Consider the following 115,343-nt stretch of genomic DNA (forward strand, 5'->3'; position numbering starts at 1 on the left):
GCTACTACAGCACGGCGACCGGGTCGATCGGCTGGCAGATCGGCGCGCAATCGCGCGCAATCGTATTCCTGTTCATGACCGAGGAGTCGCTCAACCGCTTCCGTAGCAGGGACGGATGGTCGGCTGGCGGCGATGCCTCCGTGGCCGTGCTGAAGGTTGGCGCGAACGGCAATCTCGACACCAGCACTGCGACCGGACAGGTCGACGCTTTCGTGCTGACCAACACTGGCCTGATGGCGGGCGCATCGCTGGAGGGCACCAAAGTCACGCGGCTCACGTCGCTTTGAAATTAGGGCCGAGGGACGCGCGTGATGCGCGCCCTGGTAGAAACACAGGGTGGAAAAACCATGTTACGAAGCATACGAGACTTGCACGGAAGCACCGTTAGCGCAGTGGACGGCGACATCGGCTCAGTTAGCCAGGCCTATTTCGACGACGAGTCATGGGGTGTGCGTTATCTGGTGGTCGAAACAGGCAATTGGCTCAACGACCGGCAAGTGCTGGTTTCGCCGTATTCGGTGAAACACACCGACCCCGGATCCAGCGTCGTGCATGTCGGCCTCTCCCGGCAGCAAGTGAGAGACAGCCCGATGCTGGACGCCCACAAGCCGGTATCGCGGCAGCACGAGATCGAGTATCTGCGCTACTACAGCTATCCGACCTATTGGGGCGGTCCAAACCTGTGGGGGATGGGCGCCTACCCGGCCTACGACCCGACAGGTGTGTCGCCAGACGCCCTGCTCGATGAGCCACCAGGGCCAACCCTGGATGCGGTCAAACCGCAACCCGACGTCCATCTGCGTAGCACCGACGAGGTCAAGGGCTACCACCTCAAAACAGCGGATGGCAGTATTGGTCACGTATCGGATTTCATTTACGACGACACCGACTGGGCGATTCGCTACCTGGTCGTGGAAACTCACAACTGGTGGCCCGGCGGCAAAGCCGTGCTGATCGCGATTCACTGGATAGACGGAGTCGACTGGTTCGATTCGACCGTATCGACGGCATTGACGCGCGACGTCATCAAGAATAGCCCCGCTTACGACGACTCGATGCCGATCGACCGGCCTTACGAAGTCGTGCTGCATCAGTTTTACGACAAGCATGGATATTGGTCGGATCCGGGTGCCGACGAGCGGGTGGCATCGGATTGAGCCGCTACACAGACTACCGTTCTCGCCTGGTCCGGGCGGTCCTGGACCGATCGAAAACGCAAGTCTTCAAAGGCGTTAAAGGCGGGAGCAGATCATGAGACAGAACATTCAGAAGTTGTATCAAGCCCGTATCCATACATTCACCCCCGAATGTCTGGAACTGCAGGACGGAACATTCGATTTTCATCTTCGGCATGCCGTGGAAGGCTCCCTTCCTTCGGCTGACAAGCACTATGACGTCGGCGTTTTTGCGACGAGCAAGGAAGGCTATGCGGCTGCACTTGCGTACGGCGACAAATACATCGCCGAACATAAGTTTGGGATATAGCAGCGCTGCCGGTTATCGACGAACCGCGAGCTTTACCCAGCAGCGACGACGACCAGTGTGGCTGTCGTTCAATCAGACAGGCGGCACCATGGCAGACAGAATCATCTCAAGCAGGACACACGACGCTCACATGACCGTCAGGGATCATATTGCCGATGGTTGGGTAGCAAGCGTCTGTATCGTTCCGAAAGACGCGCCCAAGAGCAAGGAACTCATCAAACTGGACACTTTCTTCGAATCTGAAGATGTCGCATGGAAATCGGCTGAGACGCTTGCACGTGCCGAGCTCAACAATCTGAAATAGCGCAGGGCCGCACTTCCAAACTTCACTGTGAACAGCGCAATAGTCTGCACCGCCTCTTATCTTTTCCAGGATCAACCGCATGACTCCCTATGACGTCGTAATCGCGGTCTTCGATGACCACCATAAAGCCGATGCCGCCGTGCGCAAGCAAATAGACGGCGGCTTCGACCGTCGTTGTCGGCCCCCTCAGCGCTTTGGGCGCAACGCTCGTCAATGCGGGGTTGCCGAAGGAAAGCGTGATCCACTACCAGGCCGCCATCAAAGCAGATGCAACTGGTTGCGGGTTCCGATCGGAGTCAGGGCGGCGCTCCTTAAGGATAACGAAGGATTGCAGGAATGGAGTGCCGCAATGCGGGCGATGAGATGATTGGCGCCGTCACGAGCGGGTTTTCGCCAAGCAACAGGCGAGCAGAATCATGGCGCGGTGCACCGGAAAGGAAACGCAGGCATCGGCTGTGAGATCAGCCCCGGCAGTAGTGCCGCAGATTGATCATCGTATAGGCAAGGGTCTTGAATGCGTAGTGCAACTGACTGAGACGGTCAAAGCGCAGCAGCAGGCGCCGGAACTTATCTTCCCAGGCGAACAGCCGCTCGATGGTACGGAACCGCTCTTCGAAGATGGCCGGATCGAACCGGGACTTGCGTCCTCGCTTAGGTCGCTTTCTACCGCGTGAATTCGGGTTGAGGTTGGGAACCATGCCGCGGTTAAAAATGGCTTTGCGGTTCTGCCGGCAATCGTACACGCCATCCAGACGGTTCTGTCGCAATAAGACGGTGCGGTATGATTCGAGCGAACGAGACGAATGACATGACTGCTGAAGCAGACCTTGACTCCGGCCTTGGCCCGCATATTTAAGCGCCTGCACTACCCGCTTGATGTAATGCTGATGTGCGTGAGGTGGTACGTAGCCTACGGGCTGAGTGTACGAAATCTGGAAGAGATGATGGCTGAGCGCGGCATCCAGCTCGATCATTCAACCGTGCATCGTTGGGCCATCAAACTGCTTCCGGTGCTGGAGAAGGCGTTCCGGCGTCACAAGCGCCCTGTTGGCAGGAACTGGCGCGTTGATGAGACCTACATCAAGATCAAGGGCCACTGGAAGTATTTATATCGCGCCGTTGACAAGGCCGGCCAGACGGTCGATTTCCTGCTGCGTGCCCACCGTGACAAGCCTGCAGCCCAGCGCTACTTCGAGAAGTCGATCGATCAGAACGGCGAGCCGAGACGGTCACGATCGATAAAAGTGGTGCGAATCTCGCAGCGCTCGAGGCGCTCAACGCGGAGCGCGACACGCCGATCGAGATCCGCCAGAACAAGTATCTGAACAACATCATCAAACAGGACCACCGGGCTATCAAGCGCCGTACCCGACCGCTGCTCGGGTTCAAGACCTTTCGTTGCGCCCGCATTTTGCTGGGCGGTATCGAGCTCATACACATGATTGCGAAGGGGCAGATGAAAGACAGTGGTAGAGGCCAAACTCCCGCCGAGCAGTTCTATTCTCTGGCGATCTAAGCATTCCTCATCATGCCGGCCCCGTTCGCTCTGTCATCCTTATCGCGACAAAACCAATCATACCGCACCGTCTTATTGCGACAGAACCCTTTATCGAGGGCCTCAGGCGCAAACCACAAGCCTTCAAGGGACTGGCGTTTCGTGACGAGCTGTTCCCGCTAGAGGCCTCCCGTCGCGCGACAGTTGCGATGGTTTGCCTTCCGCCGGAGCCAATAGCTATATCTGACGTGCCCCTTTCAACAGGAGGGCACGTCAGTAAACAAGTGGGGGAGGCTACGCGCGGATGAAAGCCAGCAGATCGGGATTGATCACGTCCGCATTGACGGTGAGCATGCCGTGGGAATAGCCTGGATAGACCTTCAGCGTCGCGTTCTTGATGAGCTTCGCCTGGAGAAGGGCGGCATCCTGGTAGGGTACAACTTGATCGTCATCTCCTTGAATCACCAAAGTCGGCACGTCGATTGCCTTCAAGTCTTCCGTTTGGTCGGTCTCCGAAAACGCTTTGATGCCGAGATAGTGAGCGTTGGCGGCACCCATCATGCCTTGGCGCCACCAATTCTGGATGATTCCCTGCGACACCTTCGCGCCCGGCCGATTGAAGCCATAGAACGGTCCCGACGCCACATCGAGAAAGAACTGTGTCCGGTTCGCGGCGAGCTGTTCACGGAACCCGTCGAACACCGAGAGTGGCGTACCTCCAGGATTCTTATCGGTCTTCAGCATGAGCGGTGGTACGGAGCTAACCAGGATCGCCTTCGCTATTCGTCCTTTGCCGTAACGAGCCACGTAACGGGCCACCTCACCGCCGCCGGTGGAGTGACCGATATGGACGGCGTTCCTGAGGTCCAGGGCTTCGACGACCGCGGCAGCGTCCGCCGCATAGGTGTCCATGTCATGGCCACTGGAGGTCTGAGTGGAGCGGCCGTGGCCTCGGCGGTCGTGGGCAATGACCCGGTAACCGTGTTGCAGGAAAAACAGCATCTGGGCGTCCCAGTCGTCTGAACTGAGCGGCCAACCATGGTGAAATACAATTGGCTGGCCTTGGCCCCAGTCCTTGTAATAAATCTCCGTGCCGTCTTTGGTCTTTACGTAGCCGCTCATTTTTTCGGTTCCCGAAATGTGATTTTGGGTGTCGTGCCCTGCCGATACAGGAGCCGCAAGTAAGGAAGGCGCGAATGGAAACACAATTCCCGCCACGATGGCGGCTGCGCCGGTCTGGATGACCCGGCGACGCTTGGGGTCGAATTCCTCGCTGACATCATTTCCCTCAGTCTTCGTAGGGGCGCCCATGCTTTCTTCTCCTGTTTTTAGATGTCTCGCCAAGCCCGAGGTCCCACCAAGCCGTAGAGTCGGAATTGACCGGTTCATAGCTCCAAGCGATGTTAGTTGGCGGGGCGAAGGAAGGCTATTACATGAATCTGTAGTCAGCCCAGATGAACCGCCCCGGTAACTTTTCGCTACGCGACGATCGCCGGCTCGTGAGCGACGCGGTGCCACCCGGAGCGCCGGGAACACCCGAAAGACTCCGGCCTTGGCCCGCATATTTAAACGCCTGCACTAGCCGTTTGATGTAATGCTGATGTGCGTGCGATGGTACGTAGCCTACGGGCTGAGTGTACGAAATCTGGAAGAGATGATGGCTGAGCGCGGCATCCAGCTCGATCATTCAACCGTGCATCGTTGGGCCATCAAACTGCTTCCGGTGCTGGAGAAGGCGTTCCGGCGTCACAAGCGCCCTGTTGGCAGGAACTGGCGCGTTGATGAGACCTACATCAAGGTCAAGGGCCACTGGAAGTATTTATATCGCGCCGTTGACAAGGCCGGCCAGACGGTCGATTTCCTGCTGCGTGCCCACCGTGACAAGCCTGCAGCCCAGCGCTACTTCGAGAAGTCGATCGATCAGAACGGCGAGCCGAGACGGTCACGATCGATAAAAGTGGTGCGAATCTCGCAGCGCTCGAGGCGCTCAACGCGGAGCGCGACACGCCGATCGAGATCCGCCAGAACAAGTATCTGAACAACATCATCAAACAGGACCACCGGGCTATCAAGCGCCGTACCCGACCGCTGCTCGGGTTCAAGACCTTTCGTTGCGCCCGCATTTTGCTGGGCGGTATCGAGCTCATACACATGATTGCGAAGGGGCAGATGAAAGACAGTGGTAGAGGCCAAACTCCCGCCGAGCAGTTCTATTCTCTGGCGATCTAAGCATTCCTCATCATGCCAGTCCCGTTCGCTCTGTCATTCTTATCGCGACAAAACCTTCTTTATCGATATTGCCAATGCCATCGTCATCAAGGGTTATCTCGCGTTACCGATTTTTCATTGACGGGAGGTCTGCGTGATCTTCGGTCGCGTAGACTTTGCCTGGACCGGTGACGGGATCCGTTACGTTTGCTCAGCGGCCGGGTAGACTTGGGAGATCACTCTCCCAGGTCTACCCGGCTGGCCGAACACAAAGCCACAGCGAGGCGGCCCACGCGTCACGTGAGCCCGCCAGGCGCACGCTCCTGCCTTAGAAGCGGTGTCGCAACCCCGCCGTTACTTCGACCTGGTTACTGGTGGATGACGGCGCGCTAAGTCCGTTAATGAAAGCCACCCCGAGAACGGAGTTCTGGCTCGTACTGACACTCTGATAAACACCTTGCAGATAGACGTCAGTGCGTTTGGACAGGTTGTAATCGGCTCCCAGGTTAACTTGGTTCCAGTGTGGACTGCCACTGCCGGTATTAGCACCCCCGCGCGAGTACGTGTATGCGCCAGCCAAAGTGAGGGCCGGGGTCAATGCATAACGTGCGTTGCCTTCAAAATTCTGGAAATGAGTGCCGACCCCAGTCTGGAACACCTGCGTGAGGTTGGTCTGCGTGTACACGAACCCGACGACTGCCGGGCCGAACGCATAGTTCACACCGCCTCCCCACGTTTGCTGCCGGGCGGCGACCAGCGCCTGGCCATCGGTCACGGCTCCATTGGTATTGAAGCTGGGCGACAACGGCGAAACCGCGTTGTTATTCAGATGCAGGTACCCGGCAGCGAATTTCAGGGGGCCCCAGTTGTAGGACGCGCCCACGCTGTACGCGCGGTTATTCGCGAATGCGCCTGCGTCATTGGAGAAACCGTACAGGCCTCCGAATTGGAACCCGGCGTAGTTCACGCTTTGATACTTGATCGAGTTGTTGATCGAGTAAGAGTTGTTGTTCAGATTGTCGTTGTTGAACGGGTGCGCGAAGTGCGTCCCGCCATATTGCGTGCCAGTCAGCGCGAGCGGCCCTACATAATCCACCATGCTGTCGTACTGCCGGCCTAGTGTGACAGTACCAAAGTCGACGCTCGACAGGCCGACGAAGGCCTGACGGCCAAACTCACGACCACCCTGCCCCAGCGTTCCATTGTTCACGTTAAAGCCGTTTTCCAACGTGAAGATTGCCTTGATGCCGCCCCCGAGGTCTTCTGCTCCGCGCAAGCCCCAGCGGCTGCCATCCACCGAGCCGCTCGTTTGCTGCACGTTGCTGTGACCGCCGCTGCTTGTGAGCTGGCTGTTCGTGTAGGTAATGCCGACATCGATCAGGCCGTATAACGTGACGCTGCTTTGCGCGTGTGCGGTGCTTGCAACCACGCCCGACAATGCAACTGCGATAAGGGATTTTTTCATGACATAGCTCCAGTAAATAGCCGTGCAATTCATTCCCCGAAAGTCGTTCGTATATGGATTCGCACCCCAAATAATTTATGAAATTCGTCTGCCCGCCTGCTCATCGCTCAGTCATTCCAACATGAAGTCGATTATTGCCGCTTTGCAAATCCAATGAACAACTCAATGGGCAGCGTGTTGCCGACGGCCAACATGCCGTGCGATAAAAAAACAGCTCGATGGTCAGCTTCGCTAGCTCAGGTGATTTCAAAAACGTGTCGACCATAGCTGAAGCCGAACCAAACCTACGCCGCAGGCTGGTCGAGGCCAACCTGTGAGCATTAGCACACGGGTAACGGTCAACGCATGATCCCGCTGCCTGGTGCAGCATATGAGACCAAAGTCCAATGGCGGACGTCTAACGCGAGGTCTACGCTGCGTGCGAGGACGCAGAACCCGCTCAAAACGATCCGTGCAGCTAGTTGGGACGCTCGCAGCTTCACGTTAAATACCGCGCTGCACATCGGACGTCGAGCCAATAGGTATGCGGATGCCCCATCGCCGACATCTTCAACCGCAAACACCGGAGCTGGCTGCAACCAGCTCGACGCGCGGCGTCCGCCGTCACGCACGAATACGCAATCGAATGGATATCGCCACCATTACTGCGGACAGCACGGAGGTCATGACACATGAAAACTCACCGCAATGCAGAAGTAGTGATCCGCTATCTCGGGAATCAGCCGGAACCCGTGACTGCTGCGAAAGTGGTTCTCGCCGGCTTGATGAATCTGCGCGACACCGCCGCCGCGATCAGATATGGCGTGCTGTACGGCGCGATTGAGCGTGTCAGGGTTCGAGGTGTGAGTGCGGCCGAACGGACCCGATACCGGCTGACGGACTTGCCGCTGCCATCGCCCAAAGGCAGCATGATCGCCCCGTCATTTGATGGGCTTCTTGAAGCATGGGGCATTGCGCGTGTCCCGCCGCAACAGCCGGGATGGGCATCGGCGCGCGTCGTGTTGATTGATTAGACTGCGCAGCAACCGGAGCGGTCGTACATGGTGAAACGGACACGCTGAGCTATCTACGCAACAGGACCGCTCGTATTCGAGTCGTCGTGAGTGTGGAGTGGTTGGCGCTTACATTTTTGGTTCACATCCGCTGTCCGCCCGCATCCGTGCTCTTCTGCTGGCAACCTCTGCAGGCCAGCGGGCGCGATTAATGCTCCCAAGGGGCATACTGTCAGGCGTTGAATTCCCTGTAACATCAAAATATGTCGCTTCGCCGGCATCCAGCGGAAGCTGCGACTTCGACCGGAGGGTAAGCCGTGCGACCGTGTGAAAAGGTGCTTCCGCTTCGTTCAACTTGACACTCGCGTTTTCGATCCAGAATTGGGCGTCCTGACGCTTGCCCCAATAGGTCATCTTGCCGGCGTCGAGGAACTGGAGTCCAAAGTCGAAGACGAAGCCGTTAAAAAGGCTTCGCGACATTGCCGGCGTTCATCGGCGGCTCGTCTCCGGAAGGCCCGCGGCGATGTCGATCTTCACCGAGAGCGCGTCGTTCTGCGTCCAGTATTCGAAGATTTCATCGGAAATCTTGTTCGACGCGCCCTCGCACTTGGCTTTCAGTTCTTCAAGTTTTGTCGATGCCAGCAGCTCCTCAACTGACGTGCCCGCATACGCCAGAAAATCGAGGAAAATCCCGTCGGACGCGTCGAGTGTGTTCGCGGCCTTGGCGGGGGCAAGGGCGTTGATTGACACCTCGCCGGACATGCGCTCAAAGTGTGAGGTCAGAAAAAACTTGGGAAGCCGTGGGGCCAACACGTCGATGACCGCGAGGGAAAAACGTTGGTCACGGAACGCCGTGAGGACGGCCAGCAACGCTTGCAGACGCGGCGATTGTTGGGGTTGTGCGGCGATCGCTGCAGCGGCGGCCTTCGCGTCGTCCACGCCTTTCAGCACCTCTCGCTCCACCGCGTCGAGCTCGTGCTTGTTCATCAAGAACGCTAGCGCCGCTAGCGTCATCTACGGGCACGTCCCATTCCTTTTTTTCGTAACCAATGCCGCGGGTCAGCCCGATCTCAGGCTTGATCAGCGCCTTGTCGCCTAGTACCGCGGCGACGGCAGCAACATCGATGTGATCTAAAACCCATGAGGTGTTAACGACGATGGATCGTCCTTCAGGATGCCGCTCGTCGAAGTCGCTCACGAAACGACGCGGGTAGTCCCTGGTCTTGTCGTATATGAGCGTGCCATAGGCGTTCAGGCCGTAAAGCGCGGACAGTAGCGCTGTTTTGCCTGCCTCGTTTTTCCCAACGAGGCACGTCATGTTGCCCACGTTGAACTTGCCGCTGTCCTCGACGGATCGGAAGTTCGTCACATGCACCGCGTTTAGTCTCATCGCCGGCCCCTGCTTTTGTTGAATTATGTGGATACGGGCCTCGGCGCCCGACGCGAAAACACAGCACAAGACCGGTACGGATTTCGATTCGTCGATTGCACTTGCCTTGGTACGGGAATCGACACAGCAAGGAAGGGCATTCATCAATGATTAGGGAGCGACGACGTAAATAGAGCGGGGAAAAGTGACACCGCGTGAGTTCGCTGACTCAGTCTGATTTAACGGCTGCGAACTCAGTCAACCCCAATTCACCCTAGTTTGCAGGCCGAATCCAGCCTCGATTCGGTGCAACACCGCATAGGCACCGAGGGCTGCCGTTTTCGGATCGAGCCCCTTGAACTGGAAAGAAAGGTACCCACCTCACCATCCAGCGCCAATGAGAGCGCAACGCCGAACACTGCCTTTGGTGGCAGTCGAACGTCGTCCTCGGCAATCAAGTCAAATTCGCGTGGGCGCACCTGCATATTTTGGGTGTCCGATCACCTTAACGTTCAAGCCAACTGACAAACACACCTTAGCCATGGGATCATCTTGCCGGATCTAAAATAAATGGACGTTACTTGGCATGCCTCCCTTCGCCGTCGATCCTGCTGTTACCGCCTTTCGCCGTGTGACCTCTAAACAATGGCACGCGCTTTCAGGTAAGGCCGCGATTAACACCGCACTCGCAATCTTTAAGGAAAATCACCCACCCCAAGCTGACCTTATCGGCGTGGAAGCGGCTGAATACCTGGAGCAATTCATAGCAGCCACGCAAGAGCATATTCAGCGTGCACATTCAGGGTATGGGGGCGTACGCTGGCTATGGTATTTGCGGAGAGCGCCGGATGCCTTCTTTTCCGGAAGTTATGGCACGACCATCTGATACGATAGATTCCTTGCGGAGATCATGTCGTCAGCCTTCGCTAGGGTCTGTTAACAATCAATGAATTGTGTTTACATCCTGATTTTTATGGGAGATCAGGATGGTTCGCTGGCTGATGAGTGACGCGCAATGGACGAAGATCGAGCATCTGTTATCAGGCAAGGCAAGCGATCCGGGACGCACAGCGGCAGACAATCGGCTGTTTGTCGAAGCGGTGCTATGGATCGCTCGTACTGGCGCACCGTGGCGCGACCTGCCCAGCGAATTTGGTCGGTGGGAGCGCACGTACATGCGCTTTTCCCGATGGAGCAGAAAGGGCGTATGGGAACGTGTGGCCCATGCCTTGGCAGGCGAAGCGGACTTGCAGCAATTGCTCATCGATTCGACCATCGTGCGGGCGCACCAGCATTCAGCCGGCGCCCAAAAAAAGCGGGGCCGCAGGCACTTGGGCGGTCGCGGGGAGGATTGAGCACGAAACTGCATGTCGCGGTCGACGCGCGGGGCAATCCGCTGCGGATCATATTGAGCGCCGGCCAAGTCGCCGACATCGACCGCGCCCCGGAACTGATTGCCGATCTCGCGTCTCAAGCCGTCATCGCTGACAAGGGCTACGACAGCAACGCGTTCGTCCAGCAGATCGAAGCTTCTGGTGCCCAGGCCGTGATCCCGCCGCGCGCCAATCGACGCGATCCGCGCGCTTTCGAGCCCGAGCCGTATCGTTGTCGCAACCTTATCGAACGCTTCTTCAGTCGCATCAAACATTTTCGACGCCTCGCTACTCGCTATGACAAACTCGCCCGTAACTTCATGGCCTTTGCGCAACTCGCGTGCGCATTTGCACCAAAGCTTTGATTGTTAACACGACCTAGGGAGGACCGGAGCGAGTTAGCCACCCGAATCAGGTTCAAGGTTGACGCCGCTGCTAACCGTCATGTCGCCTCGTTCGTCGGTCGGGTAAAACTGCTTTCGCAGCTACATATTCTCTATCGACGCGTAGCAGACCGATCAGCGCACGGCCGAACACGCATGCAAACACTACAACGTTTTTTGCAAAGTGACACACGCTTTGCTTCAATGGCCGGGCGATGGTCGTGAAGCCGATGCCTTGCAGGGTAATATTCGAGTCCAACCCGCGGTCTAAGTGTTATGGCGCGAGACGGTGTCCACATCACCATCGACGCGTTGCCGCCAGAACCGCCGGTGTGCGAGCAGCAGGAGCGGCGTTGTAACCATCGACAGCGCAACCACCAGCGTCACGATCGACGACAGGCGCTGGTCGATGACGCGCGCGGCAAGTGAAGCCGCCAGCACCACGAACGCGAACTCGCCACCCTGCGACAGCAGAATCGCAAAGTACGCGCGTTGCGTGCCGGATACTTCAAACCGGTTGGCGAGAAACCACATTGCCGCCGTCTTGATGGCGACCAGCGCTATTACCAGCACCGCGATTCGCAGCGGTTCGCGCATCAGCACGCCGAAATCGATCGACATGCCGACTGCGATGAAGAACAGTCCAAGCAGCAGTCCCTTGAAAGGTGCCATGTCGGTCTCGACCTCGTGACGGTATTCAGAGTCGGCAAGCAGGACGCCCGCGAGAAACGCGCCCAGGGACATCGACAGATGGACACTCTGCATGAGCAGCGCAATGCCGATCACCCAGAGCAGCGCAAACGCAGTGAAGATCTCAGGCACGCCGGCGCGCACAACCCGGCGAAGCCCAAAACGCAGCAGAAAGCGGCCGCCGAGCGCCACTCCGGCAAGCATGGCCAGTGCTTTCATAGTGACGAGCCACCCCGGTTCCGCGGCGGGATCGGTTGTAGCTGGTCCAAGCAAAGGCAACAGCGCAATCAATGGGATCGCTGCCATATCCTGGAACAGTAGAATGCCAAAGCCGGCACGCCCCGCCGGTGTATCCATCAACTTGTGTTGCTGGAGCTCGGCAATTACCATGGCGGTCGACGATAGCGCGAGCGCGAGTCCGCCCGTCAATCCGATCCGCCATGGCAAGCCGAACGCAACAAAGATCGCCATCAGGAGTGCTGCGCACAGCGCCATCTGGATTCCGCCATAGCCGAAGATCGTGCGGCGCATCGCCCACAGCTTGGCGACATGCATTTCAAGCCCGATGACGAACATCATCAGCACGATGCCAAGCTCCGAAAAATGAAGGATCGCGTCAACATCGGTGACAAACCTTAGGACCCATGGACCGATCATGACGCCGGCCAACAGATAGCCTAGTACGGAGCCAAAACCAAGCCGAACTGACAGCGGCACCACGACAATCGCGGCGACGAGGAAGACGACTACGTCCATCAGCAGCGCTTGCATACAGTTTTTCCATAGAACACTTCGCGTCTGCGCTCCTCGAATCGGCATTGGTCACTGCCGCAGAGGTACATCATTGCGCACAGGCTTGGCGGATCGCCGCCGCGATAGTATTCGCGGCGATCCCGATAGAGCGCAGCAATCGCTTGATCGCCCGGCTCACCGATTCATCGTCATCGACAACGACCACGAATGGTTTGAGTTTTCCCATTGAGAGTAGTCCGGTGTCCGGGAACGTGCGAATAAGCGCACTCCCCCACACGACAGCCTACGAGACTGCAAGGTTTGCGGGTATTGGACCTTGGTCCCGTTTGGAAAGCCGGAGCGTCAGAGGGGCATAGCAGGAGCGCCGCGGGCGGATCTAACGCGCTTCTTACACGCCTTCACGCAGCTCGCGCGGCAACTCTGAGCGTCCGGACACTCCCGGACGGCAGTACCGCCGGCAGGCCGCGCCTGTCTCAGCCTTACGCGCGGTTTTCGCCCGCGCCGCCGAGACCGACTATGTCCGCGACGCGAACGAGCTGGGCCAGCGAAGTGACTTCCATCTTCGCTATCACGCGCACGCGATGCGCCTTAATTGTCTTCTCGACCGTGCCGAGTTCGCCGGCCACCTGTTTGTTCAGGCGGCCCGTCACGACGGGCGCCATCACGTCCCGCTCGCGCGGCGTAAGCCCGTCCAGGCGGACGCGGATCCAGGCCGATCCCGTACGGGATCGGTTTTTTTCCCGCCGCTCAACTCCGGCGCGAAGCTGCGTACAGCCAGTGCAGCATCCTGATTGCCGCGTTGCTCGACATCCAGCGCGAGAAGCTCACGGAAGACGCCCGATGCCTGCAGGCCGTGCACCTGACAAAACCCGTTCAGGACTTCTGCGATGGCACGGCTCAACGTCTCCGGTGTCCGCGTGCTGACGATATGCGAACTGCCCCTTGCCAGTTCCAGCATGTAACTCACCCGGCCCTGCGCCATCGCGGCGCCGGCAATATTTTTCTTCGGCATTCCGGTCCTCTCTTTTCTGTTTTTTATAAATCGCTTTCGCCGGCACAAAGTGCCGTCTGCAGTCTCAATTTACCTCACGATCGCGCCCGAAATCACCACAGCTAAAGTTTTTCGCAAAGCGGACGTTATACAGATATGCAGGACCAGCTTATGATTCCCGCTTTTCCTCCTTGCCTCCTCTCCCAGGAACGCGGGAATGAGCGCTAATGGATTGAGCATCATCGAGACAGGCGGCCGGAAGCAGCACGGCATGCCCTATTCATGGAGAGGTGTTAGTGAAAGGCATCGTATTCAATCTGCTCGAGGACGTCGTCACCCGTACGCATGGCGAGCATGTCTGGGACGCGTTGCTGGACGCGGCAGAACTGAGCGGTTCGTATACCTCGTTGGGCAGCTATCCCGACGAGCAGATGGGCAAGCTCGTACAGGCAGCGTCCAATGCGTTGAACGTCACTCCCGGGGAGGTATTGCGCTGGTTCGGCCAGGAGGCGATGCCGCTGCTCGCACAACGCTATCCGACTTTCTTTCGTGGCCATCAGTCGAGCCGACCGTTCATCGTAAGCGTGAACCAGATCATTCACCCTGAGGTTCGCAAGCTCTACGTTGGAGCGGACGTCCCGGTGTTCGATTTCAGCGACGCACCGGACGGTGCGTTGACGCTCGGGTACCGGTCACCGCGTAAATTGTGTGCCCTGGCGCAGGGATTTATCGAAGGTGCCGCAGCGCACTTTCACGAGTCCGTGGCAGTGGAACATCAGACTTGCATGCACCACGGAGACGCGGAGTGCCGGATGCGCCTGTCGTTCTCCACCAACGGGGCCGGATAAATGGTTGGGGCCGCTGTAGAAGATGTCGCTAAACAGCTAGCGCGGGTGCAGCGGCGGCTGGATCGGGAGCGCCAGGCACGCTTTGAGGCTGAAGCTATTGCAGAGCGCGGCCTGAGGGAGCTTTATGAGCGGCAACAGGAACTCCAGTTACTGGAAGCAATCGCTGGTGCCGCCAACCAGATGAACTCAGTGCAGGAGGCCCTGCAGTTCGCGGTCACGCACATCTGCCAGTTTACCGGCTGGCCGTTGGGTCATGCCTACGTCACCGAGACTGGCGGAGACTCCTGCCGTTTACGTCCCATTGCTGTCTGGCATGGCGCCCAACATGCGCGAATACATGATTTCCTGCGGACCACCGAGCAGATGATCTTTGCTTCGGGTGTCGGACTGCCCGGGCGAGTGCTGGCCACCGGCGCGCCGGTATGGATCACGGATGTCACCGAAGACGGCAATTTTCCTCGGTCACCATCGGCCCGCTACGCGGGTCTGAAGGCTGCATTTGCGTTTCCCGTATTGGTGGGAAACGAGGTGATGGCGGTCCTCGAGTTCTTCACTGATCGAATCTCGCCACCTGACGAGCCGCTCCAGCGCTTGATGTCGCAAGTGGGAACCCAACTCGGTCGCGTCATCGAGCGCCAGCGTGCCGAGGATCGGCTCGTGCATCGCGCATTCCATGACTACCTGACGGAGTTGCCCAACCGGGCAATGTTTCTTGACCGTCTTGGGCGCGCCGTCGCGCGTCAGCAGGACGACCCCGACTATCAGTTCGCGGTTCTGTTTATCGACCTCGACCGCTTCAAGGTCATCAACGACAGCCTGGGACATCTGGCCGGAGACCAGCTCATTGCCCAGGTCGCCGGACGCTTTCTGACTTCGCTGCGTCATGGGGACACGGTGTCCCGCTCCGGTGCAGGGGCTGGCGATTACGCTGACTCCTTCGCTGCAACGCTAGCACGCCTGGGCGGCGATGAATTCACGATCCTGCTCGACGATATGTCTTCGCCGCGCGATGCCGAGCAGGTGGCGCAGCGCATTCAGGATGCGCTCAAACGACCGTTCGGGCTGGAAGGGCAGGAGGTGTACACGTCCGCGAGCATCGGGATCGCCACGAGCGCTGTTCGCTACGCCTCGGCAACCGACGTGCTGCGTGACGCCGACCTTGCCATGTATCGGGCCAAAACGCAGGGCAAAGCCCGCCATGAGGTGTACAACGAGGCCATGCATGAAAGCGCCATGGTGCGCCTGAAACTCGAAACGGATCTGCGTCGTGCGCTGCTCAACCAGGAGTTTGTAGTTCATTACCAACCTATCGTCTCGCTCAAGACCCGTGAAGTGGCGGGCTTTGAAGCTCTGGTCCGCTGGCAGAAGTCCCCTTCGGAGCTGGTCTATCCGGGGGAATTCATCGCAGTAACAGAAGACACTGGACTGATTCTGTTCCTCGGGATGTGGGTGCTAAGGGAGGCTTGCCGAACGCTGTGCGACTGGCAGAAGGAGTTTCCGCGCGACCCGCCGCTGACCGTGAGCGTGAACGTGTCGGCCCGTCAGTTCAACCAGCCCGATCTGGTGAAGCACGTTCGCCAGATCATCGATGAAACCGGCGTGGATCCGGCAACCGTTACATTGGAAATTACCGAAAGTGTGACGATGAACGATGCCGAACACGCAATCCGCATACTGTCGCAACTGCGTGAGATCGGGGTCCGCTTCAGCATCGATGATTTCGGCACAGGCTACTCGTCGTTGAGCTATCTGCATCGCCTGCCGCTGGACATTCTCAAGATCGACCGATCGTTTATCTCAGCGATGAGCGAGGGCGGCGAGAGCCTGAGTATCGTGCGCACGATCATGCGGCTGGCGAAGGACCTGGGTATTGACGTGGTCGCCGAAGGCACGGAGACGATCGCCCAACTCGACCATTTGAACGCTTTGGACTGCGAGTTCGGGCAAGGTTATTATTTTTCTCGTCCGCTCGATGCCTCCAATATACGTGAGATGCTCGAGGTGCCAAGGGCGGTTTTCTGAGTGATGCGGCACGCCGGCCTTCTATGTCGACGCCCTTGCCAAGCTGATTCCCGAACTGGCACAGCGTTTCGGTCTACTGCTTACGGCCGACTGGTGTACCTTCGAAAGCAGCCGTTGTAGGCGTCATGGGCAGCGTGGCCGAGATTGGGTCGACCAGAGTCATTCGCTCAGCCCGAATCGGCTCGATTGACATGACCCCGGCCCGCACGGCCGACAACACGAACCTGTCTGTTCGGATAGTTGCCGAGTTGATTCCTGCTGGAACTCGGTCCGCTAATCGACGCCAATGCGGGCCGCTTCGCGCCACCTTCACCATGTGCGCTAGGCCGCACTGGGAACAGGAATCACCTTGCCGCGAAGTAAAACAACCATCATCGTTCTACCCGGGCAGGCTGTTGAATTTTGGTCCCGTGTAGTCTGCTTCTGTCAGTCTTTACGTAAGCACCTCAACCGGCCATAGCGGAAGGCTTCACCGCTATCTCTGGAGGCACGCCGGCTTGGGGTACGCGGCGCGGCGTGCGGACGCGCTGCACGACGTGCAGTCGGATTCAGCCGGCCACTTTCTTTATCACAAAACGAGCGACCTCCTGTTTGCAAACGTGGAGTTTGGCCATCACCAGTTGCTCCTTGCACATCTGTGCGCCCTACACAAAACAGATTTTTCCCGCGAGCAGGTGAAATGGAACGTGCATCAGTTTCATCAGTACTCGGACGCAATCAGAAAGCTTGCTGATGACTGCGTGCGCGAGGGGTATGGATTGTTTCTATCGTCCTTCTCGAACGGAAAGTGCGTCACGGTCGGTCACGACTTTACATGGGTATCGCTCGAGTCTGCAGTCTTTGGCAACTTCGAACGAGATGTCATTTGATTTTTGCCACCTTCATGTCAGAAGCGGAAATTGCCGAATGTCCTTCTCGAAGCGAGTTTCCTGCATTAACTGGGCTCTCGCCGTTGCCGCCGCAGCGTTGTGCACGGCGACCAGCCGCGCGTCTGCCCAGGAATTCTCGCTCTACACCGGTCCGTTGACGGACGAGCATAGTCATTCCTACGCGTGGTCGATAGACTACACCGAGGGATTCGGCCAGTACCTTGCCGGCAGTGTCACCTGGCTTAACGAAGGACATATTCCCGATCATCACCGTGATGGTCAGCTCGTGCAGGTGTGGGGCCGGTTTCCTGTTGCGCAGCGGCGCTTCGTCGTCGCACTCGGCGTGGGGCCGTACCGTTACTTCGACACCGAAGCAGCCGAACAGGGACTGGGCTATTCGAATACGCATGGCTGGGGCGTCGTCTACAGTGCGCGCGCAACCGTTGTCTACCGACAGGTTGCGCTCGATGGAGTGTATCGATGCTGCCGACCGAGACGCCACTCACCGAACCTCCGGACCAGCAGCACGGCGTCTACAGTTTCACTTCGACCGAATAGGGGTGCCGTCAGGATTCGGAGATTCGCGGGTAGAAGGACCATGAATTTCGTACGTTAAGCGAGCTGGAAAGGTGATCCGCCGCACAGGCCAGACACTCTTCCTGCCGCTATCCAGGAGACCGTCATGAACATCGAAAACTTCAAATCGCATCTGTCAATGCTGCTGCGGGACCAGCCGATAGGCACGACAGCGGATCTGTCGGATTTCGCAATAGCCTGGTGGAACGGCCATAGCGTGACGTATGCGTTTCTGCTGGATGCCGAAAGCGGACGGATCGAAGAGGAGTTCGACCTGGACGACTATGGGTGGAAGCATTGGGAGCCAGACTTCGCTGCGTGGGTGGAAGCACCGAAGTTCAGCGCACGGGACGAAGTGCTGAGATGGCGTAAAGATGCGCCGCCGAACAGGACGGCCTGATTGATTCGTCGCTATAGGCGAGCGGGAGAGTACATGGCGAAGCGCGCAATAAAGATGCTCTACGCAGGCATCGGCCTTTCGGCTCTCTGGCTCCTGGGCGTAAAGCAGCCGGTCGTTCTCGGTGCGCTGGTTTTGGGAGTCAGCCTGTTTGTCGGGGCAATTATATTTGTAGTTTGGATGGTTGCGGATTAATCGTCGCCAATGGCGAGAGGGAGATCGGTGTGACGTTAAAAACAACGATGAATGGTCCCAATTTGTCCGGACCGCTAGCAACGGCTCCGACTACGGTCGAGACCCTGCGGCACATGGCCGAATGCTTACCTCCGCTCGACGGCGATGCGGTGATGTGGAGACATGCGCTTCTGAGGGCGGCGGCCGAGCTCGAGGCCGAAACCGCACGGCTCGACTTCCTGATCGAAAACGAAGCGCGCGTTGGCGAGGGCGTTGGTGGCTTCTATCACGTCTGGGGAGGTCCATTGGGCGACCCCGAGAGGCTGGAGCCGTACAACGCGAAGTGCGAGACGGCCCGGAATGCTATTGACGCTGCGCGACTGGCCGCGGGAGATGGCGATACAACCCGCCGGCTGTAAATGGGGTTTGCGGCGCAGTGGAACGGAAAGCCGGATTAAGCGTGAGCGCTCGCCGCGTGAGGCGGGAATTCGGGTAGCTCGGACAAGGTTCGCTCGGCTGACTTGGTCCGGCTTCAGAATTGGACAATAAAAGCATGGACGTAGCCGCGCGGCGGTCGAGGAGATAGCGACCTACCGATTCGAATGACGCTGATCGACCCGCCCCCGCCGTTGGAGCCTCCACCACATCAATGGCCGTTCACGAGAAGATGCTGTTGAAAAAGTCGCTGGCGGCCTCTCTCCCAAGGTTTTCAGGGGTCGTCATACCCCTAACCGGTGGTCCCGAACGGCTTGTAGGTCGATCTGAGAGGTCGTTTTTTGTACCGGTGGATTGCCTGGTTATTCCATGAACCATCCATGGCTCACAATGAGCGACTGGCCCGTGGGCGCGTTGGATGGAAACGACGCGAAGAAGAGCGCGGTTTCCGCTACATCCTGTACCGTGGTGAACTCACCGTCGACGGTCTCCTTGAGCATCACGTTCTTGATGACATCCGACTCCGAAATGCCCAGCGCGGTCGCCTGCTCCGGTATCTGCCTGTCGACCAGTGGGGTGCGCACGAAGCCAGGACAGATCACGTTGGCGCGCACGCCGTGCTTCGCTCCCTCCTTGGCGACCACCTTCGACAGGCCGATCAGGCCGTGCTTGGCGGTCACGTACGGCGCCTTGAGCAGCGAAGCCTCCTTCGAGTGCACCGACCCAATGTAGATGATGCTGCCGCCGCGGCCGCTCTGGTACATGTGTCGCAAACAGGCACGCGTCCTCAGGAAGGCACCGTCGAGATGGATCGCGAGCATCTTCTGCCAGTCGGCGTGGGTGAATTCCTCGACTGGATGCACGATCTGGATACCGGCGTTGCTCACCAGAATATCGACGCCGCCGAACGCCGCAACCACAGGCGCCACGCCAGCATTAATAACGATAGGGGCCTACACCGAGTGCGACGACGAAGCGCCGTTGCGCAAGTGGCAACCGGCCCCACACCTTCACGAGCGGTCCATCGCGGTGATGACTGGGAATGTGCTCCTCGTTGAGCCAGGTGACGCTGCCGGCGAGGTACTGGCCAAACCCCTCCGTATAATCCATCGACCACGCATAGGAATGGGCATGCTCTCCGGTCAACGGTCCGGTGTACAGCGCGAATTCCTGGGCCGACGCGCAGCTGGTCCCCGTGCATAACGCTGCGACAGCAACGGCGAGAGTCCCGCGGCGCAATCGGTTGGAGAGCGTGCCGCCGTGTCGGCACTCCACATGGCGGCTAAAGCGCTCAATGAGGTCAACCAGCAGATTTTGAGGAATGGTGACATCTGATCTCCTTCCTCTACCAACCCCTACCGTGCGTCTTGCGCTGAATGGTGCAGCGCCGCCTATCTCCGCAAAACGGGGCAACCTGGACTTTCTTCAAAATGGGCAAATGGTCCCGAGGATCACGCCACAACCATAGCCTAATCGAACGGCCATAGGAGCGGTATAGGACCGAAGGTCAATTGATTCTGCCCCTCCCGATACCACTTCCATTTCATTGCGCGAGCACCCTGGGCGCCCCGCACGATTCGTTCACGTGCGGGATTGCTCTCAAAGGGAATACACGATCTACGTGCCTGCGGCCTACCTGCTATTGTTAATTAGGTGCATTCCGGCTGGTTATTTTCGTGGTTGAGTCCCTGCACGCGTGGATGCGTCGACGTGACATACCGGATCCGCACGATAGCTGACAATACGAACACCAGCGGCAAGGACGGCGCGAAGGCCGTTCGGGCTATGCGTGCTCGCAATCGCGCCTACCGTGACGATTCGTCATGCCAAAGTGGAATCCGCGGCGCGAGCCGGCCAGGAGGAGGCGAGCATGGAAACCGTGATGAAAGCGCCTGGGAAGGCTAAAACCGAAGTCAATAACGTCGCGGAGGATGTCCCTGCTCTTCGCACCCGCGCCGAGCGTCTCATCGCCGGTCAGGCGTTGCGCGATAGCGTGCCACGCAGCAGCCACGCCGACTGGACACCATCGGCCCAGCGACGGGATCCCATAGAGATTCTCGAAGAATCGAATCAGGATCGCTTGCCGGAACTCGTTCCGATCCGCTATGGCCGCATGCTCCGCAGTCCCTTCACGTTCCTGCGTGGCTCAGCGGCGCTCATGGCCCACGATCTCGCCACTACGCCGAGCACAGGCCTTCGGGTGCAAGCCTGTGGAGACTGCCACCTGTTGAATTTTGGCCTGTTTGCCACGCCGGAGCGCAATCTGGTCTTCGATCTGAACGACTTTGACGAAACGCTGCCTGCACCCTGGGAATGGGATCTGAAACGGCTGGCCGTCAGTTTTGCGATCGCTGGGCGTGACAACCAGTTGTCGGATGCAGATTCCCGGAATGCCGTCCTGGAGTGCGTGCGCGCATATCGGGAGCACCTGCGGGAGTATTCCCGGATGAATCCTCTGGAAGTCTGGTACACCCACCTGGACATCGAAACCCTCATCGCGATGGCACCCGATGAAAAGGTCAGAAAGTCCCGCGCGCAACTGGCAGAAAAAGCCCGCCAGCGTGTTGTCGAAAACCTCTTTCCCAAGATTACCGGCGAAGTGGCTGGGCGACGCCGCCTGGTCGATCAACCGCCGCTGCTCTACCACGTCCCTGAAGCGGGCTTCGAGGAACGGGTTCGTGAGGCACTCGTCGACTATCGCCAGTCGCTGTCCGACGAGCGCCGTGTCCTCATGGATCGCTACCACCTGGAGGACTTCGCCCTGAAGGTCGTGGGTATTGGCAGCGTCGGCACACGGTGCTTCATCGGGCTGTTTTTCGATGAGGAAGACCATCCCCTGATCCTCCAGTTCAAGGAAGAACGCAGGTCGGTCCTCGAACCCTATGCGGGAAAGAGCCACTATGACAATCAGGGGCAGCGTGTCGTCATGGGACAACGGTTGATGCAGTCTTCCAGCGACATTTTTTTGGGATGGTTGCGGGGGCGGCAAGACCATGACTTTTTTGTGCGCCAGTTGCGGGACATGAAGATGTCGGTTCCTGTCGAGGAAGTCACCACCGCGCAGCTGAAACGCTATGCCGGTGTCTGCGGGTGGACCCTGGCCCGCGCCCACGCGAAGTCGGGGGATGCCACGACCATCAGTGGCTATCTGGGCAAGGGCAACACCTTTGACGAGGCCATCGGCGCGTTTTCCCTCGCCTATGCAGATCAGACGGAAAGGGACCACGCGGCGCTGGTGAAGGCAGTACGTGCCGGCCGGCTGGAGGCTCTCGTTGAGGAGTAGCGTCCTGCACCACTCATACGCGACAGACCCTTGCGCACGACCTGTCGCGGTAACTCGACCAGTTCGACGTGCAACTGGCTCACTGCCTGTTCGTAGTCCTTCGCTGGCAGCGTGGTGGTGCTTCCTGCACACCAGTCCTTTGGACCAAGGTCCAATGGCGGCGGTTTTTCGCCGGTGCTACGGTGAGGAGGTGAGACATCGGGTCTGTGCCCGGTGCACAAGTCCTCCACCAGCGTCGCCGCAGTCCGTCGCTCAGCCTGTCGGCGGGATGCGCGACCGGACCGCACGCCCCCGTGCGGCTGTGGCCTGATCGCGTGCCAGGAGAATCACGTGAATTCACGACCGCAAGCGGATATTGCCCGCATCCTGCTGATCATCGTGATCCTGTCGCTACTGATCTTCGGCAGTCTTTATATCGTCCGTCCGTTTCTGCCGGCGCTGATCTGGGCGGCGATGATCGTCGTCGCGACGTGGCCCGTGATGCTCGGCATCCAGAAGCGCGTCGGTGGCCGCCGCTGGATCGCCGTCACTGCGATGCTGGTCGGATTGCTGGTCGTGATCGTGCTGCCGCTGTACGCGGCGGTGTCGACAATCGCCGAGCACAGCGGCGACATTATCGACCAGACCAGGGCGCTGCCGAACTACACGCTGCCTCCCCCTCCCCGCTGGCTGCATCAGGTGCCGTTGGCCGGCGAACGATTCGCAGGCGAGTGGCAGCGCCTGTCCGACGCGGGTCCCGGCGGCATCCTTGCGCAAGTGCAACCTTATGCGATGATCGCCGCGAAATGGCTGCTCTCGCAGGCGGGCACGGTCGGTGTGCTGGTGATCCATCTGGTGCTGACCGTGATCATTGCCGGGATTCTCTATTCGCGGGGCGAGGCCGCGTCCGCCAGCGTGGTGCGTTTCGCGGCGCGCGTCGCCGCCGAACGCGGTGCGGCGGCAGTGCGGCTCGCCGGATTGTCGATCCGCGCGGTCGCGCTCGGGATCGTCGTAACGGCGGCCGCGCAGGCGGCGCTCGCCGGGTTGGGCCTGTACGTCGCCGGAATCCCCGGCGCGGGTATCCTGACAGCGCTGATCCTGATTCTCTGTCTCGCGCAGATCGGTCCGGGCCTTCCGCTGATCGGTGCCGTGGTCTGGCTGATCTATCACGACCATCTCGTCGCGGGAATCGTGCTGGGGGTCTGGTCGGTGTTCGTCGGACTGCTCGACAATGTGTTGCGGCCGCTGCTGATCAAGCGAGGCGTGGACCTGTCGATGCTGCTGATCCTGACCGGCGTGCTCGGCGGGGTGATCGCGTTCGGGATCGTCGGCTTGTTCATCGGCCCGGTGATACTCGCGGTGACCTTCACGCTGCTGCAGGCGTGGATCGACGAGGAGGCGCCGTCGGCGCCCATCAAGCCGACCTTCACGAGCACCGGGAACCGGCTGGATGGCGAGCCGCAGTAGCACCACCGACGCGACGCGGGCGGCCGGGTTCCCGCGCGTGACGCGGCCGCCTGCGTTGCGTCGTGCTGAGTTCATTCACCCGCAACGGAGGAAAAGCATGGGCCCCGTAATCGTCGACGTAGCGGAACAAAAGCGCTTGAACGACGCGCGTGAGGCGCAAATCCCGTGGAAGAAGTGGGGACCTTATCTCAGCGAGCGGCAGTGGGGGACGGTGCGAGAGGACTACAGCGAAAACGGCGATGCCTGGAACTACTTCACCCATGACCACGCACGCTCACGCGCCTACAGGTGGGGCGAGGACGGGCTCGGTGGACTGTGCGACGACAAGCAGCGGCTGTGCTTCGCACTGGCGTTGTGGAACGGGCGCGACCCGATCTTGAAGGAACGCCTCTTCGGCCTCACCAACAACGAGGGTAACCATGGCGAGGATGTCAAAGAATATTACTTCTACCTCGACAGCACGCCCACGCACTCCTACATGAAGTACCTCTACAAGTACCCGCAGCGGGAATATCCCTACCGCGACCTTGTCGAGACCAACGGAAGGCGATCACGGGAGGAGCTCGAGTACGAACTCCTCGACACCGGCATCTTCGATGAGGACCGGTATTTCGATGTGTTCGTGGAATACGCCAAGGCGGATCCGGAAGACATTCTCGTGCGCATTTCCGTACACAACCGCGGACCGGAAGCAGCCCGGTTGCGGGTCTTGCCCACACTCTGGTTCCGCGACACATGGTCATGGGGTGAGGACGATCGCAAGCCCTCGCTGCGCGATGCGGGCCCTGGCGTCATTCAGGCCACGCACCATGAACTGGGCGAGTACCGGCTCCATTGCGATGGCGCCCCGGAGACGCTCTTCACCGAAAATGAGAGTAATGGGCAGCGTCTGTGGGGCCAACCTAACGCGTCTCCCTATGTCAAGGATGCGTTCCACGCCTACATCATCTCGGGACAGGGCGACGCGGTGAATCCCGCCAGAACGGGAACCAAGGCCGCGGCCCATTATGTCTGCGACGTGCCCGGCGGCGGCAGCAAGACAATCCGGCTGCGCCTGAGCGCAACCAGCGCGGACAATGTGTTCGGCGACTTCGAGAACATATTCAATAAGCGCATCGCCGATGCTGACGAGTTCTACGATCGGATTGTGCCCAGATCGTTGACCGAAGATCAGCGCCGGGTGCACCGTCAGGCGTTGGCGGGAATGCTGTGGAGCAAGCAGTACTACTACTTTGATCTGCAGTACTGGCTGCGAGAGCACCGGAGTCATCCATTGCTCGAGTCCGCCCGCCGCGACGTACGCAACACCGAGTGGTTTCATATGTTGAATGCCGACGTGATCTCGATGCCGGACAAATGGGAGTACCCGTGGTACGCCGCCTGGGACCTGGCCTTCCACACGGTCTCGCTGGCGCTGGTTGATTTCGATTTCGCCAAGGAGCAGTTGCTGCTGATGCTGCGCAGCCTGTACTTTCACCCAAGCGGGCAGATTCCAGCCTACGAATGGAACTTCAGCGACGTCAATCCGCCGGTGCATGCCGCTGCCACGCTCTGGCTGTACAAATACGAGAGACAGCTGGGCCGGGCCGACCTGCGATTTCTGGAGCGATCGTTTCAGGGGTTGATGCTCAATTTCAACTGGTGGATCAATCGCAAGGACCCTGCGGGGCGCAATGTCTTCGCTGGCGGTTTTCTGGGCCTCGACAACATCGGTGTATTCGACCGCAGCGCGCAGCTGCCGACTGGCGGATCGCTGGAGCAGGCGGACGGGACAGCGTGGATGGCGTTCTATTGCCAGAGCATGCTGGAGATGGCCATGATTCTGACCGAGTACGACCCGATCTACGAGGAGGTCGCCTTCAAGTTCGTCCAGCATTTCATGTGGATCGCCTATGCGATGGACCGTCGTGGCGAACATCAGGACGAGATGTGGGACGAGCAGGACGGCTTTTTCTATGATCTGCTGCGGCTCCCCGACGGCCAGACGATGCGCCTGAAGGTAAGGTCGCTGGTGGGATTGTTGCCGCTATGCGCGTCGACGGTGTTCGAGGCGGATTCTGTCACCCGCTATCCGAAGCTGATGGAGCTGATCACGCAGTTTCGAAAACGCTACCCCGAGCTGGTGGCCCATGTGGCGCCGACCGATGCGGGTTTCATCGGCCATAGGGAACGGAGGCTTCTGTCGATCCTCAACAAGCGCAAACTCGAGCGCGTGCTCGGTTACCTGCTCGACGAGAACGAGTTCCTTGGGCCGCACGGCATTCGTTCGCTCTCCCGCTATCACCTGGACCACCCATTTGTGATGAATGTCGATGGACAGGAATACAAGGTGCAGTACCTGCCGGCCGAATCGAATACCGGTATGTTCGGCGGCAACTCCAACTGGCGCGGTCCAGTGTGGATGCCGGTCAATCTGCTGATCGTCCGGGCGCTCGTGAATTTCTACACTTTCTTCGGCGATGAGTTCAAGGTTCAATGTCCGACCGGTTCCGGGCCTCACATGACGCTGTTCGAGGTGGCACAGGAGCTTGTCCGCCGGCTGACGGGTACGTTCCTGCGCGATGCCGATGGGCAGCGACCGGTTTACGGCGGGACGGCCAGGTTCCAGGACGATCCGCACTGGCGCGACCTGATCCTCTTTTACGAATACTTCCATGGCGACAATGGCGCGGGCCTTGGGGCCAGCCACCAGACGGGCTGGACGGGTCTCGTCGCCCCTCTCCTCGACCTGTTTGGGCGTGTCGACGCTCAAACCATGCTGGAAACCGAACGCGGGCGCGTGATGGCCAGGATCGTTAGGGAACAGGTCGGCGGAGAAGAGATCGGCGAGAAGTAAAGGAGGGAATATGTCCAACCCATGCTACCCGGCGCTGTACCAGATCAACACCCGCGTCTGGTTGACCAAGCTGTCGCGCGTGCTGGGGAGGAGCGCGACGCTGGACGATGTTCCGGATGCCGAGCTGGATCGCCTTGCCGGGCTGGGTTTTGACTGGGTCTGGTTGCTGAGCGTCTGGCAGACTGGCCCCGCAGCGCAGGCGATCTCGCGTGCGAATCCCGAATGGCGTCGCGAATTCGCCGAAACGCTGTCGGACCTCAAGGACGAAGACATCGCCGGCTCCGGGTTCGCCATCCAGAGCTACACCGTCCATCGCGATCTGGGCGGCGCTGCGGCGCTCGCCCGATTGCGACAGCGCCTGCAGCAACGCGGACTGAAGCTGATGCTCGACTTCGTGCCGAATCACATGGCGCCGGATCACCCGTGGGTCGACGCGCATCCGGACTACTTTGTCCATGGCAACGAGACCGACCTGGCTCGCTCACCGCACAACTACTGCCGGGTGCAAACAAAAACCGGACCGCTGCTGCTCGCCTACGGCCGGGATCCGTACTTCGACGGCTGGCCCGACACGCTGCAGCTCAACTACGGCAACCTGGAGTTGCAGCAGGCGATGATCGGCGAGCTGGAGAGAATCGCCGGGCAATGCGACGGGGTGCGCTGTGATATGGCCATGCTGGTCTTGCCCGACGTGTTCGAACGGACCTGGGGCATCCGGGCCGATCTCTTCTGGCCGAAGGCGACCGAGACCGTTCGGCGCGAGCATCCGCACTTCAAGTTCATGGCGGAGGTGTATTGGGATCTGGAATGGACGATGCAGCAGCAGGGCTTCGATTACGCCTACGACAAGCAGATGTACGACCGCCTGCGCGATGCGCACGCCCGGCCGGTGCGCGAGCATCTGCACGCCGGGCTCGATTATCAGGACAAACTGGCCCGCTTCCTGGAAAACCACGACGAATCCCGGACCGCGGCGACCTTTACACCCGGCATGCATGAGGCCGCGGCCATCATCACGTTTCTGTCACCGGGCCTGCGCTTCTTTCACGAGGGTCAGTTCGAAGGCCGCAGGAAGAGGATTTCGCCGCACCTGGTCCGCGCGCCAGAAGAGCCTGTCGACGCACCGTCGCAAGGTTTCTACGAAAAGCTGTTGGCGGTGCTGCGTCAGCCGGTCTTCCGAGACGGCACGTGGAACCTGCTCAGATGCCTGCCGGCGTGGGAGGGCAACTGGACGTCGGATTGTGTCATCGCGTGGTCCTGGCAGCGGGACGACGGCGAGCGGCGACTCATTGCTGTCAACTACGCTGGCAACCAGAGCCAGTGTTACGTCCCAATCCCGTTTCCCGACCTCAGCGGCCGGACGGTGCGGCTGAAGGACATCATGGCATCGGCCAGTTTTGATCGCGACGGTGAAGACCTCATTTCGCGAGGTCTTTACCTGGATCTGCCGCCATGGAGCTACCACGTCTTTGAAATGACCGCTTCCTAAACTACGCTCGGCGCCAGGCATGCGCGCTGCCGTGGGACAGGTCATCATCGCGTCGCCTGATTTCCAGTGCCTGATCGAGGACATCTGAGGCCAGGCTCGAGGTGAATCTGCCGCCGGCAAGCCGGCAGCCGTGGCGCGAAATAGCGGCGAGCACAGGTGTCTCCACATTCAGTCAGCGATTGAACCAGCGGTATTGGAGCGAGACCGAGACGGTCTGGAAATTTCCGCCGATGCGTGTCGTTAACCCGCGCGACCATGCGAGTTTGGCTGACCATTGAGCAGCAAGAGGAACCGACAAGGTTACCCCGTAGCGAGTACTGCTTTGCAGATCCTGGTTCTGGATGCCATTGACGCTTGTCCGGCCGCCCGTGAGATACGCAACGTCTGCGGCGATCCACAGTCCGGGCCGCCACGTGTAGCCTCCGTGCCCTTGGAACACGGCCAGCGGAGCCTGACTTCGTTGCTTGCCACCAAAAAAGTCTGTATTGTCGGTGAACACCCACACCCCAGCGGCGCCGTCTATAAACCAGTTGCCCACTGGCTGGGACAATCCGAGTTCAGGTTTGAACGCCCACCGGTTCGAACCCACATTGATGATACGGGCGGGCTGATATTGGCCGGTCGGCGCGACCACGCTCAGGCTGGCACCCAGTATGGTGCTCGGGCTACGCTGGGCAAATTCCTCTGGCGTGAGCGCGGGACCACCCAGCAGATTCGCGGCAATCCGGAACCGTACATCGCCTAGCCCCGAACGCCAGGCCTGACCAGGCACGCCTGCTACATTGCCCGTCAGGTTCGCATTGGCATAAGGCAGCAACACAGCTACGCTGGCGACATGTCCCGCGACGCCAAAGCTATGAGAATAGCCCAGTGAATATGTATTGATTCGGGCTTGAAGATCGGTGATGGGCACTGAAGGGTCCAGCGAAACGTCGCCGGTCGATCGAGCATAGCCCGCCACCACGAAGTTCGTTCCAACCGGGACGGCCGAATAGCTGCGCGGCTCCATTTCCTGCGCGGACGCCAGTACGGACCAGAGAAGCGTTATTCCCGCCCACCGAGACTGAAAGCGCCAAATATTTCCTGTTGTCGAACCGGAATCTGCGGAGCGTCCGGCACGGACTGCGCAATGCGAGTCGGTCGACGCTCCCGGCATTCTCATAAGTTCCCCGCGCCCGCCAGTTGCAAACTGAGCGACGTACGGAGCATCCATTTTGACGATGTGCGAGCCGGATGCGCGCGTTTGACGTCCAGGAAGATTTCGAGCCTGCGGACCGGTGGAAATTCGCCAGTTCGAGCAACAAGTCAAGGTCCGGTACACGCGTGGACAAGTATGCCTTATCAGCAATGTGTGCTGGCCGGAGAAGTTGCATGTGGCAGAAAGCGATGAGCCGGCAAGCGCTGTTTTTGCCAGCAGGCCGGTCCCGCTAACGGGAGGCAGCAATCGATTGCGGTAATGCAACCGACTTGCTGCGCCGCGACCGTATTCTCCGATGTGCGACCGTGCACTCTGTCGAAACGCGATCGGTCAAAATGCTTTGCAGGTGTCGTTCGATCGTGTGAGTTCTCCGGAGAGAGACTGCCACGACAGGACTCCAGACAACCGTCGCGTGGCATACTAGATCGGAGATAGGTCTGCATGGAGCGCTCACTGGCGCGACATTGGACCAAAGCCCAATTGCCCTTGAGCAGCGCCACTACCAATATTCCTTTCATCGGAATCCGCACGTGGCAACGGACCACGAAATGGATGCGGAACTACAGCGTGGGCGCGTCAACACGCTGAAGGCTAACGAGCTTATCCAGGTTAGATTGCTCCATGCGCAGTGTGGATGGACATCGTTCCAGTCCAGGCGTCACGCCCGAATGCGTGCATCCTCGATGGACACAAATTCGGACGTATCGTGTTGCCTGGAAACGGCTGACTGGCAAGCAATGACGTGTCATGGTTTGGCACGGCGCTGCGGACTTTTTCGGCCGCCCGTTGAGCCAGTAGCCTGGCTTACCGATGTGAACCTTTGCGGCGCCCTGCAGGGAGACAACGGATGTTGCCCACGCCCGCTTCCGAGAAGGCGCTGTCCCGTGGACTGATCGAGGTACTGATCCGTGCCGGGCTGATCGCCGTCCTGGCGATTTTCTGCTTCGAGATAGTCCTCCCGTTCCTCAACCTGATCGTCTGGTCCCTGATCCTGGCGATCACCCTTTACCCCCTGCAAGTGAGGCTAAGGCGCAGATTGGGCGACAAAGACGGCCGCACCGCCACGCTGATTGTCCTGATCACGATCGGCATCATCATCGTGCCGACCTACCTGTTGGGCGTCGCCATGGTCGACTCCGTGGGGAATGCCATGGCCATCGTCAAGAACGAGGGTTTCCACATTCCGCCGCCGGCCGAGTCGGTAGCCAATTGGCCGTTAGTGGGTCAGCGTCTGCATGACTTCTGGCTGCAAGCCGCGACCGACATGACTGGCCTGTTGCAGAAACTCGCACCGCAGCTCAAGGACGTCAGCCGTGCGCTGCTGGGCGCGGTCGCGGGCCTGGGCATGGGCCTGCTGATATTTGTCTTCGCCCTGATCATCGCGGGCATCTTCATGGCTTATGGCGAGCAGGGCAGCCGCAGCGCCGTACAGATTGCCTCGCGCATCTTCAACCCGGAGAAAGGTCCGCGCATCGCCGTGCTGTGCACCGCCACCATTCGCGCGGTGGCCCAGGGGGTGGTCGGCATCGCTTTTATCCAGATGCTGTTGATTGGCGTCGCCTTCGTGGTCAAGGGCATTCCGGCCGCCGGCCTGCTAGCTTTGGCGGTGCTGCTGCTCGGGATCATGCAGCTGCCGGCCACGCTGATCACCATCCCGGTGATTATTTTCGTCTTTGCCACGGAGGGCGCTAGCGTGGCGACCATTGTCTTCTCCATCTATGTCTTCATCGCGGGGCTTGCCGATAACGTGCTCAAGCCCCTGCTGCTGGGCCGTGGCGTCGACGTGCCGATGCCGGTGGTGCTCATCGGCGCGCTGGGCGGCATGGTCACCGGCGGCATCATTGGTCTGTTTATTGGCCCGGTGGTGCTCGCGGTGGGCTACCAGCTGTTCTGGCAATGGGTTGAGGACCAGCCGCAGAGCGGTGAACCAGGCGACCAGACGCAGATTTGATGCGGCCAGGCACGCGCCAGGTCGCCCTTGATTCGTCCGCACCGCTTCCTGCTGGCGCGTGCGTTGATACGTCCGCTGAATAGGCCAATTGTGCTGCTCAATCTGCTAACCGGCCTTTCCGTGATGTTCCTCTGAGAGGGAGCACTCGAACACGACGATAGCGGCACGACGCGCGGTTTTGGCCGGGAGACCTGCGACCAACTCGAAGGAATGACCGTTGTACCGGTTGAAGCCGCCGCAATAGCGCACTAGTATTGATTTGCGAGACCGTCGTAAATACTGGAGGTCCGGATGAAGAAGTCGGAAAGGCGGGTTGCGATTGCATTGCTGGGTGTCGCTATCTGGCTCGGTGGTTTCTATTTCGCCATTACCGGACTGATCTATGACCGCAGCATGGAATTCCGCTACGGCGCGCTCGCCATTTTTGTCGGCGTCTCGATCGCGGTCATTGCATTGAACCTGATTTCGATTCCAGGCTTGCCGAACAAGAAGAAGCAGGTTTCTCGATAGTAACGTGCTCAGTGCTCACCAGACGCCGACGCAGGCGGCGCTTCGTTTTCCTTTTTCATCTGATCACGCGTATCGCTTTTCGCTTCACGCATTTTTTTCTGCGCTGCCCGCTGCGTGTCCTGCATCTGCTTCGTCGCCGCGGCGACACTTTGGGCTCGTACGCTAGCGGGTAAAATAGAATGGCGTTGTCAGGTTGTTGGGCCGGTGACGTAAGATGGCGTGATGAAAAAATCGAATTCGCACTATCACGGTCATCGTTTCGCAGCCGAGGTCATCAGTTGTGCTGTGCGCTGGTATTTCCTCTTTCAGTTGAGTTTGCGCGACATCGAGGAGCTGCTCTTCGAGCAGCGGTGTGACCGTGACATACGAGACCATCCGATGCTGGTGCGACAAATTTGGCAAGGACTTTGCTCACCGCGTAAATGCCGCGCAACGCAAGCCGGGTAGCACGTGGCACCTTGACGGGATGTTCGTCGCGCTGCGCGGTGAACCGTATCTGCTGTGGCGTGCGGTCGACAAGCATGGCGCCGAATTCGACATCCTGGTGCAAAAGCGGCGCAATAAGGCCGCGGCCAGGCGTTTCTTCAAGTGGGTGCTGCGCTCGGACGCCGTGCCGCGCAAGATCGTCACCGATCAGTTGCGCAGCTATCCGGCGGCAAAAGCCGAGATCCCGGAGCTTGCGAACGTGAAGCACGTGTTCGTCAAAGCGGCTGCCCGGCTGAACAACCGCGCAGAGAACAGCCACCAACCGACACGCGAACGCGAGCGGCGCATGCGTGACTTCGCGACCCGAAACGCACACAGAAATTTCTCTCGTGCTTCGGGCCGATTTAGATAGTCCATCCCACTTTCCGTGATACTGGTCACAGCTGACAGGTAGCTGCCAGCGAAGGCGGGGCATGCACCCGTGGGCTACGAATACTTCGGACAAACGCTTGACGATTACCGGATTAGCTTCGAGTCCGCGGGTGCGCAGCCAGCAACAAACGCCGAAGCCGTTAACTTAGCTGATCTCCCCGTCTCATCATCGAGATTCGCACTCCGGGCACCCAGCGGAGAAGCTCAAATGAACCGCATTCTGTCCTCGCTCCTGGTCGCGCTTGCTCTGTTTGTTTCGGGCTGCGCCACGCTGCCTCCTCCCAAGGATCGCGTCGAGACCACCGCGCTCACCGACACGGCGGAAACGCAGCTCGGCCGTGCGGTCGCGCCCTTCGCCGCGGAGCATCCGGACAAGACGGTGATCCATCCGATGCCCAACCCCCGCGATGCCTTCGCCACGAGGATCCTGCTCGCCGGCGCCGCGGAAAAGTCGATCGACACGCAGTACTTCATCTGGAATGGCGACCACGTCGGCAACGCGCTCTTCCAGGCGCTTTGGCAGGCGGCCGAGCGGGGGGTGCGCGTGCGCCTGCTGCTCGACGACATGAACACGGGCGGCCTCGACCCCACCATCTCGGCGCTCGCCGCGCATCCGAACGCGGAGGTGCGCCTCTACAACCCGCTCGCCGTGCGCGACCCCCGCGGGCTCAATTTTTCCTGACCGATTTCACCCGCGTGAACCGGCGCATGCACAACAAGTCCTTCACCGCCGACAATGAGGCCACCGTCGTGGGCGGACGCAACATCGCCGACGAGTACTTCGGCGCCGGCGGCGGGCTCGCGTTCGCCGACCTGGACGTGCTCGCCGTAGCGCCGGCGGTGCACGAGGTGTCGAAGGAGTTCGACGTCTACTGGAACAGCGCGTCCGCCTACCCGGCGTCGGGCTTCGTCGGCCCACCCGCGCCGGACGGCGCCGCCAATCTCGAGGCGCGGTTCGCGGCCTTCCGGCGAGAAGCTCTACGACACCGAGCCGGAGACGAACTGGTCCACGCGCATGGGAGTCGAGATGCTGTCGAATCTTCCAATCGAATGGCTGCTGTAGGCGACATCGCATTTAGGGCGTCGGAATCGGTGAAGCCGGTGAGGCGATTGCTGATCTCGCTGCTGACTTGTTTCGTCGCGATGGCGGTGAACGCGGCGCCGGTGTCTCCGGCGGCCAAGGCGGAGATCGATGGATTGCTGGTGCGGCTCGAAGCCTTGGTGTGCGAATTCAACCGCAACGGCAGCTGGTATACAGCGGCAGAGGCTGTGAAGCGTCTGCTCCCTCGATTCGAATGTCGGCTTCACTCACTCAAATATCCGACTTTCCCCGACGATCATGTTCTTCGCGTCATCGGCGATTCCGGGCCGGCGCGACCCGATCGAGAGCGATTACTGACCCACTTCTTTCAGTGTCAGAGAATTCTTCACGGACGTAACGCCGGGTACACCCTTCGCTATTTCGCCCGCCTTGCCGATCTGGGTCGAGTCAGTGACAGCTCCAGCAAGCGTCACTGCACTACCTTTTGCGATGACGTTGATCCGGGAAGTGGTGACCCCGCCCTTCGAGAGTGCGTGAAGCACTTTCTTGCTGAGTGCGCGATTCGCCTGTCTGGTGGCTTTCGCGCTTCCCCCGCTTTCTGGCGCCATACTGGATTGAGTCGACGGCGCAGCGGATTCGCTAGTCTGCGACCACGCATTGATGGATACCACAACGATCAATGCGCCACCCATCAGCCTGAATATCCTGATTGCTTTCATTGCACGCTCCAGTTGAGCTACGGTAAATCCCACAGAGATCGCTGGTCTGCACCTGACAAAACCTCAAACGGACGGTCATGCTAGTCGGGTCGTCGACCATTGCGGACGGTCACACACGGGTCCGACTCACGTAAAGTGGTCCCTCAGGACCACCGCACTGACTCTCCGGTTCTTCCAGAAGAGGTTATGGACGCGGGACTGCAATTTGCCCAGAGTCTCTGGATTGAGCGAATGGAAAGTCAGCGCTGCCGCGGGCCGCGATCCATCTCCGGGGACGTGCTCGATCTCATCGTACGGAGGGAATCCGTACTTCACCAAAAATTCCTGGATCTCGTCGTCGGAGGTACCAGGTTCAATGTTTCCCAACATCAAACGCACCATTTTGCGCTCCTGTCATTTACGAATGCGCGCCGTATCTCGACGTTCAGGTCTGCCTCCTTACCTCGCTCCGTTGAATATGCATTTGTAGCGTCAGCCACCCGCCTCACTGGCGTGATATCTGGCAACCGCATGGTCCATGTTGAAGAACATCCTGTCCTCCCCGAGCATCTCTCCCAAAGGAGAGCGCCGGACCATCGCCAGTACGCCGGGATTCAAGCCGACGAGCCAGACCGTGATCCCCTCTTCCTCGCGCAACTTCTTCTCCGCTTCTGTCAGCATCTTCAATGCGGTGAACTCGAAATCGAATACTCCCGCGAGATCGAGTGCCACCACCTTCGGCTTCGCCGCGGTAACCGGCAGTCTCATCTTCTGGCCGATGCGCTGCGCATTGGCAAAGAAGATCCGCCCCTCCGGCCTCAGCATCAGCATGCCGGGGAAGGTTTCATCCTCGGGGTGCTCGCTCGACTGCGGGCGGAACACATTCGTGCCGGGCTTCCTGCCAAGGACATAAACCGGCGGATCTGACACCTGGTAAGCGAGCGCCACCATCGACACAATGATGGCGACGACAATCCCCTCAAGGGTACCGACCAGCACCACGCCGACCAGCGCGACCAGCGCCCAGATGAACTCCGTGCGCCGCACCTTGAGGATTTCCCGGAACTCCGCCGGCTGGATCAACCCGACCGAGTACACGATGACCACTGCGGCCAGCGTTGCTTCCGGCATCAAGCCGATGAGAGGCGCCAGCAACAACATCGTGCCGAGCGCGGCTAACGCGGTGACCAGTCCGGACAGTTGGGACCGTGCGCCCGACAGGCGGTTCACGGCGGTCTGCGTAGTCCCTCCGCCAGCGGCCATGGCGCCGAAGAACGCACCACCAAGGTTCGCCAGTCCTGTCGCCAGCAACTCCTTGTTTGGCTGTGGCGTCGGCTCGCCACTTTTCGCGAACGCCCGTCCGGCCGCGATGGTTTCGGTAAAGCTCATCAATGCGATGCCGAGGGCTGGAGGCCAGAGCGCCATCATCATCTGCGGATCCGGCAGCGTGAGGGCAGGCAGTCCCGTTGGGACATGGCCCACCGTTGCCACCCCGTACGCCGACAGGCCGAACAGGCTCACCCCGGCAATCCCCGCCGCCACCGCGATCAAGGGCGCGGGCGCACGCGGGACGAAACGTTCCATGGCGATCAGAAGGCCGATCATGGCCACGCCGACAGCCACAGTGACCAATGACGCTTGCGGAATCCCCTGCACGGTAGCGAGCAGGTTGTGGAAAAACGAGCCTTTGTGAAAATGGATGCCGAGCAGTTTCGGCACCTGATCCACGACAATGACAATCCCAACGCCTGCCTTGAAGCCGATCAGCACCGGTTCGGAGATGAAATTCGCGACAAAGCCCAGCCGCAGCAGTCGCGCCACGATCAGGATCGCGCCCACCAGGCATGTCAGCGTCGCCGAAGCCGTCAGCAGACTGGCCGGATCCACGCTGTCGAGTGCAGTCGCGACCAGGATTGCGATCGTTGTCGTCGTACTCACGCTGAGGACGCGCGAAGTTCCCAGCAAAGCGTAGATCAGCATGGGCGTGAGAGCCGTGTAAAGTCCGACCTGAACCGGCAGTCCGGCGATGGTCGCATATGCAAGCGCCTTCGGGATAACGACTGCGGCCACGGTCAGCCCGGCGATGATGTCGGGCCGGGCCCATTCCTTCCTGTAATCGCCAAGCCATTCCGGAAAAGGCATGCGCACGCCGCCGGCTGAATGCCGTAATGTCTGGTGACCAGGCCGGCTACGGAGTTTTCGTTGGCGTGAAGAACGTTCTGGCTTCATGGATCAATGGCCGAGAGTGAAGGCACTTGATTTCGCGAGGGTTGCCGGATGAAGATTCGCGCGACCTGGCTACGGAGCGTGAGCGGAACATGAGCGATGACCACAGCAGTTGTGAATCGCGCCGTCTGCGGGTGACGTCATGAAGGACCGTTGGCGATCGTTAGTCAAAGCACATCGGAATGCCTCCCGCGGGGCGGCGCTGTCGTGCGAGCGAATCTGGCCCAGCATTTCCGGCACTTATGAAGATTGCGATGCCTGGCAGAATCGTCTGCCCTGGCGGGTCGCGTTACATGGCTGCCATCCCTCGGCGGACGGCGTGCCGCGATATCGCCGCTGATGACCCTGGTCCGCAGTGATCCGCCAGAGTCAGAATTTCTCCGCAATGTACTTAAACGGATAGTCAGGATCTTCGTAGCCTTCCGGCTTTTGCCGCTTGGGCAAAGTCACTTTCTTGCGCGGCATGGCTTCATAGGGAATCTTGTGGAGTAGATCACTGATGATATTGAGCCGCGCACGCCTTTTGTCATTCGAATTAGCAACAAACCACGGAGCAATCGCGGTATCGGACGCTCTGAACATTGCGTCGCGCGCACGCGAATAGTCATACCATCGGCCATAGGACTTCAGATCCATGTCCGACAGTTTCCACACCTTGCGCCCGTCGTGAATGCGCGCCTCGAGGCGGCGAGTCTGTTCCTCCTCACTGACCTCCAGCCAGTATTTGAGCAGGATGACTCCGGATCCGACGATTGCATGCTCGACCAGCGGCACCGCTTCCAAGAACTTCACCACGTCCTCGACAGAGCAGAAACCCATCACCCGCTCGACTCCCGCGCGGTTGTACCAGCTGCGGTCGAAGATCACCACTTCTCCTGCAGCCGGCAAATACGGCAGATAGCGCTGCACGTACATCTGGCTTTTTTCGCGCTCGGTCGGCGCAGGCAGCGCAATCACGCGGAATACACGCGGGCTCACGCGCTCGGTAATCGCCTTGATGGTGCCGCCCTTGCCTGCGCCATCGCGTCCTTCAAAGACAATGCAGACCTTGCTGCCCGTTTGCACCACCCACTCCTGCAGCTTCACCAGTTCAACGTGCAGCTGACACAACTCTTTCCTGTACTCCTTGTACGACAAGGACTTGTCTTCAAGTGACCGGTCTTTCTTTGCCTCTGCCTTCGCCATTCCTCGTCTCCATGCGCACGCTGACCTCCGGTATTCTGGAAATCCTTTCAAAATGTAGGGTAGGTGCCAGTACGAAAGGCTGCAATGCGACTTTAGTCCAATAGCGTTTCCGCTAAGTCCGCCGTAGGCTGGGTGCATCCGCTCTCTTGCCGGCCGATCAGATGAGTGTCGCAACCACCTCCGGGAACCTTTGTCCCGTCGCTAACCGTCGCTCCGGGTCCTCTGATGCACGTCACCCGTCGAGGCACCTCCCGGGTGCGGTTCCGCTCCTGATTGACACACGGGGGCCACCTGATTCCGCGCATGGACCCCAAACCAGGTCTTACTTGCCGTGCCTGCCCGGTCGGTCAGCAATGAACGTGACCATCCGCTATCTGCAAGGGGGAGTTCATGCGCGCTACCGGTCTGACGGATCAGGAAGACACCGAAACGCGTGAACCGATCCTCGATACCGAGGATCGGGTTTCGGAACTGTGCTTTGGCTTGTTCATGGCGCTTACCTTCGTCGGCGCCGTGTCGGCTGCCACGGCAGGAGAAGATGCCGGCCGGAAAATGGTGTACACGGCGCTTGGCTGCAACCTCGCCTGGGGGCTGGCCGATGCTGTGATGTTTCTGGTACGCACCCTGACGAATCGCGGCAAGCGGCTCACGCTTGCTCTTACTGTGAAAAACGAACCGGACGCTGCGACCGGGGTGCGTGCGCTCCGCAATGCATTGTCAAAGACGATGAAGACTCTGGTTGCCGATACCGAGCTAGAGCTTATCCGGGCACGTATTGTCGCGACGACGACTCTGCCTAACCGACCGCGGCTGTTGCTCGAAGACTATATCGGTGCGGCAGGGGTTTTCGTCATCGTCGTCCTGTCCACCTTCCCGGTTGCCTTGCCGTTCGTCCTGTTCAAGGACACCTCAACTGCCTTGATTGTTTCTCGTGTGCTTACGCTGGCAATGTTGTTCTGTTCAGGCATCGCGCTGGGCCACCATGCCGGATTCGGCGGATGGATAGCAGGATTCGCGATGATGGCCCTCGGCGTCGCGCTAACCATGGCGATCATTGCCCTGGGCGGATGAACGTGGTGGCTCCTGGCTCAGTGCGAAGGGGAGCGCCCAGGTTCGCTTCCAGCACACAAGTGCCAAAAGCACTGTGACCGCAATCCGCAACCGAGAGCATCCATAACGGGCGCTTCTCTGCCCTGGTCTTCCCATCCCAACCGCATCCGCCATGCCCGCGATGGCCATTTGGCGAAAGCGGAGCCGTTCCGCGTCGCCGGCTGCTAAGCTTGTGTAAGGTACGTAATATCGCCTTCGCGCAGCCACGCCTTTCCGCGCCGGGACAGACTTTTGTAACTACTTTCCGATTAAAAGTTTGTGTGATCTCTTCAAGCCTGTTTGATTCGAGCGGGCGAAGCCGGGAGAACTCTGATGAGCAAGAAATCCCTGTCCGACGATATCGGCGACTCAAATGAAACGACCGAAGCGACGCTGGTGGCACTGACAATGCAAATCAACTCGTTCGTCCGTGAAGGCACGCTCGATAGCCGGTGCGCGGCGAAGCTGGTCAAGCGTCTGAAAAGGGAGGCTGAATTCATTTCTGAAAGCGGCAGCGCAACGAAGCCGGGGCGCAAGGAATTGAAGACCGCTTTCGACACAATCGATTCGGTACTGCGCGATCACGATGCTGGGCTGCTGGTCATGGCCAACGCTGCGTTGCGCGCGACGGATGATGCGGCCAGTGCCGGATAGTCGCAGCAGAGGACGAAAATCTCCGAATGACGGAAGTTGCAGGGGTTCGAACATGGGTATTTTCAGATGGCTGCGCCGCAACGACAATTCGATTATGGAGCGTCGAGACATGGAGCAGGTCAGCGAAGCTGTCGAGCGCGTCATGACGTTGAATCCGCGGCTGCGAATGGCGCAGCATTGCGCTGAGCGTCTCGCGCCGGCGGTCAAAGTATCGCTCCGGTATGCGAACGACCTCGTCGCGTCGTTACCGCTGCCCCATGAAGCCAGCGCACGCACGTGGTATTCGGATCTCTACATCCGCGCTTACTTCGCCAGGCCCGACGAACTGGCGATGAGAGTTAGCCAATCAGAAGAACTCCGTGTGTACTTCGACCAGAATCCTGAGGCAAAGCATGTCTATGCGGTACTCGGAATGGCAATGATCGAACGTCATGTACTAGGCGTGGCACTCGCGGGTGACGCGGTACGTCGGGACGTTGCGCAAACCACGGTCTGCTTTGACGACCATCGCATAAGGATCTGCGGCCGAACTGAATCGGACCTGCGGCGGGAAATCATGCAACGCGTGATCGACCAACTGTCACTCGCAGGACTGGCCAAACTCGCGAAAGATCGTCGCGATGTACTTGAACATGGCCGCGCGTTACTCAAAATGCGCCTGGCGTTACTACAGCGTCAAGGCACAGGAATGCGTTCGGTGTGCGGAGACGCTGTTCCTGCCGCGTGCGAAGAACTTGCCCGCCTGCAGGCGCAGATTGAAGATAACTCGCGACGCCTTGGTGAGCTGAGCGCTCCAATGGACGCCCTTGAGCGCCAACTCGACGGAGTATGCCAGGTTCTGACCGAACCGGAAAAGCACATCTACCTTACCAGGAAGCGTACTCGCCTGGATCGGATGAACGTGGTGCAGACCAAGGACAGTTCGCAAGCTGCGGATGAGCTCGAGTTTCACATCGCCCACATCCCGGCCAGTCCGCCCCAAGTACGCGCAATAGCGCTTATCCGGTTTGCGCGCGCCGAACTCCTGCCAGGCAGATTGCTACTCGACGAGGCAATACGGGAGCTATAACGGATGAATTCTCCGCGAGGGTCACACATGCCCACGAGAAACGGGTCGGTCGGTGCTGCCTACCTGGTGGCAACGGGCCGGACGCGGGCAGCATGAACGGGAGCGGCAGGTAGTGCGCGATAGCGGCGAGGCTTACGGTGGTCCGGCGCGCAGACCGCAGACCCGAAGTTTCGCCTTCTCAGGCTATAACCTTCGAAGAACTGCCGCCATTGAACCTTGGTTAAATGGACTGGTCCGCGGGAATCAACGGCAAGCGGGCCAGAACCCAAAAAGGCATGAAACCGGCTGCACGTGGGCTTTGTTCGGAAGGGTATGAGTTCCCGTGCTACGGACGCGACTATGCATTTTTAACGCAAACCGGCTTGCCGAAGGCGTTCCACAGGTTAATAAGGTTAGCGATGATGACGCCCTCACTCTCTTGCGAGGCGAACTTCTGCGTCAGCAGGGTCGCGCCAATGCATCGCTTGATGCGTGAAATTTGCGCCTCGACTTGCGACCGCAGACCATAGCCGTATTTCTTGTGGAATGCATAAATGCCATTGTTCTGAATGTATTTGACGATCTGATCATGCCAGCGCGTATCCTCGTCGCCGTGCACAACTGCGTGGGTCGGCGGTGGGATGACGGGCCTCACGCCTGCGCGTGAGAATGTCTCGGTGCGCTCGATGCTGTAGTACGCGCCATCGGCGATTACCTGACCCACCGGCAGATTCGCAGGCAGCACGGCGCCATGCCTTCACTGTCGGAAACTTCCGTGGTCGTGATACGGATCGCATGAACGTTCATGTCCGCGTCGATTCCCAGGTGCATCTTGCGCCATGGTGTACGCGTGGCCTGGTGGCCATACTTCTGTTCGTACCACTGACTGGCCCGTCCGAAGCTTAGTCCCGTGGTGTCGACAATCATGCTCACCGCCTCGCCACGCGCGAGCCGTTTGGCCAGCACGACGCAGCGCTGCGTGACGCTGACCTCGAGCGCGGCGAACCGCTCGCATAGCTGGCCGCAGCTGGGCACCGGGATGTCCAGTCCCCGGGTAGCCCAATAGTCTTCCATGTAGCCGGCGATCTGGCGCATCCCCCGCCCGAACAGCCGATAGAAGGTGTATATCAACGAAATAACCGGCCGTGTAAGTCCGCTCGCGTCCCGAGACCCCACGTGTATAGAGTCGCGCATTGATGAACTGCGCCTGCAGGTCGCCGCCTGGAAAATACAGGCTGATCATGCCGCGATTCTTCAGACTCAGGTTATACGCACGGGCATTGGCCACCCGATATTCAGCCTTCTTGCGTTTGCGCGCCTCGCCCTGTTTCAAATTGGTCAGAACGGTTCACCCGAGACGGTGACCATCGACAAAAGCGGTTCCAATCTGGCGGCGCTTCATGCGGTGAACGCCGAGCGCGAGACGCCCATCAAGGTTCGGCAGGTCAAGTATTTGAACAACGTGGTGGAGCAGGACCATCGGGCCATCAAACGTCGCACTAGACCGATTCTCGGGTTCAAGGACCTTGACTGCGCGCGTGTCATTCTGAGCGGCATCGAAGTCATGCACATGATCAAGAAAGGGAAGATGAAGGACTTTGGCAAAGTCCCACTGTCCGCCGCGCAGCAATTCTACTCGCTCGTATCATAGCAATAGATAGCAATCGAGTTTGCTTGTCCATCCCGCCTTACTGCGACAAAACCGCGGCGTTTGCAAGCTGCAGCCGTGGGTTTACACGTAGAACTTTGGGCCAATAACGCGTGACTATCGATTTGTTTAAACTACCACCGGTAGCCATATCCCCTCCCTTGTGTGTTTGAGGATTACCCACATCTCGAGCGCGGATGGCAATTTTATTCAGGAAGCCAATATCGCTTCTGCACAACTTCTCGGCGAGAGGGGAACCCCAAATGACGAAATTTCCGACACTGTGCGCATTAGGTGCAGCGCTGCTGATGGTGGGTTGCGTGCCGCAGCAGAAATATGAAGCGTCACAACAAAGGAATGCTGAACTCGAGGCGCAGTACAAGCAACTCAACGAGACCATGGGATCCGAGATCGCGGCCAACGAGTTGCATATCTCGCGGATGCAAGACGCGATCAAGGTTTCGCTCAACAACGAGTTGCTGTTCCCCTCAGGCGGTTGGGAAATGTCGGCTGGCGCCAAGACGAGCATTGCCAAGGTAGCCGCGATCTTGGCGCCTCATCAGAAAAACAAGATCAACGTGAACGGCTACACGGATAGCACGCCGATAGGTCCGGAACTGATGAAACAAGGCATCACGACCAATCTCATCCTGTCTCAAAAACGGGCTGACAACGTGATGCAGTTTATGATCTCGCAGGGCGTCAAGCCGAATCTAGTCTCGGCTCAAGGCTTCGGCGAGGCCAATTCGGTAGCTTCCAACGATACGTCGGAGGGCCGGGCGCAGAATCGCCGCGTGGAACTCACCATAGCGAGCCCCGGCAATTAGGGGCGTTGGAGAGCGCGCCATTCCGGGGCTGGCGCCACCGACCGACTTTTTCGACTGTCGGGCGGCGTTGCCTTTCCTGCGAGCGCGCAGTAGCGTGGAAACGCTCACCCCCGATTGCTCGGCTGCGTGCTCGTAGGTCATTCCCTGCCTAATCAGAGACAAGCCCTTGTTCACCAGACGCGGTGTCGCGGTGGGCCCGCCGAGGCGCTTGGATCTGGCGCGCGCATCGGCCAGGCCCGAGCAAAGTCCTTGATAAGCCGCTGCCTGGGAGCATAGAAGCCGGGACGCCTGCAACGAAATAGCACACGATGGAAACCAGTGTGTCTTCCGGTATCGCAGCATCATTATTGAGAGTTGCGTAAATCGTGACACCACCAAGGCTCGGCTTGCTTCCAGCAGGCGGCGATGATCGATTTGCGCTTCGTCTGGTCGAAGGGCAGATATGGGTCGAGCGTACGAATTCGGCTTGCGTCAGACCGGTCATTTGCGACCGCCAACCCGCGAATTTCAGGAAAGCGACCCGTAGCCGCCTGACCAACGCCGATACTCGAATGACGGTAATGGATGAAGCAACGTTCATCCTCGCGGATTGAATGGCCGCTTGTGGGGCGGATTCGACATCTGAACGTCCGAGCAACAGTGCGGGCGAATGACGCTTCATGGCCGCACCCTGTCCGATGATGCAGACTGCGCCGCTCGAGTGGGCCGCCGACCCGCGGATGATAAGCACCGACGCTTCCAGGGCGTTGGTCGCTTGGCCAGACCAACTGCACCTCAGAACTGTCCTGATCGCAATGGGGCTACACTGAAAGTGCGATGGAAACAGGAGACGGCCGTGACGAAATCTGACCCCCAAAGTACGTTCCGAGGGCTACCGCTTACGGCGGAGCAGGACGCGGAAGTACGGCACTATATCAAGGTCCGTACGCAGCACGGTCTACCGTGGGACACGCCGGAACTGAGCGCGATGCTCAGGGATATGCTGCAGCCCCCAAGTTACGACAACGGCGATTTCGGCGCGGCGGCAGACGAAATGAAAGCAGCCGACGAACGTGCAACGGCGTCGGTCGACGAAGCGATGGACCCCATCGAGGCGGACGAGGAGCGGAATGCGGCGATGGAATCGGAATGGATGAAAGGGCCCAAGCGATAGAGCCGCGAGCACCGGGGCTTGCTTCCTGGTAACGCCGCATGCGGGAGATTACGATGAGTTCCTCGCGGGTGCGGGGAGTATGGTCTCCAATCCGATTCCCTTCGCCAGGTGTTGTTGTCGTCAATCCCAAAGGCCGCGTTGCGGCCCAAGCAATCGGAGGTTCACATGAGCAGCGCTGCAGTCGAGACCCCGGACGTGCGGGGCGTGGACATGAAGCTCGAGGTCGTCGTCATCCCTGTTTCGGACGTCGATCGCGCCAAGCGCTTTTACGGCGGCCTGGGGTGGAGACTTGACGCCGACTACGCCTCCGATGATGGCCACTTCCGCGTAATCCAGTTCACGCCGCCCGGTTCCGGGTGCTCGGTAATCTTCGGCAAGAACGTCACCGCGGCCACACCCGGCTCCGCCCAGGGACTGTACCTGATCGTCTCCGACGTCGAGGCGGCTCGCAAGGAACTGCTGGGACGTGGGGTGGAGATCAGCGGAGTGTTCCACGACGCCGCTGACGCGTACACCGGCTCGGATGAGCCATATCTGTTCGGGCGGATCCGGGTTAGCGGTCCGGACCCCGAGCATCGCAGCTACCGCTCGTTCGCCTCTTTCAGCGATCCGGACGGCAATGGCTGGCTGTTCCAGGAACTCACCCACCGAGCGCCCGGTCGCGTGGACACAGACGCCACGACCTTCACCTCGTCAGCGGATCTCGCGGCGGCGCTCCGGCGGGCGGAGGCCGCGCACGGCGAGCACGAGAAGCGGACCGGCGGCCAACGCGATGAGAATTGGCCGGACTGGTATGCGGAGTACATGGTTCGTGAGCAGGGAGGCAAGGACCTGCCCTTGTGAGCTGGCGGTTCTGACGATCGCTGTCGCTATCGCGGTGGTCGAAGCCTCGCCGCGATTGCGAGAAAAGGTCTTGGACCGGCCAATACTACGCAGACCCCTTCTATGGGGCATTGAAAGTCAAGCCCTGTCCGAGATACCAATTCTGGTATGTGAAGTAAATTTCCTTTCGCGTTGTCTACGCCCAGTTTGCGCGGTCGCCTGCTACGACCAGACGCAGACTGGCCGTAGACAACCTGTGAAACACAGGTGGCGAGGTATCGTCACGTTGTATCCGAACAGCCAGCTTCTTGCGCTCACTCTCAGGCAGCTTCGCTGCCACGCCAGCGGATCGATTCATGCACGCACCAGACTGAAAAATGGGCTGCCATTATCGACCATGACGCTCTCATCAGGCGTCTCGCGTGTTACCCCGGTTTGAACCTCCCCGTTGCAACTGATGGCGGCACCAACGGGAGGTTGCCATCATGAGCGTCTGGCAGGGTTTTGCTAATTTCAGTCCAACGCATGCGTCTTCACTTGTCGCCGTCGCTGCTATCGTTGTTGCGGTGGTCTGCGGGACCCGCATCGCAGCATTTGCTGGCTTACTGCCCGCGTCGGGTAACGTAGCCGTCGCAGTGACTGTGACATCGTTAATTGACGTGCAATTTGACGCTTATGTGAAGCGTGTCGCAACCATGCAATGAACTCCAGTCATAACGCATTGTGCCGCCAGGCGCCTTGACGTTTTCGTGCCGAGAGCGTCGAGGAAAACGGGGCGAGAGGGTACAGGAGTGAGTCGACACGACTGCCGTGACTTTGCTCGTCTGTGTCGCGGGATGTGTTGTTCTCCCGACCACGCTACGTCCACTAACGGCTAGCCACGAGTGCAGCGCTCGATGGTCCACAGCGCTAAAGGGGTATGGAAGTCGGCGCGGCCCCCTCATGAGGCAATGCGGTCGGCCGTCACCCTCGACCTGTCGGCACAAGGCGGAAACATGTACCAGCTGCCGTCATCGTGCCTGAAGACGAACAATGCACGCGCTCCGGTCGGTGACGACGTCTATCACTGGCTGCGAGTTCCCTATGCCCGGCGACACCATCCAGGAAGTATTGCGCGCACGTCTTCAATGCGCGTCCAAAAGACGTCGTACCGCTGCTAGCAGCATGTCCATGGGAACGGGCTTAAACAAAAAACCGTCCCCTACTCCTGCATCGGAATGGTCTAAATGTACAGAGCTGGTGAGAATGACTGGGATTCGTGAGAATTCTGACCCTAGCTTCAAGTGGCGGAAAAGCTCAACGCCACCCGTTATTGGCATCGACCGGTCTGTGATGATGAGGTCGGGTTTTCTTCCATTGGCGGAGAAAAGCGCCTGATGACCATTGCTGGCTGTCAGGACTAGATAGCCTTCCACTTGAAGGACACTTTTCCAGGCGGTCACGATGCTGGGTTCGTCTTCCACGATAAGAATGGTCTTCATTTTTGCGTGCTGTGAAGATGTGGGAAGCGCCGGCATCGCATTCATCACGCATCGGCCTGACTGCCGTTCGCCAGGTGTCAATGCATCGGTCAGGCGAATACGATGGGTCATCAGTCTCAGTAAGGAATGAGGTCGCATAGTCTCTCACCTCCGACTACTAGATACATGTGGCGAATAGGTCGACAGTACGGCGACAGATGTTCCTGCCGAGTCCGGGCACAAACGTGTACTCCGCAAACGGGTTGTTTCCGAGGTATATGCAGTAGTGCAGAATAGGTGATACGACGATTCCTTGAACACGTTCAAGATGAGAACCGGTCGGGCCAGGTAACCCAAAAGGCCATGAGGTCGTCGGGCCGCGTAGCGAGCTTGTGCTGGCGGAACTGCGAGCGCTGCTTCGGTAAGAGAAGAGTAAGGTTTGGTGAAAGGCGAATCTACTCTACCGATGGATACGCTGACGCCACGTTCGCGTATCCCGTTTATACGTTGGTATAGCTGCAGCGCAGAGGCATGGTCTTCATACGACGAAGAACCCTGCTCAACGAAGGAACAGGGCTGGGCAGGATTGAATTTGAAGTTGGCAGCAGACGCTGGCACGCCTTCTGTCAATCCTACAACGACGCTGTTGCTACTTCCACTGGGTAGTGCGCTCACAAACAATTGGCGCGCGCGGCGCCAGGGTTGCTATCAGCGATGCGGTTTGAGACAGTGGTTTTGCCACATGGTCCTAAGGCGAGTAGCGAGTGTTGGCCCGCGCCCCCGGCGCGGGTCTTTTTTCGTCCTGCCGCATAGATCGCGACACTGGAGACCGCCATGACAACCCCGCTCGATCAATTCAAGTCGCAACTCTCGAAACTGCTGCGTGATATCCCGTTCGGTACAACTGCCGACCTCACTGCATTCGCGGTTGCTTATTGGGATGGGCAGCAGGTGATCTACGCTTTTACCAACAACAACGGCAGCGTCCAGCTCGAAGACCAATTTGACCTCGGCGAGTATGAATGGGCGCGTTGGTACGACGAATTCTCCGCCTGGATCGCTCATCCGGTGTTCAGTGTCAGGCCGGAAGTGGCCGAAATAGCTCGGGATTGCGCCGCAGCGTGTCGTGCCGCAATGCGCGCCAGGGCGGGCTGAAGTCCACTGGATAATTCACATCCTCACCGGGGGATGGCTATAGCAGATATCGACACCGATTGGGATCATGGCGGGCGCTACGTTCGTAGCATTCCATCGATTTGTCGCAAGCAGTCGAAACGCGGGCATCGATTTTGCAGTGAAGGAGATGCGATGGAATCGTGAGTGGGAGAAAGATCGTGATGAGACTATTCGGCATATTGTCTTTGGTGGCCGGTGTCGCGGGCTGCGTTGCCGCCTCGCCATATGGCTACGGTTACGAGCCAGTACCGGCGTACGGTCCCGGCTATTACGCGCCAGGCACTAGTATCGGCGTCGGCGTTGGCGGCGGCAGCTTTGGCGGTGGTGTGGGTGTCGGCCTCGGCGTCGGCTTCTGAATCCCACATGTTTGCACCAAAAAAGAGGCCGCGGGAATTAGCCGCGGCCCGCAAATCACACGCGCTCGGGTATCGCTCCGACGCCCGGCGAATCCTATACAGTCCATATAGGTTAACAAGTGTTTTGTAAGACCAAACTGCTATCGGTCGCCGATCGGGGTTTTCCATTTCCGGCGGCATCATCAATGCCTATGGTGCATCCAGCCCATGTGATGCGCATCGAGCCACTGAGACAGCCCTTCATCCTTGTGGTCGCGCATGTAACGTCGCGCCATGACGATCGCAAGGACCAACACAACCGCTACGCCCACTACAAAGCTAATCATCGAATCAGTCATGGCAGCCTCCTTGCTCCGTTGCGACCATGCTTACATTGTAGGATGCGGCGTAGCGGCGTGCCCCGATTCAATTATCCACCAGGCAAGTTCCTGGGCCACGGCAACTGCTCGACTGGCTGGCTTTTAGGCGTAACGTTTCCACACTGGTTCCACGGAAATGACCGTTCCGGATTATCGGCTGCGCGCATAGAATGGCGCGGCCTAACCGGAGATTGAAGGTTGTATCGCGGTAAGGAGGGGCCGATGAGTTAGGACGAAGTCCGTAGGAATGCTTACATCGCAAGGTCGTAGAACTGCGCGTTTGAAAACGAATAGATTATAGTGGGACTGTTCGATCGGTTTTCTGCTGTCATTAGCCCTCAAGCGCCTCGTCCTCTATCAACATCTGGCTTATCCTGCCCACGTCCAGGTTTCCCCGCACGACCCAGAGTCAATCTCGAATTTGAGCACCCGAATCGGGCGATGTCGATTCCGGGTTGGGTTGCGGTAGAACTGCCGCGTTGTTGTTACTGAGAGCGGAAACCGACATGTTCGACTCCATAGTGGTCCGGATGTCCTGTACCCGGGATTCAAGGAGAGTCGCTATTGCGCCCGCTGGATTCGCATCACTTGCCCTGCGGTCAGCACATAAATTTCCTGCGCGGCATCTGCGCCGAAAGAGTACACGGTCCCCGGTATTGGCAATGACCAATCGACCGATTCCGTCACGACACCATCACGAAAGACGAAACTCTGCAGCCGGCCGGTGCATAGGTCGGTGTAGAAATAGCGTCCCCGGATCTCAGGTACTGCGGCGCCCCGATATACGTAGCCCCCGAGAATCGCGCAGCCTCCGCTTGCGTGGGTGTATTCGAAGACAGGGGGCGTCAGGCCCGTCGTATCGCAGGTGGCCGCGCCGACGCACAATGTACCTTCGATTCTGTCCCAGCCATAGTCCAGCCCGCCGCTTGTCGCCGGGGCAACGTTGACCTCCTCGCGCGCGGACTCGCCGACGTCCGCGATGTAGATCTGCCCCGTGGTATCGAATGAAAATCGCCACGGATTCCGCAGACCGACTGCCCAGATCTCTGGCCGGCCGCCTGCGCCTGTAGCGAACGGGTTGTCAGAAGGTATCGCGTAGCCGTTGCCCCCCACGTCAATCCTCAGCATCTTTCCGAGTAAAGATTCTTTGTTCTGCGCATTGCCGGCGGGATCATTCGAGCCACCACCGTCGCCGGGTGCCAGGTACAGCATGCCGTCCGGCCCAAAAGCCAGCTGGCCGCCGTTGTGATTCGATGCACCTGGGTGCAGAACTGTCAGAAGCACCGTGCCGCTCGGATCGGCCACGTCAGGGTTGGCGGAAGAGACCTGGAATCGAGATACTGTGATCGCTCCATCCGCTGCGGTGTAATAGACGTAAAACCGCCCGCTCGACGCGTATGCCGGGTCGAACGCCATCGACAACAAGCCACGTTCGCCATCGGTCGAAGTCTGCGCCGAAATATCGAGATATGGCGTCGGGAGCAGCGTCCCGTCGCGGACGATCCGTATCCGCCCTGCTCGCTCGACAACGAAAAGCCGGGGGTCATTGGCAGGCGCGGCAAGGTAAATCGGAGCGGTAAGTCCACTCGCTACCGGGGCCAATGTTAGGTGAAACGTTTCAGCAGGCCCATAGTCAACGGTGACTGCCGACGAAGCGCCCGCAGTCACCGTGGCAGACTGACTTAGCTTAGTCGGGCTGTACAACGAGGTGCCGTTCAGTACATGGTCAGCCGTGACGGTATAGGTTCCGGTCGCGAGGTTCGCCAGCGTGTCGGACCGGTTCACTGCCCGGCTGAACCCGCCAGGTCCGGCCACAGATACGTTGGCGGCCGTATCTGTCGGGAGGCCGGTTACCGAGAGCGACAACGCGCCGGCAGTCCCGCTCCCTCCCGTGCTACCAGTGCTACCAGTGCTATCCGAGCTACCAGAACTACCAGAACTACTAGAACTACTAGAACTACTAGAGCCACCAGAGCTTCCTGCAACGCCTGATGAGGCTCCATCCCCAGAGCCACCGCCACCACAGGCGGCCAGGAACAGAAGGCACGTACCGAGAGCACGACATGACGCCCGACGAAGGAAGGAAATCATGACTAGCTCCTGCGGAGGTATTGTCCGGAATTGATGCGCGCGTTGCAGGTTTTACATCGCCAAACGCTTTTGAAAATCATCTGCAAGTAGGCAGGACGGGCCTGCTTGCTCGCCCGAGCAACGAGGAAGCAAGTATTTGGCCTAGCATGGCACCGCTCCTGAAGGCTAAGGCACCGACCCGGTCGCACACATGAGCGCCCCGCTCGCTCCCGGTAATACCATACGGTATGCAACTGTTTGCATACGTGGCTGTGAAGCCCAGAAACGTGAAGGTTTCCGGCCGGCCAAGGCCACGACTCTGGCGATTGACCGCTGCGTAGCGGCCAAATTCCAGTAGCCGGGTCTTGTCCGGATGAAGCGCAAGCGAGAATTCCTCCAGCCTCAAACGCATCGCCTCCCAGAAGTGCCGTGCTCTGTCCGGCGCCTGGCGATCACCGGTTTGATGCCGCGTTTGCGAAGTTTCTGGCGATGTGGTTCGGAGTCGTAGCCGCGATCGGCGTAGATAACTCTGGGCTTCTGAAGCGGTCGGCCACGCACGCCGCGAATCGGCACAATCGCATCGACGAGCGGCAGCAATTGGGCGACGTCGTTGCGCTTCGCGCCGGTCAGGATGGCACTGATGGGGACACCATTGGCATCGACGAGGATGTGATTGGAACCGGTACGCGAGCGATCCGTGGGGTTCGGGCCAGTTTTTCGCCCGCCCCAACGGCTCGCACCGATGATGAATCGACGGCTCCTCGTGAGAAATCGAGCTGGCCGGCCTTGATAACTTCGTGTAGCAGCTCGTGCAGTCGGTCCCACGAGCCGGCCCTTTGCCAATCGCGCAGGCAACGCCAGCAGGTTGGACCCGAACCAAACTCCAACTTTGTCGACAGATCGCACCAGCGTATCCCGGTCTTGAACTCGAACAGGATGCCGTTCAGTGCTACCCGGTTTGAAACCGCGCGGCTTCTCGCGTCGCAGCTTTGGCGGCGGCAGCAAAGGTTCGATCAATGCCCACCGTTTGTCATCAATGATCGGTGTGCCCGTCCTCTTGGTTCCACTTAAAAACTCGCCGATCCTGTCCGAACGAACAAGGCCACCTCTCACGTTGCACTTGACCGTGCCTGGTGTCTCACTTGAGCTGCATGGAATTCTTGACGGACTTGACGCCGGCCACGCCTCGAGCGACCTGGACTGCCCGGTTGATGTCCGCCTCTGATCGGACGAAGCCGCTCAGCTGTACCACACCCTTGAAGGTCTCGACGTTGATTTCGGCAGATTTGAGCGATGGTTCATTCAGAACTGCCGCCTTGACCTTCGTTGTAGTAACGGAATCGTCGACGTATTCTCCCGTTGCTTCGTGCGTGGACGTCGATGCACAGCCCATAAAGAAGGCCAGCAATAGCATCAGGAAAAATGCGGAAAACGATTAAGTTGTGTCATGTCCAACTCCCCACATAAAGTTGAATCCGCTGTTAACTCGACTCCGAAGGCGCCGGGAAAAGCTTAGTCGTGAATATCACCGTGGTGCGCAGTCTGCCCGTCCCGGTCCGAAACTGCGGCAGGATGGCTGAGTGCTTCGGTGAGGAGCGCCCACCTCGGCGCAGTGGTGACGCACCACAGGAGGACGCATGTTCATGCGGCTCACCGCTCGTATGCTCTGGAGGTGGTTAAAGTAGGTGGTTAATGGGAATAACAGATTGTTCTATCGTTATGACCAGATCTCTAGATGCTATGTGGGAGGGCAACGACAGAAAGCCTATCGTTTCTCCCAGCGTCAAGGCCGACGGTGTACCCAGTCGTGCATAAGATGCGTGTCCAGCCAGCGAAGTTGCTGTTTCCTGCGGTGTTCGCGCCTGTAGTGTTCCGCAACCAAGATTGCAGCCACGATCAGCGCGATCCCTCCAAGCAACACCCACGAAATTGACTCACCCATGGCCGTCTCCTCGCTTATCACGGTACAGTTTAGGCCCTTCGCCAGCGGGAATGGTTCCATGGGACGTTTTGCCCCCAAGCTCTGCGCGACACGTCGGCGAGAGCGACCGCCAGCATAGTGTGCGCTGGATCTTCCAGGTGGTCGGGGCGGCAGCCAAATAGTGCGGCGGTCTGCTCCCCGAACCGGCGACTCGAACGGGCCGCACGAAGCGGTTCGGCCAGATGACAAGCAGACGTGACCAAAATAGCGCAATCAATTGCGAGGTAATCCGTCAATCGAGAGCCACGTTGTCTCCGGAGCTTCACACCCAACCGTTACCGGTTACGCATGTCCGGATAGGCAACTGCTCGTCGTACAGCAGGTCACGGCACCGCAATCAACGTTCCGAACTCAGCGCGTGACAAGGCAAAGAAGAGCTTTACGCCTCCTTCATGCCACATAACGCGCGGCTGACGGCGACACGTGTCGCACCGACAACTTGACAATACCGTTCGGGCCGGGCAGTAGATCGAACCTTCCTCGATTTGCTGGCCAACGTCGGCCAGCGCCTGCAGGCAGCCAAAGCACTTGTTCACGCTTTTGACGGACAGTCGGATTTTCTTGTCACTCATGTGTGTTCTCCTGGCTGTCCGTTAGGCACGCACCGGCTTCTTGCCAGCGCGCTTCGCCACTTTCGCAATCTTGTCTTCGTGCTTCGGCGACGGCCACAGGCCTTCCGAGCGGTACAGCATGATGATGACCATCGCGAGGCCGTACAGCAACTGACGGATCACTTCCGTATCGACGATTTCATGGCCGAAGATCGCGTGTTGCAGCGGACCCATCGTCGAGCGCAGGAATTCCGGGAACACGGCGAGCAGCAGTGCACCGAGAATCACGCCCGGAATATGGCCCATGCCGCCCAGCACCACGCACGCCAGCACCACGACCGACTCCCAGAACGTGAACGATTCCGGCGACACGAAGCCCTGGAAGCCCGCGAACATCGCGCCCGACAGACCGCCGAACGACGCGCCCATCGCGAACGCCAGTAGTTTGATGTTGCGGGTGTTGATACCCATCGCCTTCGCGGCGATTTCGTCTTCGCGGATCGCGGCCCATGCTCGGCCGATACGCGAGTGCTGCAGACGCGTACAGGTCCAGATCACCAGCAGCGAACACAGGACGAACAGGTAGTAGTACATGTAGACCGACGGGAACGAGAACCCGAACAGCGTGTGCGTCTGCGACAGGTTGAAGCCGGCGACGTGAATCGGCTCGATACCCGTGATCCCCTTCGGGCCGTTGGTGATGTTCACCGGACGGTCGAGGTTGTTCATGAAGATCCGCACGATTTCCCCGAAGCCCAACGTCACGATGGCAAGGTAGTCGCCGCGCAGACGCAGGGTCGGCGCACCGAGCAGAATCCCGAACAGCGCGGCGAGCGACATCGCGAACGGCACGATGATCCAGATCGGCGTGTGCAGGCCGTTGGGCGCGAGATGCGCGATCCACTCGAACTGGCTCGTCAGGTGTGGCGACGACAGCAGCGCCGCGGTGTACGCGCCGATCGCGTAGAACGCGATGTAGCCCAGGTCCAGCAGGCCGGCGAAGCCGACCACCACATTAAGGCCGAGCGCGAGCATCACATAGAGCATCGCGAAGTCGAGTACGCGCACCCAGTAGTTGCCTCCGGCCGCACCGATGATCATCGGTGCGGCGATCACGAACGCAGCGGCGATGATGCCAACGACCAGCGTCTTCGTCGCGTTCTTCTCGGGGACGAGCGTCGTGGACGGCTCGATCGGTCGAATTGAGGTCATAGTGCTCCTCTCCCTTACGCGCGATCCGCGACACGTTCGCCCAACAGGCCCGACGGACGGAACACCAGCACGATGAATGCAAACGCGTCCAGGTAGTTACTGCCGAACACGCCACCCGTCAGGTTCCCGATGTAGCCGGCGCCCCGCTGTTCGATCAAACCCAGAATCATGCCGCCGACCATCAAGCCGTCCAGGTTGCCGATCACGCCGGGCAACGCAGCGGTGAACGCCTTCAGGCCTGGGATGAAGCTCATGTAGAAGTGCGCATTGCCGTATTCGGAGGCGATCATCACGCCCGCCGGCGCAGCAAGCGCCGAGCCGATCATGAACGTTGCCGAGATCACGAAGTCCGGGTTCACGCCCATAAGGCTCGCGACGCCCGGGTTCTCAGCGATCGCGCGCATTGCGCGGGCCCAGCTTCGTCTTGTCCACGCGCAGCAGCAGGCCGCCCATCACGAGGAACGCGACGACGATGATCCAGCTTGTTCGGGTAGTCGCAGCCCCGACAAATGAAGAAAAACCCATTCTCGTCGGTCTGGGGCTCGACCTCATCGAAGGCGAATCGCGCATTGCAGTTTCGGCAAGTCATGGCTGTTTCCGTCGCTGTTTTCGACGCTTCGTGATGCCTACTTCCAGGTTCCACGATAGCGCGTCATGGGACGCGCCGGACACTCGCGTCCGCTCATATTGCGTGCCATCAGCTCTGTTCCGGTGTTTTCAGCTCGATCAACATCCGCTCACAACCGCCTTGATCCGGCGCCATGCAGCCGAGCAAATGTTCACTGTTCGGCATCAGCATCTCGCCGCCCGTCTGAAGCGCCAATGTCATGCCGGGATTCTTCTGCCATACGATGAAGCCGAAACACGCAAGCGCAAACAGCACGACGAGCGAGAACGCGATCCTCTCCAGCTTCCAATAGATTTTCGGCATGGCGACACCTTCAGCAGGCATTGTCAACTTAGCCAAATCGGCCTGACTACAATCTCACTTCGAGAGAATTTCTGGCGCGCTGACGCGGATCCGAAGTCCATATGCCGCTCAGAGTGGCAATCGCGCCCCACTTTATAAAAAACAAATCTCGTCGATTCCGTTAAGTTGACAGTGCCGGAGTGACTGCAAGCGGAACTCGCCCGATGGTAAATCCATGAGGCGATGAGGACTTCGATGTTGTCGATTGCTTGCCGGTGCCCGCTTCACTCGCTACACCCGTATGTGTCGACTGCCTGACCACGAGAACGGGAATAGCGCTATGAGTCAGTACCTTCTGTGTCTCGCTGCCGATCAGCAGGCCACGCACACCGCTGCGGCCGTGGGACGCCATGACAATCAGATCACAATTTCGCTCGATGGCGATGCTGATGATCGCTTCATAAGGATGAGCGCAGGTGGTGGCCACCGTTTCGCATATCACGCTCGCCTGGGTTGCGGCCTTCGTGACAGCCGCGAGAAAGGCCTCTGCACGCTCGCTGTTCGCCTGCACGAATTTCTCCTCGGTATCCCCGAGCATTTCGGATCCATATGACATGACATGGAACTCCGGCATGACATGAAGTCCCGTAACCGAGGCGTCATTTTCGGCGGCGAGCGTCACCGCCATCTGGACTGCGACTTCGGAAAGTGCCGAGCCGTCGGTCGGCACCAGCAGATGATTGAACATGACACCTCCCCTCGCTCGACGTGCGGGCTCTATCCGACGCACACTTAGCCAATCGCGGCATCGACATTCATGCCGGGTTAAATTACACTTTGCTTTCAGTATAGACGCTACCGTCGTTTGCGAAGTATTTTCTGCTTGCAGCTCATTCAAGTGCGGCGACAGCAGGAACTGCACGCTGGCTCATAACCGTGCTCGATGTCCACCGACGATAGTCCCGAGGTAAAGGTCTTCGACCAATGATGCTCAAAGACAGTGAAGTGGCAGTCACCATTTGGGAATGTTTATGGCACAAAGGTAGTGCGCATTTCGTCGTCTATACGCCCGAGACTATCGGCCTCAAGATTCAGGACTGCCACTCAGTTTGGTTGTAGCCGATCAATATATAGGCATTGGTTGGCTAATCAGCAGACGTTTTGACCATCGCTGGGGGAGTCGTCGCCACGCCCGTCCGAGTGACGCATCGCGTGCCTCACAGCGAGGAATCGCGCATTGCGGTGCCTCTGAGCTGGGTGTAGCCTGTTTTTCGGTGAAATGGGAAGCAGGCCTGCTGCTCAGCGGCCGAAAACTGAAGCGCGCCGGCACATGAAGTTGCGCGCAAGTTGTTCTGCCACGCGTTGTTCGAAAGAAGGAGACGTCATGAACAAGCTTGCGTCCATGCTCGTGTGGGGGGTGCTGGCCGCTGTCGGTGCTCTCGCTTTCGCCAGGCTCGCGCTCGGGCGCGGTGAAAGTGTGAATGCCGTGTGGCTCGTTTCCGCGGCCCTCATCGTTTATTTCATCGCATACCGCTTCTATAGCAAGTTCATTGCCGAGCGCGTGCTGCGACTCGACGATACTCGCCAGACGCCGGCCGAGCGCCACGACGACGGTATGGATTACGTACCGACTAACAGGTGGGTGCTGTTCGGCCATCATTTCGCCGCAATCGCCGGCGCGGGCCCGCTGGTGGGTCCCGTGCTGGCAGCGCAGATGGGCTACCTGCCCGGCACGCTGTGGATTCTCGTGGGTGTTGTGATGGCCGGTGCGGTACAGGATTTCATCGTGCTTTTCGCGTCGGTGCGTCGGGACGGCAAATCCCTTGGCGAGATGATCAAGATGGAACTGGGCCCGGTTCCGGGCTCGCTGGCTCTCGTCGGCGTGCTCGCGATCATGATCATCATTCTTGCGGTCCTGAGCCTGGTGGTAGTGAAGGCGCTCACGTCCAGCCCGTGGGGTCTCTTCACCATCGCGGCGACGATACCGATCGCGCTGCTGATGGGCGTCTACATGCGATTCATCCGCCCAGGACGCGTAGGCGAAGCCTCCCTGTTCGGTGTCGTACTCCTGCTCGTTTCGATCGTACTCGGGAAGACGGTAGCCAACGATCCCACCTGGGGACCGTTCTTTACCCTGACCGGCCCGCAACTGGCGTGGGCCCTCATCCTGTACGGCGCCATCGCCTCCAGCCTGCCAGTCTGGCTGATGCTCGCGCCACGCGACTACCTGAGTACGTTCCTGAAGATCGGCACGATCATAGCGCTCGCGGTCGGCATCTATGTGGTCGCGCCCACGCTTTCGATGCCACGGACCACCCGCTTCATCGACGGCACCGGGCCCGTATTCTCCGGCACGCTCTTTCCTTTTCTGTTCATTACCATCGCCTGTGGCGCGGTCTCCGGTTTTCATGCGCTGATTTCCTCCGGCACCACACCGAAGATGATCGAGCGTGAGTCGCATATGCGTCTGATCGGCTTCGGCGGCATGCTCGCCGAATCGTTCGTCGCGGTCATGGCGCTGACGGCAGCCTGCGTACTGCATCCGGGCATCTACTTCGCCATGAACGCACCGGCGGCAATCATCGGCACGACCGCCGCGCAGGCGGCGCAAGTCGTATCGAACTGGGGGTTCGTCATTACGCCGGACCTGATCAACCAGACGGCCGTGAACATCGGAGAAACCAGCATCCTGTCGCGCGCCGGCGGCGCCCCGACGCTGGCCGTTGGCATGGCGCAGATTCTCGGCCAGGCCCTCGGCGGTCCGGCCATGGAGGCCTTCTGGTATCACTTCGCCATCCTGTTCGAGGCGCTGTTCATCCTGACAGCCGTAGACGCCGGCACGCGGGTCGGCCGCTTCATGATCCAGGACATGCTAGGCCATGTCTACCGGCCGCTCGGCGACACCCAGTTCCTGCCCGCGAACCTGCTGGGCACCGGCCTCTGCGTGGCGGCGTGGGGCTACTTTCTCTATCAGGGCGTGGTCGACCCGCTCGGTGGTATCAACACCCTCTGGCAGCTTTTCGGCGTGGGCAACCAGATGCTCGCCGGCATTGCCCTGCTGCTCTGTACGAGCGTTCTGGTGAAGATGAAGCGGGAGCGCTACGTCTGGGTGACGTTGGTGCCGACAGCGTGGCTCCTGATTACCACGCTCACTGCAGGCATCCAGAAGATCTTCCATAGCGACCCGCGTATCGGCTTCCTCGCGCTGGCGAACAAGTTCAGTGACGCCGCCGCGCAGGGGACCATACTCGCTCCCGCCAGGTCGATTGCGGAAATGCAGCGGGTCGCCTTCAACAACTATCTGGACGCGGTGGTCTGCGGCTTCTTTGTCGTGCTGGTGCTGGCGATGTGCGTCTTCGCGGTCAAGATCTGCCTGCAGGCTCGGAGGCAGGCGCAGCCCACTGTCAACGAGACGCCTGCTGTTGTGCGCGCTCAAGGAACCTGATCATGAAATCGATCTTCAATAGCAAACGCCTGACGGTGCCGGGTCAGGCCACGAGTGGCCGCCCCGGCAGCAATACGCTGGCGACACAGCTATCGGATTTTGCGCGCACGATGCGTGGAGCATGCATGCAGATGTTCGGCATGCCGGACTATGAACGCTATGCTCAGCACATGGCCTCCCGTCATCCGTGCGATCCGCTAATGCCGCGCGGCGAGTTCTTCACCTGGGCCGTCGAGCGGAAATACTGTCGCAACGGGGCGAGATGCTGCTGAGACAGCACGTACCTGATCAGCGCTGCTTCGCGAGGGACATGGGAAGCAACAGCATTCGCTCCAATGTAAGCAGATTTTCTCCGCCGTTTAGTGTTGGTTTCCGCCCGACCAGCTTCCCGAAAGCAGATGTTTTTTATTTGCGCCCCTGCAGTCGCGGCAATAAACTTTCAGGTCCCTGGACACGGAGCAACAGCATCAACTAGTCGTGTAAATCGTTCGATCCATGAAGTCGGATGGTTGTGAGCGTGGTGTACGCGCCGCCGCCTGATTTTTTGGGTCGCCCCACGTGCCAGCGGTGCAACGAGCTCTGCCTTAAGGATCTGGAGTGGCGAATGGCTGGCGTCGATACGATCAAATCGGTTCTGGTTGGCACCGGTGTGCTGGCGCACGTCATCGTCCCGCCCGCGATCGACCTGCTCCTCAAGAGCCTGGAAATCTCCGGCCCAACAACGCCCCAAGGCGATGGAATAGCGACAGGCGCGGTCACGCCGAAAGACGATCTGAGCGAGACACCGATACCTGGCTTTGATTTCGCGCTAACGACGCCGCCTGTCGTCGGTCCAGCGCCCTACAAGCTAAAGGTGACACCCAGCTCGTTCCAGCTGTGGCTTCAGCTTGCGGACCAGGAGCATCTTCGGTCTAAGGATAATGGGTTGCCCGTTGACATACCAACAAAACAGCCTGCTACCCACCTGAGGAACGACGAGCATGTAGCTGCCGTCGTTCCTCAAGATCACCTGCTGCCCTTGAAATTGCACGAACTTGCGCTCTAGAATCAATTCGCCGTGAAATTGCGCTTCAAATCGCGTTTGAAATCGCACTCCGAAGCACGCGTCGAAATCACGCTTTTAAGTCGCGCTCTTAAGTTGGTCACCCAATCATCCGCCGCACGGTCTTGACGAACGCCGGGAACGCGTCCGTCGGCTCGACAATATCGGGATGCCAGTATTTCTCCCACTCGAACGTCAACCAGCCGTCGTACTTGACGCCTTTCAAAATAGACATCGCCTCGCCAAGCGGAGCTTCGCCGTCGCCGATTGGCACGTAGCGGTATCCGAGACGCGCCTCCGGGTCCGTGATCGAATCTTTGAAATCGACCGAGCGAGTCCACTTCCCGATGTTTTTCCAGGATTCAGCGATGCCCTCGTTGACGACTCGGAACGGGTGATGCACGTCCCACAGAACCCCAACATTCGGGTGTTCCAGAATCTCCATCACGCGCTTCAGGCGCGCGGTAACCGTCCAGTCATCATGCGTTTCGATCAGCACTTCCACGCCCCGCGATTTCGCGTAATCTCCGAGTCGACGCAAACGTTCCGCCACTCGCTGCACGGCTGCGTCATGCGACAAACCGCTTAAAATCGGGCCGCCAAATACTCGCACATACGGACAGTGAAGATCGGAGGCCAAGTCGATATGGCTCTCGGCAAGACGCAGGCTGTCCTCCAGTTCGGCGGGGTCGGTCAAGGTCACGCGAGTCGACGCCAAAATCATGCTGGTCTCGAGCTTGGCTGCCTCCATCTTGTGGCGAGTTTCCTGACGTCCTTCCTTCGAGAATTCGGGGCACTTGGGCAGATCGAACTCGCGGTTCAAACCGCGAAAGGCGATGCCGTCGTACCCATACTCGGACGCATGCATGATGATTTCGTCGAGCGACCAGTCAGGACAGCCAAGTGAACTGAAGCTTAGTTTCATATCTTAATGTCTCCGCGTACTAGGTTGAAGTTTTTTCACCGCGCTGCAAGATCGTATCGATCAGCCGATGCGTCTCCAGGGCTTCGCTTCCCGTCACGATGGGAGAACGCCCATTGGAGACTGAATCGAGAAAATCGCTGATCAAGGAACAGTGCGGTTCATGCGAGAAGTCCATGATGCTCGCGCCACCACCGGATCTGCCGTCAGACTCTATGGTTATGGTTTCGCCATCATGGAAAAATACATTGAGCTCGCCACCGCAAAGCGTCGCGGTCGCCTTGGTTCCGACAACGTCAATCGACTCTGCCTGGCCGGGGTACATCGTCGTGGTAGCGGTGAGGAAGCCTGGTGCGCCATTGCCGAGCGTCAGCAAGGCGTTCACATAGTCTTCCGTCTCCATCTTGTGAATTGCCGTGGTAGTCACTTGCGCTGCCTCAACCGATTTCACACCAACCAGGGACCTGAAGAGGTCGATGGCATGAATGGCTTGCGTCAGCAGAACCCCGCCACCATCGCGCTGTATGGTTCCGCGCCCGGGTTCATCGTAGTAACTCTGCGGCCGCCACCAAGGCACTTTGACCGAAGCATTTTGTATCTCACCCAGTCGGCCCTCGGCCAACAATGCCCGGAGTTTGATGGAGCCCGGCCGGAAGCGATGCTGCAGCACCACCCCAAAGCGCGGAATTGATTGTTCGGCGTATTTGACTAGTTGCTCCGCACGCTGCAAAGAAATTTCCAGCGGTTTTTCAACCAGGGTGTGCTTCCCGGCGTCCAGACACTGGCGGGCAACCTCGTAGTGCGTGGAGGCAGGCGTTGCAACGATAGCAACATTGACCGCTGGATCGGCCAGTGCCGCCGCCAAATTCGAGGTGGGCTTAACGGTGCCTGCGAGAGGTCCCAAACTTGCTGTGTCAGGCTCACGACACACGGCCCACCGCAGCTCGGCGATATCTCGGAGGTCCGCAAGACTGTGAAGATGTGGTTGCGATCCCGGGCCCAGTCCGACCATCACGACTCCAAGGCGGCGCGTCATACCTGCCTCCGCTTGTCTGCCGTAGCCTGAGCTTCGAGCGCGAGCCGACTTACCGTATAAACATGCTCCTGCCGCATCGCCGTCTCGGTGCGGTCTTGCACATCCGCCAGGATGTGCTTGAAGTACGTCAATGGCTCACGGCTGCAATCGATATAACGCGTGCCTTGCTGGTCGGAAATGAACAGGTGATCGGTACCCGGACGCCCTTCGATGTCCAGATATTTGCGTAGCTCAATCGTCCCTTTGGTTCCGAGGATCACAAGTCGACCGTCGCCCCATGTCGGCAAGCCGTCCGGTGTAAACCAATCAACGCGTATGTACCCTCGCCGCGCACCGGAACTCAACAACACTTCGCCGAAATCCTGAAAGTCAGCACTTGTCGAATCGCCGAAATGGCCGACGTGGCTGTGAACGATTTCGGCATCCTTCGAACCGGTGAACACGAGAAACTGGTCGATCTGGTGCGAAGCAATATCGACAAGGATTCCGCCATATTGGTCGGCCTCGAAAAACCACGACGGCCGTATCCCCTTGTTCAGACGGTGCGGGCCGGTTCCCATCGTCTGAATGACATCACCGATCGCTCCTTCCTCTACAAGTCGCCGAGCGACTTCGACTGCCGGCACAACGAAGCGCTCGGAGAAACAAATTGAGAAGATTCTTCCGGTCTCCGCTGCCACTCGCTTGACCTCTTCCAATTGCGCGAAGCTGGTCACGCCTGGTTTATCAACCACCACGTCCTTGCCGGCACGCATTGCTTCAACAGCAAACTCGGCGCGTTTGGCGGGAACCGCGGCGCATACGATCACGCTGACGCTCGGATCTTCCAGTAAGGCGGTTCGGTCATCAAAAGCGTTGAGTGACGGGAAACGCTCCTGTACCCCCTCGACGACCCGAGGATCCGTGGTACCGGTCCAGTAACCAGCGCACTCCGCACCAGCGTCCAGCAAACCGCCGATTAAATGATAGATATGCCGATGATCCAAACCGATTGCTGAAAATTTAAGCACCCCTTCTCTCCCAAGTTCCATTACGAGACAAATGTCATCGATGACATTTTGAATGTCATCGATTACACACTGACTGGCACCCACAGGTCAAGCGCGTATTTGAGAAAAACCAGCCGGATTTCGCCACCTGCCCTCAGAACGCGTGTCGTATGCCAATGGCGGCGAGGCAAAGGCCGGGGCGAGTGCGAGTGTCATACCGAGCGCAACGTAGGCGCTTGCCTTTTTGTGGGTCGCACACTGCATCGTTTTAATCTTTCGCATCTCCAATATTAATTTGGATAATTTAATTATTTATCAGCAAAACCATTTAATTGTTCTGATCCTGAAACCTGATATACAGCTTCTGTACGCGACTTCTAATTCTTCAACCGGCAATGGCATGACGTGTCATCGCGCCGCCATCACCCCTGAGCGGCGATCGTCACATTCTCATGCCGGGGCGTTTTGAAAAGGAGTGGTTCGTTTTTTATCAATAGGACATAGCAAAGCGACGAAACCAGACCGATGGCACCACTCATCAGCAAAGCCGGCGTAAAGCTACCCGTGCTTTGAACGATGAAACCCGTCGCGATGGGAACGATCGCCCCACCGACGTAGTATCCAAAGTTGGCAATAGCACCGCACGAGCCGGCCAGATTCGACGGCGCTATGACGCCTGCCAACGCCCAATAGAGGCCACCGCACATACTGCCGGAGGCAACAGCGATCGTTATGAAAACCATCGCCAGAACGTCGCTCTTCGCGTAAGCAGCAAAAATCGTAAACAACGCCGCACCGGTAATGCCTATGATCAGCGGAATCTTTCTACTGTTGACCGGGGAGAATCCGCGTTTTGCGAGTCGATCCGCTATCCACCCTCCAAGTAACGCACCGACGATGGCGAAAGCGTGTGGAATCGCGGCAACCCAACCAGTAGACGATATGGTCATGTGCCGCTGCATATGGAGGTAGCCTGGCAGCCAGGTCCCATAGAGCCAGGACACGTAGCCAATACCAAAGCATCCCAGAATCAGTCCCCATACAGAGCGGAAGCGGAACAGCTGACGCCATTCGGCGGATGTGGCAGGGGTGATTACCGCGGCAACGTCGCCGTCATCCAGGTGCTCCTCTTCATTTGGAGTCAGGGCAACGCCTTTTCGATCACGGAACATGGCGAACCAGACGACCGCAACAACTACGCCCAAAGCGCCCGTGGCCACAAACATCCAACGCCATCCCAATGAAAGCATGATGATCGTGAGTATTGGAAGCGCAATGGTCTGCGCAATGTATGGCGAGCTATTGACAATGCTCAGCGGAAACGCCCGCTCCCGCACATTGAACCAATCTCGCGAGACTCGCGCGGCACTGGGAAATTGCGGCGACTCACCGATCCCGAGCAGCACGCGTGTGGCGATGAACTGACCAAAACTAGTAACAGCGCCACCCAGCATTTGCGCAATGGACCAAACCACCAGCCCGAAGCCAAGCATTTTTCGGGCACCAAACCGATCAACAAGCACACCAGCTGGCAACTGAGCGACTGCGTAAGACCATAAGAAGGCCGAAAGCAAAATTCCCATTTCACCGACACTGACGTTCAGGTCGTCATGTATCAGCGGATTAGCGACCGCGAGCGTGACCCGATCGACAAAGTTCACAACGCCGCCAACCAACATAATGACGATGGCAGTTCTTTGTATAAATCGCAAACGGGGAGATGCGGCTAATTTTTCTTTTTGAGGCGTGGTCATTTTGTCTCCTGCATCGCAAACGGGCGTTGCGATATTTAATCTGCGCACGGGGGCTCGATCTATAAGCTCCTATGTGCAAGCTCTTGTATCACTCGTTGTTCAACTTAAACGAAAGGCATTCGTACCTTCATGTCCAGTCAATAAGCACCCCTAGTGTTTGATCGCGGTCTTTATGCAAGTGCTGATAGCAGTCCGCCAGCTGGTCTGGTCGTGCCGTCTGTGTCACAAGCGGCGACACCGATAGCTTGCCAGCGGCAATGTTATTCAGCATTTCATCGACGACTTGAATCATGCGGGGGGCGCCGGGAGCCTCGGCTCTCAATACGCGTTCGTGTGCTCCGATGAGAGAAACGCCTGATCGATGAATATTGTTGTAGACATCGATCATGATTTTTCCCCGCGGAGATCCGAGTAGGATCACGCGCCCCCGATCGCGAACGTTGTCCAGGCAAACCTGTACGACGGCCGGATTGCCGGTTGCTTCTACGCAGATATCGATCTCGGCGTCTGCGGCAGCTTCGCGCACGCGCTCGGCAATGTCCACGCCACTCGTGCTAATGACGCCATGCAAGCCAGCCTCTATCGCCCAGTTGCGACGCGCCAGCACAGTGTCCGCCGCAATGACTTTGTCACCACGAATTTGAAACAACTGGGCAGCCAGATTACCAATCAAGCCGAGGCCAATAACGGCAACAGTGCTGCGCTGACCGGCATCGGGCGCAACCAGAAGCGCCGTATAAGAGATTTGGGCAAGCCGAGCGAATGGCGCCAACTTGATGTCTATGCCTTCCGGCAGGGCTCGAACATTTTTACGGACAGCATCGACGATAGCCAGGCTCTCGTGGTACCCCTCGAAATAAACCTTCTGGCCCACGGAAAATTGCTCGACGCCGGGGCCCGTTTCAACAACCTCTCCGACTGCCGCATATCCCGACAGGAAGGGATATTTCGCGAACGTATTGTTCGGATCATTGAGCCCAACGTGCTCACCCAAGAAGATAGCCAACTCGGTGCCGGGGCTGACCAGGCTATATAGCGTCCTGATGCGCAACTCGTTGTTATCTAGCTGTCGGCTTCTATCAACGTCTTCAATTTGAAGCGCTTCCTTGCCCGTTATGGTGCAAATTGTTGATTTCATCTGTCGTCAATCCCGTCTGATTCATCGAATGTCATCGATGACATATTGAGTGTCATCGATCGCACATCGGGTGTCAAGGGCGAGTCAGGCGAAAGGTGACCGACCTGGTACTAACGCTAGTATGTTTGGCTCGGATTGTTGTGTCTTATAGCCTGGGCGCGGGCCCGGTCGATGCCCGAACGTGTAGCTCGGTCTTTAAAAGTACCGTTTTGATCTCATCGGGATGCTCGATCGCCGCCAAAGCCAGTTGACATGCGGCTTGGCCAATCTCGCGGAATGGAAGCGCTACCGACGTAAGAGGTGGGCAAAGAAACGGCGCGAGGCTGTCGTCGTAGCCGAGTACCGAAATGTCGTCCGGAACACGGAGCCTGGCGTCGTAAATCGCTTGCAAGGCTCCCGTTGCAAATACGCCTGCCGCCACAAATACAGCCGACGGCCTGGGAGTCTCGCTTAATAGCTGGCGCATCGATTCGTACCCGGCTGCTCGATTCGCTGGACTCGCATGTTCGGCGACGCGTTTGACCGCAGCCGCCTGGCCGCTTTCGGCATAGGGATAATTTCCCTCCAATCTAACCAAGGCCGAGTCATATTCAACGCCAACTTCCGTTAACACTTCTTGGTAGGCAGAAAAACGTTCAGCCTCGATAGACATCGCTCGCGAACCGAAAAAACTTGTTGGGTCGGGCTTTACGCCGATAAAGGCAATGCGCCGGTGCCCCAGTTCCGTTAAATGGCGGAGCGCCTCGAGGCTACCCGCCATATGGTCGACCAGAACCGCACTCGTTCGAGCGTCAACCAACCTCTCGACCTGGACCACCGGGATTTTGGCATTGATCGCGAGACGTACATTCTCAGCATCGACCGCATGCGTGAAAATCATGGCGTCCACTCGATTGCTGATCAATGTTCGAACGCTGGCCTGTTCGCGGGAGCTTTGCGCGTGGAGATTGATTAGAAAGACCTTATAGTCATATTTCAAAGCCTCTTCTTCCAGATCGTGAGCAATCTGCGCGAATAACGGGCTTAACGTCAGTCGGGTTAGCAAATGACCCAGCGTGAACGAGCGCTGCATGCGCAAGCTTCGGGCAACAGCGTTGGGGCTGTACCCAGTGCTTCGCAAAATATCCGCAATACGGGCGCGAGTTTGAGGTGCAACGGCCCCTCTCCCCTTGATCACGCGTGCAACCGTGGCGGTAGAAACCCCGGCAGCCTCTGCGATGTATGCCAGAGTGATGGCTTCTGTCTTTTGAGGTTTTTCGTCGTTCATTTTTATTGTGGCGGGACTGCGAGCAGTATACGCGAAATTAATGCTTTCTCAGAGACAGCTTTTCGAAACACCAATTAACCTGACTAATAATTTTGATCTAATCACGGTTAAATCGGCAGGATTGGTTACCGCGTGTCGGGAGTGCGGGACATGCTGATCGTACTTGAGCCGCGCCTCGTGGCGTACAGCTTAGTCCAACTGGTATGATCAGTCAAAATACACACTTCTAGTCCGAGCGCTACCAGCTCAGGCATGCTGGCTCGGTAAGGACGCGGCGTGATTGTTCAGATAAAGCTCGCGCATGTCGATACGCAGCGCAGGTGGTCAACCTCTTCAGGCCCTCCGCACAATAAAACTCCACGCGGCAGTCGGTGAAATGTTCGGCGTACAGCGTCTGCATGATCGCTCCGACCGTACGCGCAGCACTGCCCTGTTCGGCGTACAACGCGACAAGCTCTTCAACGTAGGTCAGCTCATCCTCGGTTGACACCGGCATCACCGGGTCGTCCCCCGCGTTCGGCTGCGATATGGAAGACCTCGCAGTGGGCATGATCGACCGCATGCCACGCAAGCAGATCGCGCAGCGGGCACTCCTCGATCCGTGTCAAATCAAACAAGTCGATCACCGTTCGGACCTCTGCGCTCAGGGCCGCCTACCAAGCTTTTCATACCTGTCCTTCCGGCCGCCCAGTGGGCCACAAACCGCTGTTTGAGCGTCGCGGGTTTCGCGATGAGATCGTGCCGGTCCAGCCCAATATTCTGCGGCGAACACAAAAAGTACCGGCGCGGTGGCGGATAGGTTCCTGCGGCGAGATGGCAAAAAATTTGGCGAGTTCCGGGAAGAACTCGCCCTGGGTCAGGGACGCCTTGTAGTGCTTCGCCTGATACAGGTCCCACTGGGACGCTGTAAGCGCACCCACAAGTCTACACGTCACAACCCGCGTCACCGGGGCCGCCAAACCGCTTGACCTGGTGATATTTGCGACCGGTCACCTCGCACTGCAAAGCGCACGATGGAATTCGATCCTCGACACATTTTGATTGGGCGGTGCTGGCGGTAACGGCGAAGCAGCGACAATCGCACGTTGTACGGCGCTGTCCCACGCGTCGTCGCCGCTCGTGTGTAGCAGCGTGACAGAGCCTACTGAACCGTCAGGATTGAGCCGGAGAGATACGATTGCTTCCGGATTGCCAAGATCGCTATTTGCATCCACAAACATGTGGCTGCTCAACGCGCAACTGACGTAGTGACGCCATTGCAACGCGTTCAATTCGCCCACCGTCAGAAGTGGCTCGCCGTTACCTGCTGCCTGAGCCAGGCAAAGTTTCGCTATATTGTGAGCAGACGGTATTGGCGGTTCGTTGCTATTTGCCAAGATGTCGGCGGTACAAGCGGTCAGTAAGGACAGCACGAGTGGAATCAGAGCAAGAGCAAGAGCAAGTGTTGTTTCTCGCACAACGACTCCGAAGAAAAGGCTGACCAGAGCATCGAGACGCATTGCAACAATTCAAACGCCACTAATGGGTGTCGACGATGTACGGGCCAATGTCGAACGGTCGAACTTGCCGGCTGGCGTCCTTGGTGTCGACGCCGGCCGAACCCCGGCGCGCGAGCAGACTGAACCCCGTGCCATACTTGCGAATCCCATCGCCCATATGTCAACGACCTTGATGACCGCCTATTCCGCGTCCATCGGCTTTAACGTCAATCCGCTCGACCGCCGCTCCGACAAGCGGGACGACCACGCCTTCGTCGAGCATCTACGTAGCGACCCGGCCGCGCGCTTTCTCGTCTTCGACGGCGACGTCCCCTTGCTCAAGCGAGGCAGCGGGTATGACCCGTGGTTCGTTGCCAGCGAGACCGCTGCCTTTGGCCAGCCGCTTCATAGCGTCTTCCTCGGGGAGGACAGCGACGGCAGCGGACGCTTCGCGCTCGGCTTCGCGCTCAGCCTTGCGCCAGAGAACCCATCGCCAGGCACCGACTATGATCGCATCGACCTCCGCTCGCTCGCGCTGCAAGACCTCGTCGCTGCGGGAGCGCTCGGAATACTGGCCGAGGCGAAGTCGATGCTCGACTGGCATCGGCGCCACTCCTTCTGCTCAAACTGCGGCTCCGCAAGCCGCGTCACGACGGCCGGCTGGCAACGCATCTGCGATGTTTGCGGCGCACGCCATTTCCCGCGGGTGGATCCAGTCGTGATCATGCTGGTGATAGACGGCGAACGGTGTCTGCTCGGACGCCAGCACCATTTCGCCTCTGGAATGTACTCGGCGCTTGCTGGTTTCGTTGAACCGGGCGAAACCGCGGAAGACGCCGTGCGTCGCGAAGTGATGGAGGAGGCTCGCGTGAAGTGTGCACAGGTTGTCTACTTCGCGTCGCAGCCGTGGCCGTTTCCTTCATCGCTGATGATCGGCTGCTTTGTGCAGGCGAGCGATACCGATGTCGTCGTCGATACAGACGAACTCGAAGACGCCCGCTGGTTCTCACGCCAGGAGGTTGCGGCGATGCTCGCGGGAACGCATGCGGACGGGCTGTCGACGCCCAAGCCGTTCGCCATTGCCCATCATTTGCTGCAGGCGTACGTCGAGCAAGGTGGCGCGGTATTGCTCGGCTGAGCGTCCCGCAAAAGGTGCAATTGCACAGAATTACCTGGTGCGCGAGGCGAGAAGCTGGATCGCCCACTCCGGCGTAAGGCGTCGGTGGGGACCGATTCTCGCCGCCCCCCTTGGCTTATCCCGTTGGCCCGATGCGAATTATGCGCGACCACCGGTCCAAGCCGAATTTCCGTAACCGGACCCTGAGCGGTCGGTCACGACTCTTCTCGAAATGTCGCTTTCATGCTCCGAAGCGGACCTTACAGCTAATGCCAGGTCCTTGCGGTCGCTCGGTCCGGTTACAGGTCAAGATAGCTAACTACTGGCGGCGCACCCGGGACAGTACTAATTAGATCCCGTGCGGATTCTAAAGCGTCATCCGGGACGATCAATCGAGTGCAGTACTGCAATATTGAGCGCCCGTTAATCCCGCGATATGCCCAAGTCAGTTTAGCCACTCTGTCAGTCACCATCGGCGTCGATATAACTCGCTGAAAGAACTGCGAATCGATATCGAGCGCACGAGCCGTAGCCTCTTCTGACAAGTCTTCCATCAGATCTTCGCCGTCCACTTGGATTTTGAACGCGATGCGCCATTCGCGTTGACGGTAATAATCGAGATCTAGGCCATGGCGAGTGTTGTCAGCTGGATAGAAAAGATTCAGCATCGATTCCAGAGCACCCGATAGGGTCGACCAAGGGGTTGCGGCATGACCTACGGCAGAAATTAGATTACGAGATTCTGCAGAATCAATTTCGTAGATTCCACGGCCGCTAGGGTTCTCACTCCATCCGACATTCACAGCAATCCTTTCTGCACAAGAGACATTACTCAATGTCTGCTCCAAAAAAGCCATACGCTGCACTATTGTTTCCGCGTCTATCAGCGCGGTTGTAAGCCCAACCCCCAGCAAGTTTCCGTCTCTCATCCCGCTTTCAGCACGGGGGACGTAGAAAACGGGCATTGCACCTAGCGAGCGTATCGCCTTGTAGTCGAACTCAAGCGCAAACTCGCCAAAAATTTGTGCATGTCGATGGAGCTCGTTCGGAGCAAGCTCCGTGAAGCACGCCCGTCGCTGCAGGCGCGGCTGAACCCGAGGCGGAGCGTCACCGAGCGGTTGAGACCATTCGATATACTCGGGCGTGAGGAGAGGCCAAAATCGCGTATCGCCGCGAGAATTTTCAACCCCTTATCGACGGCCTCTTTCGGGTTATCGTTCCTACGCGGGAAGCTGTGGTAGAAGAATCGCTGGTCCATTTGTCGTCCAAAGAATAACCGCGCTGCAAACGCTGCTTGACCGGTTTTCCAGAGAAAAGCACATATCTTATGACACTCCTTCGAGGGGATGGGCTCGACAACTTCCGGCAAATGGTCGTCTCGGCGGAAAAGATTGAGCCGCACTGGCATGTCGGAAGTGACCATTGGCTGGACACGGCGCTAGATAAGCTGTGGCGCCAATATAGAGAATTGCGAGCCGAGATCGAGGTGGCCGCGAGCGAAGCGGAAAGCAAGGCCCAAGCAGACCTTGAAATGTGGCGCAAGCGCCTCTCAGAACTTAACCCCAACGCACCGGGGGAGGAAGTCGAGAAGGAAGCCCGAACGATCTCGGCAATCGATGCTCAACGTTACGAAAGGGTTCCTGCCCGGTTCACCGGACACCTAATGCCACTGTTCACAGAGGTGACTATCCTCTCTGCGGCACTATGCGAAGCCGACATTAATCTTGCTCTTGAGTGGGGATGCTCGTTGATTGGCAAGCCGGAGCTGTTCGTACTCATCGAGTCGCGCACGACCGTGGATAAGTGGCAGCATGGACCGAAAATGTTGCTGTCAGACTATTTGCTTCCCTCCGGTTCGGGAGAATTCGAGGCATTGGGACGGGTTTTTCGCGAACGCAATCGACTGATCCATCCTAAGGCCAATGTTCAAGTCCAAGGGAGAAAGAACCGCCTGGCCGAGAAGCACAAGAGTTTAGGAACTGCAGAAGTGCTGTTCTGGCTGCCTCGCTTTTTCAGTCTCCCCTTTGATTTGACCGATTTTCTGCGAGGTTGCGCGCCAGTCAACGGAGCGAAATTTCCAGTTTTGTCGCATCGGGGCGAAATTAAGCAAGCGAGCCAGCACCGACTAGCACGCGCGGTCGATCTGGACTCGTCAGACGAGGGTGTGAAAAAAGCAGAAACAACCGCTTCCGGGCATCAACCGCCGCTCGGCAACATCCGGTGAATGTCGCTTCGTGGCCGAAACCGGCGGCTACTGGGGCGAGCTGCAGCCCCTCGTTGGTGCCACGCATTCGCCAGTCGGCCATGGCCGCCGAAATCCCATTCCGCCTGTCTCGCGTGCGTTGACGCAATTAGTGCCGTAACGGCGTCATCTTCAATACGATCTACTCTGTTTCGTCACCCTGACGAGGGACCAATCGTAACCAAGCGCTCTCACGCGAGCCTCCAGACTGGCCAGGACTTCAGGGGCCGGGTGTGCTGTGCGCGTCAGTACCCATAGGTAGCGACCCGACGGCTCGCCGACGATCGTCCAATCATAGTCGTCGCCATGGTCTAGCACCCAGTAATTCCCGTAGAACGGACCGAAGAATGAAACCTTCAGTTTCGCATTCGTCGTGGGATCCGCGATTTTCGCTTTGCCAACCGATTGTCTGAAATCGCCGGAGCCGCAGGATTTGCGGCCGCGATTGATGACCTTGACCGTGCCGTCGTCGTTGAGCGAATACTCCGCTGTGACGTCGTCCATGTCCCTCTCGAACGACGCCTCATAGCGGAATTGCTCGTACCATCGGCCCATGTATTTGTTCAGGTTGACTGACCTGGCCGGCTGCGGCACGGCGCGGTTGCCGACCGGCCCGGGTCGAGGGATGGATGCGCAGGCTCCCAGAAGTAGTGCTGCCCCAGTTAGCGCGGTGACGATAATCTTCTTTCGCATAGTCGGATTGTCCTTTCAACAGCGGCGCGGGGAATATACTAATCCTCTCGAAAGAAATGTCGTGCCAAGAAATCAATTTGACGCCTACGGAAGGCAAGCGCAGGCCGATTTCAATGGTCTCTGTCCGCCGCTGGTCGCCCGCGTTCGCCTCAGATCGACCCTGAGCGGTCGTACTCCGTGCCGTCGTAAGCGACCGATAGCAAGCGGGGAACGGTCCTTCGGTAAGCTAGATATTCGCCAGCTAATGGCTTTCCACAATGTCAGGTAAAGCCCACGTCTTATCGAAAAACGGCTGGGTTGGACCATACCAGCGGAAATAAGCAAACCAGCCTTGCCCTGGCAACGTCTTCACCCAGTTGCTGCGTACGGCCGCCGGCGCCTGCGGCCCGAAATAAATATCCACCGATCCGTCAGCTTCCATCTGCAACTTGTCTTTACTCGACACACCCGCCTTCATCGTATCGGTAACGATCATCGAGCGCGTCAGATTATCGTAGACAGTGACCGCCCAGAACTCCTTGGCCGGAACGTTTGCTGGCACGTGGAGGATGTATTGCTTGCCACCATCCAGCCATCTGCCATCGTTGTCTTTGGCCGTGCTCATATACTGCGAGCCCGCGCCCACGATAGGTTTGACCATTCCTTCTGCGATCGTGATCGCTTCGAACGTATAGTCGGTACGCTCGTCGAGCTGGCTATAGTTAGCAGCCTCCTGGTCAGGGTTGAGCGTCAATACCCATTCCCAGTGCGTGCCAGGATAAGAAGATGCATTCGCAAGCCGGGGAGCCATGCTGAGAGTTTGGGCCATCAGGAAGCCAACCTGCGCGGCTTCCGTCAATATCTGCTTCTGACGCGCATCCGGTTCGAACGGTTTGCCTTTCTCGATACCTAGCGGCTTGAGCATCGCGTAAAAGAAGCGGTCACGCGGTTCGACCGGCTCCCGGTCGATGACGCTTTCGAGCAATTCCCAGTACTCGAATCCCCGCGGTGCGATCGAGTCCAGCGGGCGAGTCCCGGCGCGCGCAACTCGGGTAGGCGGCGGATTCGACGCCCTTGCAAGCGGATAGACGCGGATCTCGGTTAGCGTATTCACGGCCGCTTTGACATCGTTATCGCGGACGAAAGCACGCGCGAGGTACATGACCAGGTTTGTTTTGGAATGCGCAGCAAGGTAGCCCGCAGGGACGGTCCCGTTGAACGCCGGTGGAAGCAGGAGAAACTTGCCGCCTTTGCCTTTGTCAGGACCAAATGGCCCCACTTCGACTACCGGTCTTTGCCATGCGTCGTCGATCACACCGTACGCGCCCGCAGGCGAATCGACCACGACCGGACCATCGCGATTCAGGTCGATGAATACCGCTGCATAGATCGTCGTGTTGTTGCCGGTAAGCGCCTTAACAGCGGGCGTGGTGTAGTTGTCGACGACAGAAACGGTGTTGTAATCGACATCCCAATCCCGCCTGTTCGCCCGGCGCAGCGCTTCCATTGCGACCGCAGGTGTCGCCCAGATATAGGCCTGGCAGGCACGCTGGAAGTCCATCTCATCGTACAGCCTCCTGACCGCATCATTGTCTGGGTAGCCATTCTGGATTCCGATGTTGCCGATACGGGTTTGGAGTTGGCCATCCATCTGCGATGTGTCGGAAGACGGAACAGCACACGCCGACAGGACAACGCTCACGACGCACACTATCGCAAGTGGCTTGAAATGCATTTCTGTTCTCCGCTGGCAGCATGTGGGCTCTGCCGGCAAGCCGTGCCGAGAGGTCTGTGCTTGAGCCTACTGAGCAACGGGTTCAATGTCAGCGAGCCGCCACGACTTGTCGAACAACGGTTTGCCAGGGCCGTAAAGTCGGAACATCGTGAACCACTTTCCTCCTGACGTGGTGTAGATCCAGTTGCTCTCCTTACCCGGCGGAGGTTTCGGGCCAAAGAAGACGTCCACGGAGCCGTCCGCGTTTCTTTGAAGATTCTGGTTGTATGAATCTAAGCCTACGCGGGGCGATTCTCGAATGAATCCCGCAGTATCGAGATCGTAGACGGTTACTGCCCAGAACTGCTTCGCCGGCACATCCGCCGGAACGTGCAGGTGGTAGCTCTTGCCACCGTCGAGCGGATTTCCTTGCGAGTCATGCAATCCGGTCAGGTAAAACGTCGCAGCTCCGAGTTTCGCTGGAGGCGCATAGGCAAGGAAGTAGATCATCCCGCGCGCGTCGACACCCAGATAATCGGATGTCTGGAATGAGAAACCCGTCTTCGGCCCGAGATTTTCCGGCAGCGTCCACGTAGATCCCGGCCACCAGGGCTCGCCTTGATTCAGTGCCGCGATAAACCCTGTGTGTGCCTCGCGTGCCGACTCGGTTAGCGTCGAACTTGCCGCCGGATCAGGTTTGTATTCCTTTCCCTTTTCAATACCCAAGGTACGGATCTGCCCCATCGCCACGAGATCGCGCGTCTGCACAGGCTCCTCCTGGATCATGCGGGCGAGCCGGTCATAAAAAGTACTATCGAATGCGACAGTGCCGTCGAATAATTTTCCGGCCATGTCGACAAAGCGTTGCTCGGGTGGATGCGAGCGCGACGCAAGCGGATAAAGCCTCAGCCGCTTTACCAGCAGGATGGCCTTCGTTACGTCAGAGTCAGACGAAGTGGCAGGGATCGCACGGAACAGCGCATATCCGTTATAGGTGGCGGAGCGCAGTGGAATGTAGCCCGACGGGACCGTGCCTTTGTAGCCAGGTGGGAGGACGAGGTACTTCCCGCCCTTTCCCTTGTCTGCACCCTGCGGACCAACATCGGTCAAGGGCGTTTGCCATGCATCGAGCATCGTCCCGAACAACCCGGCGCCTGCTGCTGCCGGGAAGTCGAGTACGACCGGGCCATCCTTCGTGTTGAAGTTGAAGTAGATGTAGAGCGAAGAAGCGTTCGGCGTGGTCGTCTGGTTCTTCCAGTCGGCTGGTTTTGACCAGTAGACAATATCGCCGTACTTCGCACTTGCATCGCGAAAGAAGGCTTCTCGCATTGCATCGACGCTCACAATCGGCATGCCCCATATGGCGGCTTCAACTGCGCGACGGTGAAGCGCTTGCGTGCCCAATTCCTCCTTGATCGGTGGTGGACTCTGTTGGGGTTTCGCCGTCTCGGGAAATGAAAAAGAAGAGCAAACTATTGCGAGGAACAGACAAACGAGTCGTTTCATTTGCATCCCTTGGCGAAGCCCGACAGACGGCCGACAGTGCGTATTAAACCACTGTTCCCGGTTTGCTTACAAAGGTTTCAGGAATGGCCGGTCAGAGTCGATCAGCGGCCGTTCAGTTTGACTCTACGAATGTCGCTTCATGGTCCGGACAGCGACCGATGCGGGGTCGCTGTCCCGAGTACCGCTGTCTAAACTTCGGTTTGTTCGGCCATCTCAAGCGCATCGTCGACCTCGATGCCAAGGTACCGCACTGTGCTTTCAAGTTTGGTGTGGCCAAGCAGCAGTTGAACGGCGCGGAGGTTCTTGGTGCGGCGGTAAATCAGTGACGCTTTCGTCCGGCGCATCGTGTGGGTGCCGTACGCGGTGTCGTCCACGTCTCCCTAGTCGTCGCAATGCTGGCCGGTGCCGCGATCCTGATCGGTGCGCTTTGGGCATGCCGACGGAACATCGCAAGCGCAGTGATTGCCTTATGCGGCCGTGTTCGATGGCTCGGGGCGCTGCGAGCCCGCTGGGACAAGTTCCGTCAGAGTGTGCGCCAGCAGGTGAGCGTGCTCATGACGGGGTCTCGCTATCAGTTCGCCGGCTTGCTGGTGTTCACCACCCTGCAATGGCTGCCTCGCTATGGCGTGCTGTGGTTCGTGCTGCTCGAACTCGGCTACCGGCTGCCATTCGGATTCGTGTGGGCTGTGCAGGCTGTGGTGCTGCATGCGGCGCTTTGGACAGGCATACCGGCCGGCGGCGCCGCCGGCGATCTGGGGCTTGCGGCGGCATTTGCAAACTGGATTCCGCAAGATGCGATGGCGACAGCACTGATCCTTTGGCGCTTCGCGACGCTCTATGCCCCGCTGATGCTTGGTGCCGTGGCGTTTGTTGCGCTTGCTTGGCGTCGGGGCTCGGCAATGCCGGCTACGGAATAAGGATCTCCGAAAGCATCAAAGCATGCTCGCGCGGCTTTCTGATTCGTACCGAAAACGGTGCCCGGTCAGTATGATCGACCCCCATAAGGAATAGACGAAACGTCAGAGGTTCGGCCGGCGATCGGCTCAAGTCAGTTTGGGAGCGGCCAGCCGCAAGTTGTCTGCGAACGACTCGAACTGGGCCGAGTCCAGCCTGAAATCGGCTAGGCCGAACGTAACGCCGCCGACCTGAAGCCGACGGTCGTTCGCCCCGGGTATGGCCGCCGAAAAGCGGTCGCTCTACGCTGACGCAGAGCCGAAGACGGAGGTTCGCTGCGTACGTCGGCTCGAGCACCCGCCTGGATGGCAGCTCGGCGGTTCCGTATGTGGCCTTCACTTCCGCGCCTGCCAAACCGACTCGCTCCAGGTCGGTGCCGCTGCCCGGATAATGTCGAGGACATCTGGCGGAACATCGCCCGCTCCGGTGAGTTGGCGCACCTCCAGTACATCGTCCGTGCCGAGACCGGATGGCGCGCGCAATGCCCAGGAAATCGCCTCCTCAAGCGATCCAACTTCGATGATGTAAAAGCCACCGACCAGTTCCTTGGACTCGGAAAACGGGCCATCAACGGTGTAGCGTTTCCCATTGCTAACGGCAATTCGCGCTCCGGGCGCTGCTGGGTTCAAGCCTTCGGAAGCCACCAGGATACCGGCCTTGTGCATCTCTTCGTTGAACTTCATGTACGCCGTCAGAAGGGCCTCGTCCAAACCGCCGCTAGCATCCGGCTCCTCGTTGTCTGCGCTTGCTTGGGCTGTGATGATGAATCGCATCGTCGTTCTCCTGAGTTGAATGGTGCTTCAGAACCACGACGAACGAAGGGCTGTCGAATCGACAAGTTGCGGCCGATTTCGACGTTCACGACGGGCAGCTAGTGGCCAAACGCGGGCGAACGCCAAACCGGCGTTGCGGCCTGCCTGTCATTGATCCGCATCCGGCGCCGATCGACCCACAACCGTCTTTCGTGTTCGCGCCTGATATGTCTGCAATGTTGGTGGAAGCGGCCGTTGGCCCCGGCGATCAATCGTTCTGATCTGGCAATCAGGAAGCCGCCTCGAACCTCATTGAGGTACCCGACAAATACAAAAATATACCCGCCGCCTGCCGTCATTGGGCCGTTTCCAAACAGGAAGACAATCTACGCGTTCACCAGGCAAACCCCTGCCGTTTCCACGATAGCGTCTCGTCAAAGTCAACCAACGCCGGCATCTGGATCACGGGCCTTTGATCAAGTGCTTCGAGCGACGCTCACCATCCATCCAGGATCTCGACGCGTTCCTCCTTCGCCACGTACGGCACGTGATACGCAAAAAACGGCTCCAGAACATCGAAACCAACATAGCCACGGGTTCCCCGCAAAAGAGGACGCAACATCGCGGCAAGATCGCCATGGATCCCGCCGTCGCAGACCATTGATTGCCGGCCGCCGAGCGTGGCACAAACAAGGGCCTTCTTCCCCGTCATCCCGCCGCGGTCGTGGATCCGTCGGCCACCATAAAAGTTCCCAAGATCAATACCCTGTCGATCCAGCCTTTCAGGATCGCCGGCACGGAAAACCAGTAGATCGGGAACGTCAACACCAGCAGATCACAGCGGCGTACTTTCTCGACTTCCGTGAGGATATCCGGGCAAAGCGTTCCAGTTTCGAGGCCGTGCCGCTGCTCAAGGGCATAGACGAGATACTCGTCGTTCTGGGGCTGCAGAAGGTCGGCAGCGCTGGCAATTGGGTTGAAGTTCTGCGCGTACAGGTCAGTGACTTCGATGCTGTGTCCGGCTGCCGTCAGTATTTCAACTGCGGCGCCTTTCATGGCCGACACGAATGATTTTGGCTCTGGATGAGCGTGGACAATTCACGTCAAAGCGCTGCGGCCGGACGGCCCGGTCGGACTGTTCTTTTTCAAACACGAAGACGGTGTGTGGCATGTGTTTCCGCAGGAATACGGACGTTGTATCTTTGTGGTTCCGCGTGCTCCAAGTGACTGATCCTTCATTGAGTCAATACGCCGCAGGCGATCTGCGCCGTCCGGTTCAGGTGACAAGTCGCGATGAGATGGGCCAATTGCTTGCGGGGCTCGCGAGAATGCACGGCAGTCTGGTCACGACGGTTCGCACAGTGCAAGACGGCCGCTCGAGTTCAAACCGGCACAGAACTGGTCGGTCAGGCCGGTTCGACAAGGGGCGAGATCATTTCGGCGGTCTCCCGGGTGCGTGACATCATGGGAGAGATCGTGGCCACGTCGGATGAGCAGAGTCGAGGCATCGAGCAGATTGGTCAGGCGGTCACCCAGATGGATGATCGCGGAGGCAACGAGTCGCCGTGAAACCGGTGTTCGTACAATCCTCCAATGACGCGCGGCCTGGCCCCGCGGCTGTAGCAATGAGCGGCGGGGGCCGAGCGGTCGAGAATTTTTCGAATCCGATTATTCTGAACAATCGGTCTTCAGATCTTAGGCGCCTCTGCCGCGCGACCCAGCGCATTGACGGCGCCGTGACTGGCAAGCCATTGGCTCCGTCGCTCGAACAACCCCGGCGTAAGCCCGTTGACACGATCAATCAAGGTGCGCAGGTTGGCACTTTGCAACTGCCCGTTATCGACGAGAATGCGGCCATCCACCATGGTCAGATCGACGTCGCCACCTTGCACCGCGTGCACCAGATTATGATGAAGGTTGAGCAACGGTCCCGTTACCAGCGGCGTCATCCGGGGGGTGTCCGTGCGCACAGCAATCAGGTCAGCGGACTTGCCCGCCTCGAGGGTGCCGGTGACTTTTTCGAGCCCAAGTGCGCGGGCACCCATGGCGGTTGCCATCCGGCAGATCGACCAGCTATCCAGTGCTGACGCGTCGAGTTTCGACAGCTTGGCGAGCAACGATGCGACTTTCATCTCTTCGAAAACGTCGAGATTGTTGTTTTCCTTTTCGCCGTCCGACCCAAGCCCAACCTGCACACCGGCGGCGAGGAGTTTCTCGACAGGCGCCGCACCGCTGGCAAGCTTCATATTGCTGACAGGGTTATGCGTCACACCGACTCCGCGCCCGGCGAGTAACGCAATTTCGCTATCGTCCAGCCATACGCAATGCGCGAGCAGCACGCGGTGCGCGTCGAGCAGGCCGAATTTTTCAAGTGCTTCGACGGGGCGCATTCCGTATCGGCGCTGCGTTTCTTCCACGTCGAAGCGGCTTTCATTGCTATGCGTATGCAACCCGACACCATATTCCCGGGTGATGGCGACGGCACGTTCCCATGCAGCCGGTATCGCGTAGAACATGTGCTCCAGTCCAACCCATGTCTGGATACGGCCATTGGCCTTGCCGTGCCATTGGCGGATCAGCGCCTCATTGGTATCCAGTGTTTCGAAGTAGTTGTGGTCGGGGTGCTCGCCGACGTATGGGACCAATACGGCACGGATTCCCAATTCCTGCGCGGCTCGAGCGCTGCCGTCCATGAAACGCCACATATCGACGATTGTGGTGGTGCCTGACAGCAGCGCCTCCGCATAACACAACCAGGAGGCGGCTTCGGCCTCCTCGGCATTCAGTACACGGTGCATTGGATCGATGAACTGCTGCAGCCAGTCCCATACTGGCAAGCCCTCGGCCGTGCCGCGCAGCAAGCCGGAATGGCAATGCGCATTGATCAATCCTGGCATCAACAGACGATCGCGCAGGTGCCTGACGGAGGCCTCGGGATAGTCGCGCTGCATGACGTCGCCCGCGCCGACGGCAACGATCTTGCCGGTGGTATCGATCACAACCGCGCCGTCGACGATGACCGCATTGTCGGTTGTCATCGGCACAACGTAGTCGGCTCGCAAAAGGGTATGTCTCATTGCTTTGTCCTTCTTGTGAGTGAATACGGAGATGTGAGATCAGGCGTCTGCCATCTGGATGGCACGCTCGATCTGAGTTTCGACTTCTTCTGATTTGCCAAAGCCATTGAAAAGCAGGTTGAGCAACATGGCCGACAACCAGACAGCACGATGCCGCTATCGGTGAACACGCGACTCCAGGCGGGCTGATGACGAGACCAATGTTTTGCGAGAAGGAAGGGCTGATTCGCCCCTGTGCGCTACACGACCGGCCTTCGCCGTCATGTCAATCGCAGCTTGGCGGTTGAAAAAAGTTCCGTAAAATCGGGATGTATCTGGTTTTTAGATAGAGGCGGAATGCGCTTTTCTTTTGAACAACTCGAGGCTTTCGTCACGACCGCGAAGGAACGGTCGTTTTCCGCGGCGGCGCGCCGCTTGGGCAAGGCGCAGTCGGCCGTCAGCACAGCGGTGATCAATCTGGAAGTCGATCTGGGGGTGGCGCTGTTCGATCGGTCAGGCCGGTATCCGGTACTGACCGTCGAAGGCAAGGCGCTGATGTGCGAGGCGGAGGCGGTGCTATTGCACTGCGTGTCCCTACAGGACCGCGCCAACAATCTCAACATGAATGTGGAGCCGCGCCTCGTGATAGCGGTCGATGATGCCATCCCGTACGCCGCAATCGCCGGCACGCTGCGGCGATTCGAGGTCGCGTTTCCCGATCTTGAGCTGGAAATCCGGCATCCGTTGCAGGACGACATTCTGCGCGCGGTGCAGCGCGGTGAAGTGATGCTTGGGCTTACGTTCGCGCAGACGCACTACCCGAAGGAAATCGCATTTCGCCGGCTGGGCAATATCAATCTGACGCACGCCGCGCATCGCGACCATCCTCTTGCAAAACTGGACGGCATCAGTTTTGCGCGACTCAGCGATTACCGGCAGATCGTCGTGACACATGGCCGCCAATTGCCGACTGGCGAATATCTGAAGGTGCCGCGCTGCTGGTTTGTGGAAAGCTATCTGATGCTACTGGAAGCAGCCAGGGACGGGATTGGATGGGTGACGTTGCCCAAGCGACTCATCGCCGACGAGCTCAAGTCTGGGGAACTCGTAGAGCTGCGGCTCGAGGCCTATCCCTTTACAGAATGGACGGTAGGCACCGACCTCATCTGGAATACTGCGACCGAACCCGGCAGGGCTGCCATCTGGCTGCGTGGGGAAATGAGTCGCAACGAGATCAACGTCTGAGCCTTACGGTTCAACCCTCGCCTCGAACGTGCCAGTGCCGCAGCCAGCTAGTGTCTTGAGTTAAAAATTCATTGAATGATACCGATCACGTATTAAAGTGTTCTGTGTAGCACTTGATACGCGGAGGCAGCGATGAGTGGACGGCCCAAAGGGGAACTCGTGCTGAGCGAATCGGAGCGCGAAGACCTGCAAGCGCTGACTATGCGACGCAAGACTGCTCAGGCCCTGGCATTGCGGGCGCGCATCGTGTTGGCCTGTGCCGATGGCATGGACAACAAGACAGTCGCGGCGAAACAGCGGGTCACTCAGCAAACGGTTTCGAAGTGGCGGGCGCGGTTCGTGATCCATCGTGTGGACGGACTGCTCGATGCACCACGGCCCGGCGCACCGAGGACGATTGATGACGCGTGCGTCGATGCGGTCATCGCCAGGACGCTCGAGTCCGTGCCTGTCGGCGCGACTCACTGGAGCACGCGCACGATGGCTCGCGAAATGAAATTGTCGCAGACGGCGGTCACGCGGATCTGGCGTGCCTTTGGTTTGCAGCCGCATCGGCAGGAAACGTTCAAGCTTTCCAGCGATCCGATGTTCGTCGACAAGGTCCGAGATATCGTCGGGCTTTACCTGGACCCGCCGCTCAAGGCCATGGCGCTGTGCGTGGACGAGAAAAGCCAGATTCAGGCGCTCGATCGCACGCAACCCATGTTGCCGTTGGCACCGGTATCCCTGAGCGAGGCACCCACGATTACATGCGCCACGGCACGACCACGCTGTTCGCGGCGCTGGACATCGCTACTGGTGAAGTCATCGGCGAGGTACATCGGCGCCATCGCAGCAGCGAATTTGTACGCTTTCTGCGCACCGTCGAAGCCAGCGTGCCGTCTTACCTGGAGGTGCATCTGGTGATGGACAACTATGGCACGCACAAAACGCCCTCGATGGCGAAAAGTTTTCATCTGGTTCTCCTCATCGCCGTTGCGTATGGGGTCCCGGCACGGCGGCGGTTTATCGGTTGTAGGCATGGGAGCTTACAAAAACGTCAGCCCAGGCCAAACCAACAAATCAATCTTTGGTTTCCTGCTGGAAGGAAATGCGCGGGGGGTTTCCGTGTATTCCGCGCGCGTGTGCGCCCACGCGGCCCGGCGACCCATTTTTGATAAATTCATCGGATTCCTCAACGAATTCAATCGAAGCTGGGCGAAACACACCGCAGCCATTGTCATCGTACTGTCGAAGAGCACGTTCACACCGCCCGGCGCCGCGGCTCAGGTTCCAGAGCCTACCCATTCGTTCGATACCGACGCCGCGTAGGGCTATCTGGCACTTCAGGCCAGCCTTTCCGGATGGCATGCGCACAGCCTGACCGGCATAGAACGCGAGAAGATCCGCCAGGGGCTGGCCGTCCCGGACATTTATTCAAAATTGTATAAGCAGGGTCTGGTCGAAGAATGTCCTGCGTGCGGTTGCGAATCGATACGGGAAGTCCGAGGTCGTTCTTCGGGCTGCCCTCCACACGCGTCGCTTGCTTTGGCGGAGTTCCTGGCCGCTCGCCTCATATGCCGGTCCCGGAGGACCGGCATCGCTACCGTGGCGAGCGACAATCGAATCGACACGCGGTCAATGAGTGAAGTGAAAGGCCCAGCCCTGGACGCGAAGGTAGCCCATCAGCTTTTCGTGATCGCGATGTTCGACACGACAGCCTCTCCCACGCTCGGCTTGAAGTCGAGCTTGAGACGCCCACTGGTAACCGTCACGGGGAAAGTGCGGGTGATGACCGTACGGTAGGCGCCCGCCGCAGCCAGCACGTCCAGATCGGGAAGCACAGTCACGCCATTGGCGTCCACGCTGAAGACTCGACCGCCGACCGCTGTCGCCTTGGCTGGTTCGAGGAAACCGAGCGTGACGCTGTACGTGCCGTTGTCCAACGGGATGTCGTAGCTGAACGTGCCGCGGCGGACATTAGAAAACAACTGTGGATCGACAGTCCCATTGACGGCGGTGCGATCGAATACACCGTAACGCTGGTCGGTGATGCTTTTGGAAACCAGCCAGTCGGCCGTCCCTCCGACGAAGAAGTTGTCCGATCCGAAGAGAGCGCCTGTCGATGAGGTCAACCCCGTCGTGTACTGACCGGCGGCGATCCTCACGTCCCGGGTATTCAGCGACCAATCCACCTGATCTTTCACTATGCGCCCGCCGTGATTCCCACTAGCCGTGAGCCTGTTGGCACCCGGGTTCAGTTTGACGTTCCTGAACACGCAGACCTTCATCGTGCATTGGTCCTGTGTCAGCGTCCCTATCGTGGTGCCGTTCAGCGCAAGCCGCACTGAATCTGCATTACTGTAGACCTTGACGTCGACGGTGGCATACGCGCGATTCGTATAGCGGCGGCCGGTGATGTAGGTCACGGGCTCGCTGCTCCAGTTCGCTTTGTAGAAGTAGAATGCGTCCTTCTTCGTCTTGCGGTCGTACGTCACCAGGCCCTTCGTGTTGACCCCGCGGACGTCGCCCTCATTGCGGATGCCAGAGCCGAAGTCGAACATGCTCCAGGCGAAGCTGCCCCAAATGTACTTTCTGCTGGCGATAGTGGCGTATATCTGCTCGTGAACATAGCTGGCGTATTCCTCCGGCTGATAAACCACCGGTTCGCCTGTATTGAAGCTCTCCGGCCGGCCGCCGAGCGGGTTGTCCGAGTGGTGCGTCACGGCCGACCCGGCGCCGTATTCGCTGATGCCGATGGGTTGGTTGGGATACTTGGCATGCAGGGCATCGAGGTGCGCGCCGAACTCCGCAGCACTGCTTCCGTAATACCAGAGGTAGTAGCGGTTGATGCCCCAGATGTCGGTGATCCCTCCGGTCGAAGCGAATTGGTGGTTATAAGGTACGTCCTGCGCCCAATCTGCATAAGTCGTCACGCGACTGCTGTCCTCGGCCTTGGCCAGCGTCTGCAGCTCTTTCAGGAGCGGGGTGATGTTGTCGCTAGGAGTCGTGCTGCCAATGCAGCCTTGCGTGGATTCGTTCCCGATCGACCACATAGCCACAGCGGCGCGGTTGTACTGTTGGCGAATCTCTTCCTGCAACTGTTGCTTCGCGTTGGCCTTGAAGGCGTCGGTGACCGGGCCGCCGCACCCCGGAATGGATGTCTGGTTAACCAGGGGCAACTCCGCCCAGACTACGAGCCCCAGTTGGCTCGCGCGCGCCAACGTGTACGGGCTGTGGGGATAATGGGCGAGGCGCACGCTGTTCGCGCCCATTTCCCTTATCAACCCCAGCGATTCGTCGATGTCGTGTGTGGAAATGGCCCAGCCCTTGCCCAGGGCGTCCTGGTGCAGATCGACCCCGTGCAGAGGTACGTGCTTGCCATTCAGGAAGAACCCTTCATTGGGATCGAAGCGCATCTGGCGGATGCCGAAGTCTTGTACCACCTTATCGATCGTCGTGCCGTCCGACTTCACAAGCTCTGCGACCAGGCGATACTGGTAAGGATCATTCACGCCTTGCCACAAGTGCGCGTGGTCGACCGCAACATCCTGGGCAACCTCGACGTTGCTACCTGCCTTCAACGTTACCGTCTTTTGCACCCTGCTGGCGAGCTGCCCGCTGGCATCCAGAACGGAGACACGAATGAGGTAGTCACCGTCCTGAGTGGAGTCGCTCTTGAGCTTCGCGCGCACGTTGAGGGTCGCGTGGCCGTCGGTCACAGCGGCCGTCGTCGCGTACACACCCGGCCCGCCCATATCGCCAAGGTCGAAGTGGACCGGCGCGGCCGTCTCCACTAGTTTGACGTCGCGATACAGACCGCCAGACATGTTGAAGTCGCCGCCTAGCGGAGCGATAGCCGTAGGCTCGCTGCCCGTCTTCGCAGCCCGGTTGTCGACCTTTACGAGTAGAACGTTTTTGCCGCTCGCGGCGAGCTTGTCTGTCACGTCGAAGCGAAACGCCGTGAAGGCGCCCTGGTGCTGCCCCAGCTTCTGTCCGTTGAGCCACACATCGGCCACGATACTGGCGGCGCCGAACTCGAGCCACTTGCGCACGCCTGCTGCCGGGGTGTCGAACTCGAGGCGATACCAGCCGAGCCCGCGCTTGTAGGGCACCGTGGCCTTTGTGCTCGCGGCGTCCTGGGCGTTCCAGGTATGCGGCAGGCTGACGTCTTGCCAGTTCTGGCCTGTTGATGCTAGCGCTGCGGCATCGGTGAGTGAATCGTCCTGGACGAATTTCCAGCCCTGCGTCAGCACCTGTGACGTTCGCACTTCGGCCGTGACCTTGGGGCTTTCGTCGGCCCAACAGACGGATGCCGCGAGCGCCAGCGCGATCCCGAGCACGGCTAAATGGGTCGACTTTCGAAATTCCGATGATGCCGCGGAAATGGGTCCGGTCTTGATCCACCACCGAAGCGCCTTGATATAACGGTTGATCACAATGTGTCTCCTGAATAATTGGCGTCGCCTTTGCCCGGGCGGACGTGACGGCGCGATGGCCCGCTCCACCGTTCAGAGTCTTGTGCCACTCGCATGCAGTTGTGAATCGTTGAAGCAAGTCCGAACTCGCGCTTCGGGCTTGCCTCGACACACGCCGCTTGCCCTAACGTCAATGGCTGATATCGAGTGTGTCGTTGAGCGTCAGGTTTTGTGACGAATTACCCACAAGAACACAGTACCGGCCACTTGCCGCCTTCCCTTGCTGAGATGCACCTTCCAACGTGCTCAACGGATGGCTCGCTGGCGTCGGGTCGATTGTGAGTTGCACGGCTTTGCTCTCCGCGGGTTGAGCTATACGTTTTCGAATGCGACAAGGCGCTTGGGCGGTTGTCCCAATCCCGCAGGCAGTCCCACGTAGACTTGCGGGACTTCGGCACCGTATGCCTTGCCGGTATTTGGATCGCTACCTGCACGATAGTTGCCCTGCTCCTGTCTGACGACCGCGACGACACCTGGAGGTTCGAAAGGGAGAATGTCGTGTAGGACAGGCCGTATCCAAACGGGAACAGAGGCTTGATGTTCTCCGCGTCGCACCAGCGATGTCAATGTTCAGCCCTTCCGAATAGGTACACACAAAAGATCTTTCTCGTGATGACCTGCTCCTCACTTTTGCCTCCTTTTAAATGTGGACTGCGAATTACTTTAATGCCTCCTCAAACGGAAATCCGCGAGCGGAACTCGCCTCTTCCATCTGTCGACGGGACTAGGCCGTTGCTGAAAGCTGATACGAGAATTTCCGCTCGTCCGATGACATTGAAGAGATATGTCGTCCGATCTCACGGATAATATTCCACTAATTGGGTGAAATGTCTGCGTGTAAACCCTGCACTTCGTAATAAAGCCGATGAGGCGCCACTTTAAATGAAAGCATAGTTAAACTACAAAAATAGGATGTCTGATGACTCAGAGGAATCTAATCCGTCTGGCTAGCTAAGTTGGATTCGTCAACGTGCGACGATTGAAGCCGCTCGATTTGACACGGCGGGGGAGTTGGGCAATTGGTCAGCACGGCCATGTTAGTCGGATAAGCGTGCGGCAATCGCCAGCCAGGCGCTCGGCCCACCAGCGTGACAATGCCGTACGCGTGGCTGCGGCTGCGCGAGTGACACATTTGATATGGTCGACGTGATCGCTGTGCGCCCCGCCGCGGGTTATGCGCTTACGCCACCTTGCCGTTGCGGCGCACAGCTGCGTCGGGCTGCAGTTGCGCCAGATGTCGCAGCAGCTTTGTGACCATCCCGACGACACCGAACGCGAGGATCACGAAGAACACCGCGAGCGGCGTCAGGACCTGCACCGACAAGAAGCCGGCGAGCCCCATCATCGCTGACGACACAAGCAGCAGTGCACACCCGAGGATCGCGCTCGTCAAACCCGCGATGTGCGGGAACAGCGAATTGCCCTTGGCCATCAACGTCGGATACATCGCGCCTGCGCAGAAGCCCATCACGAGTACGGCAGTCGCGAGCGTCCATACGCGCAGGCCGACCGTCAACGCAAGCAACAGCATTGCAATCGCCGTAGCCGCCATCAAGCACGCACCGATGTACAGCCGCCGTTCCGCGGTCGGCAGACGCCGGCTTTGCACGCGGTTCGACAGGCCGCCCGAGAAATACATCATCCCGATGCCGAGCGCCAGGTAGCCGAAATAGGTCGGCGGCTTGTGCAACGTGTTCTGCACCATGAACGGTCCGACGATGTTGAACACGAGCAAAATGCTGTAGCACAGACCTTGGGCGAGGAAGCAACTCTGGAACACCGGGCTCGAGAGCACCTTTCCCGCGTTTGTCATCAGCGTGCGCGGCTCCAGGGACACCGGGCGCGGCAACGTTTCACGATAGCGCCACAGCAGCCCCCACATCACAACCGAATAGACGAGCAGAAAGACGAGGCAGGCCTGCCAGCCAAACCACGTCTGCAGGTGGGCACCAATTACCGGCGCAACGATCGGCGCAAGCCCCCACGCAATTGCCATGTAGGTGAACGCATGCAGGAGCGCCTGCCCGGAGAATGAATCAGTGATGATCGCCTTCGCGAGCAGGTTGGTGGTGGCGATGCCGAAGCCCTGCAGGCAGCGGGCAAGGAGGAACGTCTCCAGATTCGACGCGGCGAGCGACAGCAGGCAGCCGATCGTAAAAATTACGAGGCCGAAAGCCAGCACGCGCTTGCGCCCGTACGCGTCGGCTACGGGCCCGAAAACGAGCTGACCGACTGCGTAGGCCGCCATGTAGCCGGAAACGCTCGACTGGATTGCGTGAGGCGAAGTCGCGAAGAAACGCGCCATTGCGGGTAGCGCGGGCACGTAGATGTCGATCGCGAGCTGTCCGGCGGAGGCGAACAGGCAGATCAGGAACAGCAGGAAGCGCGGCGAGTTCCGTACGCGGGTGGAAGTGACGGAGCGGTCGGGGATATCGTGGATCATCACTGCCTCAAAAAGGGATTCCGGCGACGCTGCGTCAGTTGGTCCGAATGTCGAACGGAACGCATGTGCGGCGTCATCGCCGCGTATTGTGCCTGTCGTCTCACGGGTTGACGCGATTTCCCTTGCGAGCGCGCAAATTGACAGTCGACGTGCACTCGGCGTCAGGCCCGACGATGCGCCGCCAGCAAGACCGTTGCGCCCGCAACCACATCCGCCGCCGAGTTTGTCTTCGATGCTTGCGCGATGCATGCGACGATGGCGACCTTCTTTGGCTTACAGGCAATGACGAGACGGTCGTAGAAGATCTTGGTGACAGGATTGAAGCGAGTCGCCGACAGCGTCGCCGTGTAACAGTACATGCCGCAGGCTGCCAGCTGGATGGCCGCGACACGCGCCGACGCGTACTCAGCGTTCGATCGTTTCGTAACGGTCTATGCCGCGAAATAGCCGAAGGCGACCGAATCGCTGAAGAAGGACCACACGCCATTTCGAAAGCAGGCCATGAGTTGCGGGCATTGATATTTGCAAGCACCGATGACCCCGTCGTTCGCCTGCAGGGTTGCACTAACGGTTAGCCCGGGCTTACAAAGCGTACTTTCTGTACTCCGCCCAGAGCCCCACCTGCCGCAGAAGTGTCTATTGCACGGCTCTCTGCGTCCGACACCCGCTTTGTGTCGAGCACGCGCAAGGTCCTCGCTGCAGGGTCGATCTCAACCGTCGCGCCGTGTGGAACGATCGCGGTAATGTCCTCGTCAAATCCCGCCAGCATGGTAATCCCGCCGAGCGCTGCGCCTTGCACGAGAATGGGATTGACGCTATTGAAGACAATCGCGAGCGGCACCATGTCGCGAGACTGCATTTCGTTCAACATCCACGCACTCGCCACGCCCCCTTTGGCCGTATCCAGTACAAGTACGCGGCCTACATAAGATTGCCCGACGAGCTTGTGGGTCGGACGCGAAAATACCCCACGCAAGCGGTTCAGGTCGTAGCGTGCGGAAAAGCCATCGTTCGCGACGAGCGCTTCGCCCGACACTTTGCGGCCCATTGCATGACGTGCGGTTAGTACCAGTTCGCTCATTTCAGTTCTCCTGTTTCAGCGGCGCTGATGCAGTCTTCCATCGACGCCAGCATCGGCACATAGCCATACCCGCCCAGAATGTTGACCAGCTTGGCGCTGTTGGTCGCAAGGCGCTTCCAGCCCTTGGCTTCCGCGATTTCACGCGCGTACGACTGGTAAAAGCACATGCCCGCCAGCACCGTGCCGCCGGTCGCTTCGATACGTTCCGTGTAGCCGAAGCGGTCCGCATCGGGCTTTACCTGCGGGCTGGTGACGGCGAGCATCGGTACTTTGAAGCGTCGGCCGTCGCAGAGCTCGGCGAGGGATCGTAATTCGTACAAGCTGAGCTGCGGTGCGGAGAACACGACAACGTCAACGCTTTTGTCCACGGCATAGCTTTTCGTCAGCGCATCGACGTCATCCCGGCCCACCGTATGCAGCACCGGAAGCTTGTCGCCACCGACGTCCTGAAGTCGCGATGCTTCCGGCGTGATGCCGACCAGATGAAACATGGCAATCGAGCCAAAGCTCGCCATCGCGGCACCGAAGTGCTTCAGTTGGTCCGACGTCGGCGCGGTGTCGATTCCCTCGATCACCGGCACCTGCCAGTAATTGCCCGCTAGCCGGCCGATGACGCCACCCAGCGCGCCCCACTCGTTGAGGGAACGCGGGGTCCAGTTGACCCGAATGCGCAGCGTGGCCTGGCGATGCTCGTCGAGATGAAATCCATAGCGCGGCGTGCGCCCCGTCAGTCCCGCCGAAAGCGCCGAAGGGCCACCCTCGAAGTTCGAGCGCGCGCCGTTGACGGAATTCGAGTAGATCACCACGCCGGTATCCCCGAATGCGACGTGTTCGCCGCGCGTCGCTGCCAGTACGGTTTGGTAGTTTATGCAGGTGTCGGTCATGCTGACCCCCAGCTTGACGAACGCCGCAATGGCCCGGCGTTCGAGCTCGAGCATCCAGCTGCTTTGACCGAGCGTGTCGGCGTTGGCAAAATCGGTGCCGCGCGGATCGGTGATGGTCGGCACGCGTACCTGGTGTCGGCCGTCCTTGACATCGCATAGCCGCTCCAGCCACATCACACCGGCCTGGCCCAGGCTCTCCGTGTCGGCCATGATGTGAGCTTGAGTAATGGGGACGAAATCACGCGCGCCAAAGAAATCGCCGACCGCGATCTGATGTTGCAGGGCGATCTGCACGACTTCGCCCATTTCCCCGGCGAGCATTGCTTTCTCTTCTTCGTTGAGCTGCATATTCCAAGTCCAGTGTCTTGCAGCAGCGCCAATCGCATGCCGCGAGCTAGCCGCCACGCTCGGCTGCAATCTCCTCAGGGAGCTTGCAGGTTCGAGCTGGCGGCGAAAAATTGAAGGCCATCTCCGTCACGTTTTTCCATCAGCGCACATGGGGTGGACCCGCCACCCCATCATGCTCGATGAGCGGCCGGTCCGGGCGCATCCAGAAAGCCATCACGATGCCGACCAGCAGCAAGGCGATCGATAGCGCGAACGGCAAATGCCAGTTGCCTGTCAGGTCGATGATGTAGCCGAACGCGAGTGGCGAGGCGATGCCCGCCAGACCGAAGCCAAAGTTCATGAAGCTGCTCGCCGTGCCAGCGTAGCGCGGCGCTATGTCCATCGGCACCGCCCAGAGCGGGGCGATCACCAACTCCATCGAGAAAAATGCGCAACACAGGCTGACCGACACGATCGTCAGGTCTTTCGCCAACAACACCGGCGCGAGGAACGCGAGAGATCCCGCCAAACCTAGCACAATCACGTTGCGGCGGGCTTTTTGCAAATCGCCGGTTCGCTTATAAATGCGATCGCTGATGACACCCCCGATCGTGTCGCCGATGATGCCCGCGACGAACACGCCGGATGTGAATAACGCCGATTTTTGCAGATTAAGGTGATAGCTGTGCATGAAGAAGGACGGTAGCCAGGTCAGATAGACCCATAAGGTCCAGGCATAGCAAAAGTCGACTATCGTCACCGGCAATATCCTGCGCATCAGGCGCCGGACTGGAATCGCAGGGCTGTTTCTGCGCAGCACCAGTGCCGGCAGCGACGCCATTTCGTCCGGCGAAACGCCCCCATGGCTGGACGGCTCATCGCGAAAGTACGCATACCATGCCGCCACCCAGACCAGGCTGATCACTCCGGCCACAATGAAGGCACCACGCCAGGTCCACAGCGCAATCAGCACCACAACGAGAGGGGGTGTGAGCGCATTGCCGACGCGCGAACACGCATGGGTCAGCCCTTGCCCGAGACCCCGTCGTTCGACTGGCAGCCAGCGCGACATCGCCGAGGTCGCGGTGGCGAGCGACGGCGCCTCGCCAAGCCCCAGCAGGAAGCGACATGCGGCAAGAGAAACCAGGCCGCCCGCGAACGCCGTCAACATCGACGCACAGGCCACGACAAGACCAAAGCACGCCAGCACGCGACGAGGTCCGAGTTTGTCGCCAAGCCAGCCGCCAAATAATTGAACGACAGCGTAAGGGTAGGCGAAGGCAGAAAATGCGAAGCCGAGTTCGGTGTTGGACAAGTGCAGATCGTGGCTGATCGCACCAGCCGCGGTCGCAATGTTGACGCGATCGGAGTATTGGATGAGATACAGCAGACAGATCAGGAGTAACACGCAATCAGCAGCTTTAGGCCTCCAGCGACGCGTCCTCTCCATCCGCGCTTCGCCGTCGACCTGATGCAAGATACTCGCCGCGGTCGGCGTTCGTTCGATTTCTTCCATGGCCGTCAGAACGTCTGCAAATTGGAGTCAGACGCAGCGATGGGGACCGTCGTGTCGAGATACATCAGACCCGCTAGCAACGAGAGCGAGGCAATACCGAGCGCGCTGGCCTGGATGCCGGGACGCTCCACGCGAGCAGCGACAAAAACGTCGGGCATGGCGAAACGGTACTCCATGAAAATGAAATCGGGGGATAGGAGGCTGGTGCCCGGACCGCATTATGTCCGGGGCGCGTTTTCGATGTATGCAATTGATTTGTTATAAGCATATACACGCGCCTCGACGGCGAAGAGCGGGCGATGGTAGCCCGCTATCTGAGCCTCGTTCCAGGCGTCGAAGGCCTTCCGGAACCGCCCTACTTCGAATGGCAAACGAAAACGAGATCGTATGAATCGAAGGTATCGGGCTTTATGCCGCCCAGTTCACTCGCCCGCTCAATCGCGCGGCCCAGGGAACCGGCATCGAGCGATTCCAGCAGAAGTAGCCCGGCGAAAGCACCTTCCGCACTTCGGCGCATGGACTTTTCCTGCGTGGCAATGGATGTCGCGTCGTTTTTGACGGACATGACCTGTACGTTGACGGCCCAATCGACTTTCGCTAGCGTATTCACCATTTCTAGCCCTTCCTCACCGCTCAAGCGATCTGGCAGAGCGTCCTCGAAGCGTGCGATGGCAACGTAGCCGCCGTGCCCGGCTGGGTTGCCGCCCTGCGCGACGATAGAGCCTCCGCCGCGACGAAACTGCTCCAGGGTCGGCATGATCCGTTGCGTCCATGGAGTCGGATTGTTCAATCGTTCGAGGTAGCCAGGGCTCGACATCACGTTCGCATTGTCGAGTTCATAAAGCATCATGTATTCCGAGGGCTGGCTGTTACGTCGTTTTAAAACCCTGCCAGATCGAAAACCGGGTACGCTCACACGTTCGAAAATGTGCTCCCGCGTGAGCCAGTGCATGTAGTCGGTTTCAGATTCGCTTGCGATCGTGCTCCAGATCGCGAGCAAACCGGTTTCTTCGTTGGTCATCTGCGTTCTCGCTGTCTGCTGTTCAGAAAATAGAGGCATGTGTTCAGCCGTGCAGGGCGAATGCGCAAGAATTGCATACCCTGCAAATTAATCAGTAAGTCGCCTGCCCCGAGACAGGCTCATGTCCACCAGCAATCTCAGCCGCCGAATCGAGACGGTTCATGTCGACGCCGGCGGTCTCCGGTCCTATCGCAATCATGCAGAACGACAGAATGTTGAGCGCCCCAACAAGTGCCACGAGCGCCCACGGAGAGCCATTACCCAGATGCAGCAACCACGCGGCGACAACCGGAATCGGACCACCCGCGAACAGGCTCGCACCGGTGAAAGCGAGTGCCGAACCGGAGTATCGGACATTGGTCGGAAACGCCTCGGCGAAAGCGACAGGCTGAATTCCCGTTTGAACCTGCGTGAATGCCATGAAAAGACCCATGGCGATCGCCATCGGAACGAAGCTTCGCGTGGCGAGTACCTGGAAGTAGAACATCATGATCACGAACGTCGCGGCTGACGCGAGCAGCAATGCGCGCTTGCGACCAATCCGGTCACTCAGCAAGCAGGGCCGGAGCGCCAAAACCCGTTTACAAGCAATGAGTTACAGCAACGAGTTGTAAGCTTGGCGGAAAAAGCGTTTACTTCTGGTTTTTCAGAGTAGCGCAAATGAGCCCGGGAAAACATCTGATCAGTCTGCTGTCGGCAATAGAAGATCCCCGCGTCGTTGGACGAACGTGGCACAAGTTGATCGACGTTCTGTCGATTGCGCTGTTCTCTGTGCTGGCCGGCGCACAAGGGTGGGACGAGATGGAAGAATGGGGGCTTGCCAACGAAGCGAGGCTTCGGCAATACCTCGAATTGCCCCATGGCATCCCGGGGCACGACACCATCCGACGGATCTTCGAGGTGCTCGATCCGAAGCAACTGGATGCGTGCCTGCTGAATTGGGTAGGCGAGGTGTGTCCGGATCTTCATTCGGTCATCGCAATCGACGGCAAGAGTGTGCGTGGTTCGGGCACGCACGCCAGGGGTGTGCGTGCCTTGCATAGCGTGACGGCCTACGCGAGTCTAAGTGGGCTGGTGCTGGCGCAGCAGCGCTGCGAGGAGAAGTCAAACGAGATCACTGCCATTGAAGCTCTGCTGCCCGTCCTGTCGCTCAAGGGCAGCCTGGTAACCATAGACGCCATCGGCACTCAGGTGGCCATCGCCCAGAAGATCACTGAGCGTGGTGGCGACTATCTGCTGGTTGCGAAGGATAACCAGCCCGGTCTGGCTCAGGCCGTTGAAGACTATATGCGAATCGGCAAAGCCCACGATTGGGCGCACATGAATCCATCGATCTTTGAGACGCTGGATAAAGGGCATGGTCGCCTTGAAACCCGTCACTGTGTCGCAGTGGCAGCGCCGGACTATCTCAGCGAACTGGACCGCTGGCCCAGGCTTAAGAGCCTGGTGCGCATTGAGCGGACACGCGAGATCGCGGGCCAGGTCAGCTCGCAGACGCAGTACCTGATCAGCTCCGCAGCACCCGACGCCAAATACCTACTTGAGGCGAGCCGCATGCACTGGGCCATCGAGAATGGTTTGCATCATTGCCTTGACGTGACCTTCCGCGAGGACGCCAGCACCGTGCGCTTGCGCAATGCGACGGCCAATTTCGCCACCTTGCGCCGCATCACTTTGAATTTGCTGCGCATGCGGCCCGAATCCGGTAAGAAAAAGCGCAGCGTGGCCGCACGTCGCAAGGTCGCCGGCTGGAATCCCGACTACTTATTCGAGTTACTCCAGCTCACGCGACTTCCCAGAATTTGATGCTCCGGCCCTGACTCAGCAAGCCACCACCAATCGAACCCGCGATAGCACATGCATTAGCGATCATCAGTAACATGAACCCGGTCTGCTTGGGCACGCCAAGCGTGTTCGTCAGGTAGCTCAAAGTGAACACGACGGCGAGATAGAAAAGTGCGGTCGGTCCACAGAAGAACAGCATCATCCGAATGATGGTCTTGTAATGCAGACGGAACGCGTCCCTTAACGGGCTTCCAACCTTGGCGACGGCGGACTGCTGCATCTTGACGAACGCCGGGGTCTCGGCAACGCGCAGCCGGATGTAAATACCGACCAGCACCAGCACAAAGCTCAGCACGAAGGGAATACGCCAGCCGTAGCTTATGAAGGCACCCGCGCTCATCGTCGATGAAAGCAACAGAAGCACCGCGTTGGCAACGATCTGGCTCAACGGAGCACACATGCCTATCAGACCGGAGTATTTGCCTCGCCGATCTGCGGGAGCGTGCTCAAGCGCCATGAGCTGGCCGCCAGTGGATTCGCCGCCGAGCGCAAAGCCTTGAATGATGCGGAGAATCACCAGCAAGAGAGGCGCATAGACGCCGATCTGCGCATACGTCGGCAGAAGCCCCATCAGCACCGAAGTGAGGCCCATCACCGATACGGTACCGAGCATCAGGTTACGGCGACCAACCTTGTCGCCAAAGTAACCGCAGATGATCGCGCCGAGCGGGCGCGCGGCCAACCCGACGCTGAAAGTTGCCAACGACGCGAGCATGGCGGAGTTCGAATCCATCGCCGGAAAGAACAGTTTCGGCAGCACGGTGGCTGCAACTGATCCGTAGAGCGTGAAATCGAACCATTCGAGCGCTGTGCCGAGCGTAGCGGCACTAACCGCCCGGTTGGCCATGGAAGGCGTGGCACCTTCGTCTATAACGTGGTTCATGCGTGTCTCCTGTTGCTTTTAAAGAGGCAACTGTGCCTTGTTTAGTCGATATTTTAATTCGTCATGCTAAATACAACATCCAAAAAAAAGAACGTGAATTTCGTTTCGCCACTCCGCTATATCAAGGCACGCATGAACCGCGCACACCAGAAACAGCGCGCTCTAGCGCTCGACACCTGCCGTGCGAGCAACGCCGTGCATGGCCTGTTTAAGCATGGGCGACACGCCGCTTGCATCGGACAATTCCATAGCGGTCGACATAAGCGCCGGAGCGAGTGCTTTCATTCGTTCTTCTGTCAGGCGCGACATCGGCCCAGCGATGATCAAGATTGCGAGCACTTCGCCATTAGCCGTGCGCACAGGCGTCGCCATAGAACTCATGGCGGGCAGAAACATGTCTTGCGTAGTCGCGTACCCATTCTTGCGCGCAAGCTCAATCATGGGCAGCAGAGTCTTGAAGGTTGTCGGTGCACGCGGACCAAAGTCAGACGGCATGCCAAAGCCCTGTTTCGACACAAGCCTTAACGCATCTTCTTCGCTCTTCCCCGCTAGCCAGATCATGCCTGCCGCGCTGCAGGAAAGGGTCACCGCGCGGCCCATCTCAGGATCGTAGCGAATGCCCTGCCGCGCACCTTGCGCCTTGGCAACGTAAATCAGTTGCTCTCCATCGACGATCGCAAGCCGGATCAATTCGCCCGATGTCGTGGCAAGCCGCTCCAAAATGGGTTGCGCGACGTCTACAACACCGACGGCGCTAAGAAACCGCAGACCCAGCGACGGCATTTTCATGGTGAGGGAAAATTCGCCGCGCCGTTCGTCTTTTCTCACATACCCCAGTTCGACGAGGTCTGCGAGCAGACGATGAGTCGCGCTAACCGGCAGGTCAAGGGTATTCGAGAGCTCTGAAAGCGTTTTGCCCTCTGGCGCATTGGCGAGGTCTTCCAGTACGCGAAGCGTGCGTTCGGCTACGGCGCTCATTGCTTATCACCTGCATCCATGGTCGGTGGGGGCGTCCCATGACGCTCCAATTCACCACAGCGCCGATGATAATGGAAAGTCTTTCCAGAAAGCAAACGCTTTTCAAAATGGCGGACGCCGGAGCTGCGGTGTTGTGTCCCATCAACATCTACCGTGTTTGTAGCCGTGCCGCGGCTGCGGCACGGTCTGCCTGGAGAGGCAGACGCAAGCGCGTAATGCGTTGCCCGATGCCTTGCCTACCGTGACAACAGTTTCAGCACCGCTTCGACGGCCAGCGTTTTCTGCCGCGCGCGCGTTTTTTTCGACGCGAAATCCACATCGAACAGCGTCCCGAACGTTTGCCGGTTGGACACGCGATAGATGCAAAGCGAACTGATCAGGTAGTGCAATTCCACTGGCGTGACATCGCTACGAAACGTTCCTGCTGCGTTCCACCACGTCGGGCCGCGTGCTGGAAGCACTGCCGTTCGACGGCCGCCAGCTCGGCGAAAAATTCGCGCTGGTGCGCCCGCCCATTCCCGAATTCACCGTGCTCGGCGGCATGATGGTGGACCGTATCGACATCAGCCACCTGCTCAAGCTGACGCGTTCATTCGCCTCGTTGCGCCATTCCATGCGACTCGTGGGACGCTATCTGCTGGACCGCACGCGCTATTCACGCGGCACGCGGCTCGTGATGGGCAATGCGCTGGTCGCCCGGCTGCTCCATTCGTTGATCCGCCATGACGTCGCGATCTGGACTTCCACCGAGGTGCAGGATTTTCTCCGCGACAACGAACGGATTGACGGCGTGCGCGTGCTGCGTGACGGCCGGGTCTGCGAAGTGCGGGCGCGGTGCGGCGTCGTACTGGCGACGGGCGGATTCAACGACGACCCGACGCCGCGGCGACGCCTGATTTCGCCGGTGGTCGAGCACACGCCGCGCGCGCGTACGAAAGGTGGGCTGCAACACATGGCGCTGGCGCTGGGCGCGCGCATGAGTGAGGTGCCGGGCGCTTCCGCCTTCTGGGCCCCCGTCTCGGTGCGCAAGCGCGCCGACGGCTCGAACGCCGTTTTTCCGCATTTCGTGCTCGATCGCGCGAAGCCGGGCACGGTCGTCGTCAATCGTCAAGGCCGGCGCTATCTGAACGAAAGCACTTCCTATCATCTTTTCGCACGTACGATGCAGGACGCGGACGATGGCGTTCCCGCCTTCCTGATCGCCGACCGGAACGCGCTGGTTCGCTACGGTCTCGGCATGATCCGTCCGGGCGGACGCGGGCTGCGGCGGTTCCTGCGAGACGGCTATCTCGTCGAAGCCGACAGCCTCGACGCGCTCGCCGCGCGTTTGGAAATCGACGCGACCGGTCTGAAGCAAACCGTGGAACGAATGAACGGCTTCGCGCGCACGGGCATCGACCAGGATTTCGCGCGCGGCACGACAGCTTACGAACGCAATCTCGGCGACCCGGCTTTCAGCCCGAATCCGACGCTGGGTCCCATCACGACCGCCCCGTTCTACGCGATCCGTCTCTATCCCGCCGATATCGGTGCGAGCGCCGGACTTGTCACCGACGTCCATGCGCGCGTGCTGAAGGCCGGCAATCCGCGCACGCCAATTGCCGGCCTTTACGCGGCAGGCAACGACATGCAATCGATTATGGGAGCAGCCTACCCGGGGCCGGGCATTAACCTCGGGCCCGCAGTGGTGTTCGCTTACCTCGCGATCGAAGGGATGTTAAGCGAACCTGCGTATAGCAACATTAATCCTGAGCGCTGTACCGCGAGCGACTGACCTTTGATCGGCGTAGGGCGCGGTAGATGGGGTTGCAGGTCGCTGACCGGCACGGCGCGCAGAGCATCGATCCAGACGCCGTACGGCCGCATCATCTCGGCTTCGTAGCAGCGGACGCGAAGCACAATTTTCCCGTAGTGGTTCGGTCGCAGATTGCGCCGTCAATTTCGATATGTGTCAGTCCAAACTTCGACATTCGGGCACGGTGCTCGACGGAGCCCAAATAGACTCAAAGACGCTCGTTCACCAACTGAACGAGGCGATGATTACGCTTGTTGAACGAGAACGCGCCCACCGGGAAACCGCCGTTAAAAGGTTATCGGAGCGGTGACATGCAGGCCAGCAGCCGAAGACGCGGCGCGCTCCAACATGCGATACTTTTTGTCCCGCTATCCCTACCGTGTGGTTTCGCTACCGCGCGGCTCTCGTCAAAAGGAATCTCATGCCATCCGCTCGCACTCTCCCGGCTGCACCCGTTTGGTTTATTACCGGCTGTTCCACCGGATTCGGCCGGGAGCTTGCACTCGCCGTCCTTGATAAAGGCTGGCGTGCTGTCGTGACAGCCCGTCAACCCAGCTCCCTGGCAGAATTTGAGGAGCGCTACGGGGACCGCGCGCTGGTACTCGAACTCGATGTAACCCAGGCCAATCAGATCAACCACGCGGTTGAAAAAACCTTGCAACAATTCGGCCGCATTGACGTGTTGGTCAACAATGCCGGCTATGGCTATCTGAGCGCCATCGAGGAAGGCGACGATCAGGACGTGCGCGAGATGTTCGAGGTCAACTTCTTTGGCGTTGCCGATACCATCAAGGCCGTGTTACCCGTGATGCGAGAACAGCGCGCCGGGCACATCGTCAACATCACGTCCGTAGGTGGCCTGATCGGCAATCCGGGAAGCGGCTACTATGCCGCCAGCAAATTCGCGGTGGAAGGCCTGAGCGAAGCGTTGGCCGCCGAGACGACCGAGTTGGGGATCAAGGTTACGGCGGTTGAGCCCGGCCCGTTCCGTACTGATTGGGCAGGACGTTCGCTGAAGCAAGCTAAAAAGCCGATTGAGGCCTACGCGGCCGGCGCTGGCAAGCGCCGCGCTGCCATCTCCACCGGCAGTGGCAAGCAGCCAGGCGACCCGGCGCGCGCGGCCCTGGCGATCATCGCCGCGGTGCAGTCGCCAACCCCTCCGGGCCATCTGATCCTGGGCAGCAACGGGCTGGAGCGTGTCAAACTCAAGTTGGAGGCTCTGCGCGCCGAGATCGCCGCGTGGGAAGCCACCACCCTGAGCGCCGATTTCCCTGGCTAGGTAGATCCACGCAATTGCCGCCTCGATTCCAGTTCGATTGGACCACTGACCGGGTGGCCGACGCCGGTCCGGTTCGGCCCAATCGAAGTGACTGATGTCGAACAACAGTCGCGGTTTCGCTGCAGCGAAACGTTCGATGCGACGCGACCCAATCTGTCAGAGTGGGATCTCGCTCGCAGTACTCACCTGCTCGACGGGCAACCTGGAAGCCGCCGCAGCATTGCGCGGCCCAGCGATGCCGAAATGTCTGGCGAGTGTATCGACGACGTTTTCGGCCATGCCGCGCCGCGTTTCTTCTGTCGCCGAGCCGATATGCGGCGTCAGAACCAATCTGTCGTCCTCGATGAGCGCTGCCGGCACTTCGGGTTCTCGCTCGAAAACATCAAGCGCCGCACCGGCGATCCGATCGGCGCCAAGCGCGGCGATGAGCGCCGCTTCGTCGACCACGGGGCCGCGTGAGATGTTCACCAGAAAGCCGCCGGGACCGAGCGCATCGATTACCGTTGCGTCCACCAGATGATGGGTAGCCCGGGACAAAGGGCAGGCCAGAATCAACATATCGCAAGCGGCCGCGAGGCCGACCACGCTATCGTAGTACGGGATATCCACTGGCTTGCGGGTCGGCCCGAAGTACGCCACGCGCGAGCCGAACGCCTGCAGGCGCCGTGCAATGGCCGAGCCGATCATGCCAAGGCCGACGATTCCGACGTTCATTCGTGAGATCGACCGGCCAAGCGGAAATTGTCCGTGCTGCGGCCATCTCCCTGCCCGAACATACGCATCCGCTTTCACGAAATCGCGCGTGACTGCAAGCGCCAGTCCGAGCGCGGTGTTCGCCACGTCCTCCGCAAGCACATGCGACGAGTTTTCGATGACGATACCTCGCGCCTTCACGGCTTGTACATCGACGTTATCGAGGCCTGCGCTGTAACTCGAAATAATTTCCAGCGCAGGAACAGCGTCGAGAAACGCAGCGTCGACCTTGGTTTTGCGCAACGCTATTCCCCGAATAGCAGGACCGTGCTCCTTCAGGAATGCCGAAGCTGCTGCGGGTTCCTCGGGCAGTTCGAGTACGGTGAAGAGTGCGTTGAGTTCGGCCGTGGACCAATCCGGCAACTCGGCCGCTTTCAGAATGATCGGCTTTTCCATAGTGCGTTTAGTTGTTCATCCAGTTTAACGATTCATCCGCGGCAGCACGCTAACACGCCGCCCCGTCAATGCCTTCCATTCAGCTCACCTTCACGCGCTCAATTTTGCCCATGAAGAACAGATACACGACCGCGGCCACGAGGCAATGCGCAGCTACAAAATACAGGCCAGCCGTGTAGTCGCCCGTTGCCTCGACGATGTAGCCGAAGACGATCGGTGTAACGATACCGCCGATATTGCCCACGCAATTAAATATCGCACCGGCAAGGCCCACGGCTTCCCGTGGCGCGGTATCGCTGACGATGGCCCACGTGCCCGCACCGGCGGCGGTGCCTTTGCCAAAGAACGCGATCGTCATCAGCAGGACGATCACGGTGTTGCTTTCAGTGAAGGCGGAGAAAACCAGGCAGCAGCCCACCGCCATGCCGACGATATACGGTGTCTTGCGAGCCCACGACACACTCCAGCCGCGACGAATCAGCAGGTCTGAAATCACGCCGCCCGCAATGCCGCCCAGAAATCCCGAGATGGCCGGCAGCATGGTGGCCAGTCCGGCCTGCATGATGTTCATGCCGCGCGCCTGAACCAGATAGATCGGGAACCATGTGATAAAAAAGTAGCTTAGCGCAATGGCGCAATACTGGCCGATGTAGGAGCACCACAGCATCCGGTTACTCAGCAGCACGCGCAACACTTTCCACGACACCACGGGACGGGACAACCGCTCCTGCGACGAATCGATATCGACCATCGCGCCGCCCGCCACGATGTGGTCCAGTTCGGCTTGCGACGCGCGGGGATGTTTGCGCGGCTCGTGCATGACCACCGCCCAGAGCCCGGCCGAGGCAATGCCGATCAGGCCGAGGGCAAAGAACGGCGCGGGCCAGCCGAACTTCGCCACCAACCACCCCGCGAGCGGCGAGAAGATCGCCACCGCGAAGTACGAGGCCGAGGCGAACAACGAGGTCGCGAGCCCGCGCTCATCTTTCGGAAACCACATGACGGTCACGCGGCTGTTGGCCGGGAAGCTAGGCGCTTCGATAAAGCCGAGCGCGAAGCGCAGCGCAAACAGCAGACCGAGCGCAACTGAAAGGTCGGACGTGATCTTGCCGATGAAGCCAACCAGAATTGTCGCGATGGACCACAAAACAAGCGTTGCGCCATACACGGCTTTGGTACCGAGTCGGTCGAGCAGCAGACCACCGGGAATCTGTCCGATCACGTACGCCCAACTGAAGGCCGACAGGATATAGCCCAACTGAATGTGATTCAGGCCGAATTCCTTCGCGATGCCTGGCCCGGCGATCGACAGGATTGCGCGGTCGGCATAGGCCACGGTCGCCACCAGCAATATCGTCGCGAGAAGCGTGAAGCGTGTATGGGTCACGCGAACGGAATCCGTCGCCGCGTACTGAGCTGTCCTGTCTGAGAACATCGAGATCTCCTCCTTTTTGTCTCACGTGCCGGCGCATGGTGCGTACGAAACGCACACGCTATGATTGCCCGCATCGACACGCCCGCGTAGGGTTGCGCGCGCGTGATCTACTTTAGAGTGGTTGTATGTTTTGCATTAGACGCACGCAATCAGCGAGCGTCAACCTTGATTGAGATAATCAACGTGAATAGCTGGATTACCCAAGAAGAGGCATGCGAAGTCCTCGGCGTGCGCAAGCAAACGCTTTATGCCTACGTCAGCCGCGGACAGATCGAGGTGCGCCGGGATCCCGACCATGCAAGCCGCAAGCTCTACCGCGAATCTGACGTCGCCGCGCTCCTCAAGAAGCGCTCTTTGGGACGCGCCCGCAAGAACATTGCCGCCAGCACGATGGCATGGGGCGAGCCGATCATCAACACGCGCATTTCGACCATTGTTCGAGGACGGCTTTACTACCGGGGCAAGAACGCGATGGAGCTTGCCTCCTGTCTGACGTTGGAGGAGGTCGCGCAACTCCTGTGGGATTCGGCGGAGCCGCTGCGCTTCCCGGTTTCCGAGCCGGTGCTGAACGCCGGTCCGCTGCGGGCCCGTGCGTACGCCGCAATGGGGCTCGCCGCAGCCGAAGGAGATTCAGCTCGCACGCTCGATGTCGACAGCATGCGCCAGGAGGCGCAGAAGCTGGTCGGAAGGCTCGCCAGCAGCTTTGTCACGCTCGCCAGTACAGAGGAGCCGCTGCATCTGCGTATCGCACGCGCATGGCGTTGTGAGCGGTATGCCGACCTGCTTCGTCGCGCATTGGTATTGCTCGCGGATCAGGAACTGACGAGTTCGACCTTTGCAGCGCGCGTCGCCGCATCGACCGGTGCATCGCTCGGAGCATGCGCGTTGGCGGGTCTGGCAACCTTGTCGGGTCCCCTGCACGGCGATGCGACGGTGCGTGTCCAGGCGCTGACGGACGATGCGCGGCAGTTCGGTGTCGAGGCAGCCGTCAAGCGCTGGAGGTCGGCTGGCAAAGCGTTGCCCGGCTTCGGACACGAGCTCTACCCGCAGGGCGACCCGCGCGCGGTGAACCTGCTCGGCGCATTCGAGCCTTCCGAAGATACGCGCAAGCTGATAGATCATATCGGCCGGGAGACGGGCCTGAAGCCATCCATCGACATTGCCCTCACCGCGCTTGCCGAGCACTGCCATTTACCCGAAGGAGCAGTGTTCTCGATTTTTGCGATCGCGCGAAGTGTTGGGTGGATGGCGCATTCCATCGAGCAATCGGCCAGCCGCAGTTTGCTGCGGCCTCGGGCGAACTATATCGGGCCGCCGATCACTGGCGCGGGCAAGAGCGAAGAGGATTAGCGGTTTAGGCGCGGTTCACCAGCGCGCGCGGCGTGCCATTCAGGTCGTCTCGCGCTCGACGATATGAAAACCCACATCGGTCACTTTGGTTTTGGCGTCGCCCGCCAGCCGGTCGAGCAGGCAGCGCGCGGCGGTCAATCCGATCTGCGTGCCGTCAACCCGAACCGTGGTCAATTGCGGTGTAGTTTCCGTGGCGAATTCGAGGTCGCCGAAGCCGCAAATCGACAATTGCGACGGCACGTCCAGCCCGAGCCGTCGCGCCGCGCCGAGCACGCCGATCGCCAGCAGATCCGAGCCACAGAACACGGCGTCCAACTCAGGTGCCTGTTCGAGCAGCGTCGGCAATGCAGCCTTGCCGAGCGCCACTGAACTCGGCGGCGACACCAGCACTTCGGCGATCTCGTGAATGCCGGCGCTCGTCAGGCGCTCGCGAAAGCCGTCGCGCCTGGCGAGCGCGCGGTCGTCGTTGGCGGAGATGAGGCCCGGCGCACGCACCTTGCGACGCAGGAAGTGTTCGGCCACCGCGGCACCAATTTCGTAGTGAGAAAAGCCGACCAGCATATCGATCGGCGTGCCGGTCATATCCCAGGTTTCGACGATCGGCATGCCGACGTTGCGCAAGCGCTCACGCAAGGATTCGGTATGCGCGACGCCGGTCAGCAACACGCCTTCAGGACGCCGGCTCAGCACCGCGTCGAGCAGCGCCTCCTCGCTCGAATCGCTGTAGCCGCTCAGCGCGAGCAGCACCTGATAACCGGCTCGCGACATCGTCTCGCTGAACACCTGGATCGTTTCAGAAAACAGCGAGTGAGCGATGGTCGGCACGATAGCCGCGATCAGCCGCGAACGTGACGACGACAAACCGCCGGCCAGACGGTTCGGCACGTAGCCGAGCTTCTGCACGACCTGCCTTACCCGTTCGAGTGTCTCAGGCGCCACCGTCTCGGGACTGTTGAGGACCCGCGACACCGTCATCGGTGCGACGCCTGCCTGCGCTGCAACGTCGGCAATGCGCAAGCCCTTGGGCCCGCCGCGTACGCGTTTGGCAGGCGCATCCGCCTTGGGCGCGTCGGGGCTGGCGGCGTTCGGCTTGTGATTCGGCATGGGTCCAGAATGGCAATAAATAGGTCGCATCTATTGTAGAGCGCGACGAACCCCGGCTGCTTCCGACGACCGGCGTTCCAGCGTTCCAGCGTTCCACCGAGGCAGTTCACACCTGAGTTGGCCGTATCGCCAAGCTGCAGGAACTGGATGCTCGAATCCATCGCGCCGATGGTCGCCGATCCGAAGCGATAAGCCCTGCTTGCACCGATTACCTGATAGGTATGCGCCGACACGAAGCCGCTGTACACCCGTGAAGTGAGTTTCTTCGGCAACAGTAACTGCTGCAAGTTGCGAAAGGCAAATAGTCAAAAGCGTTAGTCGGTTACCGGCACAGGGCGCCGCGCGACGCGCACGCCTCTGTCGCGCCGCAGGATCAACAAGGTGACGCCTGCGAACAGCAGCAGACAAGCCGCCGGTATCAGCATCGGCGTCTTCACGCTGCCCGTGGTCTGGCGAACCCAGGGCACCAGATTCTGCGCAATGAAACCACCAATATTCCCGAGCGAATTGATTGCCGCGATACCCGCCGCGGCACGCGCGCCGAACAGGAACTTCGGCGGCAAGGTCCAGAAGCAGGGAATCAGCAGATACATGCACGGCGCGCCAAAGCAGAGCGCGGCGAACCGCAGCGTGTTGGTCGGCAGGAATACCGAGCTGAGGAAGCACACCACACCGAGCAGCGCGGCGACCAGCATGGCGACGATCGCGCGATTGCCGCCGCGCAGTTTCGAGGGTAGCCACGCGAGCACGATCGTCGCCATCAGCCAGGGAATGATGTTCAGCAGACCGTTGGTCGTATTGCTCACGCCGAAGCCCTTCACCAGCGTCGGCAACCAGTAGCTCACGCCGTAAACGGAAATCGACAGCATCATGTAGTAGAGCGCCATGCCGATCACGCGCGGCTCCGTCAGTACGCTCAGCAGCGATGCATGCGCGCCTGCGCCCGATCTGATCTGGGCTCGCTCGGCGTCGAGCGTATCGGCGAGCCATTGCTTCTCGTCGGCGGACAGGAATGTGGCCTGTTTGGGCGACGCCGGCAGCAGGTACAACACCACGAACGTCAGCAGGATGGACGGCAAGCCCGTGACGATGAACACGAGCTGCCAGCCATGCAGACCCGCGATGCCGCCCTTGTCGAGCAGCCAGCCGCAGATCGGCGCGCCGACCATGTTGCCCAGACTGCTGCCGACTGTGAAATAGCCCAGCATGCGCACGCGGTGGCGCGACGGAAACCACAGCGTCAGATAATAGATCACGCCCGGATACAGACCGGCTTCCGAGGCACCGAGCAGGAAGCGCAAGATATAGAACATCGTGGCGTTCTGCGTGAACGCGAGCAACAGCGTGACGACGCCCCACGTGAACATGATTCGCGCCATCCAGCGCGGCGCGCCGTATTTATGCAATAGCACGTTGCTCGGCACTTCGAAAATCAGATAGCCGATAAAGAACAGCGACGCGCCGAGGCCATACGCCACTTCCGACAACCCGAGACTGCCGAGCATCTGCAGCTTGGCGAAACTGATATTGGAGCGGTCGATATAGGCGACCAGATAGAGCAATCCCAATAACGGCATCAACCGGAGGGCAAGGCGATTGATCAAACGCGATTCGCCGATTGCCGGTGTGGTGATAGTCACAGTGTCTCCTGCGCCCGCGCACTGCGCGCGAGCCTGTGTCTTGCGATGGATCGAAACGGTCCGCGCGTTCTATTTTTGTTGCGCGCGCCATTGCGCATAGGCGGCCATGGTTTCTTCGCTCGGCGGATACGTGCCTCGCAACGGCCGGCCTTCGTCGATACGCTGCGTGATGAACACTTCGAGTTGTTCCTGCTCGGCAGCATCGCGTGCGACGTCAGCCGCCATCTCGCGCGGCACGATCACCACGCCGTCCACATCGGCGACGACGATATCGCCCGGATACACCGGTACGCCGCCGCACGCGATCGGCACGTTCATATCGACGGCGTGGTGTTTCGCCAGATTCAGGGGCGCGCTCGCGCCTGCGCACCACAGCGGCAAGCCCAATCCGGAGATCGTGCCGCTGTCGCGCACGGGACCGTCCGACACCATGCCGGCGACGCCACGCTTCGCCAGACGCAGCGCGAGGATCGAGCCCACCGAGGCGACCGAGCGCTCGCCACGGCAGTCCTGCACCAGCACGCTCCCGGGCGGCGCCGTTTCGACGGCTTTGCGCTGCGGATGGTCCGGGTCCTGGAACACGCCGAGGTGGTCGAGATCCTCACGCGCCGGAATGTTGCGCAGGGTGAACGCCGGGCCGACGAGATTCGGCGCACCGGGTGCCGGCTTGACGAGCGGCGCGACGCCTTGCAAAAACACGTTGCGCAAGCCGCGCTTGAAGAGCTGTGTGGTCAGCGTGGCCGTGCTGACGTGGCGGAGTTGTTCGAGGGTTGCTTCGCTGATGCTGATATCGGATGCAGTCATGAATGGCTCGGATGATTAGTGGATTTCGGGTTCGGTGCGCTTCGCAGCCGGTGCGTCTTGCGTGGCTTGCTCAGTTGGTGCGGATTGCCCAGCTTGCGTGGCGGTTTCGCTCACCGGCTCTTCGAGGAAGTCGAAGTCGCAGCCCTTGTTCGCCTGCGTGACATGCAACTGGTGCATCACACCAAAACCGCGTTTGAACGGCACCTTGGGCGGCTGCCATGCGGCCTTGCGCGCGGCGAGTTCGGCGTCGCTCACTTCAAGATGCAGGCGGCGAGCGGCCACGTCCAGTTCGATCATGTCGCCGTCTTTCACCAGCGCGAGCGGACCGCCGACGAACGACTCGGGCGCCACGTGCAGCACGCAAGCGCCGTAGCTCGTGCCGCTCATGCGCGCGTCGGAAATGCGCAGCATGTCGCGCACGCCCTGCTTCAACAGCTTCTGCGGAATCGGCAGTTGGCCCCATTCAGGCATGCCCGGCGCGCCCACCGGACCGGCGTGCTGCAGAACGATCACCGAATCGGCGGTGACTTCCAGTTCCTCACTGTCGATGCGCGCGGCCATGTCCGCGTAGTCCTTGAACACGACGGCGGGACCGCGATGCTTCTGCAAATGCGCTTCCATGGCCGCAGGTTTGATCACGGCGCTGTCCGGCGCGAGGTTTCCGGTCAGCACAGCGAGGCCGTCGCTGGCAACGACCGGGTTGCTGCGCTTGCGGATCACGTCGTCGTCGAAGATTTCCGCGCCGGCGATGTTCTCGCCGAGCGTCGAGCCATTGACGGTCATTTGTGAGCCGTCAATCAGTTCGCCAAGTTCGACCAGCAGCGCGCGCAACCCGCCCGCGTAGAAAAAGTCTTCCATCAGGTACTGGCCTGACGGACGCAGATTGCCGATCACTGGCGTAATACGCGACAGCTCGTCGAAGCGTGCAGTCGTCAGATCGATGCCGGCGCGGCGCGCCACCGCCACGAGGTGGACGATGGCGTTCGTGGAACCGGACATGGCCAGCACGGTGGTGACGGCGTTATCGAAAGACTTCGCCGTGAGAATGTCCGACGGCTTCTGATCGGTCCACACCATCTCGACGATGCGTTGGCCCGTGAGCGAGGCGAATTGCGCGTGACGCGAGTCCACTGCGGGTATCGACGAAAACCCAGGCAACGTCAAGCCGAGCGCTTCGGCGGCGCTCGTCATGGTTGACGCGGTGCCCATCGTCATGCAGTGTCCGGGCGAGCGCGCGATGCCGCTCTCGATACCCTTCCACTCTTCTTCCGTGATCTTGCGGGCGCGCAACTCGGCCCAGTACTTCCATGTGTCCGAGCCGCTGCCGAGCGTCCGGCCATTCCAGTTGCCGCGCAGCATCGGTCCGGCAGGCAAAAAGATGGCCGGCAGGTTCATGCTGATCGCGCCCATCAACAACCCGGGCGTGGTCTTGTCGCAGCCGCCCATCAGCACGCAACCGTCGAACGGGTAAGACTTCAGCAGCTCCTCGGTTTCCATCGCGAGGAAGTTGCGGTACAGCATCGTCGTCGGCTTCTGGAACGGTTCGGCGAGCGTCATCACCGGCATTTCCACCGGAAATCCGCCTGCCTGCCAGACACCCCGCTTCACTTCCTCCACGCGCTGCTTGAAGTGCGTATGGCAGGAGTTGATCTCGCTCCACGTATTGACGACGGCGATCACCGGCTTACCCATGTAGTCCGACGCGTGATAGCCCATTTGCGCCGTGCGCGAGCGATGACCGAACGAGCGGAGGTCGTTCACGCCATACCAGCGATAGCTGCGAAGCTCTTCAGATGTTTTGCGGTTCGATGACACAGATGTCTCCATGGTAGCGTTACCATTGTGCTGCGCGACGTACAGCCGGATCAGCTTCTTGATAGCTGCGATGGTAGCGATACCATCGCACCATGTCGTTAGGGGATAACGCGTAGATACCAGCCGGAGGCGAAACCCACGGCTGGTTCCCTCATCACCGGAGCGCTGCCAGCACCCGGCCTAAAAAGTCGTTCGCAGCGTCTGACGCAATCCATCGCACCACCGCCACCAGATCCAGATCGGGTTCAATCCACACAATACTGGCGCCCGCGCCTTGCCCGAACACACTCGCCTCGGTAGCGCTCGGATATCGCTTTGAGCCGCCGGCGTTAAGCCACCACATGAGCCCGTACTGGTCGAGGGCTGGAGACGGGGTGAACATCGCCTGCACCCATTGCCGGGGTACGATCTGCCGGCCGCCCCAGTCACCGCCATTCGCCACGAGTATGCCCATACGCGCATGATCGCGGGAGCCGATCATCATCCCGCCGCCCCAATGCCCGCCGCCGGGAACGGAGGCAACGGGTCGCCCATCGATCTCCACAAATGCGTTGCGATACGCATGCCATTCCCAATCAACGCTAGCGCCGATCGGATCCATCACGCGTTCCTTCAGCACCTCCGGCAACGCCCGGCCGAACCGCAGCGTCAGGCAGGCGGCGAGCAGGTTCACGCGTACGTCGTTGTACTCGAAATGCGCGCCCGGCTGCTTGAGCGTGCGCTTCACCCCATTGTCTTCGCGCCCTCCGGTTGTTCCACCCACCGCCCTGTTGTGGTCGGCCGCGTCCGGCTTACCCCATAGCGTGCCTTGCCATTCACTCGTCTGTTGCAGTAAGTGGCGCCAGGTGATTGGGGCGTTATGCGGGCTCTCGAACCACTCGGCGTTGACATCCGCTCGCACAGGGCGGTCGATATCGGGAATCAGCCCGTCCGCCACCGCGATCCCCGTCAGCAAGCTGAGATAACTTTTGGTAACCGAGAACGTCATGTCCGCACGGCGCGTATCGCCCCACTCGGCCACCAGTTTCCCACCGCGCAAGATCACGCCGTTCGGCTCTCCGCGCGCTCTCACTGGGCCAATAACCTCGGCGTACTCATCGCGATCGCCAGCATGAACTGTCCCAACATAGCGCCCGTCCGGGTGATACATGGACCGAGGCCAGGCGGTCTCGTGGGCGCGATGGAACGTGATCGCATCGGCGAGGCGAGCGGCGTCGAATCCTGCGGCCTCGGCTGTCACGGTCTGCCATTCCTGGTCCGCGCCTGGCGTATAAGGTGTGCTTTGCATTTAGATATTCAAACTCTGCTTCTTGTAGTCAATGTGGAAACTGCACACGGTGCCGCCATAAAGACAACGGCGTCCCGTGATATCGAGAAATTAGCTTGTGCGTCTTGCTACAGCCACCGCTATTTGCACCAGAACCCGAAGCGTTGCTCGCGCTGATGGCCGCGCCCGTGTCATCAATTTGAAGTCGCCGACGGCCGTCGCCACGCCGATGAGGATCGCGACGACGGCGCCACACGAAGGGTGAACGCGATGAGAGCGGCGAGCACGAGGAAACCGGCCATGGTCAGGAGACCCATGGCAAAGCTGTCGGTGCGGGCCTTCACGAAGCCGATCATCCACGGACCAACAACGCCACCCAATTGTGCGACGGTGTTGACGAAGGCGATTGACCCTGCGGCTGCGACACCAGTCATTAGTGTTGTGTTCAGGCTCCAGTACAGTGGAAAGCCTGAGTTGATGCAAAGCCCCACCACACACAGCAGCAGGTACGCGATCACCGGATTATGGGCAAATGCACTCGCCCCGAGCGCCAAGCCACCTGTGAGATAGAGGCCGCCCAGGTGAAATTTGCGGTCGCCTGTGCGATCCGAGCTCCGGCTCGCCGCAATAGTGCCGATTACGCCAAGGATAGAGGGCACTGCTGACAGCATGCCCACCTCGATCAGACTGAAATGGCCCAGCGAATTAATGATCTGCGGCAACCATACGTACATCCCGTAGATGCCCACCAAAGCGCAGCCCAACATCGCAGCCAGGCTCCAGACGCGAAGATCGGTCAAGATGTCGACGTACCTGAACGTCCCGTGACTCTCCTGCGCTGCCTGTTCCTGAGTGAGGCGCTCTTGCAACCAGTGGCGCTGTTCCGGGTTGAGCCAGGCGGCATTGGCCGGCCGATCGGTCAGCAGCACCAGGAACGCGATCCCGAGAATAACCGGCGGAATGCCTTCCAGAATGAACATCCATTGCCAGCTGTGTAGACCCAGCGATCCATTGAAAACGGTCATGATCAGCGCGGAAAGCGGCGCACCCACCACCGCGGAAGCCGAACCCGCAACACAGTAGCCGGCCACGGCGCGAGCCCGATATCCCGCCGGGAACCAATAGGTCACATAGAGCCCGGCACCGGGAAGGAACCCCGCTTCGATCAAGCCAAGCAGGAATCGGGTGCTATACAAGCTGTAGGGGTTCCATATGAACGCGGTGAACGTCGCAACCAACCCCCAGACGATCAAAATCGAGCCTAGCCACTTGCGCGCACCGACCTTATGCAGCATCAGATTGCTGGGTACGCCAGTCAGCATGTAGCCGACAAAAAACACGCTCGCGCCGAATCCGAATATGGCGGGACTGAACCCGAGGTCGTGATTCATCCTTAGGGCTGCAACGCCCAGATTGAAGCGATCAATATAGTTGAATAGCTCCGCAATGAAAAGCAAAGGCACCAGACGCCAAAAGACCTTGCGCATGGTTGATTTTTCGATCGCTTCCGACATGTTCTGTTTCTCTCCACTGCAAATAAAAAACGACGCTTTCGTTAGCTTACGTTTGCATTTTTGGTGCCGCCCACAGCGCAGACGGGTGTCGACGAACGACCTGGTTCGATCGCCAAACCGTCGCACGCAGTCGGTACATTGATCTCGCGAGACCACACAGTTTGTTCAGGAAACGAAAAAATCTGGCTGCGCGTCGCAGGTTGAAAATCGCATTCAATCTATGACGACGTGTCAGCAGTTCGAGCGCCGTTCGTTTCGTCGTTGCCGGCTTTCAGTTCCAGTTAAAGGCTCCCTTATAAGCATGGACTGTGCCCGCAATACTGGAGATGACGAAAATCGGCGCGTCCTCTGGGTACATGCCCTGTCAGTGAATACAGATCGAACAAACGGCTATGAGGTGTGGGCCACGCACTGGCCCTGAAGGTTCCGCGCTGCAGTCTCAATGCGCAGTTTTGGCGCGCAATGCCCCACAAGAATGCTATCGCCCACGCACTGCTTCTGGCCGTGGTGCAAATAGGCATTCCTGACAAGATATCTTTTATTACTAGGATACCTAATCAAACTGGCCGCACAGGAATCCAGACCGCCCATTTGCACAGCAGCCAGCATGCGTATGAATCAACGCACGTTATGCCTGAGCACTGCAAGCGGCCGGGCTTTTGCGATTGCGATGCATCGGCTCGATACCCGAAGTGGTTGTTGGTACAGTCCCGAAGCATTTAAGGCTGAGCATCGTGTTCACCCGCGCTTTGAGCGGTGCGATGATCCTGCTCGATGCAGCCTATTCGAGTACTTTAACGATCGCAACGTTGTGCCCTCGAGCAGCAATTTATCGATCTTCATTTCGCGCACTGCGCGGTGAGACGCCGCATAGGGGTCCGGCGTGATGGTCTTGGGAGCAAGCCTTCGACTCCTGATCGCTTCACCCTGCGCGCGTCAATACCCGGAGCCTGACCCATAGGGCTTCATGTTTGCATCAGAGTCCGCACAGGGTAGGCGAGCCGATTATTTCAGGGTCATCTTGCGATCACAAGAAGGCACCTGACGGTTTCATACTTTCCCCATGGAAACTAATTGCTACGACGGCACTTACACGCACGACAAGCCACAAAAAAACTGCTGACCTGGCGCGAGACGACAAGTGGCACCTCGATGAAGTAGTCGTCACGCTCAAGGACAGGAAGCGCTGGTTGTGGCGTGCCGTAGACCAACCTGGCACGGTGCTCGGTACTGGTACAAAGGGTTCCGGTGCAAATCAGATGCGCCGATCGGTTAGCTTGAGTCTTGCCTTTGGTAACTGGGAGGCGGTAGCAGAATCGGACGTTGCGGATCTTGCATGCACAAGCACTGAAGGGGCCATTGTGGCAGCTTTATCATTGATACATCTCGTGGATCAAAGGCCCTTTCGAAATATATTAGACCCGCAGATTTTAGCCAACAATACTTCGCTGTAAATCCCCGCAATGGCAAGCTTCTCGGCAGGCCCGCGAAGCCCATGCAAATCCATTTGTTTACTACGCATCACTTGATAATTTACTTTTTCCTTAATGGACATCGCCAATGACGCACGCTAGCCCGAACACGCTTTCTGCATGGGAAACAGCGGCGCTTATCGAACGGGGGGAACTGCGCCCGTCCGATTTAATGCGGGCGTGCCTGGACCGGATAGCCGAACGTGACGGCGAGGTCCATGCCTTCGTGAATCTGGATCCAGACGGAGCGATGCGTCAAGCTCGCATTCTCGACACGGCACCGCGCAAAGGACTCTTGCACGGGCTGCCCCTCGCCGTGAAAGACCTGATGGATACCGCGGATTTCCCGACCGAATACGGATCGGATCTCTACAAGGAACATCGCCCCCGCTCTGACGCGGCTGTTGTCGCCCTCTGCCGGCGTGAGGGCGCGGTAGTGCCAGGCAAGACCGTAACAACCGAATTCGCTTATTTCCATCCAGGTCCAACGCGCAATCCGCTTAATCTCGGGCACACGCCCGGTGGCTCATCAAGTGGTTCCGCGGCAGCGGTAGCGGATCTGATGGTGCCGCTTGCATTGGGCACGCAAACCGCGGGCTCCATCATCCGGCCGGCAGCATACTGCGGCATTGTCGGGTACAAACCCACTTGGGGACGGGTACCACGAGCAGGGATAAAAAGTCTCTCCGAGACACTCGATACGGTAGGCGGATTCGCCCGAACGGTGCGCGATGTCGCCCTCCTCGGTGCCGTGTTGACCGGTGACACAAGGCTGAACGGTGAGTTTCAGCCCGCAAGCCCACGAATTGGTCTCTGCCCAACTTCGGAATGGGCGCATGTCAGCGCCGACGTACAACGCGCGTGGGCCGAAGCGGTCCGTGTTCTGGCTCCGCAAGCAGCACATATGTCCGACGCCGTCTTCCCGCCAGACCTGCCGGACCTTGTCGCCCTCCAAAAAGCCATTATGGCGTTCGAGATGAGCCGCGCCCTGGCCTATGAACTGACTACCAACAAAGCGCGACTCAGCGCCGCGCTGCAAGAACTGCTCGTCAATGGCACGGAAATAAGCGGCGCTACGCATGTCCAGAATCAACGGGCAACCGCTTCAGCGCAAGCGCGTGTCGACGCTCTGTTTGACGACTTCGACGTTTTGCTTACCCCGAGCGCGGCAGGCGAAGCGCCTGCAGGAATCGACGCCACGGGGGATCCGCTTTTTTGTCGGGCATGGACTTTACTGGGGCTGCCATGCGTGCACATACCGTTCGCGCACGGGAGCCAGAACCTTCCTATCGGACTCCAATTAGTTGGCCGTTGGGGTGACGACCATAAGCTACTTGCCATCGCCGAATGGATTAGCAAACGAATTGCAGCCCAGTGAAGAACTGATTACCGGTCCAGACAAACGCAACCCAACGCATGAGCGGATCCAGACTGCTATGAAACGACTCGTTACCGCGAGGACCCCGCTCGGGTTATCTCTCCGTCCGCTTCGCGCATTTGCCCGGAGCGGCGTGACAACGCATGGCGACATTGACGAAGGTCTTCAGTCGCTCAAGTACTCAGAGCCTGCATGCGACGCGGTCGCAGTGAGCAAGTGAAAGGACAGGATGACATGACACAATCTAGTATGGGCTCAGGCCATCGGATACGACATCTCGGCCATTGCGACATGGGTGGACGGCCGGATGGCACGCAGGTGATCGTCCATAACCAATACGCTTATGTCGGTCACGCCTTCAATGAGGGCGTAGCAATTATCGACGTTGCCGATCCGACAAAACCGACTGCCGTGGGCTTCATTGGCGCCCCACCGAACACCCGGGCCAGCCATATCCAGGTGCACGGCGACCTGTTGCTCGTCGTCAATGCAGCGAATGTATGGAAGCTGCAACAGTACGGTCAAAGGGAAGATTATTTTGGCAAGCCGCTCGCGGATTCCTTTCGGCGTACCGACTTCCCGTTCAGCGCCGGCGTGCGCGTCTATGATATCTCGCGACCGACTGCGCCGCGGGAGATAGCCTTCCTGCCGATTGACGGCATCGGTGCCCACCGGCTGTGGTACGTCGGCGGTCGCTACGCAACTGTTTC

The 115,343-nt window shown here is 59.3% G+C and carries 104 protein-coding genes and 14 pseudogenes (2 of these 118 cut by a window edge); 53 read left to right on the forward strand and 65 right to left on the reverse strand.

Annotated features, from left to right (window positions below; translation table 11 throughout):
* The 4 genes from P0D84_RS45850 to P0D84_RS45865 all read left to right on the forward strand — a co-directional run.
* Positions 1-287 carry the 3' portion of a BPSL1445 family SYLF domain-containing lipoprotein gene (locus P0D84_RS45850; protein WP_408350303.1) on the forward strand. Its footprint begins 304 nt before the window's first position, so only the last 287 of its 591 coding nucleotides appear in the window; its start codon lies off the left edge, out of view; the stop codon is at positions 285-287.
* Positions 288-347: 60 nt separating this feature from the next.
* Positions 348-1,157 carry a PRC-barrel domain-containing protein gene (locus P0D84_RS45855; RefSeq protein ID WP_408350306.1) on the forward strand — a complete coding sequence of 270 codons (810 nt, stop codon included), beginning with the start codon at positions 348-350 and terminating at the stop codon, positions 1,155-1,157.
* 94 nt (positions 1,158-1,251) lie between these two features.
* Positions 1,252-1,485, forward strand: coding sequence for a hypothetical protein (locus tag P0D84_RS45860; protein WP_408350309.1), 234 nt, complete (start codon positions 1,252-1,254; stop codon positions 1,483-1,485).
* Between the two features lie 88 nt (positions 1,486-1,573).
* A complete protein-coding gene (locus P0D84_RS45865; protein ID WP_408350312.1) occupies positions 1,574-1,789 on the forward strand; it encodes a hypothetical protein in 216 nt (71 codons plus the stop codon).
* Between the two features lie 461 nt (positions 1,790-2,250).
* On the opposite strand, the gene P0D84_RS45870 is transcribed toward P0D84_RS45865, so the two are convergent.
* Complete coding sequence (locus tag P0D84_RS45870) at positions 2,251-2,763, reverse strand: hypothetical protein (protein WP_408350315.1); 513 nt, start codon at positions 2,761-2,763, stop codon at positions 2,251-2,253.
* On the opposite strand from P0D84_RS45870, the pseudogene P0D84_RS45875 reads away from it, so the two are divergent.
* Positions 2,671-3,305, forward strand: a pseudogene (locus tag P0D84_RS45875) (IS6 family transposase). The gene P0D84_RS45870 and the pseudogene P0D84_RS45875 overlap by 93 nt on opposite strands.
* Before the next feature lie 273 nt (positions 3,306-3,578).
* Here the strand turns inward: P0D84_RS45875 and P0D84_RS45880 are convergent.
* Positions 3,579-4,406 (reverse strand): alpha/beta fold hydrolase, encoded by an 828-nt coding sequence (locus P0D84_RS45880; protein ID WP_408351910.1) that lies wholly within the window; start codon positions 4,404-4,406, stop codon positions 3,579-3,581.
* 472 nt (positions 4,407-4,878) lie between these two features.
* On the opposite strand from P0D84_RS45880, the gene P0D84_RS45885 reads away from it, so the two are divergent.
* A protein-coding gene (locus P0D84_RS45885) for an IS6 family transposase (protein WP_408350318.1) occupies positions 4,879-5,513 on the forward strand; the annotation gives its coding sequence in 2 pieces (ribosomal slippage) (positions 4,879-5,221 and positions 5,221-5,513; 636 coding nt in all).
* A 307-nt stretch (positions 5,514-5,820) separates the two neighbouring features.
* Here P0D84_RS45885 and P0D84_RS45890 read toward each other — a convergent pair.
* On the reverse strand, positions 5,821-6,957 hold the full coding sequence (locus P0D84_RS45890) for a porin (protein ID WP_408350321.1): 1,137 nt from the start codon (positions 6,955-6,957) through the stop codon (positions 5,821-5,823).
* A 671-nt stretch (positions 6,958-7,628) separates the two neighbouring features.
* On the opposite strand from P0D84_RS45890, the gene P0D84_RS45895 reads away from it, so the two are divergent.
* Complete coding sequence (locus P0D84_RS45895; protein WP_408350324.1) at positions 7,629-7,970, forward strand: hypothetical protein; 342 nt, start codon at positions 7,629-7,631, stop codon at positions 7,968-7,970.
* A gap of 108 nt (positions 7,971-8,078) precedes the next feature.
* Here the strand turns inward: P0D84_RS45895 and P0D84_RS45900 are convergent, their stop codons facing one another.
* The 3 genes from P0D84_RS45900 to P0D84_RS45910 are packed head-to-tail and all read right to left on the reverse strand — an operon-like array spanning position 8,079 to position 9,483.
* Positions 8,079-8,429, reverse strand: coding sequence for a catalase family protein (locus P0D84_RS45900; protein ID WP_408350327.1), 351 nt, complete (start codon positions 8,427-8,429; stop codon positions 8,079-8,081).
* 9 nt (positions 8,430-8,438) lie between these two features.
* The gene (locus P0D84_RS45905; RefSeq protein WP_408350330.1) at positions 8,439-8,819 is read right to left on the reverse strand and encodes a hypothetical protein; all 381 of its coding nucleotides are present in this window, start codon (positions 8,817-8,819) and stop codon (positions 8,439-8,441) included.
* Positions 8,791-9,483: an AAA family ATPase gene (locus P0D84_RS45910; RefSeq protein ID WP_408350336.1), complete on the reverse strand. Its 693-nt coding sequence runs from the start codon at positions 9,481-9,483 to the stop codon at positions 8,791-8,793. The genes P0D84_RS45905 and P0D84_RS45910 overlap by 29 nt, the downstream gene beginning before the upstream one ends.
* A gap of 421 nt (positions 9,484-9,904) precedes the next feature.
* Between P0D84_RS45910 and P0D84_RS45915 the strand changes: the two genes are divergently transcribed.
* Entirely contained in the window at positions 9,905-10,204 is a 300-nt protein-coding gene (locus P0D84_RS45915) for a hypothetical protein (RefSeq protein WP_408350339.1), read from the forward strand.
* Between the two features lie 100 nt (positions 10,205-10,304).
* Positions 10,305-11,056, forward strand: a protein-coding gene (locus P0D84_RS45920; protein WP_408350342.1) for an IS5 family transposase whose coding sequence is annotated in 2 segments (ribosomal slippage) — positions 10,305-10,626 and positions 10,626-11,056 — 753 coding nt in all. Because the reading frame shifts where the segments join, the coding sequence is not laid out codon by codon here.
* 285 nt (positions 11,057-11,341) lie between these two features.
* Here P0D84_RS45920 and P0D84_RS45925 read toward each other — a convergent pair.
* The 4 genes and pseudogenes from P0D84_RS45925 to P0D84_RS45940 all read right to left on the reverse strand — a co-directional run bounded on the left by P0D84_RS45925 (position 11,342) and on the right by P0D84_RS45940 (position 13,529).
* The gene (locus P0D84_RS45925) at positions 11,342-12,535 is read right to left on the reverse strand and encodes a monovalent cation:proton antiporter-2 (CPA2) family protein (RefSeq protein WP_408350345.1); all 1,194 of its coding nucleotides are present in this window, start codon (positions 12,533-12,535) and stop codon (positions 11,342-11,344) included.
* A gap of 97 nt (positions 12,536-12,632) precedes the next feature.
* Positions 12,633-12,743 (reverse strand): annotated as a pseudogene (locus tag P0D84_RS45930) (response regulator); the annotation flags it as partial.
* 253 nt (positions 12,744-12,996) lie between these two features.
* On the reverse strand, positions 12,997-13,179 hold the full coding sequence (locus P0D84_RS45935; RefSeq protein WP_408351913.1) for a LuxR C-terminal-related transcriptional regulator: 183 nt from the start codon (positions 13,177-13,179) through the stop codon (positions 12,997-12,999).
* A complete protein-coding gene (locus P0D84_RS45940; RefSeq protein WP_408350348.1) occupies positions 13,179-13,529 on the reverse strand; it encodes a hypothetical protein in 351 nt (116 codons plus the stop codon). The genes P0D84_RS45935 and P0D84_RS45940 overlap by 1 nt, the downstream gene beginning before the upstream one ends.
* 275 nt (positions 13,530-13,804) lie before the next feature.
* On the opposite strand from P0D84_RS45940, the gene P0D84_RS45945 reads away from it, so the two are divergent.
* The 7 genes and pseudogenes from P0D84_RS45945 to P0D84_RS45975 all read left to right on the forward strand — a co-directional run bounded on the left by P0D84_RS45945 (position 13,805) and on the right by P0D84_RS45975 (position 18,813).
* Positions 13,805-14,356, forward strand: coding sequence for a heme NO-binding domain-containing protein (locus P0D84_RS45945; protein WP_408350351.1), 552 nt, complete (start codon positions 13,805-13,807; stop codon positions 14,354-14,356).
* A complete protein-coding gene (locus tag P0D84_RS45950; RefSeq protein WP_408350354.1) occupies positions 14,357-16,378 on the forward strand; it encodes a putative bifunctional diguanylate cyclase/phosphodiesterase in 2,022 nt (673 codons plus the stop codon).
* Positions 16,379-16,875: 497 nt separating this feature from the next.
* Complete coding sequence (locus tag P0D84_RS45955) at positions 16,876-17,247, forward strand: hypothetical protein (RefSeq protein WP_408350357.1); 372 nt, start codon at positions 16,876-16,878, stop codon at positions 17,245-17,247.
* 37 nt (positions 17,248-17,284) lie between these two features.
* Positions 17,285-17,689, forward strand: a pseudogene (locus tag P0D84_RS45960) (hypothetical protein); the annotation flags it as partial.
* Between the two features lie 240 nt (positions 17,690-17,929).
* Positions 17,930-18,223, forward strand: a complete 294-nt coding sequence (locus tag P0D84_RS45965) for a hypothetical protein (RefSeq protein ID WP_408350360.1) — start codon at positions 17,930-17,932, stop codon at positions 18,221-18,223.
* Positions 18,224-18,256: 33 nt separating this feature from the next.
* Positions 18,257-18,415 (forward strand): hypothetical protein, encoded by a 159-nt coding sequence (locus P0D84_RS45970; protein ID WP_408350363.1) that lies wholly within the window; start codon positions 18,257-18,259, stop codon positions 18,413-18,415.
* Positions 18,416-18,444: 29 nt separating this feature from the next.
* Positions 18,445-18,813 (forward strand): hypothetical protein, encoded by a 369-nt coding sequence (locus tag P0D84_RS45975; protein WP_408350366.1) that lies wholly within the window; start codon positions 18,445-18,447, stop codon positions 18,811-18,813.
* 378 nt (positions 18,814-19,191) lie between these two features.
* Here the strand turns inward: P0D84_RS45975 and P0D84_RS45980 are convergent.
* Together P0D84_RS45980 and P0D84_RS45985 are read right to left on the reverse strand one after the other, a co-directional pair.
* Positions 19,192-19,761: pseudogene (locus P0D84_RS45980) on the reverse strand (3-hydroxybutyrate dehydrogenase); the annotation flags it as partial.
* Positions 19,762-19,765: 4 nt separating this feature from the next.
* A complete protein-coding gene (locus P0D84_RS45985; protein WP_408350369.1) occupies positions 19,766-19,939 on the reverse strand; it encodes a hypothetical protein in 174 nt (57 codons plus the stop codon).
* A gap of 760 nt (positions 19,940-20,699) precedes the next feature.
* Between P0D84_RS45985 and P0D84_RS45990 the strand changes: the two genes are divergently transcribed.
* From P0D84_RS45990 to P0D84_RS46005, 4 genes are all read left to right on the forward strand, one after another.
* Positions 20,700-22,112 (forward strand): DUF2252 domain-containing protein, encoded by a 1,413-nt coding sequence (locus tag P0D84_RS45990; RefSeq protein ID WP_408350372.1) that lies wholly within the window; start codon positions 20,700-20,702, stop codon positions 22,110-22,112.
* A gap of 330 nt (positions 22,113-22,442) precedes the next feature.
* The gene (gene ydiK, locus P0D84_RS45995; RefSeq protein WP_408350375.1) at positions 22,443-23,558 is read left to right on the forward strand and encodes an AI-2E family transporter YdiK; all 1,116 of its coding nucleotides are present in this window, start codon (positions 22,443-22,445) and stop codon (positions 23,556-23,558) included.
* Between the two features lie 97 nt (positions 23,559-23,655).
* Entirely contained in the window at positions 23,656-26,394 is a 2,739-nt protein-coding gene (locus P0D84_RS46000) for an MGH1-like glycoside hydrolase domain-containing protein (protein ID WP_408351916.1), read from the forward strand.
* Positions 26,395-26,404: 10 nt separating this feature from the next.
* On the forward strand, positions 26,405-27,883 hold the full coding sequence (locus P0D84_RS46005; RefSeq protein ID WP_408350378.1) for an alpha-amylase family glycosyl hydrolase: 1,479 nt from the start codon (positions 26,405-26,407) through the stop codon (positions 27,881-27,883).
* 172 nt (positions 27,884-28,055) lie between these two features.
* Here the strand turns inward: P0D84_RS46005 and P0D84_RS46010 are convergent, their stop codons facing one another.
* A complete protein-coding gene (locus P0D84_RS46010; RefSeq protein ID WP_408350381.1) occupies positions 28,056-28,892 on the reverse strand; it encodes a transporter in 837 nt (278 codons plus the stop codon).
* A 1,036-nt stretch (positions 28,893-29,928) separates the two neighbouring features.
* On the opposite strand from P0D84_RS46010, the gene P0D84_RS46015 reads away from it, so the two are divergent.
* From P0D84_RS46015 to P0D84_RS49150, 5 genes and pseudogenes are all read left to right on the forward strand, one after another.
* On the forward strand, positions 29,929-31,032 hold the full coding sequence (locus P0D84_RS46015; RefSeq protein ID WP_408350384.1) for an AI-2E family transporter: 1,104 nt from the start codon (positions 29,929-29,931) through the stop codon (positions 31,030-31,032).
* Between the two features lie 291 nt (positions 31,033-31,323).
* Positions 31,324-31,542, forward strand: coding sequence for a DUF2964 family protein (locus P0D84_RS46020; protein WP_408350387.1), 219 nt, complete (start codon positions 31,324-31,326; stop codon positions 31,540-31,542).
* A 222-nt stretch (positions 31,543-31,764) separates the two neighbouring features.
* A pseudogene (locus P0D84_RS46025) lies at positions 31,765-32,373 on the forward strand (IS6 family transposase); the annotation flags it as partial.
* A gap of 235 nt (positions 32,374-32,608) precedes the next feature.
* The gene (locus P0D84_RS46030) at positions 32,609-33,082 is read left to right on the forward strand and encodes a phospholipase D-like domain-containing protein (RefSeq protein WP_408350389.1); all 474 of its coding nucleotides are present in this window, start codon (positions 32,609-32,611) and stop codon (positions 33,080-33,082) included.
* Positions 33,083-33,108: 26 nt separating this feature from the next.
* On the forward strand, positions 33,109-34,245 hold the full coding sequence (locus P0D84_RS49150) for a DUF5329 family protein (protein WP_459252240.1): 1,137 nt from the start codon (positions 33,109-33,111) through the stop codon (positions 34,243-34,245).
* A gap of 387 nt (positions 34,246-34,632) precedes the next feature.
* Here the strand turns inward: P0D84_RS49150 and P0D84_RS46045 are convergent, their stop codons facing one another.
* Both P0D84_RS46045 and ppk2 read right to left on the reverse strand, forming a co-directional pair.
* Positions 34,633-36,282 (reverse strand): SulP family inorganic anion transporter, encoded by a 1,650-nt coding sequence (locus P0D84_RS46045; protein ID WP_408350392.1) that lies wholly within the window; start codon positions 36,280-36,282, stop codon positions 34,633-34,635.
* A 453-nt stretch (positions 36,283-36,735) separates the two neighbouring features.
* Positions 36,736-37,551: a polyphosphate kinase 2 gene (ppk2, locus tag P0D84_RS46050; protein WP_408351922.1), complete on the reverse strand. Its 816-nt coding sequence runs from the start codon at positions 37,549-37,551 to the stop codon at positions 36,736-36,738.
* 390 nt (positions 37,552-37,941) lie between these two features.
* On the opposite strand from ppk2, the gene P0D84_RS46055 reads away from it, so the two are divergent.
* The 3 genes from P0D84_RS46055 (at position 37,942) to P0D84_RS46065 (ending at position 40,363) form a co-directional block, all read left to right on the forward strand.
* On the forward strand, positions 37,942-38,622 hold the full coding sequence (locus P0D84_RS46055) for a hypothetical protein (RefSeq protein ID WP_408350395.1): 681 nt from the start codon (positions 37,942-37,944) through the stop codon (positions 38,620-38,622).
* Positions 38,623-38,973: 351 nt separating this feature from the next.
* Positions 38,974-39,294: a hypothetical protein gene (locus P0D84_RS46060; RefSeq protein WP_408350398.1), complete on the forward strand. Its 321-nt coding sequence runs from the start codon at positions 38,974-38,976 to the stop codon at positions 39,292-39,294.
* 52 nt (positions 39,295-39,346) lie between these two features.
* On the forward strand, positions 39,347-40,363 hold the full coding sequence (locus P0D84_RS46065) for a hypothetical protein (protein WP_408350401.1): 1,017 nt from the start codon (positions 39,347-39,349) through the stop codon (positions 40,361-40,363).
* A 337-nt stretch (positions 40,364-40,700) separates the two neighbouring features.
* Here P0D84_RS46065 and P0D84_RS46070 read toward each other — a convergent pair whose 3' ends face one another.
* Entirely contained in the window at positions 40,701-41,087 is a 387-nt protein-coding gene (locus tag P0D84_RS46070; protein ID WP_408350404.1) for a hypothetical protein, read from the reverse strand.
* Entirely contained in the window at positions 41,054-41,437 is a 384-nt protein-coding gene (locus tag P0D84_RS46075; RefSeq protein ID WP_408350406.1) for a transposase, read from the reverse strand. Before P0D84_RS46075 ends, P0D84_RS46070 begins: the two co-directional genes overlap by 34 nt.
* A gap of 238 nt (positions 41,438-41,675) precedes the next feature.
* On the opposite strand from P0D84_RS46075, the pseudogene P0D84_RS46080 reads away from it, so the two are divergent.
* The 5 genes and pseudogenes from P0D84_RS46080 to P0D84_RS46100 form a co-directional block, all read left to right on the forward strand.
* A pseudogene (locus P0D84_RS46080) lies at positions 41,676-41,993 on the forward strand (DDE-type integrase/transposase/recombinase); the annotation flags it as partial.
* Between the two features lie 260 nt (positions 41,994-42,253).
* The gene (locus P0D84_RS46085; RefSeq protein WP_408350409.1) at positions 42,254-42,817 is read left to right on the forward strand and encodes an OmpA/MotB family protein; all 564 of its coding nucleotides are present in this window, start codon (positions 42,254-42,256) and stop codon (positions 42,815-42,817) included.
* Positions 42,818-43,652: 835 nt separating this feature from the next.
* A complete protein-coding gene (locus tag P0D84_RS46090) occupies positions 43,653-43,970 on the forward strand; it encodes a hypothetical protein (RefSeq protein ID WP_408350412.1) in 318 nt (105 codons plus the stop codon).
* A gap of 165 nt (positions 43,971-44,135) precedes the next feature.
* Positions 44,136-44,813 (forward strand): VOC family protein, encoded by a 678-nt coding sequence (locus P0D84_RS46095; RefSeq protein ID WP_408350415.1) that lies wholly within the window; start codon positions 44,136-44,138, stop codon positions 44,811-44,813.
* Positions 44,814-45,277: 464 nt separating this feature from the next.
* Positions 45,278-45,496: a hypothetical protein gene (locus P0D84_RS46100; protein WP_408350418.1), complete on the forward strand. Its 219-nt coding sequence runs from the start codon at positions 45,278-45,280 to the stop codon at positions 45,494-45,496.
* Positions 45,497-45,916: 420 nt separating this feature from the next.
* Here P0D84_RS46100 and P0D84_RS46105 read toward each other — a convergent pair whose 3' ends face one another.
* On the reverse strand, positions 45,917-46,384 hold the full coding sequence (locus tag P0D84_RS46105; protein WP_408350421.1) for a response regulator: 468 nt from the start codon (positions 46,382-46,384) through the stop codon (positions 45,917-45,919).
* Between the two features lie 702 nt (positions 46,385-47,086).
* On the opposite strand from P0D84_RS46105, the gene P0D84_RS46110 reads away from it, so the two are divergent.
* Together P0D84_RS46110 and P0D84_RS46115 are read left to right on the forward strand one after the other, a co-directional pair.
* Positions 47,087-47,407 (forward strand): hypothetical protein, encoded by a 321-nt coding sequence (locus P0D84_RS46110; protein ID WP_408350424.1) that lies wholly within the window; start codon positions 47,087-47,089, stop codon positions 47,405-47,407.
* Between the two features lie 182 nt (positions 47,408-47,589).
* The gene (locus P0D84_RS46115) at positions 47,590-47,784 is read left to right on the forward strand and encodes a hypothetical protein (RefSeq protein WP_408351925.1); all 195 of its coding nucleotides are present in this window, start codon (positions 47,590-47,592) and stop codon (positions 47,782-47,784) included.
* 182 nt (positions 47,785-47,966) lie between these two features.
* On the opposite strand, the gene P0D84_RS46120 is transcribed toward P0D84_RS46115, so the two are convergent.
* The 8 genes and pseudogenes from P0D84_RS46120 to P0D84_RS46160 form a co-directional block, all read right to left on the reverse strand.
* On the reverse strand, positions 47,967-48,122 hold the full coding sequence (locus tag P0D84_RS46120) for a hypothetical protein (RefSeq protein WP_408350427.1): 156 nt from the start codon (positions 48,120-48,122) through the stop codon (positions 47,967-47,969).
* 582 nt (positions 48,123-48,704) lie between these two features.
* Positions 48,705-49,928, reverse strand: a complete 1,224-nt coding sequence (locus P0D84_RS46125; RefSeq protein WP_408350430.1) for a PQQ-dependent sugar dehydrogenase — start codon at positions 49,926-49,928, stop codon at positions 48,705-48,707.
* Between the two features lie 708 nt (positions 49,929-50,636).
* Positions 50,637-51,296, reverse strand: a pseudogene (locus P0D84_RS46135) (IS5 family transposase); the annotation flags it as partial.
* Positions 51,297-51,351: 55 nt separating this feature from the next.
* Positions 51,352-51,627 carry a BON domain-containing protein gene (locus P0D84_RS46140; RefSeq protein ID WP_408350433.1) on the reverse strand — a complete coding sequence of 92 codons (276 nt, stop codon included), beginning with the start codon at positions 51,625-51,627 and terminating at the stop codon, positions 51,352-51,354.
* A gap of 1,160 nt (positions 51,628-52,787) precedes the next feature.
* Complete coding sequence (locus P0D84_RS46145; RefSeq protein ID WP_408350435.1) at positions 52,788-53,957, reverse strand: ABC transporter permease subunit; 1,170 nt, start codon at positions 53,955-53,957, stop codon at positions 52,788-52,790.
* A 14-nt stretch (positions 53,958-53,971) separates the two neighbouring features.
* Positions 53,972-54,434 (reverse strand): annotated as a pseudogene (locus P0D84_RS46150) (branched-chain amino acid ABC transporter permease); the annotation flags it as partial.
* Between the two features lie 220 nt (positions 54,435-54,654).
* Positions 54,655-54,888: a hypothetical protein gene (locus tag P0D84_RS46155; protein WP_408350438.1), complete on the reverse strand. Its 234-nt coding sequence runs from the start codon at positions 54,886-54,888 to the stop codon at positions 54,655-54,657.
* A gap of 160 nt (positions 54,889-55,048) precedes the next feature.
* Positions 55,049-55,615: a universal stress protein gene (locus tag P0D84_RS46160; protein ID WP_408350441.1), complete on the reverse strand. Its 567-nt coding sequence runs from the start codon at positions 55,613-55,615 to the stop codon at positions 55,049-55,051.
* Positions 55,616-56,251: 636 nt separating this feature from the next.
* Here P0D84_RS46160 and P0D84_RS46165 point away from each other — a divergent pair.
* The 3 genes from P0D84_RS46165 to P0D84_RS46175 all read left to right on the forward strand — a co-directional run bounded on the left by P0D84_RS46165 (position 56,252) and on the right by P0D84_RS46175 (position 59,357).
* Complete coding sequence (locus tag P0D84_RS46165; protein ID WP_408350444.1) at positions 56,252-58,312, forward strand: carbon starvation CstA family protein; 2,061 nt, start codon at positions 56,252-56,254, stop codon at positions 58,310-58,312.
* A 2-nt stretch (positions 58,313-58,314) separates the two neighbouring features.
* Positions 58,315-58,584, forward strand: coding sequence for a YbdD/YjiX family protein (locus P0D84_RS46170; RefSeq protein ID WP_408350447.1), 270 nt, complete (start codon positions 58,315-58,317; stop codon positions 58,582-58,584).
* A 332-nt stretch (positions 58,585-58,916) separates the two neighbouring features.
* Complete coding sequence (locus P0D84_RS46175) at positions 58,917-59,357, forward strand: hypothetical protein (RefSeq protein WP_408350450.1); 441 nt, start codon at positions 58,917-58,919, stop codon at positions 59,355-59,357.
* Between the two features lie 97 nt (positions 59,358-59,454).
* Here the strand turns inward: P0D84_RS46175 and P0D84_RS46180 are convergent, their stop codons facing one another.
* The 9 genes from P0D84_RS46180 to P0D84_RS46220 all read right to left on the reverse strand — a co-directional run bounded on the left by P0D84_RS46180 (position 59,455) and on the right by P0D84_RS46220 (position 68,116).
* On the reverse strand, positions 59,455-60,279 hold the full coding sequence (locus P0D84_RS46180; RefSeq protein ID WP_408350453.1) for a sugar phosphate isomerase/epimerase family protein: 825 nt from the start codon (positions 60,277-60,279) through the stop codon (positions 59,455-59,457).
* 19 nt (positions 60,280-60,298) lie between these two features.
* Positions 60,299-61,312 (reverse strand): Gfo/Idh/MocA family protein, encoded by a 1,014-nt coding sequence (locus P0D84_RS46185; RefSeq protein WP_408350456.1) that lies wholly within the window; start codon positions 61,310-61,312, stop codon positions 60,299-60,301.
* Positions 61,309-62,322 (reverse strand): Gfo/Idh/MocA family protein, encoded by a 1,014-nt coding sequence (locus P0D84_RS46190; protein WP_408350459.1) that lies wholly within the window; start codon positions 62,320-62,322, stop codon positions 61,309-61,311. The genes P0D84_RS46185 and P0D84_RS46190 overlap by 4 nt, the downstream gene beginning before the upstream one ends.
* Before the next feature lie 401 nt (positions 62,323-62,723).
* Positions 62,724-64,055, reverse strand: a complete 1,332-nt coding sequence (locus tag P0D84_RS46195; protein ID WP_408350462.1) for an MFS transporter — start codon at positions 64,053-64,055, stop codon at positions 62,724-62,726.
* Positions 64,056-64,182: 127 nt separating this feature from the next.
* Positions 64,183-65,193, reverse strand: a complete 1,011-nt coding sequence (locus P0D84_RS46200) for a zinc-binding dehydrogenase (protein WP_408350465.1) — start codon at positions 65,191-65,193, stop codon at positions 64,183-64,185.
* Between the two features lie 145 nt (positions 65,194-65,338).
* Positions 65,339-66,460, reverse strand: coding sequence for a LacI family DNA-binding transcriptional regulator (locus tag P0D84_RS46205; protein ID WP_408350468.1), 1,122 nt, complete (start codon positions 66,458-66,460; stop codon positions 65,339-65,341).
* 238 nt (positions 66,461-66,698) lie between these two features.
* Positions 66,699-66,950, reverse strand: coding sequence for an ABC-three component system protein (locus P0D84_RS46210; RefSeq protein ID WP_408350471.1), 252 nt, complete (start codon positions 66,948-66,950; stop codon positions 66,699-66,701).
* A gap of 499 nt (positions 66,951-67,449) precedes the next feature.
* Positions 67,450-67,959, reverse strand: a complete 510-nt coding sequence (locus tag P0D84_RS46215; protein WP_408350474.1) for a TonB family protein — start codon at positions 67,957-67,959, stop codon at positions 67,450-67,452.
* A gap of 19 nt (positions 67,960-67,978) precedes the next feature.
* A complete protein-coding gene (locus P0D84_RS46220) occupies positions 67,979-68,116 on the reverse strand; it encodes a hypothetical protein (RefSeq protein WP_408350477.1) in 138 nt (45 codons plus the stop codon).
* Positions 68,117-68,131: 15 nt separating this feature from the next.
* Between P0D84_RS46220 and nudC the strand changes: the two genes are divergently transcribed.
* Entirely contained in the window at positions 68,132-69,076 is a 945-nt protein-coding gene (gene nudC / locus P0D84_RS46225) for an NAD(+) diphosphatase (RefSeq protein WP_408350479.1), read from the forward strand.
* A 278-nt stretch (positions 69,077-69,354) separates the two neighbouring features.
* On the opposite strand, the gene P0D84_RS46230 is transcribed toward nudC, so the two are convergent.
* On the reverse strand, positions 69,355-69,984 hold the full coding sequence (locus P0D84_RS46230) for a hypothetical protein (RefSeq protein ID WP_408350481.1): 630 nt from the start codon (positions 69,982-69,984) through the stop codon (positions 69,355-69,357).
* 398 nt (positions 69,985-70,382) lie between these two features.
* Between P0D84_RS46230 and P0D84_RS46235 the strand changes: the two genes are divergently transcribed.
* The gene (locus P0D84_RS46235) at positions 70,383-71,279 is read left to right on the forward strand and encodes a hypothetical protein (RefSeq protein ID WP_408350484.1); all 897 of its coding nucleotides are present in this window, start codon (positions 70,383-70,385) and stop codon (positions 71,277-71,279) included.
* 150 nt (positions 71,280-71,429) lie between these two features.
* Here the strand turns inward: P0D84_RS46235 and P0D84_RS46240 are convergent, their stop codons facing one another.
* The 4 genes and pseudogenes from P0D84_RS46240 to P0D84_RS46255 all read right to left on the reverse strand — a co-directional run.
* Positions 71,430-71,990, reverse strand: a complete 561-nt coding sequence (locus tag P0D84_RS46240) for a lipocalin family protein (protein ID WP_408350487.1) — start codon at positions 71,988-71,990, stop codon at positions 71,430-71,432.
* Positions 71,991-72,231: 241 nt separating this feature from the next.
* Complete coding sequence (locus P0D84_RS46245; RefSeq protein WP_408350490.1) at positions 72,232-73,704, reverse strand: DUF1254 domain-containing protein; 1,473 nt, start codon at positions 73,702-73,704, stop codon at positions 72,232-72,234.
* Positions 73,705-73,770: 66 nt separating this feature from the next.
* Positions 73,771-75,189 carry a DUF1254 domain-containing protein gene (locus P0D84_RS46250; RefSeq protein WP_408350493.1) on the reverse strand — a complete coding sequence of 473 codons (1,419 nt, stop codon included), beginning with the start codon at positions 75,187-75,189 and terminating at the stop codon, positions 73,771-73,773.
* A 188-nt stretch (positions 75,190-75,377) separates the two neighbouring features.
* A pseudogene (locus tag P0D84_RS46255) lies at positions 75,378-75,563 on the reverse strand (tyrosine-type recombinase/integrase); the annotation flags it as partial.
* On the opposite strand from P0D84_RS46255, the gene P0D84_RS46260 reads away from it, so the two are divergent.
* On the forward strand, positions 75,537-76,106 hold the full coding sequence (locus P0D84_RS46260; protein WP_408350496.1) for a lysylphosphatidylglycerol synthase domain-containing protein: 570 nt from the start codon (positions 75,537-75,539) through the stop codon (positions 76,104-76,106). The pseudogene P0D84_RS46255 and the gene P0D84_RS46260 sit on opposite strands and share 27 nt — an antisense overlap.
* 372 nt (positions 76,107-76,478) lie before the next feature.
* Here the strand turns inward: P0D84_RS46260 and P0D84_RS46265 are convergent, their stop codons facing one another.
* From P0D84_RS46265 to P0D84_RS46275, 3 genes are all read right to left on the reverse strand, one after another.
* Positions 76,479-76,916, reverse strand: a complete 438-nt coding sequence (locus tag P0D84_RS46265; RefSeq protein WP_408350499.1) for a YciI family protein — start codon at positions 76,914-76,916, stop codon at positions 76,479-76,481.
* A gap of 475 nt (positions 76,917-77,391) precedes the next feature.
* A complete protein-coding gene (locus P0D84_RS46270; protein WP_408350502.1) occupies positions 77,392-77,607 on the reverse strand; it encodes an NAD(P)H-dependent oxidoreductase in 216 nt (71 codons plus the stop codon).
* Positions 77,604-77,951, reverse strand: a complete 348-nt coding sequence (locus tag P0D84_RS46275) for an NAD(P)H-dependent oxidoreductase (protein WP_408350505.1) — start codon at positions 77,949-77,951, stop codon at positions 77,604-77,606. The genes P0D84_RS46270 and P0D84_RS46275 overlap by 4 nt, the downstream gene beginning before the upstream one ends.
* Positions 77,952-78,064: 113 nt before the next feature.
* Between P0D84_RS46275 and P0D84_RS46280 the strand changes: the two genes are divergently transcribed.
* Together P0D84_RS46280 and P0D84_RS46285 are read left to right on the forward strand one after the other, a co-directional pair.
* Complete coding sequence (locus P0D84_RS46280; protein WP_408351928.1) at positions 78,065-78,355, forward strand: HAMP domain-containing protein; 291 nt, start codon at positions 78,065-78,067, stop codon at positions 78,353-78,355.
* Positions 78,294-78,464 carry a methyl-accepting chemotaxis protein gene (locus P0D84_RS46285; protein ID WP_408351931.1) on the forward strand — a complete coding sequence of 57 codons (171 nt, stop codon included), beginning with the start codon at positions 78,294-78,296 and terminating at the stop codon, positions 78,462-78,464. The genes P0D84_RS46280 and P0D84_RS46285 overlap by 62 nt, the downstream gene beginning before the upstream one ends.
* 119 nt (positions 78,465-78,583) lie before the next feature.
* Here P0D84_RS46285 and P0D84_RS46290 read toward each other — a convergent pair whose 3' ends face one another.
* A complete protein-coding gene (locus P0D84_RS46290) occupies positions 78,584-79,972 on the reverse strand; it encodes an amidohydrolase family protein (RefSeq protein WP_408350508.1) in 1,389 nt (462 codons plus the stop codon).
* 234 nt (positions 79,973-80,206) lie between these two features.
* Here P0D84_RS46290 and P0D84_RS46295 point away from each other — a divergent pair, with 234 nt between their 5' ends.
* The 3 genes and pseudogenes from P0D84_RS46295 to P0D84_RS46305 all read left to right on the forward strand — a co-directional run bounded on the left by P0D84_RS46295 (position 80,207) and on the right by P0D84_RS46305 (position 82,507).
* Positions 80,207-81,196, forward strand: coding sequence for a LysR family transcriptional regulator (locus P0D84_RS46295; protein WP_408350511.1), 990 nt, complete (start codon positions 80,207-80,209; stop codon positions 81,194-81,196).
* A 132-nt stretch (positions 81,197-81,328) separates the two neighbouring features.
* Positions 81,329-82,128: pseudogene (locus P0D84_RS46300) on the forward strand (IS630 family transposase); the annotation flags it as partial.
* A gap of 88 nt (positions 82,129-82,216) precedes the next feature.
* Positions 82,217-82,507, forward strand: a complete 291-nt coding sequence (locus P0D84_RS46305; protein ID WP_408351988.1) for a nitroreductase family protein — start codon at positions 82,217-82,219, stop codon at positions 82,505-82,507.
* A gap of 353 nt (positions 82,508-82,860) precedes the next feature.
* Here the strand turns inward: P0D84_RS46305 and P0D84_RS46310 are convergent, their stop codons facing one another.
* The 9 genes and pseudogenes from P0D84_RS46310 to P0D84_RS46350 form a co-directional block, all read right to left on the reverse strand.
* Positions 82,861-85,614: a glycoside hydrolase family 2 TIM barrel-domain containing protein gene (locus P0D84_RS46310; protein WP_408350515.1), complete on the reverse strand. Its 2,754-nt coding sequence runs from the start codon at positions 85,612-85,614 to the stop codon at positions 82,861-82,863.
* 1,219 nt (positions 85,615-86,833) lie between these two features.
* Positions 86,834-88,096, reverse strand: a complete 1,263-nt coding sequence (locus P0D84_RS46315) for a multidrug effflux MFS transporter (protein WP_408350518.1) — start codon at positions 88,094-88,096, stop codon at positions 86,834-86,836.
* Positions 88,097-88,338: 242 nt separating this feature from the next.
* A pseudogene (locus P0D84_RS46320) lies at positions 88,339-88,446 on the reverse strand (IS110 family transposase); the annotation flags it as partial.
* A gap of 221 nt (positions 88,447-88,667) precedes the next feature.
* A complete protein-coding gene (locus tag P0D84_RS46325) occupies positions 88,668-89,177 on the reverse strand; it encodes an aconitase X swivel domain-containing protein (RefSeq protein WP_408350521.1) in 510 nt (169 codons plus the stop codon).
* A complete protein-coding gene (locus tag P0D84_RS46330) occupies positions 89,174-90,409 on the reverse strand; it encodes an aconitase X (protein WP_408350524.1) in 1,236 nt (411 codons plus the stop codon). The genes P0D84_RS46325 and P0D84_RS46330 overlap by 4 nt, the downstream gene beginning before the upstream one ends.
* 139 nt (positions 90,410-90,548) lie before the next feature.
* Positions 90,549-91,904 (reverse strand): MFS transporter, encoded by a 1,356-nt coding sequence (locus P0D84_RS46335; RefSeq protein ID WP_408350527.1) that lies wholly within the window; start codon positions 91,902-91,904, stop codon positions 90,549-90,551.
* Positions 91,905-91,909: 5 nt separating this feature from the next.
* Complete coding sequence (locus tag P0D84_RS46340; protein ID WP_408350530.1) at positions 91,910-92,062, reverse strand: hypothetical protein; 153 nt, start codon at positions 92,060-92,062, stop codon at positions 91,910-91,912.
* A gap of 197 nt (positions 92,063-92,259) precedes the next feature.
* Positions 92,260-92,904 (reverse strand): hypothetical protein, encoded by a 645-nt coding sequence (locus tag P0D84_RS46345; protein ID WP_408350533.1) that lies wholly within the window; start codon positions 92,902-92,904, stop codon positions 92,260-92,262.
* A 112-nt stretch (positions 92,905-93,016) separates the two neighbouring features.
* Positions 93,017-93,481, reverse strand: coding sequence for an MFS transporter (locus P0D84_RS46350; protein ID WP_408350536.1), 465 nt, complete (start codon positions 93,479-93,481; stop codon positions 93,017-93,019).
* A gap of 104 nt (positions 93,482-93,585) precedes the next feature.
* On the opposite strand from P0D84_RS46350, the gene P0D84_RS46355 reads away from it, so the two are divergent.
* Entirely contained in the window at positions 93,586-94,731 is a 1,146-nt protein-coding gene (locus tag P0D84_RS46355; protein WP_408331415.1) for an ISAs1 family transposase, read from the forward strand.
* Between the two features lie 13 nt (positions 94,732-94,744).
* Here P0D84_RS46355 and P0D84_RS46360 read toward each other — a convergent pair.
* The 3 genes and pseudogenes from P0D84_RS46360 to P0D84_RS46370 form a co-directional block, all read right to left on the reverse strand.
* Positions 94,745-95,617: pseudogene (locus tag P0D84_RS46360) on the reverse strand (MFS transporter); the annotation flags it as partial.
* A gap of 198 nt (positions 95,618-95,815) precedes the next feature.
* Positions 95,816-96,631 carry an IclR family transcriptional regulator gene (locus tag P0D84_RS46365; protein WP_408350539.1) on the reverse strand — a complete coding sequence of 272 codons (816 nt, stop codon included), beginning with the start codon at positions 96,629-96,631 and terminating at the stop codon, positions 95,816-95,818.
* Positions 96,632-96,867: 236 nt separating this feature from the next.
* Complete coding sequence (locus P0D84_RS46370) at positions 96,868-97,092, reverse strand: hypothetical protein (RefSeq protein ID WP_408350542.1); 225 nt, start codon at positions 97,090-97,092, stop codon at positions 96,868-96,870.
* Here P0D84_RS46370 and P0D84_RS46375 point away from each other — a divergent pair.
* Positions 97,080-98,405, forward strand: coding sequence for an FAD-binding protein (locus tag P0D84_RS46375; protein WP_408350545.1), 1,326 nt, complete (start codon positions 97,080-97,082; stop codon positions 98,403-98,405). The genes P0D84_RS46370 and P0D84_RS46375 overlap by 13 nt on opposite strands.
* A 442-nt stretch (positions 98,406-98,847) precedes the next feature.
* On the forward strand, positions 98,848-99,705 hold the full coding sequence (locus tag P0D84_RS46380; RefSeq protein WP_408350548.1) for an oxidoreductase: 858 nt from the start codon (positions 98,848-98,850) through the stop codon (positions 99,703-99,705).
* A gap of 156 nt (positions 99,706-99,861) precedes the next feature.
* Here P0D84_RS46380 and P0D84_RS46385 read toward each other — a convergent pair whose 3' ends face one another.
* Both P0D84_RS46385 and P0D84_RS46390 read right to left on the reverse strand, forming a co-directional pair.
* Entirely contained in the window at positions 99,862-100,854 is a 993-nt protein-coding gene (locus P0D84_RS46385; protein ID WP_408350551.1) for a 2-hydroxyacid dehydrogenase, read from the reverse strand.
* A gap of 79 nt (positions 100,855-100,933) precedes the next feature.
* The gene (locus P0D84_RS46390; protein WP_408350554.1) at positions 100,934-102,289 is read right to left on the reverse strand and encodes an MFS transporter; all 1,356 of its coding nucleotides are present in this window, start codon (positions 102,287-102,289) and stop codon (positions 100,934-100,936) included.
* A gap of 165 nt (positions 102,290-102,454) precedes the next feature.
* Between P0D84_RS46390 and P0D84_RS46395 the strand changes: the two genes are divergently transcribed.
* Entirely contained in the window at positions 102,455-103,639 is a 1,185-nt protein-coding gene (locus P0D84_RS46395; RefSeq protein ID WP_408350557.1) for a citrate synthase family protein, read from the forward strand.
* A 39-nt stretch (positions 103,640-103,678) separates the two neighbouring features.
* Here the strand turns inward: P0D84_RS46395 and P0D84_RS46400 are convergent, their stop codons facing one another.
* The 7 genes and pseudogenes from P0D84_RS46400 to P0D84_RS49155 form a co-directional block, all read right to left on the reverse strand.
* On the reverse strand, positions 103,679-104,743 hold the full coding sequence (locus tag P0D84_RS46400) for a LacI family DNA-binding transcriptional regulator (protein ID WP_408350560.1): 1,065 nt from the start codon (positions 104,741-104,743) through the stop codon (positions 103,679-103,681).
* Positions 104,744-105,057: 314 nt separating this feature from the next.
* Positions 105,058-106,383 (reverse strand): MFS transporter, encoded by a 1,326-nt coding sequence (locus P0D84_RS46405; RefSeq protein ID WP_408350563.1) that lies wholly within the window; start codon positions 106,381-106,383, stop codon positions 105,058-105,060.
* A gap of 69 nt (positions 106,384-106,452) precedes the next feature.
* A complete protein-coding gene (locus P0D84_RS46410) occupies positions 106,453-107,187 on the reverse strand; it encodes a ribonuclease activity regulator RraA (protein WP_408350566.1) in 735 nt (244 codons plus the stop codon).
* A gap of 15 nt (positions 107,188-107,202) precedes the next feature.
* Positions 107,203-109,014: an L-arabinonate dehydratase gene (gene araD / locus P0D84_RS46415; protein WP_408350569.1), complete on the reverse strand. Its 1,812-nt coding sequence runs from the start codon at positions 109,012-109,014 to the stop codon at positions 107,203-107,205.
* Between the two features lie 142 nt (positions 109,015-109,156).
* Positions 109,157-110,290 (reverse strand): serine hydrolase domain-containing protein, encoded by a 1,134-nt coding sequence (locus P0D84_RS46420; protein ID WP_408350572.1) that lies wholly within the window; start codon positions 110,288-110,290, stop codon positions 109,157-109,159.
* 173 nt (positions 110,291-110,463) lie between these two features.
* On the reverse strand, positions 110,464-111,783 hold the full coding sequence (locus P0D84_RS46425) for an MFS transporter (protein ID WP_408350576.1): 1,320 nt from the start codon (positions 111,781-111,783) through the stop codon (positions 110,464-110,466).
* A 658-nt stretch (positions 111,784-112,441) separates the two neighbouring features.
* Positions 112,442-112,707 (reverse strand): annotated as a pseudogene (locus tag P0D84_RS49155) (DDE-type integrase/transposase/recombinase); the annotation flags it as partial.
* A gap of 212 nt (positions 112,708-112,919) precedes the next feature.
* Here P0D84_RS49155 and P0D84_RS46430 point away from each other — a divergent pair.
* From P0D84_RS46430 to P0D84_RS46440, 3 genes and pseudogenes are all read left to right on the forward strand, one after another.
* A pseudogene (locus P0D84_RS46430) lies at positions 112,920-113,009 on the forward strand (DDE-type integrase/transposase/recombinase); the annotation flags it as partial.
* Positions 113,010-113,343: 334 nt separating this feature from the next.
* The gene (locus P0D84_RS46435; protein ID WP_408350579.1) at positions 113,344-114,633 is read left to right on the forward strand and encodes an amidase; all 1,290 of its coding nucleotides are present in this window, start codon (positions 113,344-113,346) and stop codon (positions 114,631-114,633) included.
* Between the two features lie 234 nt (positions 114,634-114,867).
* A protein-coding gene (locus P0D84_RS46440; protein ID WP_408350582.1) for an LVIVD repeat-containing protein crosses the window boundary here: on the forward strand, positions 114,868-115,343 show its 5' portion. The gene runs 748 nt beyond the window's last position; only the first 476 of its 1,224 coding nucleotides appear in the window; it begins with the start codon at positions 114,868-114,870; its stop codon lies off the right edge, out of view.

Origin of the sequence: Paraburkholderia sp. RL17-337-BIB-A (assembly GCF_046025895.1) — a bacterium.
Classification (GTDB): Bacteria; Pseudomonadota; Gammaproteobacteria; order Burkholderiales; family Burkholderiaceae; genus Paraburkholderia; species Paraburkholderia fungorum_C.

Bases quoted from the DNA above. Each gene is read 5' to 3' on its own strand.
- P0D84_RS45855 (WP_408350306.1), top strand. From the start codon at position 348: ATGTTACGAAGCATACGAGACTTGCACGGAAGCACCGTTAGCGCAGTG.
- P0D84_RS45860 (WP_408350309.1), top strand. From the start codon at position 1,252: ATGAGACAGAACATTCAGAAGTTGTATCAAGCCCGTATCCATACATTC.
- P0D84_RS45865 (WP_408350312.1), top strand. From the start codon at position 1,574: ATGGCAGACAGAATCATCTCAAGCAGGACACACGACGCTCACATGACC.
- P0D84_RS45870 (WP_408350315.1), bottom strand. From the start codon at position 2,763: ATGATCGAGCTGGATGCCGCGCTCAGCCATCATCTCTTCCAGATTTCG.
- P0D84_RS45880 (WP_408351910.1), bottom strand. From the start codon at position 4,406: ATGAGCGGCTACGTAAAGACCAAAGACGGCACGGAGATTTATTACAAG.
- P0D84_RS45890 (WP_408350321.1), bottom strand. From the start codon at position 6,957: ATGAAAAAATCCCTTATCGCAGTTGCATTGTCGGGCGTGGTTGCAAGC.
- P0D84_RS45895 (WP_408350324.1), top strand. From the start codon at position 7,629: ATGAAAACTCACCGCAATGCAGAAGTAGTGATCCGCTATCTCGGGAAT.
- P0D84_RS45900 (WP_408350327.1), bottom strand. From the start codon at position 8,429: ATGTCGCGAAGCCTTTTTAACGGCTTCGTCTTCGACTTTGGACTCCAG.
- P0D84_RS45910 (WP_408350336.1), bottom strand. From the start codon at position 9,483: ATGAATGCCCTTCCTTGCTGTGTCGATTCCCGTACCAAGGCAAGTGCA.
- P0D84_RS45915 (WP_408350339.1), top strand. From the start codon at position 9,905: ATGCCTCCCTTCGCCGTCGATCCTGCTGTTACCGCCTTTCGCCGTGTG.
- P0D84_RS45925 (WP_408350345.1), bottom strand. From the start codon at position 12,535: ATGCAAGCGCTGCTGATGGACGTAGTCGTCTTCCTCGTCGCCGCGATT.
- P0D84_RS45935 (WP_408351913.1), bottom strand. From the start codon at position 13,179: ATGGCGCCCGTCGTGACGGGCCGCCTGAACAAACAGGTGGCCGGCGAA.
- P0D84_RS45940 (WP_408350348.1), bottom strand. From the start codon at position 13,529: ATGCCGAAGAAAAATATTGCCGGCGCCGCGATGGCGCAGGGCCGGGTG.
- P0D84_RS45950 (WP_408350354.1), top strand. From the start codon at position 14,357: ATGGTTGGGGCCGCTGTAGAAGATGTCGCTAAACAGCTAGCGCGGGTG.
- P0D84_RS45965 (WP_408350360.1), top strand. From the start codon at position 17,930: ATGAACATCGAAAACTTCAAATCGCATCTGTCAATGCTGCTGCGGGAC.
- P0D84_RS45970 (WP_408350363.1), top strand. From the start codon at position 18,257: ATGGCGAAGCGCGCAATAAAGATGCTCTACGCAGGCATCGGCCTTTCG.
- P0D84_RS45985 (WP_408350369.1), bottom strand. From the start codon at position 19,939: ATGGATTATACGGAGGGGTTTGGCCAGTACCTCGCCGGCAGCGTCACC.
- P0D84_RS45990 (WP_408350372.1), top strand. From the start codon at position 20,700: ATGGAAACCGTGATGAAAGCGCCTGGGAAGGCTAAAACCGAAGTCAAT.
- P0D84_RS46000 (WP_408351916.1), top strand. From the start codon at position 23,656: ATGGGCCCCGTAATCGTCGACGTAGCGGAACAAAAGCGCTTGAACGAC.
- P0D84_RS46005 (WP_408350378.1), top strand. From the start codon at position 26,405: ATGTCCAACCCATGCTACCCGGCGCTGTACCAGATCAACACCCGCGTC.
- P0D84_RS46010 (WP_408350381.1), bottom strand. From the start codon at position 28,892: ATGGAGCCGCGCAGCTATTCGGCCGTCCCGGTTGGAACGAACTTCGTG.
- P0D84_RS46015 (WP_408350384.1), top strand. From the start codon at position 29,929: ATGTTGCCCACGCCCGCTTCCGAGAAGGCGCTGTCCCGTGGACTGATC.
- P0D84_RS46020 (WP_408350387.1), top strand. From the start codon at position 31,324: ATGAAGAAGTCGGAAAGGCGGGTTGCGATTGCATTGCTGGGTGTCGCT.
- P0D84_RS46030 (WP_408350389.1), top strand. From the start codon at position 32,609: ATGAACCGCATTCTGTCCTCGCTCCTGGTCGCGCTTGCTCTGTTTGTT.
- P0D84_RS49150 (WP_459252240.1), top strand. From the start codon at position 33,109: ATGCACAACAAGTCCTTCACCGCCGACAATGAGGCCACCGTCGTGGGC.
- P0D84_RS46045 (WP_408350392.1), bottom strand. From the start codon at position 36,282: ATGCCTTTTCCGGAATGGCTTGGCGATTACAGGAAGGAATGGGCCCGG.
- ppk2 (WP_408351922.1), bottom strand. From the start codon at position 37,551: ATGGCGAAGGCAGAGGCAAAGAAAGACCGGTCACTTGAAGACAAGTCC.
- P0D84_RS46055 (WP_408350395.1), top strand. From the start codon at position 37,942: ATGCGCGCTACCGGTCTGACGGATCAGGAAGACACCGAAACGCGTGAA.
- P0D84_RS46060 (WP_408350398.1), top strand. From the start codon at position 38,974: ATGAGCAAGAAATCCCTGTCCGACGATATCGGCGACTCAAATGAAACG.
- P0D84_RS46065 (WP_408350401.1), top strand. From the start codon at position 39,347: ATGGGTATTTTCAGATGGCTGCGCCGCAACGACAATTCGATTATGGAG.
- P0D84_RS46075 (WP_408350406.1), bottom strand. From the start codon at position 41,437: ATGCGCCAGATCGCCGGCTACATGGAAGACTATTGGGCTACCCGGGGA.
- P0D84_RS46085 (WP_408350409.1), top strand. From the start codon at position 42,254: ATGACGAAATTTCCGACACTGTGCGCATTAGGTGCAGCGCTGCTGATG.
- P0D84_RS46095 (WP_408350415.1), top strand. From the start codon at position 44,136: ATGAGCAGCGCTGCAGTCGAGACCCCGGACGTGCGGGGCGTGGACATG.
- P0D84_RS46100 (WP_408350418.1), top strand. From the start codon at position 45,278: ATGAGCGTCTGGCAGGGTTTTGCTAATTTCAGTCCAACGCATGCGTCT.
- P0D84_RS46105 (WP_408350421.1), bottom strand. From the start codon at position 46,384: ATGACCCATCGTATTCGCCTGACCGATGCATTGACACCTGGCGAACGG.
- P0D84_RS46110 (WP_408350424.1), top strand. From the start codon at position 47,087: ATGACAACCCCGCTCGATCAATTCAAGTCGCAACTCTCGAAACTGCTG.
- P0D84_RS46115 (WP_408351925.1), top strand. From the start codon at position 47,590: ATGAGACTATTCGGCATATTGTCTTTGGTGGCCGGTGTCGCGGGCTGC.
- P0D84_RS46120 (WP_408350427.1), bottom strand. From the start codon at position 48,122: ATGACTGATTCGATGATTAGCTTTGTAGTGGGCGTAGCGGTTGTGTTG.
- P0D84_RS46140 (WP_408350433.1), bottom strand. From the start codon at position 51,627: ATGCTATTGCTGGCCTTCTTTATGGGCTGTGCATCGACGTCCACGCAC.
- P0D84_RS46145 (WP_408350435.1), bottom strand. From the start codon at position 53,957: ATGACCTCAATTCGACCGATCGAGCCGTCCACGACGCTCGTCCCCGAG.
- P0D84_RS46155 (WP_408350438.1), bottom strand. From the start codon at position 54,888: ATGCCGAAAATCTATTGGAAGCTGGAGAGGATCGCGTTCTCGCTCGTC.
- P0D84_RS46160 (WP_408350441.1), bottom strand. From the start codon at position 55,615: ATGTTCAATCATCTGCTGGTGCCGACCGACGGCTCGGCACTTTCCGAA.
- P0D84_RS46165 (WP_408350444.1), top strand. From the start codon at position 56,252: ATGAACAAGCTTGCGTCCATGCTCGTGTGGGGGGTGCTGGCCGCTGTC.
- P0D84_RS46170 (WP_408350447.1), top strand. From the start codon at position 58,315: ATGAAATCGATCTTCAATAGCAAACGCCTGACGGTGCCGGGTCAGGCC.
- P0D84_RS46175 (WP_408350450.1), top strand. From the start codon at position 58,917: ATGGCTGGCGTCGATACGATCAAATCGGTTCTGGTTGGCACCGGTGTG.
- P0D84_RS46180 (WP_408350453.1), bottom strand. From the start codon at position 60,279: ATGAAACTAAGCTTCAGTTCACTTGGCTGTCCTGACTGGTCGCTCGAC.
- P0D84_RS46185 (WP_408350456.1), bottom strand. From the start codon at position 61,312: ATGACGCGCCGCCTTGGAGTCGTGATGGTCGGACTGGGCCCGGGATCG.
- P0D84_RS46195 (WP_408350462.1), bottom strand. From the start codon at position 64,055: ATGACCACGCCTCAAAAAGAAAAATTAGCCGCATCTCCCCGTTTGCGA.
- P0D84_RS46200 (WP_408350465.1), bottom strand. From the start codon at position 65,193: ATGAAATCAACAATTTGCACCATAACGGGCAAGGAAGCGCTTCAAATT.
- P0D84_RS46205 (WP_408350468.1), bottom strand. From the start codon at position 66,460: ATGAACGACGAAAAACCTCAAAAGACAGAAGCCATCACTCTGGCATAC.
- P0D84_RS46215 (WP_408350474.1), bottom strand. From the start codon at position 67,959: ATGCGTCTCGATGCTCTGGTCAGCCTTTTCTTCGGAGTCGTTGTGCGA.
- P0D84_RS46220 (WP_408350477.1), bottom strand. From the start codon at position 68,116: ATGGGCGATGGGATTCGCAAGTATGGCACGGGGTTCAGTCTGCTCGCG.
- nudC (WP_408350479.1), top strand. From the start codon at position 68,132: ATGACCGCCTATTCCGCGTCCATCGGCTTTAACGTCAATCCGCTCGAC.
- P0D84_RS46230 (WP_408350481.1), bottom strand. From the start codon at position 69,984: ATGAGAGACGGAAACTTGCTGGGGGTTGGGCTTACAACCGCGCTGATA.
- P0D84_RS46235 (WP_408350484.1), top strand. From the start codon at position 70,383: ATGACACTCCTTCGAGGGGATGGGCTCGACAACTTCCGGCAAATGGTC.
- P0D84_RS46240 (WP_408350487.1), bottom strand. From the start codon at position 71,990: ATGCGAAAGAAGATTATCGTCACCGCGCTAACTGGGGCAGCACTACTT.
- P0D84_RS46245 (WP_408350490.1), bottom strand. From the start codon at position 73,704: ATGCATTTCAAGCCACTTGCGATAGTGTGCGTCGTGAGCGTTGTCCTG.
- P0D84_RS46250 (WP_408350493.1), bottom strand. From the start codon at position 75,189: ATGAAACGACTCGTTTGTCTGTTCCTCGCAATAGTTTGCTCTTCTTTT.
- P0D84_RS46265 (WP_408350499.1), bottom strand. From the start codon at position 76,916: ATGCGATTCATCATCACAGCCCAAGCAAGCGCAGACAACGAGGAGCCG.
- P0D84_RS46270 (WP_408350502.1), bottom strand. From the start codon at position 77,607: ATGACGGGGAAGAAGGCCCTTGTTTGTGCCACGCTCGGCGGCCGGCAA.
- P0D84_RS46275 (WP_408350505.1), bottom strand. From the start codon at position 77,951: ATGAAAGGCGCCGCAGTTGAAATACTGACGGCAGCCGGACACAGCATC.
- P0D84_RS46280 (WP_408351928.1), top strand. From the start codon at position 78,065: ATGTGTTTCCGCAGGAATACGGACGTTGTATCTTTGTGGTTCCGCGTG.
- P0D84_RS46290 (WP_408350508.1), bottom strand. From the start codon at position 79,972: ATGAGACATACCCTTTTGCGAGCCGACTACGTTGTGCCGATGACAACC.
- P0D84_RS46305 (WP_408351988.1), top strand. From the start codon at position 82,217: ATGGGAGCTTACAAAAACGTCAGCCCAGGCCAAACCAACAAATCAATC.
- P0D84_RS46315 (WP_408350518.1), bottom strand. From the start codon at position 88,096: ATGATCCACGATATCCCCGACCGCTCCGTCACTTCCACCCGCGTACGG.
- P0D84_RS46325 (WP_408350521.1), bottom strand. From the start codon at position 89,177: ATGAGCGAACTGGTACTAACCGCACGTCATGCAATGGGCCGCAAAGTG.
- P0D84_RS46330 (WP_408350524.1), bottom strand. From the start codon at position 90,409: ATGCAGCTCAACGAAGAAGAGAAAGCAATGCTCGCCGGGGAAATGGGC.
- P0D84_RS46335 (WP_408350527.1), bottom strand. From the start codon at position 91,904: ATGGAAGAAATCGAACGAACGCCGACCGCGGCGAGTATCTTGCATCAG.
- P0D84_RS46340 (WP_408350530.1), bottom strand. From the start codon at position 92,062: ATGCCCGACGTTTTTGTCGCTGCTCGCGTGGAGCGTCCCGGCATCCAG.
- P0D84_RS46355 (WP_408331415.1), top strand. From the start codon at position 93,586: ATGAGCCCGGGAAAACATCTGATCAGTCTGCTGTCGGCAATAGAAGAT.
- P0D84_RS46365 (WP_408350539.1), bottom strand. From the start codon at position 96,631: ATGAGCGCCGTAGCCGAACGCACGCTTCGCGTACTGGAAGACCTCGCC.
- P0D84_RS46380 (WP_408350548.1), top strand. From the start codon at position 98,848: ATGCCATCCGCTCGCACTCTCCCGGCTGCACCCGTTTGGTTTATTACC.
- P0D84_RS46385 (WP_408350551.1), bottom strand. From the start codon at position 100,854: ATGGAAAAGCCGATCATTCTGAAAGCGGCCGAGTTGCCGGATTGGTCC.
- P0D84_RS46390 (WP_408350554.1), bottom strand. From the start codon at position 102,289: ATGTTCTCAGACAGGACAGCTCAGTACGCGGCGACGGATTCCGTTCGC.
- P0D84_RS46400 (WP_408350560.1), bottom strand. From the start codon at position 104,743: ATGCCGAATCACAAGCCGAACGCCGCCAGCCCCGACGCGCCCAAGGCG.
- P0D84_RS46410 (WP_408350566.1), bottom strand. From the start codon at position 107,187: ATGACTGCATCCGATATCAGCATCAGCGAAGCAACCCTCGAACAACTC.
- araD (WP_408350569.1), bottom strand. From the start codon at position 109,014: ATGGAGACATCTGTGTCATCGAACCGCAAAACATCTGAAGAGCTTCGC.
- P0D84_RS46420 (WP_408350572.1), bottom strand. From the start codon at position 110,290: ATGCAAAGCACACCTTATACGCCAGGCGCGGACCAGGAATGGCAGACC.
- P0D84_RS46425 (WP_408350576.1), bottom strand. From the start codon at position 111,783: ATGTCGGAAGCGATCGAAAAATCAACCATGCGCAAGGTCTTTTGGCGT.
- P0D84_RS46435 (WP_408350579.1), top strand. From the start codon at position 113,344: ATGACGCACGCTAGCCCGAACACGCTTTCTGCATGGGAAACAGCGGCG.